Raw genomic sequence first — 115,343 nt, forward strand, 5'->3', positions numbered from 1 at the left:
GGCAGAAGAGAGCTAGCACTAATTGATTTGCTACCCCTGCAATGTCAGGTCAATCTGGTGGATATTTTAGAAAAATATCAACGAGAATTCTAAATTTATCTGGAAGAATTCAGGAGTCAGAATAATCAATTCTTTTACTTTTAGACAAACATTTTAATAGTTTAGAAGTATTTGAAATACACGTAGGATGTGTTAGCGACAGCGTAACACATCTACTGTCAGCTTTTTGGTAAGTTACGGTTTACGCCTAACACTCACTACTGGAATGAGTTCTGATTCCTGAATTTTTAATTTAACTTTTTCATAAATGATTTCTTTAACACCTCTATTTGTAAGAGGTGAAAAATATATCTGTCTATGAATTTCAGGATAAACAGTGAAAACCTTAAATATTTTCGGAGGTAAACTATATGTTATTACAAATCAAAAATACCAGCGATTTGGTAAAAATTACTGATATTCAGGAATTAATCGACCCGAATGTTAATGCTGTTCATGGACAAGACCAAGAAGGTCAAGAAGAACAAGATATAGATACTTTTGCCAAAGAAAATCTCGTTTTTCCTTCTGGGGAAAGCTTACCTCGGTGTTGGTTAGATGCTAACTACCGTGATGGGAAATGACACTGAAGCTCACCCCACTTTTTAGAGGTGGGGTGTATAAGCTACAATGCGCGTCACCTAATTAACTAAAATTTTAGGCGTTGGTGAATGCGGCGGGAAGAAATTTGGATTTTCTAATGCTCACCAAAAAATTCAAATCATTTCTAATATTCCTTCTTGCCGCGAAATTATTGTTTGATAACCAATTTCACGTCGTGCTTTAGTATCATCTACTGTAACTTCACCCGCAATCATAGATAAACCTGTTCTAGTGATTGGAGGCGAGTCTTCAAGTTTAAATAGATTCCAGACATTTTCTAAACTCCATGCTAAGAACCAAACAAACCAACGTGGGATGGTGCGTGTACCGGGTTCAACTCCTTGAGTACGGGCTAATTCTGTAATAAAACTGCGGAAATCTACGGGTGAACCATCAGTAATAAAGTAGATTTCTCCACCTTTTCCTCGTTCTGCTGCACAAATTAACCCGTGACACAAGTTTTTCACATGACAGGTAGATGTAGGATAGTGACCGCCAGAAATCCAAGCAAAATTTCCTTCACGCATAGTTTTCAGGAAGCGTGGTAACAATGTTGTATCCCCTTTTCCCCAAACAAAACGCGGGCGAACTACTACTGTTGTGAGGGTATCGGAGTTAGCTTCAATTACCTTTTTTTCTGCGATCGCTTTTGTTAGGGGGTAAAATCCTAATGGTTTTTTTGGTAGAAGTCGAGTTTCATCAGTATTAATTATTGGTTTTCCTCCTATTAATACAGCTTCGGTACTCACATAAACGAGGCGTGATATACCTGTTGCTTTCGCCGCAGCAATTACTTGTTCTGTGCCGCAGATATTCACTTGCTGAAAATCCTTTAAAACTCCCCAGTCGTCTACCTTTGCAGCTACATGAAATACCACGTTACATCCTTCCATTCCAGATTTTAGAGCCTGGAAATCATTAATATCTCCAAAAATAGGAATAGCACCGTAGCTTTTAATTAATTCAATTTCATTCTGCCATTTGACAAGCGATCGCACTTCAAAACCTCGTTGGACTAGAGTCGTAATCAAATTACGACCAACAAATCCTGAACCACCAGTTAAAAAAATCCGCATCCACATATCTCCTGAGTTTGAGTACATTGACTGTTGAAGTTTTGCAGAGAAATCTCAGAAATGAAGTAGAAAATGAATACATTTTTGTAACTTCAGTAAAATAGGACTTACCCAAAAATTCCCCAAAAGCTTAATTATTGTAGACGCGCAGCAACTTCCCACAGGGTAGAACACCAAGAAATCATAGAGTCTGCGTAAGTTCTATAAAATCTACGTTATTTTTTGTTGTTAGATAGATTAATTAAGTCTAAATCTAAGCTAAACACTTATTTTATGCAGGGCTTTCTTCTAAATATAAATCATTTTTTGTTTTTTTAAATCAGACTTTAGTCATGCTTATTAATATGACTAAAGTGCTAGATAAAATGTCATCAATAATTGCTTATTTTTTTCTGTAAAATATGAACAGTATCAAGATTTATTCTTGATTTAAAACTTACATACAGCAGTCCTAAATTATTTGTGAACAACAAGATACCCGACTTCTTTGAGGAGTCGGGTATCTGAACCTCTCGATTTTTAATGAATCTCAAATTAACTGCTAAATACTTCCACAGGTAAGCGACTAAACGCCAAGCGTTCATTCTGCACATCGACAAAGATGGTGTCGCCGTCGTGGAATTCGCTGCGGAGTAAGGCTTTGGCGATTTGGGTTTCTAACTCGCGTTGGATGGCGCGTTTGAGTGGACGTGCGCCAAATACAGGATCATAACCAACTTCTGCCAAGAAGTCAAGCGCAGCATCGGAGAGTTTGAGAGATATTTTGCGATCGCTCAATCTTTCTCTTAATCTTCCCACTTGCAACTGGACAATATGGCGCAGTTCTTTCTTATCTAAACTGTGGAAGATAATCAACTCATCAATCCGGTTGAGGAACTCTGGACGGAAACTGTTCCGCATTGCTTCCATGACTCGATGACGCATTTCGTCGTAGCGAGAATTATCCCCAGCAATATCGAGAATGAACTGTGAACCGATGTTACTGGTCATAATAATAATTGTGTTCTTAAAGTCCACAGTGTGACCTTGGGCATCGGTGACGCGCCCATCATCTAAAATTTGCAGGAAAATATTAAATACATCGGGGTGGGCTTTTTCGATTTCGTCAAACAAAATCACTGCGTAAGGACGACGGCGAATTGCTTCGGTGAGTTGTCCGCCTTCCTCGTAACCCACATATCCCGGAGGCGCACCAATTAACCGCGACACGGCGTGTTTTTCCATGTACTCAGACATATCAATTCGCACCAGTGCATCTTCGGTGTCGAACATATACGCCGCTAAGGCTTTGGCTAACTCAGTTTTACCCACACCTGTAGGGCCGAGAAAAACAAAGCTGGCGATGGGACGATTCGGATCAGCAAGTCCAGCACGCGATCGCTGAATTGCATCAGCAACGGCTGTCACTGCTTCCGCTTGTCCCACTACTCGACGGTGTAATTCATCTTCTAAATGCAGCAGTTTTTCTTTCTCTGATTCCACTAATTTGCTAATAGGAATCCCAGTCCATTTAGAAATCACTTCCGCAATATCAGATTCCGTAACTTCTTCCCGCAGCAGAGATTTACCGCTTCTTTGGGCGTTGGCTAACTCATTTTCTACGGCTTCTAATTGACGATGTAAATCGGTTAAAGTCCCATATTTCAACTTCGCAGCCTTTTCAAGTTCGTAGTTACGTTCTGCTTGTTGAATCTCCTGGTTAACCCGTTCAAGTTCTTTTTTGACTGACGAAATTTTGTCGATTATACCTTTTTCAGATTCCCATTGAGCGTTTAGCGTTCTTTGTTCTTCTTGAAGGTCAGCAATTTCTTTTTCTAGTCTTTCTAGACGTTCACGAGAAGCGACATCGCTTTCTTTTTGCAAAGACAATTTCTCCATTTGTAATTGCAAAATCTTGCGATCGATTTCGTCAAGTTCTTCTGGTTTGGAAGTAATCTCCATTTTCAGCCTAGCGGCGGCTTCGTCTACTAAGTCAATGGCTTTATCTGGTAAGAAACGGTCAGAAATATAACGACTAGATAATGTTGCAGCTGCTACTAAAGCACTGTCAGAAATCGTGACACTGTGGTGGTTTTCATAGCGTTCCCGCAAGCCGCGCAAAATCGAAATCGTATCTTCGACGCTGGGCTGATCGACATAAACTTGTTGGAAGCGTCTTTCTAAAGCGGCATCTTTTTCGATATATTTGCGATACTCATCTAAAGTGGTCGCCCCAATACAACGCAACTCACCCCGCGCCAACATTGGTTTTAACAAGTTACCCGCATCCATCGCGCCTTGGGTTGCACCTGCGCCAACAACAGTATGAATTTCATCAATAAATAGAACTATATTCCCGCCAGATTCAGTTACTTCTTTTAAGACTGCTTTCAGGCGTTCTTCAAATTCACCCCGGAATTTTGCCCCCGCAATCAAAGCACCCATATCTAAAGCGATGAGTTTGCGGTCTTTGAGGGATTGGGGAACATCACCAGCCACAATACGTTGGGCGAGTCCTTCGGCGATCGCAGTTTTACCAACCCCAGGTTCCCCAATCAACACCGGGTTATTCTTGGTACGGCGCGAGAGAATCTGCACAGTCCGGCGAATCTCGTCATCTCGACCAATCACCGGATCGAGTTGACCTTTGCGGGCGGCTTCGGTGAGGTCACGTCCATATTTTTCCAGTGCTTCGTATTTACCTTCTGGATTTTGGTCGGTCACTTTTTGACTCCCACGAATTTGTTTAATAATATTTTTCAGCTTGCCTTCGTCTAACCCGAACTCTTGGAGTAGACTTTTGCCAAAGCGGTCATCTTTGGCATAACCAAGCAATAAGTGTTCAATGGAAATATATTCGTCTTTAAAATCTTTGCGATAGTTCTCCGCCCGGTCTAACAAGGTGTCTAAACTGCGTCCCAAGAACACAGAACTACTTGTACCAGACACCTTTGGCTGACGCTGGAGAAATTGGTCAGTGCGATCGCGGATTTTTTGCAGATTCACGCCTGCCTTGGTTAAAATACTGCTGGCTAAACCTTCTTGTTCTAGCAGTCCTTTTAGCAGGTGTTCGCTTTCGATTTGTTGTTGGTGATATTGTTTAGCAATCTCCGGCGTGTGGGCGATCGCTTCCCAAGCTTTTTCGGTAAATTGGTTAGGGTTAGTAGGTTGCATAGGCCGTTTGAATAACCACTCCAAATATGAAGCGCCGAGAAAACAAATTCTTATATGGTTATTGTAGAAAGCGGAGCGCAACTAACTGGATCGGTCTTCACGTCTTGGAGAAGTAGTATTATTACCTGAACAATGAATATTTTCTCTACACACTGAGGCGCGATGTTCAGGTTTTGCCAAAATTGTCACAATGCTTGATGAAAACCACTATTGCTTACGTACTATCGATAATGGGTAATCATCAAGCGATCGCTATTATTTCCTGGCGATTACCCACACAGCATGTACAATCCCCGGAATGTACCCCAGAAATGTTAAAAGGATATTAATCCAAAAATCTTTCCCCAAACCTACTTGTAAAAATACTCCCAAAGGCGGTAGAAAAATCGCTGCTAAAATCCTAATTAAATCCATTTCAGCCTCTTGTCAGACTATATTTATACTCTTCAAAGATAGCATTGCCAGAATATTGTCTATCTGATGCTACTTACGTTGCTGTTTCTGCGGTTACCTTGGCTAAAATCATATTCTGATTCCATTTTATCTGCGTGCATCGGCGGTTAATTTATCCCTCAAAAATCCTCATCATCAACGAAAAATTCAGCATCCTCTTCTAAGCGACTATCACCGGAACCAGCCAATCCCCACAAAGGTTGCAGCACAGCTACGCCAATTACACCGATCGCAGCACTAAAAGCCAGAACTAAACCAACTGGTATTTGAATTGATTGAAAACTTAAAAACTTTAACGATACTGGTGTGGCATTTTGAACGGAGATAATTGCGATCGCTACTATCCAAACAGCCACAACAACAGATATTAACAAATTAGCAATTGTCTTCATAAAAAATTACCAATTAAAACAAATGAACACAGATTTTGATAAATGTTCATCTGTGTTCATCTGTGGTTGAAACTCTTATCCTAATTTAGCAATCACACTCTCCATTTCTTGGGCGATGTGAGAGAGTTTTTCTGGGGTGTTGGTTTCGAGGTAAACACGTACCAGTGGTTCTGTACCAGAGGGACGCAGTAAGATCCAGCTACCTTCTTCTAGGTAAAGTTTAATCCCATCTTTTCGCCCGACTTCTTTGACTTTAATCCCTGCAACTTCTGAGGGGGGATTTTTGGTGTAGGAGTCGATAACGGCGGTTTTGTGGGCTTCGGTGAGGTGTAAGTCTAGGCGATTGTTATACAAGGGGCCGTCAGCTTCGGCGATCGCTTCTTTAACAAGTTGACTCAGGGGTTTACCTTCGTAGGCGATCGCTTCGGCAACTAGCATATCTGCCAAAACACCATCTTTTTCGGGAATATGCCCAATTACACTTAAACCGCCTGATTCTTCACCCCCAATTAAAACGGTGGTTTCCCGCATTTTTTCACCGATGTATTTGAAACCTACTGGGGTTTCATAAATTGGCAAACCATATTTAGCCGCCAAGTTATCTAATAGGTGAGTTGTGGCGACAGTACGGACAATTGCGCCACTTTTGCCTTTATTTTTAATTAAATGTCTTGCTAACACCAACAGCACAGTGTTGGGGGTGAGAACATTACCTTGTTCGTCTACGATACCAAAGCGATCGCTATCACCATCGGTTGCCAAACCTAAATCAGCTTGATCGCGGCGTACAGCCTCTACTAACTCTTCTAGTTGTTCACCTTTGGGTTCTGGCATTCCACCGCCAAATAATACATCCCGCCAAGTGTGAAAACTTTCTAATTCCACGCCACTTTGTTGCAAAACTTCATCTAAATAACCGCGAGATGTCGAATAAAGCGCATCATATTTAACTTTTAAATGGGCGCTTTTGATGCGTTCTACATCCAACAATGTGTAGATAAATTGCAAATAATCGGGTTTGGGGTCAAAAATAGAAATTGACCCGCTAGGGTTGTTACTAGGCAGATCATCCGCAGCACTTTCAATATTTGCCACAATAGTATCAGTGATTTCTGGAGTGGCAGGCCCGGCATAATCGGGGATATATTTAATTCCACAATATGGTGCAGGGTTATGGCTTGCTGTAAACATCAACGCCCCCGCCGAATTTAAGTGACGGGCGTTATAAGCAATTACTGGTGTGGGGCAATCTCGATCAGTAATTTTCACTGTCCAACCCAAATCTGCTAGGACTTGGGCGGCTGTGCGGGCAAACTGATCAGCTAAAAACCGCGTATCGTAAGCAATGAGAACTGGTCTATCTTTTGTGTAGGCTGTTTCGAGGTAACTTGCGATCGCTCTGGTGACTTTCCGCACATTGGGGAAAGTAAAATCATCAGCAATAATCCCTCGCCAACCATCAGTACCAAACTTGATTTTGCTGGAATTGCTAGTAACGCTCATTGTTGCCAATTTCTCCCGTCCATCTTCAGTAGTCTATTACGAAGCTTCCCGCAAAGCGTGCCTAGCCGCAAGTATCAAAAGAAGTTATGAGCAGTCAATTATGCTCAAATTTCTGCCCATTGTATTTTTTCTCACTGCTTGTTAGCGATGTCAACCCCCGACCGACCTTTTGTCAGTTATCACCTTTGGTCTTTAATTGCCCCAGCAATAGGACAAGAACGCTGGCATTGTCAAATGCGACGTGGGTTTATTAAAGCACGTCAACATGAACCCCAAGTTAAAGCACTGTTAACAAAGGCTACGGCACCGCAGCGGATTGGTATACTCGCCCAAAAAGGCGTTTATGAGTTTCATCATAATCGACATTTGTTAAATAAAGCAGACGGTGTAGAAAAAGTTGCACAGTTGTTAAAACTCAACAATACTAGCTCGCAAGTGCAGCAGCGCGTTCTACAAATTTTGAAAAAGTATCAAAATGCGCCTCTATTGAGAGGTAAAAATATTCTGCAATTAACTTCAGGTGACGAAGGTTTTCCTAAGCCAATTTTGATTGAACAAGGCGATAATTGTTTTCGCTTATATGCGGCTATGGACTGCATTTTTATTGATGGCGATCGCACTTTACATATTTTAGATTTCAAAACAGGTAAATCCGCTTTTGACCAAAGACAAGCATTAGTTTATTTACTAGCGGTGCGTTATCTTTATCCTGGTAGACAAGCAGTCGCATCATTTTATAATTTAGAAATGGGGAAAAAATCTGATTTAATTAAAATCACAAATCATGAATTTGAGAATTTAAAATCTGAGTTAGCGATAATTGCTCATAAACATCAAGCCGATTTACATAAATATCACGAAAAAAACAGTAACTTCAGTAAAATATTCCCCCCAAATCCTGGACAACACTGCCGATTTTGTCCCTTCAATTCAATTTGTGAATTTGCCGCCGTCAGTGCTTATTCTGATGCAGTAGTGCCGATTTAAAGGCAAAAGGAAAAAGGCAAAAGGAAAAAGAAATAATAAAGATACCACAAGCCTTTTAGCAATTTCTTATAGTTTGTTTATTTACGCCGTATTGTACTAGGAGTTAGAGAACATAGAAATCCTAAATACTTAACAAACATCTCTCTTCCTTGTCTCCCTTATCTACCTTGCCGAGATCAACCAATCTCTTTAAAATAAGATATATCAATATTGCCAAAATAAATAATCATAGCAATATTAACTTGTTCTAAAATCTTGACGAGCCACTTAATATCGCTAGTATTTGCAGATTCATAGTGCTGAAATAAAATTGTTAATCGCTTTTCTAAATAAGGTTTGACTTTAGGACAAATCAAGACTATTTTCAATAATAATTCCGTGGTAATTAATGTACCTTGATTAGTAATCAAGTCAATAAAATTAAAATGCTGGATTGATAAATGACTTTCAACAATTAAAAAATTCAATAGCTGACTACAAATTCTCATAATTAAGAACTCATCAGGTTTTTGAGAATTAGCTTGTGGCAATGTATTTTTTAATTGTGTATGTAACTTTTGCTGCCATTGGCGTTTTCCTGAACCGCCAGTAATTGAAGATATGAGATATTCATACAAATTATCTTTAAAATCATTTACAGAATTTACCTTTTGATTAGACTGGAGAAATTTTTGGGCTAACTCTTGGTATGTATAGTTACCTTCAACCTTACTAATCCAATGTTGAAGTGCTGTATGCAAATCGCGATCGCTCAATAATGTAGGATTATTTACAGGACGTAAAATTCTCTCTGCCTCTTCTACTGAGGCTTTTTTGAGTATCTGATTACGACGCACTTGATAAGTGACATATTTGGATAAATCAACTTCAAATTGCTTTTGCGCCTGTGCTTGGATTTGCTTAACGCGCCACTGATGTTCAAAGGTAGAATCATCACTAATCAAACAATGTTCATATAAATATGAATAGCGCCAAATTAAAGTTATTAAAGCTTGAGATTCATCATGAATATTTTCCTCAGTTGTTCTTGTCATTACCTGCACAAATCGCCGTAAAGTTAAATACTGTTCGCTGACAAGAAACATCTGCATTAATTCCCGCAACTTCCTAATGTTGCGATAACGAAAACTAGTAGTTCTCGACCTCCTAGGTGCAGTAGCAAATAATTTGATTAATTCAGGAATCGCATAGTGCAGTTGCGGCTGCATATGCCAACGATTAATTAAAATATGACAGCAACGATTAATAAAAAATTTAAATTCATGTACAGCAGTTTTAGATGCTGTAATTTTATCTAATATTAATAATATTTCTGGTTCAGGATAATCTGCACCCTCAACAAATAAAGCACGACAACGTTCTAGCATTTCATTTGGCGATTTAACTTGTACCAAATGAAATAAATGTTGATATATTTGTTTTTCTTCAGCATTTGACTGAGAATTTTGTGTCAAATATGAAGGTACATAAGATTGATTACTGGTGGCGACAAGATTACTACCAGCAATCTGCTGTTTAGGAATTTTTTGAGACTTGCGATTTATCCAATCATTCACTGGATTATTACCATTTTAAATTGGGTTGATAAATTGTATTGAATAAAAATTTTGTTTGAAAAAACTTAAAAAGGCTAGTACAACAAGGCAAAAGTAAAAAATCAAAAGGAAAAAGAAAATTTATTTACGCCGAACTGTACTAGTTTTTATATTTACCAATATCTTTAGGGAACTTCAGGAAAGTAAATACCAATCTTATGATTGCTTTACGACTTCCGCCTTCCGACAACTGGCGGCTGAACTACATATATACAGGAAGACTATCCTAATTATTAACAGCTGTCTTGAGGGTGTATACGGTTTCTGCTATGTGGTTTGATTACAGAACCATATCCTTACTGTTACTGGGAAATATTGGTTTATTTAAGAATTGATGAATTGGACTGTTAGGAATGGGTGTGGGGCTATGAGAGACAAGGGAGACAAGGAGGACAAGGTAGAAATTATTGTCATTTCTCCTCTACCCCCTGCACTCTTTCACCTTTTCACCCTTTATGTGTAATTCCAGATCAAAAAGGTGGTAATTCTTGAAGAATTGTAAAGCGAATATGATTAATGGCTAAATCACCAATGGGAATATCTTCTTTTGTCAATCTAGTACCTTGACTGCTTAAGGTTTCAAAAGAGATACCTTTGCCAATTTCGATGTGATACCAGCACAAGCCCATAAAAAAGCGGGTGGGGTAAGGGCCTCCATATCCGACATCATCGGGGTTAGATTCCATTGGCAACCAGCCAAAGTTGGGGATATAAAATTCTAACCAGACGTGATTAAAATCGGGTTGTAATGGTACTTTTTGGTGTTCACCATAGGGAGGGCATTTATATCTGCCAACTGTGCGGCAAGGGATGCCATTTAAACGGCACAAAGCCAGTAAAACGCCGACGTACTCACCGCAAGAACCAACCCCCCGTTCTAAAACTATATCTGGGGTGTCAATGTAGGGTTTAATGCCGTAAGATAATTCATCATATACGTAGTTACGGATACTATACATTTTCCGTAGCAAGTTGGTTTCGGAACCGATGGCATCATGGGCGGCATTGCGAACTATAGAAGTATCCATTGCCAAATCATCGTTGTCTACGAGGTAACGATTTTGGAGTTCTGGAGAAAGTTCTGGTAAATCTTCGGTATCTTTAGGCGTAATGCGATACTTGATTCCTCGCACTTCTAACAAAGCCTTCCAGCCAAATACATGGCGTTCGCCGGGGGTGAGGGCATCAAATTTAAATACTGCTACCCGTTGCCCATCAATGATTTCTTCGGTAAAAGGGATACCAATTGGTTCAACGTGTTTAACTGTTTGGCGTTCGGTTTCGGAGGGTAAGGCGATGCGCCATTCTACGTCCGGGAGATACACTTCTTCTAAAGGTGCAATTTCCTCAGCGTAGGACATTTCAATCAGATAGCCATTTGATAGGGCGTAACGCTTATCTGGGTTGTAGTAGTAATAAAGTGGGTGAATGAAAGTCCGATCGCGGTAAGTTAATTCATGATTCGGGTCAGCATTGGGATTATCACGAATATAAGGTTCCTCGGAAGCATAGGCGACATACAAAGTTTCCTTACTTTCATCATCTCGGTGTACTGCTATGCCTGTGGGTGAATCAAAAGGTGTTAGTACACTAAAATTAACTTCCCCTGTGGCTCGATCCATCGAGTAAACTGTTTGTTCAGTGCGATCGCAAATCCACAACGTTTCTTGGGTGACTGTCAAATTTTCTATACCAACCCCAGGCGCATAAAACTTAGTAATTTCTTTGCGCGTACTGCGGTCAAAAATCACAATGTAACCCAGCTTTTGACAGCTAACATACACCGTTGATTCCCACACAGCCACACCATTAGCCGTATAAGGCAATGTGGCAAAATGTTCTAACCCCCAAGAACCCAGCTTTGATAAATAAATGCTATTGCCACGAGTTACCCAGAGGGTATCTTCCCAAACTGCTAAACCAGTGACATCATTAAATTCCTTAACTTGGTGCGGATTGATAATTTTGCTGTTGTCAGACTCAGGATCAATCTCTAGTAGATGCCCTTTTGTACTGTCAATCGCAATGAGTGTATCTTTAATAAAAGCAATGCCACATAGGGAGGCAGCCGTAAGCGGTCGAATTGTCCTTTGCCCAAACATCTGGCTAGCAGTCTAACTAGGGAGTGCAAAATTTATATTAAGCATATATATTCCACGGTTTAGCACGCCGAGCATTAATTTTGCCATAACCTCCAGACATAACCACACATTTCTTAGGGGAATAGTTTTTCTAAAATGTTCTGATAAATACTAAAAAATACATAAAATTACATAGAATTATCACTCAAATCAAGTTAGCAAATGTCGAGAAAGACATTTAAACTTGTACAAGCTATACCATTGGGAATTTGAGATTGTGGATGGAAATTACTGTCTAAATCTGCCTTGATGTCAATCCATCTATGGTGATCATTTTTCAAATTGGTGTGAACAAGAACTTTAATATGACTTTGGTGGATGGTTTTATCGCCATCACTAAGATTATGATCGAATTTTGTCACCTTTTCTGTAACCTAAACAATGTCTGCTAATTCTCTGCCTGAAAGTACCTCGATTTGGCATTCTTTAGAAGTTGATAAAGCTCTAGACCTGCTGGACAGTAAGGCAGACAGTGGCTTAACACCCCAAGAAGTTGAACAACGGTTGCAAAAATACGGCCCCAATGAGTTAGAAGAACATGGTGGTCGTAGTGCTTGGGAAATACTGCTAGATCAGTTCAAGAACATTATGTTGTTGATGCTGATTGCTGTGGCTTTTATCTCTGGGGTTTTGGATTTTACAGCTTGGCAAGCTGGTCAACTCAAACCAGGGGAAGTGCCGTTTAAAGATACAGTGGCAATTATGGCCATTGTAATTTTGAATGGCATTTTGGGTTATGTCCAAGAAAGTCGTGCCGAACAAGCTTTAGCTGCACTTAAACAGATGTCTTCGCCTCTAGTGCGAGTCATTCGTGACAAAAAACTATTAGATGTGGCGGCCAAAGAGATTGTCCCAGGAGATATCATGCTGCTGGAAGCAGGAGTGCAGATAGCTGCTGATGGACGCTTAATTGAACAGTCTAATTTACAAGTGCGAGAATCAGCACTCACGGGTGAAGCAGAAGCTGTCAACAAACAGGCCACTCTTCAACTACCTGAAGATACATCTTTGGGTGATCGCATCAACTTAGTTTTTCAAGGCACCGAAGTTGTCCAAGGACGCGGGAAAGTTCTGGTAACAAACACCGGAATGAAAACCGAACTTGGTAAAATTGCCACCATGTTGCAGTCGGTGGAAAGTGAACCCACACCTTTGCAGCAGAGGATGACGCAACTGGGCAATGTTCTAGTTTCTGGTTCCTTGATTTTAGTAGCGATCGTTGTCATTGGCGGTATCATTCAGGCCAGAGGTTTTAGCAATTTACAAGACCTGTTAGAAGTTTCCTTGAGTATGGCGGTGGCAGTAGTGCCTGAAGGTTTACCCGCCGTAATTACCGTGACCTTGGCATTAGGAACCCAGCGCATGGTACGCCGCAATGCCTTGATTCGCAAACTGCCAGCCGTAGAAACATTGGGTTCTGTCACCACCATTTGTTCGGATAAAACCGGTACACTCACCCAAAACAAAATGGTGGTGCAATCAGTATTCACCAATAACAATACTTTTAGGGTCACAGGCGAAGGTTACGCACCTGTAGGTGATTTTCAATTAGATAATCAAAAAGTTCCAGTTGAAGATTATCCCGAAATTTCAGCTTTATTAGTGGCCTGCGCTGTTTGTAATGACTCAGTATTACAAAAAGAAAAAGGTGAATGGGCAATTTTAGGCGACCCCACTGAAGGCGCATTAGTGACATTAGCGGGTAAAGCTGGGATTGAAAAAGACCAATGGAATAGTAAGTTACCCCGTGTCAGTGAATTTCCCTTCTCTTCTGAACGCAAACGGATGAGTGTGATTAACCAGGTAGAGGAAGTAGCGACTGGGGAACCATCCTTGACCAGTGTAGATCCGGCAATTTCTGGTTTTGTTAATTCTGAACCTTACTTGATGTTTACCAAAGGTTCACCAGAGTTAATTTTGGCGCGTTGCACCGAAATTCGTTTGGGTACACACTCCGCACCTTTAACAGAAGAACAACGCAGCAAAATTTTGGCAGCTAATGACCAAATGGCTAGTCAAGGTTTGCGGGTATTAGGTTTTTCCTATAAACCCCTCACCGAAGTTCCCCCAGAAGGCACAGATGAGGAATCAGAGACAAACTTGGTGTGGCTGGGATTAGTCGGAATGCTGGATGCACCCAGACCAGAAGTTAGGGCTGCTGTGGCAGAATGTCGCCAAGCTGGTATTCGCCCAGTCATGATTACAGGCGACCATCAATTAACAGCCCGTGCGATCGCCATTGATTTAGGCATTGCCCAAGAAGGCGACCGTGTACTGACTGGTCAAGAATTGCAACGGATGAATGACCAAGAACTAGAACAACAAGTTGATTTAGTCAGCATTTATGCCAGAGTTGCCCCAGAACACAAACTGCGGATTGTCCAAGCATTACAACGCCGGGGTCGATTTGTCGCCATGACTGGCGATGGTGTAAATGATGCCCCAGCCTTAAAACAAGCAGACATCGGCATCGCAATGGGCATTACGGGTACTGATGTGAGTAAAGAAGCCAGCGACATGGTGCTGCTGGATGACAACTTTGCCACCATTGTGGCAGCTACCAAAGAAGGTCGAGTGGTTTACACCAACATTCGCCGCTTTATTAAATATATTTTGGGCAGTAACATCGGTGAAGTTCTGACAATTGCCGCTGCACCAATTTTAGGTTTAGGCGGTGTTCCCCTCACACCCTTGCAGATTCTGTGGATGAACTTGGTGACAGATGGTTTACCAGCTTTAGCCTTGGCAGTTGAACCACCAGAACCGGATGTGATGCAGCGTCCGCCCTTCAGTCCCCGCGAAAGCATTTTTGCTAGAGGCTTGGGTTCTTACATGATCCGTATTGGGATTGTGTTTGCGATTATTACAATTATCCTCATGGAATGGTCATACTTCCATGTGCAAACCGCAACCGGCGAGGGACTTGACCCAGAACGTTGGAAGACAATGGTATTTACTTCATTGTGTATTGCCCAGATGGGTCATGCGATCGCCATTCGTTCCAACAACCAGCTAACTATTGAGGTGAATCCTTTCTCTAATCCTTATGTGTTGGGTGCGGTTGTGGTGACAACGATATTGCAACTAATGCTAATTTACGTACCACCTTTGCGCGATTTCTTCGGTACTCACTGGCTACCCCCTACGGAGTTAGCAATTTGTATTGGTTTCAGTGCCTTAATGTTTGTCTGGATTGAAGCCGAAAAAATCTTCTTCCGTTTCATGGGTAAGAAAACTGTTTAACAAGTTAAAAGTTAAAAGGTAAAAGTAAAAAGGAAAAACTATAGCGGTAGTCATATAGGTTAGGACATTTTAAAAGCTTGAATGTCAGGAATAATAAAACTGCTGCCTCCTGCTATATTTACTTTTGCCTTTTACTTTTTGCCTTTTTACTTGAATTATGTACCTGAAAACTTTACACCTCAGACAATTTCGCAATTACCAAGACCAAAAAGTTGAGTTTAACGCTGCTAAAACAATTTTAGTGGGTAACAACGCTCAGGGTAAGTCGAATTTGTTAGAGGCGGTAGAGTTATTAGCAACATTGCGATCGCACCGAATGGCACGCGATCGTGATTTAATTCAAGATGGCACAGAATTTGCCCAAATCAACGCTAACTTAGAACGAGATACAGGGATTAGTGATTTAACTTTAACTCTCCGCCGTAATGGTCGCCGCAGCGTAGCAATTAATGGCGAGATTGTGCGGCGACAAATGGATTTTTTAGGTGTCCTCAACGCCGTACAATTTTCCAGTTTAGATTTAGAATTAGTTCGAGGTAGTCCGGAAGTCCGCCGTAACTGGTTGGATACTTTATTAATTCAACTCGAACCAGTTTATGCTCATATTTTGCAACAATATAACCAAGTATTACGCCAACGCAATGCCTTTCTAAAAAAACACCAAGACTCCCCACTCCCCAACTCACAACTTGCCCTCTGGGATGCACAGTTAGCAACCACAGGTACAAGAGTTATTAGAAGACGCGATCGGGCGATTCAAAGATTAGCTCCCATTGCTGCGGCTTGGCACGCTAGTATTAGCGGCAGTACCGAAATCTTAGAAATTAAATATTCACCAAACATTCCTTTGGTGCAGCACCAACCAGAACAAGTCCAGCAAGCTTTCTTCAACAAAATTCAACAACGCGCTATCGCCGAACTCTACCGAGGTACTACCCTTGTCGGCCCTCATCGTGACGAAGTAGAATTGACTATTAATCAAACGCCTGCTCGGCAATATGGTTCTCAGGGTCAGCAACGCACCTTAGTCTTAGCCTTAAAACTAGCAGAATTACAGTTAATTGAAGAAGTAGTAAAAGAGCCACCATTGTTGTTGCTTGATGATGTTTTAGCGGAATTAGATCCATACCGTCAAAATCAATTGCTTGATGCGATTCAAGACCGTTTTCAAACTTTGATCACAACAACTCACTTAAGTTCTTTTGATGCTCAGTGGCTAAATTCTTCTCAAATTCTGTTTGTCAAGGCTGGAGAAATATCAATTAATTAGTCAATAGTCAATGCTCAACATGACAAATGACCAATGACCAATGAACCAGACATTTCAATTATGCAGCAAACTAATTATAAATTAGACCCTCAAGAAATTGCCTATTTAGGTGCATCATTAAGAGCAATTGAGCAAAGATTCATCAAACAAAGACGGCAAGAGGGTTATAAAAAAATTTGGTTTCAAGGTGAAGAACCTTATTTTGATGTTTTTTTTGAATTAGAGTATGACAAAATCATCTGGTTCCAATTTACCTTGCGGGGTAAAACAGTTTCTTGGGATATCCGCAAACCAGAACTGCAAACGGGTAATACCAATGAATTATGCGCTGATGATGTGAGTTTTTACGCCGCTAGTAAAACTATTGAAAATGACAATCACACAGATTGGGAATTTATATATTTAGCTAAATTAATTTTAGAAACTAGAGCCGAAGAAGAGATTTTTGCTCAAGCATTGGCATTATTTAATCAATAATAAATAAAATTGATCATTTGTGGTAGAGACTTTGTATACAACGTCTCTACATTAAGTAGTGGACTGTCTAGACTAAAGTAGTGCATTAGATTGGAAAAATTAACCGCAGATGAACGCGGATAAACGCGGATGAAATAAGTTTTTTAATGCAACATTTTAGCCTTAACACACCCTACACTGAAATTTTTTCATAAATCAAATCGGATTTTTATAGTTAATTGGGATTAATTTTTCTCTATTTTCTTAAATAGATTCAGTACTAAAATTGTCAATAAAGCCGCTATTAATCCTAATTGCCATAAGCCACAGCCAGCAGCTATTCCTAGCGCAGCCGAAACCCAAATCGCTGCGGCTGATGTCAGTCCATGAACTTCAGGCTGCTGAGATTTTTGCGAAGATTCGCGGACAATTTCTCCCGCACCCAGAAATCCAACACCTGCGGCAATACCTTGAATGACACGACTTAAAGCATCGGCGCTAGGTTCTGATATCCCTGTCTGCAAAGGAATAAGAGTAAACAAGGCAGAACCCAAACTGACAAGTATATGAGTTCTTAAACCTGCTGGTTTGCGTCTAATTTGACGTTCAATGCCAATAATCGCACCAAATAACAAAGCTAGGCACAGTCTAAACAGGATATTTAACCAATCATTGGGTAACAAGTAGTAAGTATTTAACAATTTTGTTTTAAAATATATAAAAAGTAATATATGCTACTTTAACTTAAAAGTATATCATTGAGTTTACTCAAGAGAACTGAGTAAAATATATTTTAATGAGATTGTTTTGTCATAACTTAATAGGTATTTATATCAGCTAAAGGTGCTGAGTATAAATTATTTTAGGCAAATATAGAACTCATATTTAATTTCTGAAAAAACAGTACACACCAAAAATACTCTTTCCTACTCCCAGCCTGTACAGATAATTTCAAAAATCAAGCCGGATATGAGTGAATTGACCTACCAATCATGGTAATTTTCGATGATAAACTGCATTCATCCTAGTATGGTTTGAGGCAGATGATATGGAATTGTGAGGAAAATTTATGGCAATATTAATGATCTAGACTAACAGTGTAGTGTTCCAACTGATGGACTAGCTATTTGAGTGTTAAAACAGACGAATAAGCACCTAGACCCGACGAATAGAATTCGCGGCTATAAAAATTAAGTCCGCCTACGCGGACTAATTTAAAATCAAGGGTTTGTTGTGCAAGATTAACCGCGACTTTAGTTGCTTGGTGCAATATGTAAAACAAAAAATATTAACTAACCAAGGGGTGAGATGATTGCCAAACAGCATTGAATGAAGACTTATAATCATAACTAAGTCCTAATAATTTTCAATAATCAAATGGAAAGAAACTCTCTCGGCAGATAATTTATGCAATAGCTTGGGAGTATTTACCGAGAGCAAAGCCTGTAGTGGCAAATTGACAAATCATTAAATATGAAGTGAGTGGAAAAAGTCTACTGGCTTGACCAAATTAAACTACAAGACCGCGCCAAAGTAGGCGACAAAGCATTTTATTTAAGCAGAATGATGCAGCGTGGCTACCCTGTGGTGCCTGGTTTTGTGATTTCAGCAGAAGTTTTGCGGCAATTTTTAGAAACTATTAACAGTTCAGAATCTTTAGTTGCAGACTTACCTGATTCTTCATTGCACCTTGATGTAGCTAATTGGCGACAACTCCAGCAGGTGGCTAGTCGTTTGCGTCAAGAAATCATTGCGGCAAATGTACCATCAGCGTGGGTAAGTATAATTTTTGCTGCGACAAAAGAATGGCAAACTAAATATTTGATTTTGCAACCCACATTATCAGTTTTCAATATTAGCCAAGATATCGGAAATATAGCTGGGTTACTAGAACCAATCTTTTGTGGTTGTGATGAAGATGCGATCGCTTTGGGATTGAAGCGAGTTTGGAATCAGTTATTTCGCGCTAGAAGTTTATTGTATTGGCAACGCCAGGGAATTGATCTGCAAAATGTGAATTTGGCGGTGTTAGTACAACCAATGCAAAATGCGATCGCCAGTGGTTCACTTCATGCTCACGCCTCTGGATGGACAATTGAAGCTACTTGGGGATTAGGAGTAGCACTCACTAGAGGAGAAGTTTTGCCAGATGTTTACTACATTCAGCCAGAAACAGGTATTGTTCTAGAACGACATTTAGGAAATAAATTGCTGGCTTATCGTCTAGATGATGAGATAATTGCAACTACACAACCGCAACTCCAATCAATACTCACTGATGAAAACAACGGTTTAGTTGCTTATTTACTTTCAGCAGAATCACAAAAACAATACGCTTTGCCAGAGTCGAGTGTGCCACAGATCATCGCTTTGGGAAATCAGTTGGTAAGTGAACTGGGGAAAACTTTTACTGTCCAGTGGAGTATTACGGAAATCGATACAGTTTCCCATCTCCAAATTACCGAAGTTAATACTCCCTTAGCACCAGTTTCTAACTTAAAGTTAATCAAAGGGTTGGGTGCAGCCACAGGTAAAGTAACGGCTAGTGCTTATGTGATTAATTCTCTGCAAAAACCTGAACAAATACCCGAAGGAGTCGTGCTTGTCGTCCCGATGATCGCACCTGATTGGTTGGCGTTAATGCAAAAAGTTGTGGCGATTGTGACAGTGCAAGGTGGTTTGACTAGTCATGCTGCCATATTATCCAGAGAATTAGGCATTCCCGCAGTTGTGAGTGCAAAAGATGCTACAGTCTTAATTCAAACCGGAGAAAAATTGCTAGTAGATGGCGACAGGGGAGAAATTTATCGCCTCAGAGATAGCAAAGCCAACAATCCAGAAAATCCAGAAATTAGTATACCTGCTCCTTCTGTTTCACCCGATCATTCACATCTTAGTTCGCAGCCGCCCATGATTGCTACTCAACTAATGGTGAATCTGAGTCAGCCTAATTTAATCGAGCGATCGCAGACCTTACCTGTCGATGGTGTAGGATTGTTACGCTCGGAATTAATGCTGTTGAATATTTTGGAAGGACAACACCCCCATAATTGGATTATGAGTGGTCGTCGCTCAGAATTGTTGGAGTTGTGGACACAGCAGATTATCAATTTTGTACGTGCTTTTACGCCCCGTCCGGTATTTTATCGCTCCCTAGATTGGCGATTGTCGGAGTTTTCATCAACTTATACTCCACCAGCTGCAACTCATTCGATTTTGGGCGATCGCGGCACATTGAGTTATATTAACAACCCTGCCGTTTTTGATTTGGAACTCACAGCGTTACTGAATGTCCAAAAAGCAGGTTATAGCAATCTGCGGTTATTGTTACCTTTTGTGCGGAGTGTAGCTGAGTTTAGCTTTTGTCGCCAGAAAGTTGAGCAAATCGGCTTAACTCAAATGTCGCAGTTTCAACTGTGGATTATGGCAGAAGTGCCTAGTGTATTATTTTTACTGCCAGAATATGTCAAAGCCGGGGTAGCCGGAATTTCCATTGGGACAAACGACTTAACACAACTGTTGTTAGGCGTAGATCGAGAACAAGGACAGCTGACAAAAATCTTTGATGAACGCCATCCAGCCGTCATGGGTGCGATCGCTCAATTAATCCAAATGGCGAAAAATGCCGACATCCCCTGTGCAATCTGCGGTCAAGCACCAGCATTGTATCCTGAAATTATTGACAAACTAGTAGAATGGGGCATTACTTCAATTTCCGTCGAACCAGAAGCAGTAGAACGAACACATTATGCGATCGCCCGTGCTGAACATCGGTTAATTTTAGCAGCAGCACGGCGAATAATTCATTGAAGGACAATTGATGAAAGCTATGAACAGTCAACAAAAACCAATTCTCAATGAGCTTCAACAACTAGTACAATCATCAGCAGAACGTCCTTTTTATGAAACCGCGACTCCCCAAGAATGGATAGCAGCATTTCAAGAATGGGTAGAAAGCCACCGAGAACTTAACCTTCCTACACTTTCAGATGAAGGTATCAGCCGAGAAAGTATTTATGGAGAACACTCAGAAATTACGGCTGTCAACCCTAGCACTGTTGTATCTACTTCTTAAGTCAATATAGCGGTTTTCACTTGAGTAAAATCCAAATTCATCCGCGTTTATCTGCGTCCATCTGCGGTTAATTATTTTTTTCTGTACTTCACTGAGTGGAGAAACACTGTAAAATCACTTCATATACCCAGTTTCGCGCAGAAACTTGCGTAAATCGGCAAAATATTGAGCGCGATCGCTTTTTGTATAAGCTTGTCGGACTCGTTTCCAACCATCTTCTCCTTGACCCAGCAAATATTTATCAGCCAAATACGCAGCTAAAAATCCTTTACCGTCATCACCTTGCTGGCGAATCTCAGTGTAAGTTTTCCATAATTCAGAAGCGTGACTGTAAATCAACTTGGGATAGCGACGAGTCACATCAACCATTTTGCCTTGGCGATATTGCCAAATTTGCAACGGATAAGCAGAAGCAGCATAAGCTGTAAAAGAGTATGCAAAGCGATCGTCTCGACTCTCAAGTTCGATAATGCCATCTTTATCAAAATCCTGAAATCGATACGCCCCATTACCCCAGTCTTGGCGAATTTGAGTATACTTTTGAGATTTTTTGTCGTAGCGGTAAATCAACGAATAAGTACAACAATGTGCGCCGCCTGTAAAGAAATCGGCAATTACCTCTGGTTCTTTGTCACCGTCTAAATCTAGTATGGGTAACTTCTCTTCTTTCTCATATATCCCGCCAACAGGACGATCATATTCACTTTCCTGGGGCAGTTTTTGATCTAAAACTACTTTACCTGTGCGGCTAATTTGCAAACGCACATTTTTATATTGATATTCCTCTGGTTTGTCATAAGAGATTTCTGCACGCACATTACCTGATTCCCCAACAATAGTTGCAGCACTACTAGGCTGGGTGAATACAGCAATTTGACTTAAAACAGCTAAACCGATAAAAGATTGACTCAGCACAGCAAAAAAATTCTTCAGCATAAGTGTTGTATATGGCTTGTTCAACTGTATACAACACTACAAAAACCATCAATATCGGAAAATACCTGCTATTTGTAACTGACTGGGCATTTTCTCTGGTTCCACAGCATAAACCCTACCACCATTGAGAATCGTATGTATCGCGGCAAAATCTAACAAATCTTGATCATCTGGTTCTGGTTCTGGGTGAATCTCTACATTCATCGTTTCTGGGTCAAACTTACCCCAGATTTGTTTTCCTACAGGGACAAATAGAGAATCAACTCTTTGGTAATAAGCCGCAGCCACAATTTCTTTAAGATCACTAGAAGCTGTACCAGTATCTTCACCCAGCAGTTGTTGATAAAGTTCCATCGCTTGCTGTTCCGACTCATGAAACAGCGGCTCGACAATTTCCCAAGCATCCGCGTGTAATTCCTCAACTTGGAAAAGCTCTGGTCTGCGGGTGATACCTTGTTCTAGTAAATTGTGATAACTGTTAGCTTCGCGGTAAATAGGATGAAGATAATCTACGCCCGCCAAAATTAGTGGTGCTGTTTCTTCGCGGAGTTTTTCGTGCAGTTCCGCATCAACTATATGAAAGTATTGCAGGATGGCTGCTTGGTGTTGATCTCGGTCTGGGCTTCCTTGTCCGTGGAATGCACCTGGCTGGGAGCGAGAGAAAGGATTGGAGGTGCTACCTTTTTTTGTAGCGATGCGAAATGGGCCTTCTTTCGCGGTTTCGTCGTATAGCAGAGCTTCATCAAGGCTCTTGGGTAGATTTTCGATTTCTACTTCCTGCAAACCAGAGCGCGTACCTGCAAAAAATTTCAAATCTTGTTGGCTTAAAGCCAGAACATAGAATTTACCATCATGATTAATTAAAGGTAGTAATGGCTTGATATGGAAGCGATCGCTCACAACTACCAATTCTGGAAACTCCGTTGGTAACTGATAATAACGAAATACTCCCGGAGCAATAAAAATTGCTAAACCTTGATCTTGATTTTCCCAAAATTCTCCTGTATCCAGTTCCATCGCTGGCTGAACCAACTCATTAGCTTGTCCTTGGCTCATTTCAATTGCTTCTAAACGGCTTTGTGCTTCCCGGATGAGATTTTTGAAGCGAATTGGATTTTGTCGAATCTCTGGCCCTGCTTTTTGCATTGGCATATATAGAGAAATACAGGGTTGATTAGTATTTTCAGTTAAAGTCTTTAGCTCATCAATAGATAATAGCGTCATAATTATAAAACTCCTATCCACAGCAATCTAAATTGCATGATCTAGATTTATTTCATAACTAGACACTAAATATTTCATCTTTCTTTTGATAAAAAATATCGACAAACCCACCATTCTTGAGAGAGATATAGCAGTCATCAAACATTCGTTAACAAAAATATCCCCGACTTCTCAAAGAAGTCGGGGATATGAAGAAAAAATGAATTAATACATTAATTTCTGAATGTATTAATTCAAATTCATTTATGTAAATATTTGAACTAAAGTTTCTGCTTATCCAACATTGGGTGTATCAGTATTAGCTGAATTTGAGTTAACTACCATTCTTTCTGGTGTTTGATTCACAAAACCTAAACTCACTCGTTTCATCAGCCAGTGCAATCCAAGCAAAATCACAAATGTCAGAGTTATAATCACTAAAGGTTGTTTACCCAAAAGTTCTTCTACACCTTTAGTTAATAAAGCATCTGGTTGCGTAATAAAATCCCAGCTGTTGAAACGCAAAAATCTTCCCCAATAAATACCAATAGCACAAAGAGCATGAGTAATTAACTCAACTCTAAAAATCCAGTGACTTTTGCCAATGCGGTGTAAATAGTATCCCAAATTAATTAAAGAGATAACGTAAGCTTCAAACCCGGCAAAAATTACCAAAAAATAAACTGGAATTAGTACTAAAGTAATCATCCACACTGATTGAATTGTGCGAATATCGTCGATCAGGTGAATAACATCGGTTAATAAATAAGGTGCATTTGGCAAGAAAGCATAAAATACAATAAATCCCAACCACCAAACCCAAGAACGTCCCCGGCGAGTGCGGAACAACCAAACACTTAAAACCAAAGGTATGAAAGCCAAAAACAGGTTCCACGTCATCCAATTCATGTTGATTCGCAAGACCTGTAAAACTCTGACTATCAATACAATCAATTCCTCTTTCATAAATGCTCGCTTGCCAGATGTGTAATTGATGTAGTTTTGTTGTATAGCCTTAACTGCTATGTTTGACTGATCAGTTGGGTAAAAATTAACTGTGTGATTTTTTGTATGTTCTTTGTCAGGTTGTGAAAATCTGACAGTGGATAGATAAATCTACTACCACTGACAAATGGTGTAGCTGCTGTTTATACAGGTTGACCCATATCAGAGTTCACCTTTTTGTACTAGTATAACCAGAAAATTATTCAGGGCATATTTAACAGAAATCTGGAAGTGTGAGCCGCAAAAATGCCACTCAAACTCCCAGTATAATTTTTGCTCTAGGAGGTCGTATTTTTGTAGTCGTGGTTTAGATACAATCTCCCCTGAGCCAATTCCCGAAAAATGGAAAATTTGACTTCTTCGGGGAGGAAACAGGTAAACTGTTGTCCGTTACCTGTTCCCTTTCATCAGCAATTAACGCACTAGAACGCGGCTACGGGGGCCAATTGCTTGTTTAGTTGCAGTTACTTGGGGGCGACAATTGAGAGAACTATCGTCACAACTTTTAGCTGCGACAGGAGAAACTTCTAAACTAACAGGATTAGCTGTAAGAGAATAACCACTGCTGAATTCTATGTTGGATTCAGTAGAAGGCGATGGGCTAGATTGACCAGATGTCCCACCAATATTAGATGTTATCGGAGTCGTGGCGATCGCACCACTATCTACTGACACTGGCACAGGTGTAGTGGGGGTAGGTGTAGAAGTTGGAGGGTTATTAACACTGGGTGGAGTGGGAGTCGTGGGAGTAGTTCCACCACCAGGATTAATCAGGGTAGCGTCAGCAGGTACGGTAATTGTCAACCTCACCAAAGGAGTATTTTTCATTTCATAGGGTGTCGGATCTGGCTTAGTACCGGGAATATCAGACTTATAATCAAAGACTGTCGGACTTTCGCCACCATTGCGATCGCTATATCTTGGCCCTTGGCCATTTAACTGAAAAGTACCTTGATATTGTTTACCTGTTTGGGGGTCGGTAACAATTCCCGTATAGAAAGCTTTGGCAAACCCAAACTCATCTTGTACGATACCTTGAAAGGAAACATTCTGGATTTTGCCTTGATAAGTAAAGGGTGTCAATTGACCACCAGACAGCGCCGGCGAAGTCAAAACCCCATTAAAAGAAATCACCGGGATGCCTTTAAAGTCAACAAAGTAATGTAAACTCCCATCACTGCGTGTTTCTACTTTCACATAGTCGGACTTATAAACAGGCACGTAATTCGGCTTACTTGCAGTACCAATATTCCGTTGATAAACACCTTGAGAGTCAGTATCGATGCGTGTGACGGAATTATTAAAATTAGGGTTAAAACTCGGTAGTTCCAAGGTTCCTGAGATTCTACCAGTACTTTGAATGATTAATTGGGCAGAAGCACTACTACCAGTCAAACCAAGCAAAACTGCGGCTAAACTACTACTACCTAAAACTGCACAGCTAATCTTTTTTGCTGATGAATTGAATTGCATGAAAAATTTGCTCCTTATTTCCTCATCAAAAACAACACGCATTAGGCTTCTAGTGCGTGATCAAAAAGTCGAAATATAAATTTGGGTATGTTGGAAGATTGCTGACAGTCAAAGGTAGTAAGGCAACACAGCAGGGGGTTTCGCCCCTTGTGATTACATTTACATGGTTACGGAATTAAAACCGGAAAGCTGCTCTTAATGCACCCACTATCAAAGTGTCGTTAGCAGTATTATGATCAGGATTGAAAACAACTAATAAGCCCGGTGTGAGGGAAAGACGGTCATTGAGTTGGGCGCGATAAAAAAGTTCTACATGCAGTGATGTATCGCTACGTCCCCCTGGCGTTCCCCCATTCGAGAAGTTAGGAAAATTGTAGCCATCGGGTAAGTTACTGGAAGTAATTTTGGGGGGTTGTCCCACTAAAATACCGCCAAGATTTCCCGCCTTACCTAAATTTGGTAACGCCGCAAATACCATCCAATTAGTAGTTTCTACACTACCAGAGAGGTTAGCTGGTTTAGAGGTAGAAAAACCACCCCAACCACCCAACTGTAAATTATCGTTTAAACGCCATGCCACAGTTGCACCAACTGCATGGGTATTAAACGCTGTAGTGGGTGCAAATGGCGAAATTAATTGCGCGTCACCAATACCAGTACCGAGTAAATCATTCGGAGAGTGGGAATATATGTAATTTATGCCGATATCTAGATTGTCGGTGGGTGCGAGAGTAAGTTGTGCGCCTGCACTGTATCTACCCCCAAATAAACCCGCCGAATTGGCATTACCAGGAAAACTGGGGATTTCGGAACTGTACACGCCTTGAAGACTGATGCGATCGCTAATTTCCCAGTCAAAACCTATACCACCAGTCCCGTTGCCAATATTTAAAATCGGATTTCGCTGACCAAATTGTGAAATTGCCCCATCTCCCGAACCTTCTAACGGGTTAATTCCGCGAAAAGTTGTAGCGGCATTCACTCCAGCCGAACCAACAACAACTCCTAAATTATCCGCCAATAAAAATCGATAAGATAAGTCATTAATTACTACTCTATTCTCAGTATTCGATTCAAAACTCAAGCGCCCCATATTATGAGAAATTAACGACGCATTAGAACCTAAATTTCCAGCCGATAGCCCTGTAATTAATAAATCTTTTCCGGTAAATGATGTTGCTAAAGTTAACTGGACACTATTTGTAAAAGTTAGATTAGTTTTACCTTGCCGTTCTGGCACACCATCTCTAGGAAACAAATCCACACTAGTTGTATTTGTGCCTTGAAGACTAAAAATAGCTTGACCAAATAATCGAGTTGTAGTCGAAAACTGATTAGCTTTTAATTCAATATTTTTATTTTCTAAAACATCAACACGTTGCGCTATTTCCTGTAACTCTTGTTGAAATTCACTTTGTAATTTTTGGATTTGGTCTAAGTCTGCTTGACTAACAGTATTAGCTTGAGTTTTAGCAATTAATTCTTGAATTTGATTTAGACAAATATTTAAACTATGAGCAAATTCATAACGATTGACAGCATTATTACCTAAATACTGGCCGTTGCTATGTCCTGCAATACAGCCATAACGCTCAACTAAAGACTGTAAAGCACTAAAAGCCCAGTCAGTTGGTTGGACATCATCTAATTGCGATACCGATGTTACTTGAGACATCTGATCATCTGATTCAGCAGTGTCAGAAAACTCTGGTGCGGCGGGAGATTCCGGAGAAATTGGGAGTTGAACTGCTGGTGAAATTTCTGGTGGAGTTTCTACGGGAATTTGCGAATCTTGGGAACTAGTATTTTGAGGGATTTTATTAAGTAGATTTTGATACTGGTCATTTACAGGCGCAGTTATCACCTCGGAAGTACTATCCGGTGGCATAAATTCAGGTGGGGTGATTTCCGCAGGTGGAGAAATTTGTGATAAATTCTCTGTTTTTAGCTGCTGAATTTCTTTGTCTGACTGAACTACAGGCGGTTCTGGTAAATTATTAGGTGGAGATGTTTGCCCGGCTGTCAATACGCCTAGCATCAGTAGACTTAGGTCGCTCATGGTATACCTGTTGACTAACACCAATATTTCTTTTGACAAAGTTTTTTGGTGTTCTTCAGGATATTTCTGTATAAAAAGTTATAAAAAGTCTGAAGTATCAAAAGAGGGAGAGGGAATTGAGGAAATATTCTCCCCCTTGCTCCCTGCTCCTTGTCCTCTTCTCTCTGTTCCCTCTTATTCCGACTGGCTACAGTATTTATTCAGATCATTCATTAAAGTATCTGATTCTTTACCAGCAGTTTTAGCAACAGCACTTAAAGCGGTATCAATGTCGGTTCTGGCTTTTTTGATTTTTTCTCTACCAGTTGGTGAAGCTTCGGCTGTTTTTGCAGCAGCTAAAGCTTTAGCAGCCTTAGCAATACCATTACTGAGGTTATCAAATACCTTCTGAAAACGACTTTGATATTCTTTGAGTTTGGGATCTGCCAATTTTAATTCTTCTAAAGATGTATTAATCGCTTCTAAATCTTTAGACAGTTGCAAGCTAGTAATTGCTTGCTTACCTTTATTTTGATCAATGAGTGCATTTCCTTCGTTCACGACTTGAATTAGTCGCTGACACTGGGAGGTTTTATTTTCACAACCAGCAACTAATAAAGCGAGACTGAGACTAACACTAGTAATAAAACTATATTTACGCCACACAGAGATTCATACCCCACCAGCTGTAAAATCCAGACAATCGTAACCAATAATTTCCTCAATTGTGGGAAGTGTTGCGTTAATTTCCGTAAAAAACCGAAGGAACTGAATAAGCCTCTGTAACCTGTAACCTGTCGCCTAAACTAGACTTTTAGCTATTCTTAAGCAGGATTGAAGACGATTTAGGTTAAAGTAGCGCAAACAAATGTATTTATGAGGTGAAAGCTTATGCGCCTTTTTGTTTGTTCTCTTTTACTAGTCCTCAGTCTATTATTCTCATTTACGCCACTAGTAAAATCGGCGACACCTTCTTCTGATATTGAGGAGTATCTGATAAATGCTCAATTTCAGGAGGCAGAAGCAGTTTTTACAGCTAAACTTCAGGAAAACAACAATGATGACTTGACACGATTTAAGTTGGGAGTTGTGCAGTTGATGAGTGCAACTCAAAGGTTAACCCAGTCGCTTTATCGTTATGGTGTGCAGCAAAATTTTGTTACCCAATTCTTCCCGATTTTACGTTTGCCTGTACCGATAAATCCTAAACCAGAGCCAGTCACATATCAAGATACAAGAAATGTTCTGCAAAATTTACTCAATGATTTAACTCAAGTCAAGGATACCCTGGAACCAATCAAAGATAATCAAGTTAAGCTACCGCTAAGGCTGGGTTTAACAAGGTTGGATATCAACGCAGATGGCAAGTTAGTAGAAGATGAATCTTTCTGGAAGACTTTTAGCTTATTGACAGGGATACCAGCCAGCGAAAAAGCTGCCCAAAATTTAGCGATCGCTTTTGATGCGGGTGATGTAATCTGGCTGAGGGGATACTGCAATTTACTATCTGCGATCGCTCAGATCGTTTTAGCTTACGATGAAAGTAAACTTTTTGATGCCACGGCTCATTTAATTTTTGCTCAACCAAAAACCCCCTATCCCTTTCTGGTTGCAGGTAGAAGCCCATCTGGTAGTTTTGATTTTGATATTATTACCGATATCGTTGCGTTTGTTCATTTAATGAATTTTCCCGTTGCTGAACCAGAACGTTTAACAACTGCAATGGAAAATTTACGCACAGTCACAGCCTTAAGTCGTCAATCTTGGGATTTGATTTTAGCCGAAACTGATAACGACCGGGAATGGCTACCCAATCCTCAACAAAAAGGGGTAATTCCCAATGCAGTCGTTACTCAACCCATGATTGATCAGTGGCTGACTTTTTTAAATGAAACTGATGCTTTGTTAACAGGTCAAAAACTAGTCCCTCTCTGGAGAAAACGCGAAGTTAGAGGTATTAATCTCAACAAGGTCTTTACTCAGCCGCAAACCTTTGATTTAGTTTTATGGGTGCAGGGAACTGCTGCTGCACCTTATTTGGAGTTAGGTAAACTCACAGATACAAATACTTGGTTGCGGTTGTTAGAAGTTTTCCGAGGGCAATTCTTCCAGTTCGCAGCTTGGTTTAATTAACGCTAGTTCGATTAACCTCTCTCCAACGCGGAGAGGTTTGGAGAGAGTTTTTTTCAATCTGTCGAACTTACGTTTAATAAATAACAAGTTGTACTACAGCGTTTTTTATCCCAGTGAGATACATTCCTCTAATCTCTAGCCTAAGCGCCTCTGTTCCCTATTTACTTGTACTACACTCAACCGAGAAACGCTATAAATAAATTTCTTTGTGATTGCTTGCGGATTTTTTTCCTGTTTCTTTGTAGTTAGGCTTGCATAAGTATAATGGGAAGCCATCTTATGAGTCATGACCATCCTGTAAGCTACACAAATCTGAGGATGGAACTGATATTTTAAAAATTGCGTCTCTGCGTCTAGAGCTATTGCATCAATTGATACAACATCAATATGCAATTATCTGTTTGGAAAGTCCGATTCATCAAGGTGGAACTGACCAAATGACGTAGGTGGAAAATGTTTGCTGAGGTTGGTATGTATAGGATAATTTGCATTGGACTCATAGCATTAACTGGTTATTTGTACAATGCGGAAGCCAGTTTAGCGAGTGGTAATATTAATGTGCCAATTATTACTGACAATGTGACTAAATATAGTGTTTATACTAAATTAAAGCGATCGCCACAGCGACTTGCTTCCAGAGATGATCAAACGGGGGATTGCTTGCGAATTGGTGGGTGTAGAGATTAATCGGCTGATGAGTAAACTGTGCTGGCGATCGCATCCCCAAATTCTTTCCCAATCTTTATCGCAAAATTTGGTCAATCATCCGGTTGGCTTGGGAACCATAACCACCACCAAATAAATTGAAGTGATTCAAAATGTGATAAAGGTTATACAAAGTTTTGCGGTGTTCGTAGCCTGTATCTAAGGGGAAAGCGGCGTTATAACCTTGATAAAAAGCGGCGGGAAAACCACCAAAAAGTTCTGTCATAGCGATATCAACTTCGCGATCGCCATAATAAGTGGCTGGATCAAAAATGACTGGTTCGCCTGACAAAGTACAGCCAGCATTTCCACCCCACAAATCGCCATGTACTAAGGATGGTTGTACTTCGTGATTGGCTAATAATTCGGGAATCGCGGCTAATAATTTGTCTTGTTTCGGGAAATTACCTCCGCGCCTTCTGGCTAACTGAAATTGATAACCAAGGCGATGTATACAGAAAAAATCAATCCAATCGGCTGTCCAAGTATTGATTTGGGGAGTGGAACCAATAGTATTATTCATATCCCAGCCGAAACCATTTTGGCTGGTTGTTTGGTGCATAGCCGCTAAGTTGCGCCCCATTTCTACCCAAGATTGGGTATTACCGCCACCCATTTCTAACCATTCCAAAACGATGTAGCCAGAATCGCCTGATGTTCCCCAACAAATGGGCTTGGGTACACAGATAGTATTTGTGGCGAACATTTGCTTTAAACCCAACATTTCAGCCTCAAACATAGCTACTTGCGATGCTTGATTGAGTTTGACGAAATATGTGATTTCACCGTTAGAAACAGCGTATCCTTGGTTAATACAGCCGCCACTCACAGAACGTCGTTGTTGAGTGTGAAAACTTTCGCCAGTTACCCGACTAATATGGGCATCAATTTCAGTCCAAAACATTTTAATGGGGAGTAGGGAATCGGGAGTGGGGAGTAGGGAATCAAACATGAGGAAATTCACCACTCCCTACTTCCCACTCCCTAATTTACAACGGTTTCATGACCACTACACCATAAGCATTTGGACAGAGATATTGATTGGCGGCGAGGAGTAAATCGTTGGCTTCTTGCTGTTGAATGTGCAGGGGATAGTTAAAGGCTGGTTCTAGATCACCGACTAAAGATTGATAAAAACCATATAAGCCACTGCGATCGCTTGGGGTTTCGTTACCAAAGATAAATCGGTTGGCGACACGTTTGCGGACACGGGCGATTTCTTTGTCTGTGACTAACTCGGTTTGTAATCGGCGGATGTGTTGGGCGATCGCATCTTCAACGGCGGCTATGTTTTCAACTGCACATTTAGCAGAAATATAAAATGTACCTTGTAATAAATTGCTCATATTACTAACTGCGATCGAAGATACTAATCCTCTTTCTTCCCGCAAATCTCTAACTAATCTTGATGTCCTACCATGTGCTAAAACTCCCGCTAACACATCTAAAGCATAAGTCTGATTTAACTGTGCTAATCCAGGAACCCGCCACACCATGACTAACCGCGCTTGCTGAAGACTTTTATCAACAAATTCTCGCCGCACAATTTCTGTAAACGCCGATTCAAAAGTATAATTCGACTCTTGATCATTGACTATTGACTCTTGATTCTTACCAACCTGGGTAAATCCTTCCGCAACGCTGGCAATTAATTGTTCTACAGGTAAATTGCCCACAGCTACAGCCGTAATCATTGGTGGTTGATACCATTGAGCATGAAAATCTCGCATTTGCTGGGGTTCTAGCCCAGATATGACCGATTCTGGCCCCAACACCGGACGGCGGTAGGGTAATACATCAAATGCCATTTCCATCGCGCGGCGAAAAGTCCGGCGATGGGGATTATCTTCCGAACGGCGGATTTCTTCTAAAACAACAGCACGCTCACGTTCAAAGGCATCATCAGGAATACTCGGATTAAATACAACATCGATTTGCAGTGGAGCGAGTTCAGCAAAATCTTGGGGCGCAGTGGTTATGTAGTAATGAGTATAATCTTGACTCGTAGCAGCATTAGTCACAGCACCCCGTTCTTCAATCCGACGCTCAAACTCTCCACTGGCTAATCGCTCAGTTCCTTTAAAAATCATATGCTCTAAAAAGTGAGCCATACCGTTAATCGCATCAGATTCTACAGCCGAACCAACTTTAATCCAGAGGTTGAGGTTGACAACATCAATAGGCATTTGTTCGGCAATGATTGTCAAGCCATTAGGCAAACGGTGTATTGTTGGGGAATTGAGACGAGGAGACTTTAATAGAGTTGAGGTCATGAGTAGTGGTGAGTGAACAGGGTTCTTACTTCTTTATCTTATCCGTCACTCCAAAATATCTTTGATTGTTGCATCTGAAACAGACTAGTACAACAAGGCAAAAGTAATAAGGCAAAAGGAAAAAGAAATAATAACGATACCACAAGCCTTTTAGCAATTTCTTATAGTCGGTTTATTTACACCGTATTGTACTGAACACACAAATATTTTTTTGAGGCTGGGTGTAAGAGTTGTTCTCAATCGCCCGAATACTTAGCTTCTATCACTTTGCCATCTTTGAAATAAACATTCACTACTTCCGCATTGTAACGAGCATTGTTTGGGTCAAGAATGTAGTTTAGATGCTGGTCATGTACAACTGGGTCAATCTTTTCCAGCGCATCCCCATTCTCATCCATGAATTCCCCTAGTGGCTGAGGAAATCTTCCGCCTTTGGGAAAACGTTGGTTAAATCTGCTTTGCACTTCTGGAATTGTCATCCCATGTTTAATGTCAGAATAAAACTGCATAAAGGGTTTGACAGGCGAGAGAGTTACAAAGTACAAAGCAAAGATGCTGAGATTGAACCCGATAAACAGCCACAATTCTTGTTTCCGCCGATATTGTAAGTACACTGGCAAAAGTAAAATCAAGGCTAAAACAGCCATAAATATGTAATATTGCCAAAATAAGGAAGCAGCGTATTCATAATCTAGGAAATATCCCAGTAGAAATAAGACTACTAAAAAAATCACCTCGACAATCAGCTCAGTTTTGTTAGCGTGACGGTTGATATATTTCATGTGACTATATCTTGTATGGTTAAGAAAACATATTTCTGGAAGTCCTAATAGATTCAAATAAATAGGTACTGGAGAGCCGTTCAGTACCTATTTAATAGGTACAGTACCTATTTCTTGCACCAATGTGCATCGGGGCCTCGACCTAAACATTCCAATCGTCCTAAATTACGCTCCTGGCGTAAGATGCGGCGAATGAGGTCAATTCCCACAGTGGGACAGCGTTCTTGTAAATCCTTGATTGAAAAATCTCCAGGTATATTGCTAATTGCATCTAGCACCATAGCTGTTTTAGCTCCCTTGGCTGAACTAACTAACCCGACTCGCTGCTCAAACTCTCGATACGCCGAGAGTATGATGACACCCAGAAAATACTCCCACCACGGTAACAAGCTATGCTGTCCTTGATGCCAGTTTTGTGATGATTGGTAAAGTGTATCGTAGTAGCTTTCTTTTGTACGTTCTACAATTCGTTCTAAGCTAATAAACCGACCCACTTCGTAACCGGCTTTGTATAGTAACAGTAGTGTTAACAGTCGAGCCATCCGTCCATTGCCGTCAGTGAAGGGATGAACGCACAAAAAATCTAAAACATACGTGGGGATCAGCAGTAAAGGCTCAATTTCTTCAGACTCAAACAGGCGGTTAAACTTTTCATGCAAGCGTTCCATTGCATCTGGAGTTCCATAGGCTGGAACTGGCTGAAATCTGACAATTTTTCTGCCATCTGGGTAAGTTTCGCTAATTTCATTGTCTACAGACTTCCAGCGTCCACCCTCAGCCGCCGTAAATTGGTAAAGGTCTCGATGCAGCTGTAATACTACTCCAGGGGTGAAAGGGATGTGAGTATAACTGGTGTGAATGGTTGTAAGTACATCTCGATAGCCAGCAATTTCCTGTTCGGAGCGATCGCGCGGTGTGGTTTTTTCTGCTACTAGTTTTTTGATGCGTTCTAAGGGTGCTGTGATACCCTCTATCCGGTTAGAAGATTCGGTACTTTGAATAACCGCAGCTTGACGTAATGTTTCCAATATTTGAGGTGACTGTTCTTTGAATAAATCTTGCTTGCCTTTGTACTCACCAATTAGGCGAATGGTACGCAGTAGATTTTGAGTAATTGGCTGACTTTCAATAAAGCCCGGTTCAAACGACTGCATCGGCAGTTCCTACCAAGTTAACTTTACTATCTTCTCATGGCTGAATTAGTCAGTAGTTTGGCGAGACACACACAAATACAGCAATCATTCTCAAGTCTGTTCTTTGGCGATCGCCCCAACTCACCACGATTAGCTTGTAAAATTATGAATAGTAATATTAATTTTTGTAAAGCTAATCTTAATGCCACATATTGTTGTTAACCAAAATAAACCCCGTGTAGTCGTCATCGGTGCAGGAATTGGCGGACTGACGGCGGCGGCGTTGTTAGCCCATCGTGGCTATAGTGTTTTAGTCTTTGACCAAGCGATTGTACCAGGGGGTTGTGCTTCGACATTTAAACGTCAAGGGTTCACTTTTGATGTGGGTGCAACCCAAGTTGCAGGTTTGGAACCAGGCGGAATTCACCAACGCATTTTTGCAGAACTAGAAATTGATTTACCAGAGGCTACCCTTTGTGACCCTGCTTGTGCAGTTTATTTACCAGGGGAAACCACGCCTATTAATGTTTGGCGTGATCCTGAGAAATGGCGTGAAGAAAGACAACGGCAGTTTCCTGGAAGTGAACCTTTTTGGCAGTTAATGGCAACTTTATTTGCTGCGAGTTGGGAATTTCAAGGACGTGACCCAGTGTTACCGCCGCGTAATTTGTGGGATTTGTGGCAATTAATACGGGCGGTGCGTCTGAGTACATTTATCACTGCACCGTTTACATTTTTCACGGTAGGCGATGCGTTAAGACTCTGCGGTGTGGGTCATGACCAGCGTTTGAGAACTTTTTTAGATATGCAATTAAAGTTGTATTCTCAGGTAAACGCTGAAGAAACAGCCTTACTGTATGCGGCCACGGCGTTGAGTGTTTCCCAACTGCCCCAAGGATTGTATCACCTGCAAGGGAGTATGCAGGTGTTGAGCGATCGCTTAGTGACTGCCCTAGAAAGAGATGGCGGACGGTTATTAATGCGCCACACTGTTGAATATATCAAAGTCGAAAATGGTCAAGCCACCGCCGTTGTGATCCGCAACCAAAAAACAGGCGAAGTCTGGACAGAACCAGCCGACCATGTAGTAGCTAACGTGACAGCCCAAAATTTAGTGCAACTCTTGGGGGACAAAGTACCATCAGGTTACAAACAGCGAGTTGAAAAACTACCGCCACCATCAGGGGCTTTTGTGGTGTACTTGGGTGTGGATGTGAGTGCGATTCCTGTAGATTGTCCGCCCCATTTACAGTTTTTATACGATGCCAATGGCCCCATTGGCGAGAATAATTCCTTGTTTGTGTCTGTGAGTCATCCTGGTGATGGTCGCGCCCCAGAAGGTAAAGCCACAATTATTGCGTCATCTTTTGTAGATTATCAGCAATGGTGGCAAACTCCAGATTATCAAGCCTTGAAACAAAAATATACCGCAGATGCGATCGCCCGTCTCAACAAATATTTTTACCTCAAACCAGAAACTATTATTTACCAAGAAGCCGCCACACCCCGCACCTTTGCTCATTACACTGGACGCGATCGCGGTATAGTTGGGGGCATTGGGCAAAGAATACCCACCTTTGGCCCCTTTGGTTTTGCCAACCGCACACCGATAAATTCTCTCTGGTTAGTCGGCGACTCTACCCACCCTGGCGAAGGAACGGCTGGCGTGAGTTACTCGGCATTAACCGTGATTAGACAAATTGAGGCGCAAGCTTGACCGGAAGAGGCAAAAGGCAGGAGGCAGGAGGCAGAAAATATATTTTTTGCCATAGCATACCCTTATACCGTTTCACTTTAAGTTTGATACAAATAGGCCGCAGAGGAGCAGGGGGGCATGGGAGCAGAGGAGAAATTATTTGTATCATTTATTTTGTGAAATGGTATTACACCCCTATACACCTACACCCTTTCCCAAACTCTGATTTTGCGCTTCATTGCGTCCCGCTTATTGGGATAACTTCTGTTGAATATCTGCCCACTGCACACCTGCGAGGCTTGGTAATACAACATGGGCGGCACCAACACGTTCAACAGGGCCTAGTCCTACTGTCCACATACCCCCGGCTAAAGCGGCTTCTATGCCGGCGGCGGCATCTTCTACAACTACGCATTGTGCTGGTTGTAGTCCTAGTTGTTTGGCGGCGTATAAAAATAAATCCGGTGCTGGTTTGGGTTTTTCTACACTGTAACCATCAGCGATCGCATCTACTTTATCAGCAATCCCCAAGCGTTGAATTACTGTACAGGCATTTTTACTGGCTGAACCAATAGCAGTTTTAATTCCAGCTTGCCGTAACTCGTCCAAAAGTGCGATCGCACCCGGTAATAAATCTTTTGGTGTTACATGATGGATCAGTTCTACATAGTAGTTATTTTTACGCCCCATCATTTCTTGGATTTGTGCTTCGGAATACTTGCGATCGCCAATAATCAACATCAAAGATTCACGCCGCGACACACCCCGTAAAACTTCATTAGCTTGGCGATTAAAGGGAATACCCTCTTCATCAGCTAATCTCTGCCAAGCTTGATAGTGATACTCCGCCGTATCAGTTAACACACCATCCAAGTCAAAAATTACACCCTGAATCTCAACCATTCTCCCTTCTCCCCCTAGCCCTCCTTGTCTCCCTTGTCTCCCTTGTCTCCCTTGTCCCTGATGCAAATCAAACTCATGCCATTCCCCACGCCAGTGGAGTTTAAATTTCAGTCGTGTCCAGTGAGAAGGTAGATGGGGGTTGGCTTCGGGTCCGTTTTCTGTTAACTGAATGCCACCAAATCCAAAAACTACGGCTTGCCACACACCGCCAGCACTCGCGCCGTGAATACCATCGTTGGTGTTCCCGCGACTGTCTTTTAAATCCACCATTGCGGCTTGCATAAAACGTTTGTAAGCGGTTGTCGATTCCCCGACATCGGAAGCCATGATGGCGTGAATTGCCGGGCCGAGGGATGAACCGTAGGTAATATCTGTGCGGGGTGCGTAGTAGTCCCAATTTGCTTGTAAGGATTTGGGGTTGTAGGGAAAATCTGCTGATTCCCGCATTAAATAAAGCAGCATCAATACATCTGGCTGTTTCAGGACTTGTCGCTTGTTACCTTCTTCAATACCTAAAATTGCTTGGATAGAACGCTGACGCGGTTCGTATTCGTCTAAGTTAATGTCTGGGAGTTGAAAAAATCCCTCAAACTGCTCAATTAATCCGGTTTCTGGGTCGTAGAAAATCCAGATTTTATCAATGATATCTTGCCAATGCGATCGCACTTCGGATGTAATTTGCAATTTCTCTGCTAATTCCGTCGCACGTTCGGGGAAATTTTGCTGCAACCAATCATCAATAAATAGTGCTTTTTCTAAATGCCATTGCACCATTCTGTTAGTAAAGGTGTTGTTGTGAACCAATTCGTGATATTCATCAGCTCCAATTACCCCGCGAATCTCGTAGCGTTGTTGTTCTGAGTTATACTCAACACGACTAGCCCAAAAGATAGCGGTATCCAAAACAATCTCGGCACCGTAATCATGCAGCCACTCATCATCACCCGTGGCTAACCAGTAATACCAAACAGCGTAAGTAATATCTGCACTAATATGAATTTCGCGATCACGGCACCAAATTCTGATATCCTCACCATAAAAATCATTGGGAAGTGACCAGCGCGGTGTAACTTCATCGCCAGTGTCGGCACTTTCCCAAGAGTACATCGCGCCTTTATAGCCAGAATGCAAGGCTTTACGTCTAGCACCTGCTAAAGTGTGATAGCGGTAAGTTAGTAGGTTACGTGCGATCGTAGGTTGAGTAAATGTAAAAAATGGCAGAATAAAAATTTCTGTATCCCAAAAAATATGACCACGATAGCCAAAGCCAGACAGAGTTTTAGCGGGAATACTCACTTTATCGTCATAGCGAGGCGCAGCAATTAACAACTGGAAAAGGTTGTATCGAATCCCAAAAGCCGCCGTATTATCACCTTCCAGCAAAATATCACTTTGTTGCCAAACTTCATCCCAAGCTTGTTTGTGAGTCTTAACTAAACTTTCGTAGTTGGCTATTTCCCCAAGTTTTTGCTGTGCTGCGATGACTGGTGTCTCAACTTCCCGTGAGGTAAACACCGTGACGAATTTTTCGACTGTCACAGTTTGCTGTGACTTCGCCATAAATGTCGCAGTTAGAGAAGGATAACCAGGGGCGATGTTAACTTGTATCGATGCTTCCGTTCCTGATACGCTCATCTTGGCTGCCATACCAATCGTAATTCGGGAACTACGGGTACGGCTATGCAACCAAATGCCTTGTTCCGTTTTACCTTGGTCTAAATCTACCCAGTGATTAAAACCTTGGTTTTCAGGATAGCCATTGATGCTACCCTGCACTTCAATCAAGCCATCAAAATCAAGCGGTGTTACCTGACAGCGTTGCACCAAAATATGTTGATCTGCCAGACTAGCAAAACGTTCAAAGTGAATATCGATAGTTTTGTCACTCGGACTGCGCCACCTCACAAAACGGCTGAGGATTCCGTGACGTACATCTAGCCGTCGTTCATACTGTATGATTTCCCCTTGGTCGAAACGAAAGCGTTCTCCGTCAAGCATCACTACCAGATATACCCAGTCAGGACAGTTGGCGAGTTCTGTGTAAACTACAGGTACATCATCATAAACACCGTGAATAAATGTAGCTGGCAATGCACCAGGGTATTCTCTTTCAAAACTACCCCTTGTACCTAAATAGCCATTGCCAATTGTGAAAATAGTTTCTCTAGAATGCAATTGCTCAGGGTCAAACTGGGTTTCGGTTAATGTCCAGTCTGTATAGATAAAATTGCTAGTAGTACTTTTTGTTTCCATAGGCTAGGGGTTAGAGGTTAGAGGCTAGAGGTTAGAGGTTACATGTAGTAGTTGTCTACAATCAATTCGTGAAATTTTCTTCTTTTCTTTCTTCTCTTTCTTCTTCTTTGTGTCCTTTGCGTCCTTTGCGGTTCGTTAAAAATTACTGTTATTTTTGTTTATATAAATGTTGTTCTAAAATCTTCTCTGCTCTGGGTTTAAATATGAGATGAAATAAACTTTCCATATAGCGATCGCGTGCCTCATTATTTTCTGGTGCGACAAAATTCCAGAAACTAAACATTTTCGCCAGTAATAATAATTGGCTGGTATGGGATGACCAATTATACTTATTAATAATTCGCTGACTCATCCATTCTGAAACTTCTTGCCAATGGTGCGGATGATTTTCACACTCTGCTAAAAAGTGGATAATTTTAGCGGCTGTACCTTCTAAATCAGTCGGGTTAATAATAAATCCATCTTCTTGATTTTCGATAATTTCTAAAGCACCTCCAAACTGAGTTGCAAAAGTTGGCAATCCAGAAATCATCGCTTCTAAAATGCTTCTGCCAAAAGATTCAAACCGGGCAAAATGTACATAAATTCCTTGGCGATCGGCAATCACTCGGTAAGCTTCGCCAATATCTCCACCAGTCAGACGCATTCCCAACCAGCGAATCTGGTTGTGGAGATGATACTGATCAATAATGTCATATAGTCTTTGAATTTCTTGCGCTTCTTCAGCATTAGGAGCATCTGACGGCTGTAATTTACTTGTTAATAAAATTAAATTGCATCGCTTTTGTAATTCCTGACTTTGACCAAAGCATTCTGCCAAGCCAGTCAGATTTTTAATTGATGATATTGGAGCTACAGCAAATATAGGTCGTTTATTAGGTTCATCTAAAATGCCTATAATTTGGGAATCTTGGCGGTGAAATATTAACTCTGCAACTTCTTGGCTTTGATGAAAATCACGGGTTGTTTTTTGAGTGTAAGGAAAGAATATTTTGTGATTCACCCCTGGCGGTACTAAGTTAAATTTTGGGCTAAATAAATCAATTCCATCTACTACATGATATAGCTGCGGCATCGTGAAAAATTTATAAGATTCATACTGTCCCATTCCATCGGGTGTACCAACAATTTCTTGATAGGAAGAAGTAATAATAAAATCCGCAGCATTCATGCTGATTAAATCAGCAGTGAACTGAGCCGAAAAATGATATTTATCTTCTAATTTATCCCAATATAAATTACTAAATAGATATTTGGGTTTTTCTAAAGAATGAGCAATATTACATTGAGTAACTTTTAAACGTCGAGATAATAAAGAGGCGACTAAATTACCATCACTATAATTACCAATAATTAAATTGAGACGACCTTTAAACAAAGCTAGGAGTTCTTTTTCAGCATCGTTAGTAAAGCTTTCTAAGTAAGGCCAAATTTCAAATTTAGAAATCCAATTATTAGTGATATCTGGATTAAATTCCTCAAAAGGAACACGCAAAATCCAAGCATTTTCTGTATCTTCGACTTTTTCTAACCTGAGTCCACAGGATGTCCCTTCACAGTTAGGAATCAGTCGCGTCAAAATGATGATATGGGGTTGAATACCTAAAACATCAAGTCCCGCGAGAGTGATTTCTTCGCGGAGTTTGTTTTCTAAACTGCGTGCTTGTTCCAGAACATAAGCGACTTGACCCAAGGTTTCATCGCGTCCCATGACATCTTGTTGTCCTACCCAGCCATGAATGGAAATCAAGACGACGCGAAAAACCGCCGGAACCCGCGCTACAAATGCTTCTAATAGGGGAGGTTGGGGGGAATCAAGTAACCTATCAAGTAATGACAGAGTTTCTCTAACCCGCGCTGCTGTGTTTCCCCATCCTGGTGCTAAACCAAGGTCTTGGAGGTGAGAGTAAAATTTTTCGTAGGGTTCGTTAGCTGGTTTGTCACTAAGAAAATTGATTGCTTCCTTGATTTGTTTGGCGAATTGATTACCAGAACGAATGCGATCGCCAATTAACAAGCGTGTACCATCATACTGCACTCGCCGCAATGCTTGAAACACTACCTCTAACCAATGTTGCGGATCATTCAATAATTGATTACACAAGTAATGGTTGAGAAAAGCTAAACCTTGACCAATATTTCTGGGGTCATCGACGGAAGGGGAATCTGCGTAAAATGGTGCAAGGTCAATTTCCAGGATATGGGGTTGGTAGCGATTCACCAAGCGATCGCACACATCTAAAAACGCCTGTGGTGTCATCAACTCCCACTGATTCAAGTCAGCACTCAACCGCCAGACTTCTTGATTAGCAATTTTAGGACGTACCACAAACCAAATATGATCTTCTGACAAAACTATTTCATGGGTATATTGAATAAGTTTGCCAACAGAAGAAGAGTAGTAAAAATAAGCAGGTTTTTGGGAGTTATGGCAATATTCTGCAAATATTTGCAGAATTTCATTTCTCAGGAAATATTGTTTACCTGATACAGTTAATGAAGATATCAATTGTAGTAAAACAGCTTTTTCATCACTGTTTGATACAGCTTGCAGCAATTCATTCATAACTAATTACGCCACTTTAATAGGTTACGACCTCATTTTTTCTCCTCAACAATAGTGATTTTCTCTATAGGCTGTTAGAGGTACATTACCGTGATTACCATTTTTATGGTAAATCAGTCTTTCTAGCTCTGGCTTCTAGCTATGGTATGAATTATGCAGAAATTTTGATTTGGTAATGTATTAATTATCTTCAAACTAACAAGTCCTTGTTACTTTAGCTAGCTTTTTATGCCCTAGTACTAATTTTTTTAGATAATGCCATTTTGGCTAGATAAAATCCAAAACAAGATTATTATATTTGTTAGCAAATTAATCTAAATCTAATCTTTTAAATATATTAATTGCCATTAATTGTTAATCAATTTTTATGAAATTACCATACAAATTTATGCCACAAACCACAGAATCTTCGGTTGTTAGTCCTGAAGAATTTATAGATGCCAGTACTGAAGCAGCTTTATTGTTTGGTGGTACAGCAACATCTGTAAAAGTTGTTGATGAAGAGTCTGCTGCTGTAGCAGAAAGCAAATTAGTTGATGCTGATACATCATTAAGACTACAAACGGCTACTGTCCAAAATGATAGATGGTCAACATCGTTGCAGACATTGATTGACCAACCGCCTTCATATTTTCCTTATCAACTTATTGCAGGTGGAATTGCATTTTGTATAGCTATTATTACTTGGGCAAATTTGGGACAAATTGAAGAAGTTGGTAAAGCTAGAGGGAGATTAATTCCTTTAGGAGAGGTATATAAAGTTCATCCTGTAATTTTTGGTAAGGTTGCTCGTGTTTATATTCAAGAAGGGCAAACAGTTAAAGCTGGTGAAGTCATAGCGCAACTAGATCAAGAAATTGCCTTGAATGAATTAGATAGATTAAAGCAAGAATTAACGGCTTACCAAACTCAAGTTCTGCAAACACAAGGCTTGATTGATAAAACTCGTTTAGAGACTAAAACGCGGATAGCAATTAATCAAGCAGAAATTCAAGGACAAAAAGCGACGATCGCTCAAGCAATCTCCAAAATTCAAAGTCAAAAAGTAGCGATCGCTCAAGGTGAAGAAAGGGCAAAAATCAGTCAAGAACTGCTCGATCAATTGAATAAAGATGCGACAGCCCAAAAAGAACGATTGCAAAGATTAACAGCATTAGTAGAACAAGGGGCGCTTTCCCAAGAACAACTGTTTCAAGCTCAACAAAATTTGAGCGATCGCCAGCGTACCATCACCCAACAAAGTGGTGATATCAAACAAACTCTAGCAGAATCCCAACGAGAGCAAATGGCTTTGCAACAAGTTTTATCAGAGTCACAGCGATTGCAAGCTGAGTTAACCCAAAAGCAAGCCGAAGGTAACACAGTAGAGTTACAGTCTGAACAAGCAATTCAAAAATTGCAAGTCCAAAAAACTCAACTGCAAGCTCAAGTTCAACAGACTGCAAAACTCATCCTAGAGGCGAAAACTAAGTTAAAACAACTTGCTCTCACAGCTCCTGTTGATGGCACAGTTTTATCACTCAATGTCCGCAACAGTGGAGAAGTAGTTCAATCAGGGCAAACAATAGCTGAATTAGCACCTGAAAATGCGCCCCTGATTCTGGAAGCTACTTTACCTACAAAAGAAGCAGGCTTTGTTAAAGTTGGAAACGAAGTCAAAATTAAATTTGATGCCTATCCTTATCAGGACTATAGTATTATCCCTGGCAAGGTAATATCAATTTCACCAAATAGCAAAGTTAATGAACAACTTGGTGCAGTCTATCGGTTAGAAATTGCGCTGGATCGCAACTACGTCAAAGCTAATCATCAAACAATTAAATTTCAGGCTGGACAGACAGCTACTGCTGAAATTATCATTCGTCGCCGACGCATTATAGACATTTTGCTTGAACCACTGAAAGAACTGCAAGCAGGCGGAAGCACTTTGTAATGATAATTCTTGTAAGATGGGCATCTACTTTAATTTGACTCCAATGGCAAGATGCTCATCCCATAAAACTAACAAAATTATCATGTAAATGGGTAACACACCAAAAATTTAAATGCTAGAAATATAAAATATTTTTTTTATATGATTGAATTTAAAGGGAAATTCATTTCTCCTAAAGAAGTTATTACATATCTCAAAAATAATCTGCAAATCCGAGAATTATGTAATCGCATCTTATGTCAAAAAATTATTAATAAAGCTGCTGAAGAAAAAAATGTCCAAGTAAGCCCAGAAGAAATTCAAATAGAAGCTGAGAGACTACGTTATGAAAAACGTTTAGTTAAAGCTAGTGAAACTATAGCATGGTTAGCCGATAATCTGATTTCCTCTGAAGATTGGGAAGCAGGAATTCGTGATAGCCTTTTGCAGAAAAAATTAGCTGAACATTTATTTGGTCAACAAGTAGAAAAATATTTTTGGGAAAATAAACTTAATTACGATCAGGTTTTACTTTATCAAATAGTTTTACCCTCTCAAAACTTAGCCCAAGAGATTTACTATCAAATCGAAGAAAGTGAAATCAGCTTTTATGAAGCTGCTCACATTTATGATGTTGATCAAACACGCAGAAATCGCTGTGGTTATGAGGGCAAATTTTACCGTTGGAGTTTTGAGCCAGATGTAGCCGCAGTCATATTTAACGCCCAACCAAAAGAATTACTTGGCCCGATCGCAATCAAGCAAAATAGTTATATTTTTATGGTAGAAGATTTCATATCTGCTGAATTAACCCCTGAAAAACATCAAGAAATTATCAATAAAATGTTTCAGGAATGGTTGGCATCAGAGTTAAATTATCTGCTGTATGCCTAAGACATTAAAGGAGATAGCGATCACCATCTCCTCTAATGCAGAAAAAAGATTAATTTAATACTTAAATACTAATGTTTTTCTGATAAACAAGCTTCGCTACTTTTTTGCCGCTTCCTTTTTAATCCAAGGCTAATTGCACCCCACCCAAAAATTAGCGCAGGTAACATAGAAGGTGTAGGCACTGCAACTTTAGATTGAGTTGAATTGTATGCTACTAAAGCCACCGTAGTTTTATCCTGAAAATAATGGTTTAAATAACCGTTAAAAGCTGTTGTTGTAAATTCTTGTTCTCCAGCAATATTAGACATAGTAAATGCACCAAATTTGACATTCTTGCTGTTTTGATATGTCAGACTATCATTGCCTGCTGTTGTTAAGCTTCCGCCAACTTGGAAATAATCTAAGACATTGTTATTAGCAAGATTAATTAATGCAAAACCTAAATTTCCACTAGCACTTGCACTCTCCTGCTGTGGATTATCTGTAAAAGTTGCTAGATTTAAATCGCCTGTGAAATTAAAAGAAAAATGGGTATTGTTATTTACATCAAAAATACCTTGTATTGTAGATTTGCTTGTTCCTATCCCTAAGTAACCATTGTTTTCACCAAAAGCTTGACTGGACGTTAAACTATATCCTAATGGTGGGGTAGTTCCTAGATAAGCGATCGCATCAGCATTAGTAGCTACATTACCCCCATTAAAAATTGATGTAGCGTTAGTGTCGGTATTAGTAAAAGTGCTTGTAGGGCTTTGACTAATGTTGGTAAACAATAACCTTCCTTGAGACAAAGCAATAGTAGCAGCTTGGCTAGGTGAAGTTAATAAAATTGAACTAGCTAACCAAGATGTAGTAAGTAATAAAAAGCGGTGTGTGAATTCCAAATATTTCTGCATACAATCCTCAATGAAGCTGGTAGAGCGATCGCACAACCTAAAAACCTAATATTCAGGTTTAAAAAATGCGACAAATATATCGGCAGTATTATTTTGAAATAGAAAACCACTGATAACTCTTAAATCTTGAGTTTTCAGTGGTTTCCGATTAGCAATCTACTATCATCAATTTTGATGATGTAAGATAGTTTGTAGTAAGTGCTATCCTTAGAAAAGACGCTAAAAGTCTATAATGCTTTAACACTTACTACAAAACTATTTTAAACAAGCAGTTTTTGGCTGATAACCTAATAAGTTAGCGAATGCCGTTGATTACAGCAGCAGAAGTACTACTAGCGAAGGAGCCTCCTAAGTAATCAGGTACAGCTACTGTGTCAGCCTTGGCGTAAGAGTAGGTAGGGAAGAAAGTGAAATTGCGAGCTTGAGCCTTAGCACCAGCAGCAGCAGAGTTGTTGCCAACATTCTCAGGATCGTTAATAGTAGTGGTGAAGGTATTTGTGGTATCAAAATTGATACTAACAAAATCATTTTGGTAGTAAGTATAGGGAGGTAATAAACCACCTTGAACGTTAGAAACTTCAACAACTTCTAAAATTTCTAAATCAGAAATAATCATTGTGTTCTCCTGGGAATGAATTTGGAATTAATTCTTGGGAATTTTTGCTGCAACCAACTTTTGTTTGGTCACATTAATTAAGATAAAGCATTTTTAATTAGAGTCAATATGTTTAGACTAAATTAATGCCATTTTGGCTGCAAAATAATTAGCTAAATATTGAAGTTATGATTTTCCTTGATTCAACTTATTCATAAAGTTAACGACGAAATAGTATTGCCAAAATGGCAATACTATTTAAGCAAAAATCGCTATTATATCTTGCTAGTAAACTTGTATACATTGCAGTCATGAATAATAGAAATATGAATATATAAATCAGATTGATAAACAAAAAATCATTCATAGTAATTAGTGAAAATCAATAATCAAAATTGCTTTAAAAAATTAATTGCTATTAATGGCATCTTAGAGGATGTTCGGAAAGTTTTGAAAGATACTAAAAACCCCTCTCCAAACCTCTCCCCTACAAGGAGGAGCCACTGCTTTGGGCGGCTTTGCCGACTTGTAGCAAGTGGCGTTAGAGGCTTTGAAATCCCCCCATTACCTTGTAGGAAATGGGCGGCTCACGAGGTTAGGTTTTAAAATTTTGTTGTTAACAATAATACTTTTCAAACAATATCTCAGAAGCATGGTTTTTAGTCCACTGCTTCTATATATAAGAACTATGAATTTTAAGTATTGAAGAAGATTCTTTTAAAAAAATATGAAACAAGTATTAGGAACTGAAGAATATAACCTTTCAGTACAGCCTCGCAACGATCGCCAACTGTTATCGGATATTCTTTTGAGTTGGTTATTTAACAATGAAAAGTTAGTGCGTAACTTGTCACCAGCTTTTGAAATCCGGGATTTTAACCTCGGAGATGAGCTTGTTGATCAAGCCGAAAATTCTCCAGGTTGTTACATCATTTGCCAAGGCCAAGTGCGGCTAGTCAGTTGGAATGCAACCTTACAAAAAGAAGTAGCAACTTCATTATTAGGAGTGGGAGAAACTTACGGTGCAGATGAACTGTTTACCGATGAACCTTTAGCTTATCGTGCGATCGCAGCTAGTGCAGGTACGCTGGCTTTTATCCCCACAGCCAACCTCAAACAGTGGTGCGATCGCTTACCGCAATTGCGAGACTACCTGAGTCATATAACAGCGATTCGGCAAACTCTGCTATTTTTCAAAACGACTGTTGATGTACCGCAGATCAAACTTTCCAGTCATACCCTCAAAGAATTTGTACCTTACTTAGAGCAAATAAAAATCAGTGCTGGTTCAGTACTGTCTCAATCAACTCCCAATGAAGATGGACGTTTTTGGCTGCGTAGTGGCGAAATTCACAGTCTAGAAAATCCCTCAGCACCATTTCCTAGTATTGGTAACAGTTGGGGATATCCTGAGCCAATACCAGCTGATTGGATTGCTAAAACTGATTTAGTAATTTATAAACTAGCGATCGCACAATGGGAAAAAGCTAAAGCCACTGCGCCGCAATTATTAGGTGTATCTTCCCAACAGATAATCGCAGACAAAGCAACAGCCACTCGTCAACGCCACAAAAATTCTGTCGCTACTACACCCACCACCAATCTGCAACAGCCATCTGCAAAAGCCCAGTCTAATCTCATAACCTTTCCCCTACCCAGTAAACAACGCCGTCCCTTGTTTGGTCAGCGTTACCCATTCATTCAGCAACAAAGTACGGCTGATTGCGGCCCAGCTTGCTTGGCGATGATCTCCCGTTACTGGGGGAAAAAATTTAATATCAATATTCTCCGAAATATCTCAAATGTTGGTCGTGGTGGAGCCTCCCTCAAAAGTTTAGCAACCGCCGCAGAAACTATAGGTTTTCAAGCTCGGCCAGTACGAGCCAGTCTCAACCGGATAGCCAATCAAAAACATCCTTGGATTGCCCACTGGCAAGGCGACCATTATATAGTTGTTTACCGAGTGCGGAAAAATTGCGTTATTGTTTCTGACCCTGCTATTGGGCGTAAAAAGCTAAATATCAAAGATTTTCAAGCTGGCTGGACTGGATACGCACTCTTACTAACCCCTACACCTCAATTCCAAGCTGTACAATCTACCAAACCATCATTAGGGCGATTTTGGAGCGCATTTTTACCTTACCGTTCACTGCTGCTGCCCATTATCGTTGCTTCTTTGCTGCTGCAAATTTTTGGTTTGGTGACTCCCCTGTTAACTCAAGTGATTCTTGACCAGGTGGTGGTACATAAAAGTCTCAGCACCTTACATGTTTTTATCATCGGTTCGTTGGTATTTAGTCTCTGGCGCATTGGTTTGGGAAGTATTCGCCAATATATGCTGGACTATTTCTCCAACCGAGTAGACTTGAGTTTAATTACTGGCTTTATTACTCATACCCTGAATTTACCGCTTCAGTTTTTTGCTACCCGCCATGTCGGCGATATTATCACCCGCGTTCAAGAAAACCAAAAAATTCAGGTGTTTCTGACGCGACAAGCAGTTGCAGCTTGGCTAGATGCACTAACAGCAGTTGTCTATGTCGGACTCATGGCATATTACAACTTGCAATTAACTTTTTTAGTACTGGCACTATTACCACCAATTATTTTGTTGACAGTAATTGCCAGTCCGATTTTACGTCAAGTATCGCGGGAAATTTTTAATGAAGCTGCCAAGCAAAACTCCTCACTGGTAGAAATGCTTACAGGAGTCGCCACAGTCAAAGCCGCCGCCGCCGAACGTGAATTGCGCTGGCGCTGGGAAGACCACTTTACAAGTACAGTCAATGCTAAATTTCGCGGTCAGAAATTAGCGATTACTTTACAAGTAATTAGCGGATTAATTAATACCTTGGGCAGTACAGCATTACTGTGGTATTCAGCAACCTTAGTAATTCAAGACCAACTCAGCATAGGTCAATTAGTCGCTTTCAATATGCTGATTGGTAATGTAATTGGCCCTGTGTTATCACTAGTGAATCTTTGGGATGAATTTCAAGAAGTGCTAGTTTCCGTAGAGCGGTTAGATGATATTTTTAGCACTCAACCAGAAGAAACTGCGGAAAAATCCATGTTGGTTCTACCGAACCTCCGAGGAGAAGTAAGATTTGAAAATGTGACTTTTCGTTATAGTGCAGATGACGATCGCAATATCCTGCAAAATATTTCTTTAGCAGCAAACCCTGGTCAAACTGTTGCCATTGTTGGTCGTAGCGGTTCTGGCAAGAGTTCATTGGTCAATCTATTGCAGGGATTATATTATCCCACTAGTGGCAAAATTTTAGTAGATGGGCATGATATCAGTCATGTTTCCCCTCAATCTTTGCGTCGCCAATTGGGTGTTGTACCCCAAGAGTGCTTTTTATTTTCTGGGACGATTCTCGAAAATATCACCTTATATCGTCCAGAGTATACTTTAGAACAGGTAATTGAAGTTAGTAAGCTGGCAGAAGCCCACGCATTTATTCAAACTTTACCACTAGGTTACAACACCAAAGTTGGCGAACGCGGTTCTAGTCTTTCTGGGGGACAACGCCAAAGAATTGCGATCGCTCGTGCTATTTTAAGTAATCCCCGCATTCTCATTTTAGATGAAGCTACCAGTTCTTTAGACACCGAATCAGAGCGACGTTTTCAACAAAATCTTCTCCGCATCAGTCATGTGAGCGAAACAGACGCTCGTACCACTTTTATTATTGCTCACCGCCTCTCAACGGTGCGTAATGCTGATCACATTATTGTGCTAGATAAAGGTATTATTACTGAGCAAGGCACTCACGAAGAACTGATGACACTTCAAGGACTTTACTATCATCTTATAAAGCAGCAAATTGATGTATAAGTAGTAGCCACCTGCTGCTGTATCATACTAATCCTTTGTCAACTCTTGGGGCTTTCTGCTAAAAAATGCCAATTTGGCTAAATATGCAACAAAATAAATAGTATTCTGTGTATTAGGTAACTATTCATTAGGCAAATTTCTGATAAAGAATCTGGATTATCTAAAGTTTATTCAGTTTTTAGAAGATGAACAAAAGCAACTTGGCTTGAAGAGATAAATTTTCTTCACTCAGCAATATTGCTGTTCAAGCAACTCATCAAACTTCAAACATCCAGCCAGAATCTAGTTATTAACTTTCAGTTTCAGTTAAGCACCACTACAGGGTTAGCCATGAACTACCAAGTACCTTCTTCTCAAAACAACTGTCATAGTTTGATTACTCCTGAACAGTTAGATCAAGTAATTGAAGCTATTACTGATGGTAGATATTCTTGGGCTTGTGTATTAATTTTGCGTTTTATTGGATATAATCCGCTTCACTTTATGCCTCAAAGAACTTACAGTCGTCTGATAAAAGAACAGAACCAATATATGACCGCAAAAAATTCAGACACTACTGTTAGTTCTTCAATTAATAAGACTGATATACCAGAAAAAACGCAGAATATAAAAAAATCAAATTCTCAGGATAAATCTGACATTAAATCAGGAAATATCCCAGGTATGAATGTACTATATTTAAAATCAAATATGTCTAATTTTTATTCATCAAAAGACGAAGATATACAAAATTAACATCTAAAAATAGCAGTTAAGAAAGATTATGCCAAATAATTACCTTGTTAAATGACACCTAGCTATGACAAAAATAGTTTTGCAGTAAATAAGCGATCGCAGCGCAAAATGGCGTATACTGTCCATTAGCATCAGCTTGTGCGTAACCTTGAACTAATTGCTGTATTTCTAACTCACTCAATTCATCAATATCTAACAGTACAGCCTCAATTGCCATCCTACGCATATTTTGTAGCTTACTAATATTCAGTGCTAACTTTTCAATAGTTGTTTGAGCCGCATCTTTTTTATCTAATTCATCCGTTGGTAAAATTTCACCAGAGGCGAGATATTTAAAAAAATCTCCACAATTTGCTTCTAAAGACGAAATCATCAGTTTTTCATCGTACCAATACTTTTTTTGATGACCACAATGTACAGGAACAGGAGGCGGTTCTTCACTTTCTCCTTGACATGAAGCGATAAGATTGGTGTATTCCAGTGCCAAATGAGGATAATATTTACGAGGCTTTAAATGTTCTATGTGGCTAGTTGCTTTAGTTATCTGCATTCCACAATAACAACAAATATAGCCTTGTTCTTTTAATAGTGCATCATGTAGGATAGGTTTTTCTGGTGATTGTAAATTATTCCAATTAGGTTCCCAATCATCATTTGCTAAAGCTTTCCACACAACAAACTTTTCTGGTTCCTCACCTTTTTTGATATACTTCATCGGTTGAGAATTTCCTTACGCCGAATGAGTACATCTGCTTTGACAAACTCTGGTTCATCTGCACCAATTTTGGCTGCTAACTGTTGACGTAATTCTCTCGCACCTATCAAATCTCCCGCATCAATTAACCGAAATAGTTCTAAAAGACTATCTTTAATATCTTGTGGACGTGCTGGAACATCCATTAAATCTTCTAAAATTTGATTGCTATCTCTACCAAAAGAACTTTCTGGTCTTTTAGCAATTACACCATTCTCAGTCTTTTCTAAAATATAAATTCCTTCAGGCTTAACATGACTAACTACTTGCGGCGAATGAGTAGTGACAATAAACTGACAATTAGGAAAAGTTCGTGTCAAAGCTGGAATAATTTCACGCTGCCATTTAGGATGTAAATGTAATTCAATTTCATCAATTAAAACAACCCCACTACCTTGAAGTGGATCTGATAAACCTGGGTTAGCAATTGCTAAACGTCTAGCTAAATCTCCCACCATTGCAAGTAAACATTTCTCTCCATCAGATAATTGATTAATAATTAACTCTTCCCTATCTTTTGTTACAGTCATTCGTAGAGGAGAACGACGTACCCGCAAATTAGAAAAATTAGGCAGTAATAAAGATATAGCTTTTCTTACGGCTTCTAATTGAATATCTCGATAAATGCGATTGTCTCTTAGTAATTCACTTTCTAAATCTTCTCTATTCCTAAACCACTGAAAAAAACTATTGAAATCTATTTTTTCATCCATTACTGAAGATTTATAAGCATCTATTTGTTGAAAATTTGTCTGATTGGGTATTTTTAAATTGATATCAATAACTGCACGATTTACAGGGTAGTGAACTATTAAAGGTATATTATATTGAGGTTCATTTTGCCAATGCCTCCAGATTGCGTTCGCAGCCGCACGTATTTTTTCATATCCTGATTCTTGAGATATGCTATTCCGCATTCGAGATATTTGCCAATCTTCTTCACCTCCATCCCATAAAACCGAAATATACAGTCGAGTAAAATCTGCATTATTATAAATATCTGATTCATTAAATACTTTTATTTTTTCTTTGATAGAGACTCCTCCAATCCAGTCTATAAAACGGGACATTAATAAGGAAATAGCATCAACAATACTTGATTTACCAACACCATTAATACCAATCAATACCGTAGGCTCAAGTTCATCAAAATCTAATGTCAAATCGCCAATTCCTCGAAATGACTCCATTTTTAGGCGCTTGACTCTCATAGCTCTTACCAAAATTAACTTAATTGATTTGGTGGGTATTACCCACCTTTAGTTTAATACCTTCTCGCCTTTGCGTCTTATCGCGAAAATTTACCTAACTTAACTAAGCACTTTTAATCGGAATAACACCCTGATCAAAAACACGATTATCAGTCCCAATAGCCTTAACTTCGATTCTATTGGGATACACTTCATAAGCTGCAAAACTCAAACTAGAAGCCGAATATGCTGTCCATTCAGAACGACCAACAGGGCGAGTTCCCGCACCACCACCAGTAATTAAATAAGTTGTGCCATTGATAGATTTAGTCCGTTCATAGTGATGTTCATGACCATTAATATAAAGTTGCACACCATATTTTTGAAACAAAGGTGTAAAAACTTTAATAAACTCTGGGTTATTACCATAAACACCAGAAGCGTAAACTGGATGATGACCAAATACAACTTTCCAAGGTGCATCACTGCGACTTAATTCTTGTTCTAACCAAGGTAATTGTTTTTTCCAATCAGCATTACCGTTAGTATCTAAAGCAAAAAATTGCACCTGATTACGGCGAAATGTATAGTAACGTTTTCCCTGCATATTAAAGCCAGGGTATTTAAGTTGCGGTTCACCGTTAGCTGTCCGAATATCGTGATTACCTAAACAAGCGTAAAATTTAACACTTTTTTTGAGTAATGGTTGATAAGGACGTTCAAAAACTGCATTGATTTTTTCGATTTCGCCATTGTTATAAATATTATCGCCAGCTAAAACCACTAAGTTATACGGGTTTTGTTTGTGATAAAAATTCATAGCTTCAGCTACAGCATATTGTCCTTTGGCACCAGTTCCGGTATCTGCCACAGACACAAAACGCAAGAGTAAATCTTTTTTGGCGGGTTTAGCTGCTATGGCGACAAAATCATCGGAAGAATTATTGTGATGAGTTAAAGCCCAACCAATAATTCCTGTACCAACTGCTCCCAAGCTACTTAAAGATAAAAATTGACGGCGTTTCAGTTTCATAATTTATGAAGTATGAAGTATGAATGCTTTATTCAGGCATCAATATTGTTATATAGCAAAGTTCTAAGTACTGAGTGCTGAGTAGGAACTCCATCAGTATTTTCCAGCTTGTAACCTATCACCTGTAACCTATCACCTGCTATATATTGTTTGTCTTTGATTCGTTGCTTTTGGTGAAAGTTCCATGTCACGAGACAACCGAAATTCACAACCTCCGCCCCAAGAACCTTATTCTAGAAAACCGCCAATTTGGAAGGCGGCTATTATCGGAGTGTTGCGGGGGACAATTGGGGTTTTAGAAACAGCCGTGGTGAAATTAGAGGCTGAGTCATCTACAACCAATCCAACTTGGCAGCAGTTTCAGTTAGTCTGGAGTGGTTTATTAGCTAAAATTCGCTCTTTATTACCAGCAAGTTTCTCTAGGAAGTTGTCAGACACAACTTTGACAGGAATTATTGCTGGAATTACTTTAGTTTTGGTGATTGGGACAACTTCTAGCTTATTTTCGAGTAAACCTACGGAAATTGCTACCATTCCGCCTGTTGAGGAAGTTCCTGTACCTACGCCTGCACCAACTATTCCGCCTGAGTCTACAACATCAGAACCTCAGCCGCCAGTAGAAGTTACGCCAACACCGGAACCGGAAGTTACACCTACACCAACACCGGAACCAGAAGCAGAAGTTACGCCAATACCAGAACCGGAGGTTACACCAACACCGGAACCAGAACCGAAACCCGCAGTAGAATTAACCCCAGAACAAATTTTGATTGCAGCGATTGAAAATCAAGTAGCAGAAATTAGCGATCGCTTTGCCTCTGGTCTGATAAAGTCAATTCAAGCCAATTTTCGCACTAGCAATCTCATTATTAAAATTAATGATGATTGGTACTCTCTTAAAGAATCTCAACAAAACAAACTTGCATCAGAAATATTACAGCGTTCTCAAGAATTAAATTTTAGTCATTTAGAAATTTTCGACTCTCAAGATAGATTAGTCGCCCGTAACCCCATTGTCGGTAACGAGATGATTATTTTTAAACGCCGCACCGCAAATTCTACTATTTCAATTCCTGGCTGACGTTCATTGTATATTTAAACTCTTTATATTATGAATGTTATACCTCGTTTGCTAGAGGATTGGCGATCGCTTATAAAATAAGATAGTTAATAAATTCTTTGCAATTGGCTTAAACGCCAATCGATTTAATAAATAAATTCAAAATTATTCTTAAAGGGAGCATGAAACTATGGATATGCAAGTCCTGAGAGAACGTGCTGGACTTAGCCGTGCAGAGGTGGCCTTCAGGCTTGCAATTAGTGAAACCAGTGTACGTAACTGGGAAGCTGGGCGCACGGAACCTACAATGACACCCAAAAAATATCTAGAGGCTATACGTCTATTTGGATGTACACCAGAAGAATTAGCCTCCGCCAGTGAAAAATCCATCAATCAACGCCATAAACGTAAACCCGGTAGACCAAAGCGTTTTCCTGAAAATTCAGTAGCGCCAGTCCCAGATACACCTGTTTGTAGTTAACTTTTTGCAGAATTCAAAATACAGAATCCAGCAGTCAGAATTAATTAACTTAATATCTAGCAGACTCCTGATTTATTCTGAATTCTGACTCCTTCCTTCCTGAATTCTTACTCTAACGGTGGTAATGGTTTTGTTACCACCACTTTTCGCTTTGGAATATTGATTTCAGTCACGAAATTTTTTGCATCTGAGGTGTAAAAAACAAGGAAAGTGGCTTCATTAGGTTGATGGGTTCCTAATACTTGGTCTACTTGGCGGATAACTTCAGTATAATTTTTGCCAGCAAAATCAGAAACAGCTATAGTTTTGCGATCGCTTGCTGTCAGTCGTTTGTCACCATCGCTGTCAGCCGTTACCACTTCATACCAAATTCCTTGCACCTTTTTGATAACATTTTCAGGAGGTGTTGATAAGCCTAATGTTTGATAGCGTACAAACAACGAGTTATTATTGGGAATTAACTTCCAAGCTGATTGATCACTGGTATTAAAAAATAAAAAATTCCGAATGCTGGCAGCTTCTTTTTCATAGTAAGACTGACGATAATTTTGTTGGGAACTGATCGTGGACATCAGGTACGGTGTACCTTTAATCACTTCAAATGAATTCAAGCTAAATTGCACTTTAACATCAGAATCAGTTTCTAGATTAACTATGTCACCAACATGACGTTCTCGAAATAATTCTTGATAAATTCGATAAGCTGCATAGCCTAATATCGAGAAAGTCATCAAACCACAAAGTACAATAATTATTGCTCGAATCGTAGTCAAAAAATTCGGAAATCGAAATCTACTCATGTTCTGGATTAGGTTGAGTAACAACGAGACATAGCCGTAATTGTGACAATTTATGTATATACTAAATAAACATTATTGAGTATTGAATTCAGTAGATTTACTAATATTTCAAAAACTCATCTCCAACTAGTGCGATCGCTCACCGTATTTGCTACGGCAGCGCGATAAGATTCTAAAACAACCGTCGTAACTAAAGGTTTAAATGGCAGAAACATTATTTTTCAACGCTCTGCGGGAAGCCATTGATGAAGAAATGGCGCGTGATTCCAGTGTATTTGTTCTGGGTGAAGACGTAGGACACTATGGCGGTTCCTATAAAGTCACCAAAGACTTGTACAAAAAGTATGGTGACTTGAGGGTTTTAGACACTCCCATCGCCGAAAATAGCTTTACTGGTATAGCAGTCGGGGCGGCCATGACTGGGTTGCGACCGATTATTGAAGGTATGAATATGGGCTTTCTGCTCTTGGCCTTCAACCAAATCTCCAATAACGCCGGGATGTTACGCTATACCTCCGGTGGTAACTTTAAAATTCCAATGGTGATTCGCGGCCCCGGTGGTGTAGGTAGACAATTAGGCGCAGAACACTCCCAACGCCTAGAAGCTTACTTTCAAGCCGTACCAGGGTTAAAAATTGTGGCTTGTTCCACACCCTACAACGCTAAAGGCTTACTCAAATCCGCCATCCGCGACGATAACCCCGTACTGTTCTTTGAGCATGTACTGTTGTATAACTTAAAAGAAAATTTACCAGAAGAAGAATACCTCCTGCCCTTAGATAAAGCCGAGGTAGTGCGTCAAGGCAAAGATGTCACAATTCTGACTTACTCCCGGATGCGTCATCATGTGATGCAAGCGGTGAAGCCTTTAGAAAAACAAGGTTACGACCCCGAAGTTATTGATTTAATATCACTCAAACCCTTGGATTTTGATACCATCGGTGCATCTATCCGCAAAACCCACCGCGTAATTGTTGTGGAAGAATGTATGCGGACTGGCGGTATCGGTGCAGAACTAACTGCTTCCATTAACGATCGCCTTTTTGACGAATTAGATGCACCAGTACTGCGTCTATCTTCCCAAGATATTCCCACACCATACAACGGCGCTCTAGAGCGTCTTACCATCGTCCAGCCAGAACAAATCGTCGAAGCTGTACAGAAAATGGTCGCTATGCGTGTTTAGGGAATAGGGAGTAGAAAGGCAAAAGTCAAAAGAAATATAGTCTTTTACCTTTTTACTTTTGACTTTTGACTTGATTGATACCTACTCCCCACTCACCACTCCCTACTCCCCATCATTCATAACTCAATCAAAGAACGCTATTATAGCGTTTGTCAGTTGCGAGTTATGGTATGCAAAGACAGCAGTCACTATTAGCTTTAATATTAGTTTTGGTAATCGCTGCGATCGCAGTAATTGCCACAATTCCTATACCTCTGGGGCTGGATTTACGCGGCGGTTCCCAGCTTACAATTCAAGTCAAACCCGCACCAGGGATGAAGGAAATCACCGAACGCGAATTAGCAGGCGTTCAAAAAGTCGTAGAAGGAAGAATTAACGGCCTTGGTGTTTCCGAACCAGTCATTCAAACCGTAGGTGCAGATAAAATTCTTGTCCAGTTACCAGGGGTAAATGATCCCGAACAAGCAGAAAGAGTGCTAGGCGGTACAGCACAATTAGAATTTCGTAAACAAAAACCTGGAACTGAAACCCAACTTTTTGCCTTTCAATCTTCACGTGCAGAACTGAAAGCCAAGCAGCAAGAATTACGCAACAGCACAGATAAAGCCGCAATTAACAAAAATCAAGAAGAATTACAAAAAAATAATCAAGCCATCCTGGAATTATTTGAAAGCACCGATCCTCCCCTGAATGGTAAATACCTGCAAGATGCCTACGGTGAACCGACTCAACAAGGTAACAATTGGAATGTTGCCATTCGTTTTGAGCAGAAGGGCGGTGAATTATTTGCTGACCTTACCAAAAATCTAGCAGGTACAGGCCGTAGTATTGGGATTTTCTTAGATAACGAACTGATCAGCGCCCCTGTAGTCGGGCCAGAATTTGCGGCTACCGGGATTACTGGTGGTGCAGCAGTTATTACAGGCCGCTTTACAGCCCAACAAGCCAATGATTTAGGCGTGCAACTACGTGGTGGTGCGCTACCTGTACCTGTGGAAATTGCTGAAATCCGCACCGTTGGGGCTACCTTGGGTAAAGACAGTATTGTCAGCAGTATCTATGCTGGCAGTGGTGGTCTGCTTTTAGTATTAATATTTATGATTTTGTACTATAGACTACCAGGATTAATTGCGAATATTGCGCTGATTATCTACGCTATTCTGACTTGGGCTTGCTTTGCCTTGTTAGGTGTAACTCTGACATTGCCAGGTATTGCAGGTTTTATTCTCAGTATTGGTATGGCGGTGGATGCTAACGTGCTAATTTTTGAGCGCACCAGAGAAGAACTGCAAGCAGGTAAGTCATTGTATCGCTCTGTGGAATCTGGCTTTTACCGCGCTTTTTCGAGTATCTTAGACGGCAACGTCACAACAGTGATTGCTTGTGCAGCGTTATTCTGGCTAGGTGCTGGTTTGGTGAAAGGCTTTGCGCTCACCTTGGCTTTGGGCGTAGCAGTGAGTATGTTTACTGCGATTACCTGTAGTCGTACCTTTATGTTTTTAGCAATTTCGATTCCTGCACTGCGAAAACCAGAATTTTACTGTCCGAACCTGTCAGCATCAGGAGCATCTAATAAGACTGAGGTAGCGCAATGAAACTGAGTATTAACAAATCGCGATCGCTTTGGTGGATTATCTCTTGTGCAGTGATCCTTGCTGGTATCATCTCAATGGTGATTTCTTGGCAAAATCCAAATATTCGTGCGCCGCTACGTCCCAGTTTAGATTTTGTTGGCGGTACAAGATTACAGTTTGAACGAGATTGCAGTCAACCGAAAAACTGTGAACAGCCACTTGATATCAACGTTGTTCGGGAAGTCGCCAAAGAACAAGGGCTAGGCGATAGTAGTATCCAAATTGTTGCCGATCAAGAAACCAAAAAAGAAAACGGTATCTTAATTCGGACAAAAAATTTAAATCGCGATCAGCGTACCCAGTTGCAAAATGCTCTCAGCGCCAAAGTTGGTGCTTTTGACGAGCAGAAAAACCAAATTGACACAGTTGGGCCTACCTTGGGAAGAGAGTTATTTACTTCTGGGATGATTGCTTTGGTGGTGTCCTTTGCTGGAATTATCGTCTACCTAGCTTTCCGATTTCAGTTAGATTATGCCATCTTTGCGATTATTGCTCTGTTTCACGATGTGTTGATCACAGTAGGCATATTCTCAATTTTAGGTCTGGTTTTGGGAACAGAAGTCGATAGCCTTTTCATCGTTGCTTTGCTGACAATTACTGGATTTTCAGTCAACGACACAGTGGTAATTTACGATCGCATTCGTGAAACCCTCAAAACCAATCCTAACCGCCCAATTGCCGAAATTGTCGATGATGCCGTCAATCAAACCCTAACTAGGTCAATTAACACCACCTTAACCACATTATTGACCTTATTTGCCATCTTTCTGTTTGGGGGAGAAACCCTAAAAAACTTTGCCTTAGCCTTAATTATTGGTTTCATCGCCGGAGCTTACTCCAGTATTTTTATTGCTAGTACTCTCCTAGCTTTGTGGCGAGAACGTACAGAGAAACCCAATCCAGTCACCAACAGCGAAGCATTTGACGCATCAGCAGATAGTTAGTCAATTATTAGGGATTTTAGATTAACTTACTGAAATGTTGTTTATACTGCTTCCACTTTTCTCAAACCAAGACTCAAATTCAAAAACTACCCAAAATCTCGCATTTAAAATCAAAAATTGCTAACACTATTTGCATCCACGTCCGCGTGACCTTTTCCTGCTATGGATCAATCAGAACAACCATCAATTAATGACCCATCTTTTGCTAAACAAGTTCAGAAACTACATCATCTGACAGTGTATGGCAGATGGTTATTTGTGACATTTTTATGGCTGCTGATTGCCCCTGTGAGTCTGTGGAATTTACGCTCAGAAATTGCTCTGTGGCAACAATACTTTACCTGGGTAGCAGTGCGATATGGACTCATCTATCATCCCCTGTCTACCCTGGGTTTAAGTTTTTGTATTGCTATGACCATTTCTGTTTTAGTTTGGCAAAGCCGCAATATTTTAATGGGACTACCACAGCCAGAAAAAGAACGCCTAGAAAAACAAGTTTGTCGCATCCGCCAGCAAGGGCCTAGTCATCCTCTGTGGAAGTTCATTTGTGAGTAAATCTGAGAATGGTTAAATAAATTTGTATATAGTTGCATTTCGCTATGCCTATGGAGAAATTTTCTGCACAATATGACTAAATAAAAGCAAACATACTTATTGGTGCAATTGAGTTGCTACACATGAACCATCCTCAGATTAAATTTAGCGATCGCCATTCTGACATCGACCTTTACCAACTCCAAGAATTATTTAATATTGCAGCTTTTTGGGCAAAAGGACGTAGTATTGAGGACTTAAACATCGCTATTACCAATAGCGAGCCAGTAATTTCTTTATGGGATGATACAAAACTCGTTGGCTTTGCTAGAGCAACTTCTGATGGTATCTATCGTGCCACAATCTGGGATGTAGTCATTCACCCAGACTACCAAGGCACTGGGCTAGGTAGCAAATTAATCACAACAGTTTTAAACCATCCCCGAATGAAATTGGTAGAGCGAGTATATTTAATGACTACTCACCAGCAAGGGTTCTATACAAAAATGGGTTTTATACCCAATAGCAGCACAACTATGGTGCTACACAACCAATCCAAACAGCTAAATTCCCTTTCCGCAGCAGAACTACAGTTTCAGGAATAGGGGTTAGAGGTTAGAGGCTAGTACAACAAGGCAAAAGGCAAAAGGCAAAAGTCAAAAAGCTTACAACACAAGCTTTTCGCTAACTTGAAATGGTATCTTTATTTCCACCGATCTGTACTAGAGGCTTTTTACTCAGCACTCAGCACTCAAAACTCAGCACTTTCTCAAGCTACAGGAATGGTAATTTGTACCCTAGTTAGTGAATCAGTTGATTCTGGACTTGTTAAATTAGGAAGCATTTCTAGTTTTGCTCCCATAACTTCTAATAATATTTGATTGAGTAATAATTTCATTCCGGGAGAAAAGTTAGCCTTCTCATCTTGATTTTGAGGAGGCTGATTATTATTTTGCATTAAATCAATCGGCTCACTTTCTGGTAAAGCATGGGTGGGAATATCTAAATAGATATGAGCCAAGTTATTAGTATCTGAAACTGTCGCCGAAACACAAATACTACCTTCTTGCATTTGGCTAATTGCCGTGTCTACTAAATTAACTAAAACTTGGCGCAACCAGCGATGATCTGCCAATACATGAACATCTGGATCTATGGGTGACATCTGCAAGGAAAAATTTCGATTCGCCGCCAGCATATAAGTTAAGTCTTTAACTTCTTGAAAAACTGTGTCTAAACAGCGCGGCTGAATATCTAACTTATTTGTACCGTATTCAGTTCGAGAAATGCTGAGAATTTCATCCATCAAATGCAGCAATTTCAAAGCTTTTTCGTGAGCTTGGGCGATAAATTCTCGTTCTTCTTCGGGATTTTCACATAAGTCTGACAAAATTAATTGATGCAACCCAATTAAACTATTGAGTGGCGATCGCAATTCATGGGTAGTACGTGCTAAAAAACCCGCTTTAAATTGACTCATCTCCTGCGCCATTTGATAAGCCAACTGCGTTTGTTTGATTTCTTGCCGCAGTTGTGACACAGTTTCTTGTGATTCTGATATTACTGGCGATGTGTTAGGACTAGTGTTTGCTGACTTGGCAAATAACCAACGAAAACCGATTCCTAAGATGATTCCGACTGCAAGATATGCCCAGTTGCTCCAGTTCATAAATATGGCAATTATTATTCTGATTAATCCAGTGTGATGCTTCCTTGACGCAAAATTTGCCAGTTTTCTCCTGTCCACTTAGCAACAGTGGAAGGTACACCAACCCCAGAAATTTCCTCAATAAGTCCTTTCGTCTCTAAGGTTAACGCATCAGGAAATTGCACCGTAATTTCTGCCATCCTTTGTAAAGGTGGCTGTCCAGAAAAGTTGGCACTGGTTGTGGCTAAAGGGCCTGTTTTTGCCAAAATAGAACGGGCGATCGCATTATCTGGGACTCGAATACCAACCGTAGTCGGATCAGTCGGGTTCATTTCTTTGGGCAAGCGATCGCTCGCTGGCAATACTAACGTTAACCCCCCCGGCCAATATTTACTTACTACTTGTTGCCAAATTTCATATTCATGTTCGCCACCCTTGACATAAGGCCATAAATCCTCAGCCTTAGCACCCATCAAAATCAAAGGTTTATCCTGGCTGCGCTGCTTGGCGGCAAAAATTAAGGCAGCTTTTTCTGGCAAAGTCGCCAGTGCTGGCACAGTATCAGTCGGAAAACTCACTAAACAGCCAGCCTGTGCGCCTGCAATCAAATCTTCTAGAGCAACTTGAGCCATATCTACCAATGTCAGAAGTTATGAATGAAAATACGTAATTTTTGTATTTTCACTCATAACTCCTGTCAAGGTGTAGGGATGTATATATCCAAAACCTTTCACCCCTATCACCTGTCACCTGTCACCTATCCCCTGTTCCCTACATACGCTAAAGCAAAACGTTCAACTCCTTCTAAATCAGAGTGGATTTGAATATCGCTATAGCTACCTTGATTTTGCAAAAGTTCTCGCACTGCACCCGCTTGTCCCGCCATCATTTCAATCAGCCACACGCCACCAGGGCGCAAATAACTGGGTGAGACTTCAATTAAATGACGAATATCATCTAAACCATCAGCACCACCATCTAATGCCAAATGTGGTTCATGCTGCTTGACTTCCGGTTCTAGGGTAGCCACAGTTTCAGTCGGGATATAGGGCGGATTAGAAACCATTCCACTGATTTGGCCTTTGAGAGTGGTTAATGGCTCCCACCAAGAACCTTGATAAAAATGAATCCTGTCGGCAAACCCCAGATTTTTGGCGTTGGTTTGGGCAATTTCTAAGGCGGCGTTGCTGTAATCAACAGCATGAATCGTAGCGTTTGGCAACCCATCCGCCAACCCAATGGCGATCGCACCACTCCCAGTCCCCAAGTCTACCCAATGCCCTTGATCTAATGACTTGACAACCTGTTTTTGAGCGATCGCCGCTACTGCTAAATCAATGATGCACTCTGTCTCTGGTCGAGGAATTAACACCGCACTCGACACCGCCAGTTTAAAATTTCGCCAAGGTGTTACACCCGCGATGTACTGCACTGGTACGCGATCGCACAATCGTTTCTGCCAAAGCTGTTTTAAATCTCTCAAAGACATGGCAATGGGTACTTCCGCCCAGTCTTTGAAAGATTCTAAACGCAGTGCCAAACGGTCTAAACCAGCGATTTCTTGCAGCAGCCAATCAACTTCTAATGGGGGTACAGCAGCAGCGATCGCAGCTTGAATTGCTTGCTTACGCCACTGCCAAAGTTGTAACCCAGAAACTATCTGTGGCTGTTGATCTGCCATGCTTTAACGTTTTGGCTTTGCAGGTTGGGCATTATTATTCCCACTATTTCCCGAATTTTTGGGTAAAGTCCGAATATACTCTCTGGATTCTTGAGAAGGCACTAACACCACTTGCTTGAGCCAATCTTCGTTCTTATCTTGTAAAGTCTTGATTACGCCATCTATGTCTATAACCTGAATATCCGCCTTGGGATATTTTGGTTTGACTTGGTTTAACAAACCTTGAGCATCTTGCTTACTCACAAACAAAGGTACAACTTGTTCTTTGTCGTTTGTCAGTTTAATAGGTACATAACCTTGATCTGGTGCAAAGCGAACCGCAAAAATCGGCACACTCCGAAACTGCTCTACTTTCTGACCGCTTTGGTTCAGTAATTCTAATGCGCCTTTGACATCCTGATCTACTGGTTTAAAAGCAAATACCAAACGGTTAGGTTGATTTTTGGTTTGTTGCAACTGCTGATAAATAATTCCCAACGGTACAGCTGTCACCTGGAGACTCTTGACAATTTCTGCCATTTTGGGATCGTTAGCGTTGGTAGTCCGCAGTTGATTAATAAAAGCCTGCGCCTCTTGACGGCTGAGATAAACACCTGTGACTGAACCACCCAGTTTCTTACCATCTTGATTTTCTGGTAAAGGACGACTCAAAGGTAATCCTTTATCATTGGTAATTAGATACACTGGTACTGAGTCTAGTTTTTCTTTGATTTGTTGTTCTGACAATGCCAGCACTGGGACATTACCGACAAAAACTGTGCCTAACAGAGTACTCCCGATTAAACCCAATGTTGCGCCCCAGCGAACTAATGCTTTCATGACTACTCCTCGCGTCAATGGTTTTTAATTAAAGTCAGACTAATTGGTTGGATTTGCACAGCACTAACTTGTTTTAGTTATATAGCAATCCATCTGAGATGTAAAAACGCCATAATGGCTATTAAATGGTCACAATCAACTCGCAAAATGGGAGATTTCTAAATTCTTGAGAACTCCTACGCTATTTTTGTCGCAGTCAATTGTGCTGCAACCTGATTTTTTTATTTGGCTTTGCCTGATTCCTGCACAAGAATTATAGATGCCTATTATAGACTGCTCTCAAAAAATGAAAACTTTTGCCGACCGTTGAGATGATTAATGCCATTTTATTGTCTTTCTCAAAAACTAGTGACGCGATCGCAAAATAATTCGTTCCATTTATTTATTGCCCATATCATTGCTTAAATCAATGCCTAGACTTACTCTCGGCTGATTTTTCTATTCAAAATATCATTCCTCAATTTTTGAGCAAACCGAAGAAACTAAATTATCTTTTTCTGTGGTATCTACAAGACTCATATTTGATTTGGGAAAAAATCAGTACACCCAGATCAGGCTTCTTTCCTACTCCCTACTCCCCATTCCCTAATCCCTACCTACACAACTAGATTCAGGAATCAAACCGTATTCCTATACAATCTAATTGTTAAACTTAGTACACAATTCGACTGCCACAAAAATTTTCTACTTCAACGATAGTAAATTCTAATTACAACTTAAAAATATAAAGAAATATCCTATCTCTGGATAAATACATAGATAGGATACTACCAAATTTAAAATATTAAATTTCAATCGGGATGACAGGATTTGAACCTGCGGCATCCTGCTCCCAAAGCAGGCGCGCTACCAAGCTGCGCTACATCCCGGATTTTTTAGTTGGGTGCTACTGACTTTGCCTTTCGCATTACCAGACATCTATTTTAACACACAACCTTTACTATAATAGCAGACTTAACATCGATTTGCCAACCATTCACCTTAATTTATAGTTAAAGGTTATGTATTAAGACACTCTGAAAAAGTGCTAAGTGGCAAGTGTCGAATAAAAATATTAATCTCTAAACTCGATCCCCTAGTACAGTACGGCGTAAATAAACAGACCAAACTTCGACCACGCTCAGTGATCATAAGTAACTGCTAAAAGGCTTGTGGTATAACTATTCTTTACTTTTGACTTTTGACTTTTTTACTTTTGCCTTGTTGTACTAGCCTCTAGTCAAAATATTTTAGTGAGGATACCAAAACATTCCCTTAATGCCTTCAGGGTCTGCCATAAAACCCATACCCCTATAGAAATCAACTACATGGGGATCAGCAAAGAGAGTGACATTACTGATTTCTTCACTTCTGAGTTTTTTGAGGACGTATTTCATCAAAGCTTTACCCAGCCCTTTACCTTGAAAGTCTGGATGAACTACTACATCCCAAATCGTGGCATTAAAAGCATGATCTGAGGTAGCGCGGGCAAAACCAATGAGCCGACGTTGGTTTCCTCGTACTTGCCACATTGAGGCGACGAGAAAACTATGCTCTATGGCTTTTTTTACTTTTCGCAAAGGACGACGTGACCAACCAACTGCATCACACAGTTCTTCTAATTCATACAAGTCAATATCTCTCTCAGTGCTGAAAACAATGCGTTCCGAGTTTCGCACCGCATCACTATTAGCACTAGAGTTACCAAATTCCCCTGTATGCTCTTCAAAGGAAGTTGCTCTGTTTGCCGTTACAGATTCAGGAGTACTAAACCAAGTTTTCCAAAAACCCATGCCAACGTGGTTCGGGTAGTATAACTGAATTGGCTACCACTCTTTTAAAGAGATGATACACGTTTTATCAAGTTAGTGCCATCTTTTACCCTACACCCTGAGTTTTTCAGATTTTGTTGGGATCATTGAATGACAACAGCTTTTAATCGCGTGTTTTGTACCAATCATTTTCAACTTTAGCATTTTGTTGTAAAGTCCAGGGAAAATTCCCCAAAAGGCAAAGTTTTGAGAGTCAATTTTATATATGGCGGTAGTCAGATGTGTTAGGACAATTTGAAAGCTTGAATGCCAGGAATCATAAGACTTTTCCTCCTGACTTCTGCCTTCTGGAGACACTTGCGTGGGCGGTTTTCCCACGCCAGTCGCTACAACGGAGGGAACCTCCGCAACGCGCTGGCTCGACTTGAGCAAAGTGTCGTCCTCCTGACTCCTGCCTTCTGTTATATGAATATGGGTATTAACTACTGGTTGTTGGGAATAATGTTTATTACTAGCATCCAGTCCCCAGTCCACAGCCCCCAGGTGAAAACAGCAAGCGAGTCTTACCCCCAACAATGGCTTCTGGTTTAAAATCTTCGACACTAGAACTCCTAAAACGCTTTAACCGAGCGTTTCCCCAGTTTTATGAGCAATTTGTCAGCAGTGAGATTCAACTGCAAAATCTCCGATTAGCTTACCGTCTATATAAAACCAGACGTGCCGTTATCGAGTTGAAGCCGGAAGGTAGTAAAAGTGCGCTGCATTTTGCCTACCGTAACCAATCTTTTCTCCTCAGTGATATTTTTGGTGTGCTGGCAGCTTATGGCTTGACCATTCACGGTCTGAGTCTGTATGGTCAAATTCGACCACCAATGTTAGTTTTCATCAAACTTTTAGTCTCTCGCGGTAGCAAAGCTTTGACAGAGAAAACCGCAGAAAATGTCTGTCGGGCAATTCGAGAGGCTTTAGGAGGGCGCTTTGAAGTCGAAGAAATGCTGGCAGTAGAATTTAATTTAGATGCTGGCTTAGAACAAGTACAGACTGAGTTTTATGTCGATCCTGTATTTCATCTGCCGGCTTTGGTGATTGAAGCAGATAACCAACCAGGATTGTTTTACAAAGTGATGTACGCTATCTGGCAAGAAGATTTGCTAGTAGTTAACGCGAATTTGTTGGTTTGGCGAGGACGCACGCGGCTGATTCTCTATTTGTTGGGGCCAAATGAAAGCTTAATTCCTGAATATCTCGGACACAAAATAGCTGAAGGAGTCCGACAGCGTTTGTTGGGGAAATAATTTGCTAGTACAAAAAGGCAAAAGGCAAAAAGAAAAATAACGATAGCACAAGCATTTTAGCAATTCCAGATAGTCTGTTTATTTACACCGACCTGTACTAGCCTCCAGTCTCTAGCCCCTAACCCCTCATCTCTCCCACATTTTTTGTTCTGTATTTAGTCGTACCCATGCTTGGAGGTACGATATAAATATGGCAACCATAGAAATCTTAGGCGTTCCACACGCATACGAGTTAACGGCTCCCACTGCTTGCCCCCATGCTTTGGTATTCATCCACGGTTGGCTAAATAGTCGTGGGTACTGGCAACCTGTGATTTCCCGTCTGTCCGTAGATTTACAGTGTTTATCTTATGATTTACGCGGTTTTGGTGAGTCCCAATCCTATGCAGAAACTGATGTAAATCGTTTACAAAGTACTGTTGGTTTAACATCCCAATTGCTGGTTAGTTCTAGTTCCCAATTTGGTTCTCTGTATACGCCAACTGCTTATGCTCAAGATTTAGCAGCTTTATTACAAGAGCTAAATATTACCAGTGCTTGGTTGATTGGGCATTCTTTGGGCGGTACGATCGCACTTTGGGCAGCAGCTTTACTACCTGATGTGGTTCAAGGTGTCATCTGTATCAACGCTGGCGGTGGGATTTATCTCAAGGAAGCTTTTGAAAAATTTCGTTCAGCAGGTCAAAGATTTTTACAAGTTCGTCCGCGCTGGCTATCTCAAATCCCTTTGATTGACTTGCTATTTACTAGAGACAGTGTAGTCCGCCCTCTAGATCGGTATTGGGCGCGTCAAAGAGTGATAGATTTTGTGGTTGCTGACCCAGAAGCAGCGTTGGGAGCGTTATTAGATTCCACAACAGAAGAAGAAGTAAATCGCCTACCCCAGTTGGTTTCGCAATTAAAACAGCCTGTATATTTTTTGGCTGGTGCCGATGATAAGGTCATGGAACCCAAGTATGTTCGCCATTTAGCCAGCTTTCATCGGCTTTTTCAATACTGTGGTGACAATGTGATTGAAATTCCTAATTGTGGACATTTAGCTATGTTAGAACAACCAGATGCCGTTGCCAGCCATATTCGCGCAATTGTCAGTGGTCAAGAGTCAATGGTCAAAAGTTTTGGATAAAGAACAAATGACCAAGGACAAAGGACATATAACCATTACACTTGATACAACTTCATCACCTGACCCAGAGATAACCGCGACTCTACACCCAAAGTCAAGGGTGAGATATGACCGCGAGATAAATGGTCAGACGCGGCGCAGGCAATCATAGCGGCGTTATCGGTACAAAATTTCAGGGGTGGGAATAAAACACGCAGGTTATGTTCACTGGCGGCGGCTTGCAAGTGCTGTCTCAAGCCGCTATTTGCTGCTACTCCACCACCAACAGCAATGGTATTGAGTCCATAGTCCAGGGCGCAAGCGATCGCTCTTTTGGTGAGTGCCTTGGCTACAGTTGCCTGAAAACTGGCTGCTAAGTCTGCCACAGGCACTTGCTCGCCATTTTTGTCAAATTGCTGCACTAACCTGAGTACGGCTGTCTTTAAGCCACTAAAACTGCCATCATAGCGATGAAATCCGCCACCAGGTAGAGAAACTTTTCCTTCTGGCAAGGCAAAAGCTTGGGGATCGCCCTGCTGTGCTAACTTGTCAATTACAGGGCCACCTGGATAACCTAGATTTAACAAGCGTGCCACCTTATCAAAGGCTTCCCCTGCCGCATCATCACGGGTTTCACCCAGGGTTTCGTAGTTACCACAGTCTTTAACATAAATCAAGCTTGTATGTCCGCCTGAAACCAGTAAGCTAAGAAAAGGGGGATCTAAAGTTGGCTCACTCAAGTAAGTCGCACAAATGTGGCCTTCGAGGTGATGGACTCCCAAAAATGGTTTATTGTGTACGATCGCTAAAGTTTTGGCAGCAGTTAATCCCACCAATAACGCTCCCACTAAACCAGGGGCGCAAGTGGCAGCGATGCCATCGATTTCTGACCAGTCTAATTTTGCCTGTTCCAGAGCTTGGGCGATCGCTTGGTTGATCGTCTCTAAATGCTGGCGTGATGCCACCTCTGGGACAACTCCACCATATTGCTGATGAACTGGAATTTGGGAGGCGATAATACTACTGCGAACTTGACGATTGTTAACAATTGCGACGGCAGTTTCATCACAACTGGTTTCGATTGCTAAAACGTTTGCCATCTGAGGGTTCTACAAAATAACGATTTGTTTGAGAAGCTTTAACTTTTATTTACTTAAACTTTACTCGGTTCCCAGGCAAGAGTATGATGACTTGCTAGTTAGCCAAATAAAGAATGTACAAGCCGCTTCGTTTTGTACAAAAAACTTTTTCTTTTGTAATAAAAGGAAACAACTCCATGCGACGATTGTTTGCTTTGATTTTAGCGATTTGTCTTTGGTTCAATTTTGCTCCCCCAGCGACAGCTCTAGGGGCTAATCTTACACCCTGCCAAGACAACCCCGCATTTCAAGCACTAGCTAAAAATGCCCGAAATACAACTGCCGATCCCCAATCCGGTCAAAAGAGATTTGAGCGTTACTCTCAAGCACTCTGTGGCCCTGAAGGCTATCCTCACCTGATTGTTGATGGCCGTCTAGACCGCGCTGGTGACTTTTTGATTCCCAGCATTCTATTTCTCTACATTGCTGGCTGGATTGGTTGGGTAGGCCGTGCTTACCTAATCGCAGTGAGAAAAGAATCTGACACCGAACAAAAAGAAATCCAAATTGATTTGGCTTTGGCACTACCCCTAATTGCCACAGGTTTTGCTTGGCCAGCAGCTGCTTTGAAAGAATTCCTTTCTGGCGAATTAACTGCTAAAGATTCTGAGATCCCCGTTTCTCCTCGTTAGGTTTTGCTTAACTGATTCATTGTTTTGGAGATTAAATACATGGCTGAAAAAGGCGATCAATCATCCTATTTGATTAAATTTATTTCCACAGCACCAGTGGCAGCTACAATCTGGCTGACAATTACAGCAGGCATTTTGATTGAGTTTAACCGCTTTTTCCCAGACCTACTGTTCCACCCACTGCCATAACCAAAGCATTGGGATTTTAAACTGTTGCATGTGTAATTGAGAGGCGAACATCGAATTATGGCGCAAGCAGTAGACGCATCTAAAAATTCACCCAGCGATGTGAGAAACAGAGAAGTCGTGTTTCCCGCAGGTGGCGATCCTCAGTTGGGTAATCTCGAAACCCCAGTTAATTCTTCTCCCGCAATCAAGTGGTTCATCAATAACCTGCCAGCTTATCGTCTAGGTTTAACTCCTTTCAGACGTGGACTAGAAGTTGGTATGGCACATGGCTACTGGATATTTGGCCCCTTCGCTAAATATGGCCCACTGCGTAGTGCAGAAAACGCTAACCTAGCAGGCTTATTAGGTGCGATCGCCCTAGTAATTTTTCTGACAGGTGGCTTATCTTTATATGCCAATAGCAATCCCCCCAAAGCCCTGAATAGCGTAACTGGCGCTTCAGCTCCAGATGCTTTCCTATCTAAAGAAGGCTGGAATAACTTTGCTAGTGCTTTCTTAATTGGTGGTATTGGTGGTGCAGTAGTTGCTTACTTCTTAACTAGCAATATCGCACTCATTCAAGGCTTAATCGGCTAATTGGTTTTTGGTAATTGGTAATTAGTGATTAGTAATTCTAATTACTGATTACCATTTGCCAAACTATGAGAGGCTAGGGGCTAGTACAAAAAGGCAAAAGTAAAAAGGTGAGCCATTGCGGTGGACGGGTTTCCCGGCATAAAGCAAATGGTGAACCCGAAGGGCAAAAGTAAAAAGAAAGAATAGTGATATCACAAACCTTTGAGCAATTTTAGATGTCTATTTATTTCCGCTATGCTGTACTAGAGGTTAGAGGCTAGTTTTTTAGAAGTCAGATTATCAAAATCAAAAAATGGATAGCCATTAAAAAATTTTAAGGACACATAGAATTATGTGTCCTTAATTATTTGGTGCTAAAAATGCTTGGGTGTGATTATTCAAATATCGCTGCTTCAATCGCTGCAAGTGCTGTTTCAAAATCGTCATTGACAATTTGAATATCAAATTCATCAGCAGCTGCGATTTCTGCCTTGGCGCGGACTAGTCGACGGGAAATTGCTTCTTCAGAGTCTTGTCCACGGCCACGTATCCGTTTTTCTAATTCATCAAAAGAAGGCGGCAAAATAAAAATGCTGAGAGCATTAGGAAAGGAAGCGCGAATTTGTCTTGCCCCTTCTAATTCAATTTCCAGCACTACTAACTTACCAGACTGAATTTGATTGACTACAGTTTCTCGCGGAGTACCGTAATAATTCCCCGCAAATTCCGCCCACTCTAAAAATTCACCTTGAGCAACCAGTTGTTCAAATTTACTACGGTTAATAAAGTAATAATTTTTGCCATCAATTTCTCCGGGGCGAGGAGAACGAGTTGTCACGGATACAGAATAATACAGTTGCGGATGACGCTCTAACAGCGATCGCATTAAGGTGCCTTTGCCAACACCACTAGGGCCAGTTAAAACAATTAACTTGCCTGTAGGCGGGCATTCTGTGGTAGTAGCACTAGTCTGGATGGGTAAAACTTGCATCATCCGTTCAACCTGTGAATTAATCAACAATCATGATTTGTGAGTTTCTGTTCGTTGTCAGGCTGACCTCGACTAACGAATTTGTAGCACTGGTGACAGAAAACCAGTCTAATTCACATAGTACTGCCGATATGGTGCAAATAGAATAGTCGTTTGTCAACTATCCTTGGTTAATTATCTACAGCATGGTGATCGCGGGAAATCACGAACCGATTTGCTACCGTTTCGGGCTGAATTGCGGAAAGGATGACATGGTTAGAATCAGTGATAATTACAGCCCTTGTCCGACGACCATAAGTGGCATCAATCAGCTGGTTTTTTTCCCGCGCATCAGTGATAATCCGCTTAATTGGCGCAGATTCTGGACTGACGATCGCAACTACTTTGTTAGCCGAGACAATGTTGCCGAAACCGATATTTATTAATTGAATGTCCATAAAATAACTGAGACTAAATGTGGTACGAGAATCCAGTAAGGATTTTATTTCCATGTTATCCCTAAAAAACTGGAGTTACAACGCATCACATCTAGCTTGCTTTAGTTTTTAGACAAACTATGCTTTTTTTAGCTGTTTATTTGCGAAATATACTGAAAATATTCCCATAGACACATGCGTAATTGTGAGAAATTAATCTATAGCCGTTGGGGGAGTGTGGGGGGTTTGGGGAGTATGGGAGGTGTGGGAGATGTGGGGGGACAAGGGGGAAGATTCTTACCTCTGCACCCCTACCTCTTGTGTCCTTTTTTGATTGCTTGCCATTTTTGGCGTAATTGTTGCAAGTTGGGTGTCTGCCCACCATAGCGCCAACTCACATAAGCCTGACTAATTTCATCAATGACTTGGGCTGTGGCTAGTGGATGGTGTTGATATGACACTTGGACATATTCCAGGGGTGTTTGTGACGGATGCTTACCTAGACCTTTGGTGGCAGTCCATTGCAGCATTTGTTGATAAAGCCTTTCCATTGGTGGTAATTTACTCAACCACTGACTCTTTAACCATTTCCGCCACTGTACCCAACCCAGCCAGCCAAAGAAAGCGATTGTAGTTCCCAAAGTTAAGCCAGTTAACACACCCAGCCAACCTTGAGCGAATAAAGCAAAAAACCAAGCGATCGCTTTAAATATCAAACCCAAGAGTTTCCCAAAGACAGTGTTCAAGAAGCCAGTCACAGGGGAAGGTAGCCACCCGGCCACCCAATTCCAGAATTGACGCAAAACACTAAAGGTTTGGGAGTCTTCAACAGAAGGGGGAATTAAGGGATGATTGGGAATGGGGTCAAAGGTAAACCAACCATATTTGGGAAAGTAAACTTCTGTCATCGCGTAAGCATCGGTGTTACGGACAACATACATTCCCGTAAAAGGATTAAATTCGCCGGAACCAAACCCCGCCACTAACCGCGCGGGAATCCCAATCGAACGCAACATCACTGTTAACACAGTTGAGAAATGGTCTGGATAGCCACCCTTATATTTAAATAAGAAAGCTTCCACTAAATCTTCTTTGTCTCCCAAATAAGGAAATTCCAAGGGATTTTGAGGAATCGAATAATTTTGCTTGAGGTACTGGGCTAGATAAAGTACCTTTTCATAAGTTGCATCTAAAGTTTTTGATACCTTAGATACATTGTTGCGATTGTAATTCGCCAGAATTTCTTCTGTTAATTTGCGGACTTTGGGCGAAATTTCTGGGGGAATTTGCAAATAGTATTTTGTAATGTTTTTTGGATAGTTAGTACTAGCCTTACCTAACAAAGTCCGATCGCGGTAAGGTACTTCGGAAATCACTGTATAAGTTAGGTCTTCAGATAAAGCAACTGGCGATCGCAGTCCATTTTCCTGATCAACAGCAATAATCGGTGTGGGAAAGTAAATCTCTTTGGGGTAAGACATTGCCGGAATCAAATTCGGCAAATCTGCCACCATTGTATAGGTTTGTACGACTTCTCTGGTTTTAGCGGTGGTAGGAGGTGGAGACAGATAAATTTGATAAGACCAAGGCGATCGCTTGAGGGTGGTAACATCATCATTGCGGGAAATTTCCCAACCTTTACCTGTGTAGCGATCAAATGCTAATACCCGCCAAAAACCTTCCACCTGCGATCGCACCCGCATCACCACCTTGGATGTCATGCTTCCCCGCAGGTTTTGATTCATTTGGCTATTAAAGCCATAATAAAAACTATCGTTTAATTTTCCTGGCTGACCATTTTGACTTTCTTCTGTGCCATTGCCTTCATTATCACCATTGCCTTGACGCACATAACCAGGATTAATAATACTGCGTCCTGTAAAACTGCCCTTAACTTCAATCGGCGAACTAACTGGAAATGTCCGTAATTGATAACCAGGAAACCGGGGTAGAACAGCAAAAATTCCTAACCCTAGCCCCACAATTAAAGTAAAAAGTAAAAAGTAAAAAAGTAAATATGATTTTAATTGTGATTCTTTTGCCTTTTCCCTTTTAACTTTTGACTTACTTAACCCGATTTGGGAACGATAATCTAAGACTAAAGTGGGCAAGGCGATCGCTAAAAACAACAATAATACAGGTGCAAAAGCCAAAGTTTGACTCAGTGTTGCTGCTACACCCAACAAAATCAAACCAATCACAATTGAATAGCCCAAATCCTTGCGTCTGGGCATATCAAAACTATGGAGTATTTGCAGTTGAATTAATAACTCTGCTAAAGCCAGCCGCGTATCATTTAATTCTCCCAGTACTTGCCCAAAGAACGCACCCAAAGACACTAACATCCCAATGGCGATGCAGAACTTCACTGGAATATTTTGGCTGCGACGATAGCGGTAACTCCAAATTCCCCCTACAACACTTAAAGGGACAGCCCAAAAACTAAATTTGGTATCGGCTGCAATATCAACCGCCAAAATTCCCATCACGATTAACCCAAAAACTAGCACCCGCAGAGGAACCGAATCTTCCACTACCATTACAGGTGCAGTCTGGATATTTTGTCGCCAACTATTAACTATAGGTAGACGCAAAGACCAATCAATCCTGGATAAGTTAAACATTTACAAGGTCAGGTGTAGATGCAGTCAAACAATTTTGGATTTTGGACGGTTCAATCACCAATTTAAAATTGCAAATCTCAAACTGGCTAAGTTAAACTATCTACCTAGTTGTAACTTATATAGCAGTCGAAGTATAAGTGAGGCAATTTAAAAAGCACGAATAACAGGCATAGCAAAGCTTTTAGCTCTAGTTGGTGAGCATAGCCGAACCACTGCCTTCTGCTATAACCTGCCGAAATTCTGGTTCAGATAGCAGTAACTCCCCTCAGCATTCTTTGGGAGTCTCATAGTTTTAGCCCTAATGATCGTTTAAAAAAACGTAGAAGCCCTAATGATCGCTTATTAAAAAAGATAAGCTCCAAAACCACAATACTTTTCTTAATCTCTCAGATGTCTTTGATCTGGACTAGATTGTAGGATTAATCACAAATAACAAAGGCTGTTGGTCTATTTCAGGAAACTCAACTTCTAAAGTATAAGTTGGGTTAAATTCCTGACCAGATAACTCAACATTCAAGCAGCCTGCACTTGAGGACTGAGCCATTGCCAAAGTACCATCAGCTCGCAATGTCACAATTCCTTTGGTGGGTAAATCAGCCTCAACTCTTAATTGAGTGTGTTTGCCACGAGATTGGTATTCAACCCGCAAAGTCAACAAACCTTCACTTGTGAACCATTGTCTTTCTACCACTGGACTGTTTGGTGTCACTGGCAGACTTAAATTTTCTAGCAGTTGTTTGGCAGCCATTAAAGACAATGCCATTTGTTGACGCGGCTGTAAATCTGGGTAATCGCTCTCGATATTGAGTTTTTGATCGAGAACATCCGCAGACCGATAAGTACTTCTGAGTACCAAACCAGCGATATCATTCAGTGCATAAGAAGATTCTTGTGGGAAGAAGTCTTCCACTGCCTGAACTAATTTAGCTCCCAAAGGCAGTGAAGCAGTTAACAGTGTTTGGCACTTTTCTAGTAATTCGCGGAAAACTGTTTCTGGCAGATTAATTGGCAGATTCAGCTTAGATTGTTGTGCTTTCCAACCCCAGGCAGGAACTAAACTGAGCGATCGCTCTTCCAAACGCTCAGGATATTCCATTAATTGTGTTTCCCAAGGAAACAAAGGAGGCTGGTTTTCGATTTCGGTTTGTAAACGACGCTTGAGTACGGCTTGGAAACGGTCTTGCACAGTAGGAATATCTCCCAGTTTAAAGTTTTGGGGTATCCCTCCCAACTCTAGATCGCCACTGGCGAAAGTGGCTGCTTGTTGAAGAGAGTTTTCTACCCCGTCTATTTCCTTAAACTCGACCAGGTTAGACTCACTGGTGTTAACATCATCTGCTAACAGCCAAGTGAGTAATTGGTTTTTTAAGGATTCTGAGTCACTATTCATGAGTAGATGCACCTGATCCGGACACTAATGAGTTACGAATTTCCCAAGCTTGTTCCAGAACTTTAAACCAGCGTTTTTGCAGTTGTGCCATTGATAACCCTAGAGTTTTTGCAATTTTATCGTCGGGTTGTCCTTGCTGTTTTAAGTCGAGTAAAGACCGTTGTTTCTCGTCTAGCTGCGAGGTGTAGGCTTCCCATTGCTGGGGAGTCAACCCCAAATTTGTGTGTAAAGAAGCTTCTAACCATTCGTGTACTAGTTCCCAACGGTGTAATAAAGCGAACCTAATTAAATGATACTTGAAGCGTTGTTGTAAGTAATCTCTCTGACGAGGGGTGAGATTTAAAATTGCCTCAATTTCTTGTGTGGATAAATCTTTAAGTCTGAGAGAGAAATAATCAGCACAGTCAGATTGTTGTTTCTGCTCCAAATAACTCATTAACTCGGTAATCACAACCGAACGCAAAGTGTCTTCTTCGGGTTCTGGTTCTGCTTGTGTGGCCATTGTAGAACGTAATTGCTGGACTGCGGGTTCTTCCCAAGAACCATCACCATCACCAGAACTACCTTCCGCAGCTTGTTCGATATCAACGCTGGTTTCGGGAGGTTGTTGTTGAGAGAAAGTCTGCGCCCGCAAAATAATTAATTGTTGCTGACGACCAGGTAAGGGAATGCGCCGTTTACCATAGCGTTCGGTAAAGGCCATGTATTCTGCCAATTCCAAGAGAGTTTGGGGACGATAAGTAGTACCCAATTGATTCTCCCGTCGGAAAGCGTTTAATGCTTCTAAATAAAAACTTTGTAGAAAATCTTCTATGATAGTCAGCCGCCCTTGATAGCTTAATTGCTTCTGGGGAGGATTAATGTAACGATAAATAATGGCGCTCAGAGTACTGTGTAATTCAACTCTGCCTCTATTGGAACCCAACTGATAATATCTCAGACATTGTTGCAGGCGATGTCTGGCTAAGGTCATGGCGGAGCTTTCTACTGAACCGGAAGCTTGGATGCGTTTACTTTCGCTGCAAATTCTGTATACTTCGGTAGTAATACGTGTTGCCACATCATGGCAATTCTGTTCTGAGGCTTTGGTTGATTGCCGAAACTCCTTGTACAGGAGTTGAAAGATCACCTCCACGCCGATAGTATGTTCTCCCAGAAAAGTTGCGGTTGGAATAGTTGCGGTTGCGGCTGAATTCATAGTCTCGGTGTTTAAAAGACCCTAACATATATAGAAACAACCTGTACGACTGTAGGTATTGGCTTTTTGCGTTTTGCCTTGAAGCTAAACGCAGGTCTATCCTGCATTCAGGATATAGCTGATTTTATTATTCCCAAGTTGGCGGGAATTTTTCACACTTTAACCTGCTGTGATTGCCATTACCCAAAAGCCGTTGACAAGTCATGATGGATTTAGAAACACAAATTCAATTGCTGATCGACAATGCACCCCGCGATGGTATTTCACCTCATCTTGTTACAGCAATTGTTCCTGCTTTTCGTGCGATCGCTCAACAATTACGCCACTCCCAGTACTATATTCTCCAAAAGGAGGGAAGCTGGGTCTTAACTACATTGAGCCACCGTACAGATCCAAGTTTGGAGAAGCAGGTGATTTACGCTTTTTCTACCATACAGGATGTTTCCCTAATTTCATCTGCTGGGCGAGACCCTCAAGTGGTTGCCACACCCATTGCTGTCACCCATATTTTGTTCCAATTAATCGCCCTAGCACCCGTAGATAGCATAGTTTTTTTAGAAACACCTGGAACATTAGCTCATACTGTTGAAATCCAGCGTTCTCAGTTGGAAAAAACCATTCAAAAACAACTAAAACAAAGCCTCAAACACAAAAAAACTTCCAGAAAAATACCACCAGATATTGCTTAAAAAAATTTGGAGTTGGGAGTTCTTGGATACATCTCCAATTGTTTCACTCCCAACTCCAACATCAAAACTTTATGATTAAAAATTTTTAATAAAGCCGACTCAACACATATTCAGTGATGTCAATTAAGGCTTGGCGTGATTCTGATGGGGGCAGAATTGCAATGTCTTCAGCTGCCAATTTGGCATGATGGGCAGCTAATTCCCGCGCTTGCTGTATGCCTTGACTATCTTGAATCAATGCCAAGGCCTGCTCTAAATCTTGTGATTGGGCAAACTGGCGTTCAATCAGCACTTCTAAATATGGTTTTTCCTCTAGGGCGAATAAAACAGGTGCCGTCAAGTTACCACTTTTCAAATCAGAACCTGCTGGTTTACCTAGAGTGTCTGTAGTACTGGTGAAATCTAAGATGTCATCCACTATCTGAAATGCTAAACCCACATTCCGCCCATAGTTATACAAGTGCTGGGCAATTTCTGGGCTAACATCACTCAGTAATCCTGCGGCTTTGGCACTGTTAGCAATTAATGAAGCAGTTTTGTAATAGCTCTTTTGCAGGTAAGTTTCTATTGCCAAGCCGCTATCAAAGCGGTTCATCCCTTGCTGAATTTCTCCAGTCGCCAAATCCATAATGACTTCGGAGAGGAGTTTGACTACTTCTAAATTGTCTAAATTTGCCAAATACCAAGATGATTGAGCAAAGAGAAAGTCTCCTGCGAGGACAGCAATGCGATTGCCAAACAAGCTGTGAACAGTCGCTACGCCACGGCGCATCTGTGACTCATCTACCACATCGTCATGCACTAAGCTGGCCGTGTGAATCATTTCGGTGATTTCGGCTAGACGGCGGTGACGCTGGGTGATGTCTTCTTCTAACATTGTTGCCCGCGATATCAGCAGGACGATCGCTGGTCGGATGCGCTTTCCCCCAGCTCCGAATAAATGTTCGGCGGCGGCAAAAAGAATGGGATGGCGATTGCCAACTAGCTGCTTTAGGTTATCGGCTAGTATTTGCAAATCTGCTTCCACAGGGGTAAACAGGGAGGTAGCTGGGGTCATGGATGGCCGGACTCTGGCTTAGGTTACGAAAGTTTACATATCCTATACTCATTTTAAGATAACCATGTGCCAGCGCAAAGTTTTGCTGAGAGAATACTTGCTTTCTCGTTAAATGACAATCACAGCTATTGCCCTACTGTCAAGGCAAACAGGCTGTTTTAGCGGTCTTAAACTTGATGAAAAAAATTTTTGTAGTTCCCAAAGAAATCTGAGAACTGCATCACAGCATGGTTGCTCCACAGCATGGTTCAACATACAAGCTTATACTTAATAAATATTAAGCGTAAAATTATCTGCTGCTACGAGTAGATGATGTAAAGAAATATAACAAGTCAGTTTGGGAGAATCATAATTTTTATCAATGGTTCTAGCGACGATTCCCGATGAGTGGTTTATGTTTTCTAGACTCAGAATTTTATGTCTTTTTCAGTATGCTAAGTATATATACAAGTATAAGAAAATTAAATAATTGAGTCGGCTAATTCAGTAAGCATTATTCTTGAGGAATATCTTTGATTTTTACTATAAATTTATATTTAACATCCCTAAACCTGGGTAATAATAACTACATTAACAGGGTGTTAGGTTTTGATGATTTATGCTCCAATAAGACAAAAATAATATTTTTAATCAAAGAAAAACTTGTGGCATCCGTGAATTTAACCTGCTAAAAAATTCAAAATTTAGCCTCAAGTTTGGCTTAAAAGTCAGGTTCATTGTGTTACGCTAAAATGTAGGGATTTTAAATTTTTCAGGTATTGACAGCGTGGAGGTAAAGCACTTTTTGGTGGCGTTACCTGCTCGTTGTTTTGAATCCAGAATAGCTAATTGCCAACAGCATAAAACCAAGAGACTTATTTCTTGTGATTCTGTAGTGGCAGATAAACTTCTTGGGATGGAGTGAAGCGATGTCCTTACAGGATTTCGTTTTCGGCTTGCAGCTTGCGCTGGGAGTCGTGGTATATCCTACCACAGAGGTGTGAAAAGCAATAATGCAGACTAAGTAAACTGCTGAGGAGCGCGGTTAATTATGCCATTTGGCAAATTTACCGTTGTGGGATTTATTGTCTGCAAATAACTTCAATTAAATAGTTAACTTGATTGACCGAAGAGCTTCATAACTCTACGGCAGATTTAGCATAGCAAACTGCGACCATCAAGAATGATCTTGCATGGTTGAAGTTCTACGTATGGGATGAAAATTGATATTTTTCGGGGAAAAAAGTTGGTAGAACAATGATTTACGCTAATATGCCTATGATGATTTTTATTTTAGCTGCTGGGTATTTATTCACTGTTTATCTATTATTAGCACTAGCAAAGCGCAGTAGTCAAAAATCTGTTGCTCAGAATTCTTTCTCAAAATCCAAGAATCATGAGAAACATCAGCAGGAGATATCTGTCGCCTCACAAGTAACTGAGGTGGTAAACAGTCACGAGTCAATAGTCACATGAATTATAGGAATAAGGTTTGATTCCCAAAACTACTGGTGTATACAGGGAGTAGGGAGTAGAGAGTGGGGAGTAGGAAAGAAGTCTTATCTGGAATCAAATATGAGTCCTATGATGAAGTATGAAATTTCTGAAGTTTCATACTTCATTTTGGTTTATGAAAGTTGGGAAACAACTGTGTTATTTAAATCTACGACTTCGACCAATGGGGTATGACCTAGCCATTGGACTGCTGACTGAGCAAATTGTTGGGGACAACCGCTAACAACAAAGCGAGTTGGTAATGGCGGGTGAGTATTAGTTAAGCCCAACAACTCTAAATCTTGGGAACAAGCACCGACAACGTGAACAGCCGGGTCAACTAATTTGACATAGTTGGGAAGTAGCGATCGCAGTACTGGTGCTAAATGGGGATAATGAGTACAGCCGTAGACTAAAGTATCAATTTCTTGCTGAAGTAAAGGCTCTAAATAAGAACGGGCTACCTCAGTAGTGTAAGGGTCATTGATGCGATTCTGCTCAATCAGTGGGACAAACTCTGGACAGCCAACTTGCCAAACTTGTACTTCGGGGTCAATTTCGAGAATGGCTTGCTTATAAGCATTACTTTTAGCTGTAGCTGGGGTAGCAATTACACCAATGCGCTTACCTTGTTGTACCGCCGCCTTCGCACCAGGGAGAATTACACCCAAAATTGGAATATTAAATTCTTGACGAACAATGTCTAAAGCGAGGGCGGAACTGGTGTTACAAGCCATCACTACCATTTTGACTTTTTGTTGCTCCATCCAGGAGAGAATTTCGCGCACAAACTGAAGAATTTCGGCTTGAGAACGAATCCCGTAAGGTAGCCTAGCGGTATCACCAAAGTAAATAATCGATTCGTTTGGTAGTTGGCGGTAAATTTGTCGCAGTACCGTTAACCCACCCACACCACTGTCAAAAACCCCGATAGGGGCGCGTTGAGGTTCTTTATCAGAAAAATCGTAAAGATTACCTTCAAAAATGGAAGATGAATACACAGGCAGATATTGATTTAGGTTTTAGCAATTAAAATACAGAATTTAGCAGACAATTTGTGAACTGACTAGTTTAGCAAATAGAATTCAGGAGTCAGAAGTCAGAATAAGTGAAAGATTTCTCTACAAATAGCTGGTTTAAGACATCTACTGATTAATTCTGACTGCTGAACTTCTTCTGCAAATATCACCTCATTAATTAAAAACTTGTACTATATTTTGAGATTGGCTGTATTCTTACCTTTGGCGTAAGTACTTGAGAATACCACGAGCGATCGCTTCTGCCATCCGATTTTGATATTCTGGAGAACCTAGGCGGGGATTATCTTCTCTACCAGTCATATAACCTGTTTCTACTAAAATCGAGGGCATAGAACTTTTTCTCAAGACATAAAATCGCGCTTTGCGTGTGCCTCGGTCTTTAATTGTGCCAATATCTTCCAGAATAGTTTTACGAACTACTTCAGCTAAAGCATAACCACTATCGTAGTAATATACCTCTAAGCCATTCACATCAGAGCGATTATCTACAGAATTAGCATGGATACTCACAAATAAAGTTGCATTGGCGCGTTCAGCAATATCTACTCTTCCTTGAAGTTCAACAAAAAAGTCAGCATCTCTGGTGAGGACTGCTTGTACACCATTGCGTTCTAGAATTGCGGCTACTCGTTTGCCAATGGGTAAAATCACATCTTTTTCTAATAATCCTCCCAAACCAGGAGCGCCAGAATCCTTACCACCATGTCCAGGATCAATCACTACTATCAATTTGCCGTTGGGGACTGGGCGTGGCGGTTGTACTGAGATATCGCTAGGTGAAGGTAGAGGTGGTAAAACTATTGGTGGTGTAACTGCGCGAGTGCGTTGTAACTGTACAGCCAACAACTGATTACTAACTTGGTTGACTTCCCCAATTTGCACTCCCGCAGCTGGTTGAATCAAAATATTGACAGAATCATCTTGGGGTTGCAAACGTACCCGCAAAATGGGACTATTGGCATTAAAAGTAGGGCCGATCACTCTGGGGGCTAATTGAGAATTAGCGATCGCAATCCGAAATAAACTAGAGGATCGATCCCAGCCACCCCTAGCAGATACAGGTCTGTTAGAGCGAATTAACAGTTGTGTGCCGTTCTCGGCTAACTCCACCGCTTGAATGATGGCGGGTGAGTCGTTAGCCTGGGAAATGACATTGCTATCACTATTTCCTGGCAATCTCACTAGCCGATTCGGTATAATTACAAACCCACCAACGCTACTATTACTGGCTCGCCAATCAGGACTATTTGGTTCCACATATAAGGTGATGCGGGCTGTTGGTTGTCGCATTTGCAACTGAGAAAATTGAATCCGACTGACACCATAACGATTCACCGATAAATCTTGTGACGATAAACCAGAAGACAAAGACGCACCAGCAATATCGATATGAACTGCGCGTTTGTCAGAACTGCGATTTACCTGAATCTGGGGATTACCACCATTAGTCCGAACAAAAAAACCATCCCCAGTGACTCGCAAACTTTCCAGTTGAGTCACAGCAGCGAGAGTGTTACCAGGAATTCTGGTATTTGATGTTACTGGGTCGGGTTTGACAACAGAGTAGATATTTCTAGAAGGAAAGTTGGAATTAGGTGTTGTTTCTAAAGGCTGGGGTTCTGGCTGGAGTGAAATATCTGCTGATGAAGTGATGGGTATGGTGGTTGGTGTCGGTAATTGTACTAACCAACGGCTACCATTAGTAGGAATAAATTTGATTGCTTGGGGGTCAATAGTATAACCAGGAGCCAGTTCAACAACAATTCTGGCGGTCTGGGGGTCAAATTGTCCCACCCGAATTGAGCGGACTGCGCCACCTACAGGTTGTGTTAACTGTGGTCTGCCAAAATCTGTATCTGGTAAATCGATTACCAACCGAGTAGGATTGAAAATAAGTTGCGCTTTGGGTTGCACCGCTCCCAAAGTATTAAATTCTAAGCGGTTTTGCCTAGCATCAAAGCGCCAAGATTCCAGCTTTGCTGCCAAAGCAGGTGACGATAATAAAAAGATTGTTCCAATAGTACCGGTTAGTAACCAGTGTAGTTTCACAGTCATTTCTCCTAATTTCTGTTCATAGAAGCAGTCAATATGTCCACGTATCTATTGGTAAATCCTCACACCGTCACCGCCAAACCTAGTTTTAATTCTAGAAGTCTGTATGGTGGACATTGTTCATCAGAACTTCTGTAACAGCCAGTAATTATGTGCTGGCACTCAAGACAATAAATACTTTCAGTCAATATACATAAAATCAGTAGGAATTAGTTTTGAGTTGTTTGATGGCTGATTATCAATGTACCCAAAAAGTTATTCCTACTATCAACTGACGACGGGAAATCTGGCGACATTTAATCTAGCATTTTGAGCAGAAAATGATATGTAAATGTATCTACTAGTACTAAAAAATTAGTTCTCACCCAAAAAGTGAGAACAAGAAATTTTCATCAGTGATATTACAGTCAGATTTTGCTTGGTATCAGCAAGATGACGATTAAGCAGACAAAACTATGAATTATTCATCGGATTAGTTAAGTATTTTTACTAAAATCTGCTAACTATATAACTTATCTCCGTTTGAGGTACTGGAGTACACCACGGGCGATCGCTTCTGCCATTTGATTTTGATAAGCTGAAGTCCGTAACTTCGCAATATCTTCCCGACCAGTTAAATAACCAGTCTCGACCAAAATTGAAGGCATAGAACTTTTTCTCAGGACAAAAAATCTGGCTCGGCGCACACCCCGATCTCGGACATTCACACTTTGCCGAATACTGTTATGTACAGCCCGCGCTAGACCCAAACCACTGTCATAATAATAAGTTTCTAAACCACTGACATCGGGACGACCAGCGCCGGCAGAATTAGCGTGGATACTGACAAACACATCAGCGTTGGCTCTCTCTGCTAATTGGACTCGTCCAGGAAGAGTCACAAAATAGTCAGAATTGCGCGTCATAATCACCTGCACACCATTTTGCTGTAAGATTTCCGCCACCCTTTTGCTAATGGGGAGAATGATATCTTTTTCACGGATACCACCAATACCAATTGCGCCGGGGTCTTTACCGCCATGTCCGGGGTCAATCACCACTACAACTCTGCCTTTGGGAATGGGGCGTGTGTTAACTGGAGGTCGGGAAGTAGAATTTTCATTAGGATCTGGTAATTGGCCGCGCTCTGAAGGAAAAGGCAATGTGCCAGGAACTGTGACAACTCGGCGCTCACCTTGTAATTGCAGTGCTACTTCGTCATTATTTTGGTTAATTTGCCCAAATTGTATTCCCGCCGCAGGTTGAACTAAGATCACCACCGTGTTCGAGTCTGGTGTTTGCAGGCGCACCCGCAAAATGGGACTGTTGGCATTCAATGTAGGGCCTTTAATCCGGTGTGCTAATTTCGCATCATTAATCGTGATGCGATACAAACCAGAAGTTCTATCCCAGCCACCCCTAGCAGTTATGGTTTGATCAGCTCGAATTAAAAGTTGCTTATTATCATCAGACAGTTCTACAGCTTCAATTGTGGCTGGTTGGTCACTGACAATGCGACGACTGGGAACAGACAACTCTGGTTGATTATCCGAAGAGTTATTAGAGTTATTTCCTGGTAATCTGGCAAATCTATTGGGTAGAACGATTAAACCAGTCGCACCACTTCTAGCTGCTCGCCAGTCTGGGCTATTTTTATCTACCCGCAAAGTCATCCGGACTGCTGGGGGACTGGTTTGGAGTTGGGTAAACTCTACACGACTCACACCATGTTTGTTAACGCTGAGGTCTCGCTGTGCCAAATTTGTGGATAAAGTGGCGTTGGAGATATCCATAAAAATTGTAGAGCGATCGCGGCTCCGATTTACTCTAATTTGGGGATTGCCGCCACTAGTCCGCACAAAAAAGCCATCGCCTGTCACTTGTAAGCTGTCAATTTGAGTGCTGCTTTGTGTCGTGCTGCTCACTCTGGGTAATGGTGGTCTTGCATCTGAGTCCAGGCTGGTGACTACGTTGTAAACATTATCTGCGGAAGAGTTTACAGGCTCTAGTCTGGGTCTAGGTAATTGTACTGTCCAACGACTGGGCGTTATCCCGACAAATTTTATCCCTTGGGGGTCAAGAGTGTAACCAGGAGCAAGTTCAACCACAATCCGGGCTGTTTGGGGTTCAAACTGACCAACACGAATAGCCCGAACTGCCCCGCCTACAGGTTGTGTTAACTGTGGTCTGCCAAAGGTTGTGTCTGGTAAATCAATAACCAGGCGTGTGGGATTAAAAATGAGTTGTGCTTTGGGTTGGACACCGCCAGAAGTATTAAATTCTAGACGGTTTTGCTTGGCATCAAACCGCCAAGACTCCAGTCTGGCTGCCAACACTGGCGAAGACAGTAAGCAGATCATCCCAACAGTACCGGGTAGTAACCAGTGTAATTTCACAATCCTTTCTCCTGATTCACATTCATGGAAGTCAATATCTCAAAAATTTGCGTAAATTGTGCGCCAGTTACGAAATAATTTTGGGATTTGACCTGAACTTTTTTTTGGGTTAAAGAAACAATTAATAACAGGTAACAGATGACAGAGTGTAAGTTATTTTGAGGTCTAAATTTTATGCTCTGTGGATTTACTAACTACCTTGGCTATCCCAAGCAAATTAGTAGGAGAGGCAACACAAATATAACCAGATAATTCTGGTTTTGGTCAATTTCTGTTAATTTTGTGTTTTTTGGGATGAGTCAGCAATTGTAGAATTAATACATTTCAACTTGTTTTCAGGAATGTTGCAATATTGGTAATTACTAGTTTTTAGTCACTATGAACATATTGGGATGAAGATTAGTAATCAGGTAAGTTTGGTAACAAATTGCTTTCTCAAAGTTAAGAATCAATAGTCACAATAGCAGAAAACAACGATATCAGAGGACGCAGATTCCGAGACAGAAGTTTCCTGTCATTAACTCAGGGATGAGGAAATCAGAAAGGAGGAAGTAGATAATTTCATTGCCACCTTTCTGCTTCCTAGCCCCAGTGACTCGGCTTTAATCTTGAATTAATTGTTCGGAGTCAGTTGCAACTTTTTGGGAATCGGGAAATACGAAACGTAACAAAGGCGGAGCTAAAAAAGTTGTGAGGATCACCATCATAATAATTGCCGCCCCCAATGATTTTGAGAGAACGCCACTAGCAGCGCCGACACCAGCAAATACTAATCCAACTTCTCCTCGTGGAATCATCCCTACACCGATCGCTAAACGATTGATTTGGGGTTGACCAAATACGCTCAAACCTGTAATCACTTTACCAATGATGGCTACTGTAATCAGGAAAATAGCCATAATTAAACCTTCACGGTTGCTGGGAATGGCAGGGTTTAGCACTCCCAAATCAGTTTTTGCGCCAACGGTGACAAAGAAAATTGGCACCATCAAATCAGCTACAGGAATAACTTGCTTTTGCAGTTCTTTACGCTTATCTGTTTCTTCCAAGACTAAACCAGCAGCAAAAGCACCCAAAATGGCTTCTAATTGAATGATGGCAGCCAGATATGCCATGACAAAGGCAAAAATAAAGGCGGGAATGACTAACTCGCCGCGGGTTTTGAGTTGATTTGCGATCGCTACAAATGTTTTATTGAACACATTACCCAAAACGATCGCACCCAATAAAAATGCTGTAGCACTGATAATTAAGTAAATTACTTTACCTACATCCACTGCACCATCTTTAGCGAGACTGGCAACTACCGCTAAGACAATAATTCCGAGTACGTCATCAATCACAGCCGCACCGAGAATAATTTGCCCTTCCTTGGAATTGAGCTTGCCAATTTCTGCCAAGACTTTAGAGGTAATTCCAATACTTGTTGCTGTTAAAGCCGCACCTGCAAAAATTGCCGGCACAGCACCAATACCAAACAAAGTCATTAAACCCACAGTTCCAGCAGCAAAAGGTACTACCACTCCCACTACTGCCACAATGGTTGCTTGGATACCAACGGCCATTAAGTCTTTTAAGTTCGACTCTAGGCCAATTTCAAACAACAAAATAATTACACCCAATTCTGATAACACAGAAATCACTTCTGATTGGGCGGCAAATACCTGGGGTGCGGCTTCTGGAGTGAGACCGGCAGTAGTTTGGAGAAACACCATAATTAAAGAACTAGAACTGTCTGCGCCACCTTCAGGAAACACCAACAGGTGCAGTACAGAAACACCCACAACTACACCACCGACAAGTTCGCCCAACACAGGTGGTAAACCAATGCGGTTGGATAACTCCCCACCAACTTTACTGGCGAAGTAAATTACCACTAAACTCAGCAGCACAGCCGCCAATACCATAGAACTGTCTGCTGTTTCTGGTGTACTGGCCAGCAGAGGAAAAGAAAAGTTGATTACATCTAAAAACTGCATGGTTTCCGCGAAAATCCTTCTCTTTATTTTTACCTGTTAAAGATGCGGACTGCGGGGCAAATTTTTGTAGAACCACAGTGTACTTACTAAAGCTAGGAGTAAATTATAAATCCACTGTATCCAAGATGGCAGTAATAAAATCAGAGGACGACCAGCAAAAATAAAAAAGAAATTAAAGATGCCAAAGGTATAAATTGTAAAAATCCGATGGCGAATGATGTGAGGAGACAGATAAAGGTTACGCCGACGACTGTAGGCTTTTGCTTGTGTTTCTGCCCAGCGTCCTAAAATATAAGCGATCGCTGTACATGCTCCCAAGATGATTGGCACAGTTATGAGTTTGGGTAGATTAATTTGTCGTTCAAATAAATACAGTCCCGGACTCCATAGAGTCGCCAGTTGGTTGGTTTGCCGCGCCCAAGCCCCTGAAAAGTAATATTCCCAATTGCCTGCATACAGGTAGTAATAAATAAAGTAACCAACTACTAAACCACTGTAGCCATAGCGCACAAAAGATTCTGCCGGTTTTTTCAGGTCTTGCCAATAAGCCCGTTCGCCATCTATATCAATACAAGCATTTTGACAGCCAACACAGTCACTTTGTTCTTTACCCTCTGGCAAAACAATGCGGCACATAGACTGAGTGATAAGTTGATCACTGCTATCGCCCTTACTACTAAATAACCCACTGGGTTGACTGTAAATCTTTTCTACTGGTGCCATTGGACAAAAATAATTACACCATGTCTTGCCGCTATAAAAGTAGCCAACGGTAATCGCAAAGACAATTGTAAATAACAACCATGATGCCAAAACTAGGCGATCGGCATCAAAAAATAAAATCCGGCCACATAACCCTAAAAACAACCAGCCAAACTGGAGGTAGGCATAATTTCTGCCCAACCAAGATTTAGGATTGACTTTGGCTAATCTGTAGCTTACTTTTTTTAATCGAGATTGCTGGTGTTGATAATGACGCTGCCAACCCAAAGCGCGGGGAATTTGTGATAGAAACGAAAGCGGGCAAATGCGTCGCCACAGTTCATGGCCAAACACTAGCAAAATAAAAATGGATGCAGGTACAATTACTCCCCACATCACAGTTGTTCCCAAAGGATATGCTTGCTCTGGTAAGCATTTACCTTGCACATGAATACAGCTAACCGCAAATTTCTGTGGCGTAGAAGTATGATTTAAGTGAATCAGAGCCGGAGTCCAAGGGTCGTACAATAGGGAAGCAATGATTAGGAGCCATGCGAAAGTTAACAGACAGCGCACCCAGTGCATCTGACGTTCAGCTATGCTCAAGAGCATGGATCTATTCCACTAAATAATATTTTGTGAATGCCGAATCTAGAGCCAGTTAAGCAGTTAATTGGCGTAAAAGATTTGGCGAAAAATTTTGTATTTATAGTTGGGCTTATTATGCAGCTCGCTTAAATCAGATAAGAACAGTATATCTACTTAAATCTTTATCCTTTCTTTGTAATTCCTACGCCTAAATACTCAAAGCTCAAACTTTGCACGCCTGCGACTGAAGTCGCGGCTACAGGAACTAAGCCTGCCTACGCAGGCTGGAAAAACTTATAGAGTTGGACAAAATTAAATTCATCATCCTCAGCACTTTCAACTCAGCACTCTTCATTGTGATTTTTTAGTTTCCAAAAATGTAACCATACCTGTTTTTGACTAGAGCAGTGTCACAGTAAAAACATAGAAATGGTATCGAGCGAATTAACTGAACAAGGCAAAAGTAAAAAGTTAAAAGGCAAAAAAAAGAAAAAGAATAAATCAACAGCCCACGCTAGGCAGGCAGTTCCTCTGACTGGACTGCCGAGGTTCCTACGTCGCTAATGCTGTGCTAACACCATGTAAATGGCTCCTAAATTTATTTATGGGGATTATCTTTTTACTTTTTACTTCTTAATGTTAACTATTAATGCTTGACAGTTAACGAATGATTGTTCGATGCAGTTTACTTATTAGCATCTGTATATATTGTTTAGAGGAGTGCAAGTTTATGTCTAGAACTGCTTTGTCTGGTTCTCAATTTTGTGCTAGGAAGTTTTGGAAATCTCTACCGTTAGCTTTGCTGTTATTTGTCACGATGGCTTTACCTGCATCAGCCCAAGAAAAAGAAAAGTTATGGCGGACTTTGACGGTGAGTGGAAGGGGGATGGAGTCAATTCCTACTACTTTGTCGTTGGTGAATTTAGGGGTGGAGATTCAAGGTAAAACTGCTCAAGAAGTCCAGCAAGAAGCTGCCAAGCGGTCATCGGCTGTGGTCGCTTTACTCAAAAGTCGTAATGTCGAGAAATTAGAAACTACAGGTATCCGTCTCAATCCTGTTTACAGTTACACCAACAATGTGCAGCGCATTACTGGCTATGCTGCTGTGAATAATGTGAGTTTTCGCATTCCTACCGAGAAAGCCGGTACATTGCTAGATGATGCGGTGAAAGCTGGGGCAACGCAAATTAACGGTGTTAGTTTTATTGCTAGTGATGAGGCGATCTCCGCTGCCCGCGAAGTCGCACTCAAAGAAGCTACTCAGGATGCCCAAAAACAAGCTGATGCTGTATTAAGCTCTTTAGGACTCAAATCTAAAGAAATCGTCAGCATTCAAGTTAATAATGCCAGCGCCCCACCACCTGTCTTTTTACGCGCCCAGGCGGCAAAAGTGGCTGAAGATGTTTCCACTCCGGTAGTTGGTGGTGAACAAGACGTAGAAGCATCGGTGACGTTGCAAATTAGTTATTAGTTGTCACTTGTCATTGGTCATTGGTCATTTGTAATGACAAAGGACTAATGACTAAGGACAAATGACCAACTAAAAATTATCGGGAGACATATCGCTCATACTGCTGTCTCCTTCATTTTTAGAACCTAATAAATCCAACTGATCTACAACAATCACAGGTTTAGAACGACTAACTCCGGTTTGGCGATCGTTCCAGGAGTCAAACTTTAAGGAACCTTTGACGGCAATTTGCTTACCTTTGCGTACATAATTACCCGCCACTTCAGCAGTCTTGCCCCACAATTCCAACTCGAACCAGTCAGGCTCGTCACTGTTACGTGTTCTTCTGTTGACTGCCAGGGTTAATCTGCATTTAGTTTTACCGGAATCAAAATATTTCATGTCTGGGTCGCCACCTACACGACCAATGAGGTGGACTATATTAATAGTCATGTGTCTTACCTTTTAGTACTGACGTACTGATTTATCTTGTTTTCCATAATAGCCAATTATGAACTGAATAAAACAGAATTCAGGAGTCAGAATTCAAAATAAACCTTTGGGGTCGACTGAATGAAAATGATTTTCATGGTGCGTGAAGAAGTACAAATTCCTTTTTAGCCCAAACCTATGATTTCCAGCATAGGAAATTCTGAATTCTGTATTCTGGCTCCTAATGATTAAAAATGTGTTAAAAACTTAACAACGTTGCAAGCTATATTAATTTGAGCTATCACTTAGGGAAAACTAATAAAACCGTACGGATATACTGAGTTGGGCAAGGAATATCGAAAACGTGGATGTCACAAATCTAGTCAGTATGGTCAAAAGTAAATCAAAAAATGGCCAACTTTACTAGACTGATGATCAAAAACGTAATAGAATCCAGCACGATTCCATCTAACATTTTTTTATAGTCAAAAAGTATTGCGAATAGGGGGCGTAGAGAAGCGTGGGGCTGTTTAGGAACTTTCGCTCATCATGGGATATGGGTATCGACCTCGGTACTGCCAATACCCTTGTTTATGTATCAGGTAAAGGCATTGTACTGCAAGAACCTTCTGTAGTGGCGATCGACCAAATCGAAAAGGTGGCGCTGGCAGTAGGAGAAGATGCCAAAAAAATGCTCGGTCGCACACCGGAAAACGTGATTGCCTTGCGTCCCTTGCGTGACGGTGTAATCGCTGATTTTGATACGGCAGAGTTAATGCTGAAAAGTTTTATTCAGCGAGTTAATGAAGGGCGATCGCTGATTTTACCGCGAATTGTGATTGGGATTCCCAGTGGTGTCACTGGGGTAGAAAGACGGGCTGTAATGGATGCCGCAGTTCAAGCTGGGGCAAGAGAAGTATATTTAATCGATGAGCCAGTTGCCGCCGCAATTGGCGCAGGTCTACCAGTTGCCGAACCCACTGGTAACATGATTATCGATATTGGTGGTGGCACAACGGAAGTTGCGGTGTTGAGTCTTCAAGGCACAGTGTTGAGTGAATCAGTACGCATTGCTGGTGATGAACTGACTGAATCCATCGTCCAATATATGAAGAAAGTGCATAACTTGGTAATTGGTGAACGGACTGCGGAAGAAATCAAAATTCGTCTGGGTTCAGCCTATCCCACGAATGAAGATAACGAAATCATGATGGAAGTCAGAGGTTTACATTTACTGTCTGGTTTACCCCGCACTGTTACCATCAAAAGTCCAGAAATCCGCGAAAGTATGTTGGAACCGTTATCCATCATTGTCGAAGCGGTAAAACGGACATTAGAAAGAACCCCGCCAGAACTAGCATCTGACATCATCGACCGTGGTATTATGCTGGCTGGTGGTGGGGCGCTACTCAAAGGCATTGATACCCTGATCAGTCATGAAACGGGTATTGTGACTCACATAGCGGCTGATCCACTTAGCTGTGTTGTACTGGGAACAGGCCGTGTCTTAGAGAACTTTAAACAGCTGGAAAGGGTATTCAGCGGCCGTTCTAAAAATATGTAGGAAAAAATATGAGATATTGGGTTCTATTTGCCTTGAATTTGGGTTTCATATAAATAGAATCCGATATCTATCAAAATATAGAAACAGGTATAAATGGTTACTGTACGTCGTTGGTGGGGTCGCAAAGGGTTACAGGTTGCTTCGCTGGCCCTTGTACTAGGTGGTGCTTGGATATTACGACAAACTCAAGGGGCAATGCTACTGGAAGTTTATCAAGTAGTGACAAGTCCTCTACAGCTTTTACAATCTGGCCAAACTCCTGAAGAACGTTTAGAAGAACGCCTCAAAGATGCCCAGTTTATGGAGATGCAAACCCGCATTCAAGAACTGGAAAGCCAAAATCAACAGTTACAAAATTTATTGGGTTATGTCCAACCTGAGCCAGCCGCATCACGTCCAGTACCAGCGCGGGTAGTAGGGCGGAGTGCAGATCATTGGTGGCAACAAGTAACCCTGAATCGTGGCTCAAATTCTGGCATTCAAGAAGGGTATATTGTCAAGGCTGAGGGTGGATTAGTTGGTTTGGTAGATAGTGTCACCCCGAATACTAGCCGTGTGTTGTTGATTAGTGACCTCAAAAGTCAAGTGGGTGTGACTGTTAGCCGTACTTCTGCCAAGGGAGTATTACGGGGCGATTCTTCCGCAGAAGCGGTGCTGGAATTTTATGAAAAAGTGCCGAATGTCAAAGTCGGAGATTTAGTTTCGACTTCCACTTACAGTCAAAAATTCCCATCTGGTTTAGCAGTAGGCAAAATCAAATCTTTGGATTTAAAGAAACTGCCAGCATCAGTGGCGAAAGTTGAACTTTTCCCACCAATTAGGTCATTAGATTGGGTGGCTGTGTATCCTAAACCAACAAACCAACCACAGGAAACGCCACAGTCCAAGGAACAAGAACAGGCAAATCAACAATGAAGATACCTTCATTTAGTGGTCGTAAATCGAACAAGCCAAAAGCTGCGGAACGAAAATCAAAATCTAAAGCTTATCGCAAACCCATCGCCCGTTGGCATCCGCGTGTAGTGCAACTGTTAGATTTGTCTGTGACAGTTGGATCTGTGCTGCTATGCTTGCTGTTACTACCGACTCGCTTTCCTGGTACAGAATTGTTGGGACTGGGTCCGAATTGGCTGTTAATTTGGGTAGTGGCTTGGAGTGTCAAACGCTCTGTTTGGGAAGGAGCGATCGCAGGTATAGTTTTAGGACTACTGCAAGATGCCCTAACTTCGCCAAATCCAACTCACGCCGTCACTTTAGGTTTGGTGGGATTACTCACTGGATTAGTGCAGAAGCAGCGATTTATCCAAGAAGACTTTATTTCCATCGCTTTAATTGTCTTTATCATGGCCATTTTGTCGGAGTCAATTTTTGGGTTGCAATTGAGTTTGACTGGCGATCGCAAAGTAGAATACATCTGGGCTTATTACCAAAGAGTTGCCCTAGCGTCAGCTATTCTCAGTAGTCTTTGGGCTCCTGTCGTTTACTATCCCCTCAATTTGTGGTGGCAAAAGCGCAAAGCGATCGAACAATAGTTACAGAGGAAATATCTTGAGTGTAAATTTGGGAGTGAGGAATCATAGGCTAAGAGCCTAAATCCTCACTCTTTTTGATTAAAAGTCAATAGTCAATAATTTTGATGTGAGGTGTTTTAATAACCTGTTTTGGGTTATTGTATTGAATAATTAAGTGTTTTGCTCAAAAGGTAGGTGTAACGTTGAAGGATCAAAGACAGAAACTACCAATCAATCAAATTATTTTAGGAGATTGCATAACACTATTAAAAGAAATACCAGATGAATGTATTGATTTAGTTATATCTTCACCTCCATATAATTTAGGAAAGGAATACGAAGCAAGACAAGCTCTCGATATTTATCTAGAATCACAAAAAAATGTTCTACAAGAGTGCGGCCGGGTTTTAAAAAAAACAGGTTCTCTATTTTGGCAGGTAGGAGCTTTTGCGGATAAAGGTACGATTATTCCCCTAGATATTCGCTTGTTTCCCATATTAGAATCATGTGGTTTACTGCCAAGAAATAGAATTATCTGGGCTAGACAACATGGACTTCATGCTCAAAAGAAATTTTCTTGTAGACATGAAACAATTCTCTGGTTTACGAAAACTAATGAATATATATTCAATTTAGATGCTATAAGAGTTCCGCAAAAATATCAAAATAAAAAGCATTATCGAGGAAATCGTAAAGGAGAATTATCCTGTAATCCAGATGGTAAAAACCCTGGTGACATTTGGTTATTCCGCAATGTGAAACATAATCATGAAGAACAAACAATACATCCTTGCCAGTTCCCAGAAGATTTGGTGTCCAGAATTGTATTAGCTACAACTAATGCAGGTGATTTAGTTTTTGACCCATATATGGGTGCAGGTACAGTTGCAGTTGTTTCCAAAAACCACAACCGTAACTTTATTGGTACGGAAATAGACTCCAAATATCATCAAGTAGGACTTCGCCGACTCAGTGGGGAACCTGATGAAAAAGGTTATTTTCCGAATCTAAAAACTTTACGAGATTATGTTGAGCGTACAGGTCAGCCCATCGAGAAATTTAGATTTGATGTGCAAATTGGCGAAAAAGCCTCAGATAGAAGTAAAGCCAAAATCTACCCAGAAGAGTACCATTTGCAAGAGATGTATGAGCGATTACTGTATGAGGAAGCAGCTTTTTCTGCTACTCTGCAAGGTGAAGATATTCCAATAGATCCAAAACTCAATGGCAATGGTAGAAAAACTGCGGAGAAAATTCAGAAAAGTCAACAAATAGAGTTAGAACTCTTCTAAATTTTGAGCTAAAGTATATGAATTTTATAACGCTTGCTTCTGGCATGACTTGGTAGGATTTGACATTGGCAATCAATCTGTGTATTGACAATTCTAGAGTATCTTGTACTTTGATATATAGTAGAAACGGCTGATATGGTGGTATTCTTCTGCTCGAATAATCCAATTAGCCTAATTGGTATATCAAAGACATGATGTTTAATTAACGCAGTTAATTGTTGAACAGCTTGTTCGTAGTAAAGAGTACTATTAGAAGCAGGAAACATTTGAGCTTTTGTAATAATCACTAATAGCTTTGTAGAGTTACCTGCAAAATGAATTCTACTTTTAAAAAATAACTCTGAGCGTAAGAGATTGTTTAAAAGAAATGGATAGTTAGAAAATTGGCTTTCTAGCAGAATACCTGATTTACCAAAATCAACGTCTTTTCCCAAGAATCTGTATTCTACTGGAATTAAGATATTACTATGCCATCCTAGTTTGACCAATGTATTTTTTATATATTGATTACTGCCTACTGGATCAAAAATCGGATTACCTTTAATATTTGCCTGATCAGAAGGCTTAATATGCAAAGGCATTTTAGTCAGGCTAGTACTAATTTCGTTCCATTCAGATTCATACTCTGTGTTGGGTCCGATAATCTGATCGGCATTGTTAAAATCAGAGACTTGAATAATAATGATTATTTCTCCTCGTTTTCCTCAAGTAATGTTTTGATAAATGTTTCTGGTTCGACCTGAAGGGCTTCCACTACTTCTAAGAACTCAATTAGATCCAAACGGCGTTCACCGCGTTCATACTTCGAGACGTATGATTGTGGACGAGAAAGCTTATTTGATAGCTCAGATTGAGTTAGCATAGCTGCTTGGCGAGCTTTGATCAGCAATTGACGAAATCGATTGTATCTTTCAGTAAAGATTGATTTAGGCACATGAATTTTACTTGTTTTCTAACAGTTCACTTAATCTCTACGAGAGTTTTCTCAAGTACTGCAATCAAGGTTTTGTTAGATACTAAAACCTAATATAGGATTAACCCAAAATAGGTTATTAGTATAATTCTGTGAGTAATGTTTTAGCGAGAGCCTACTGAGATAAAAGGAAAACAGGTATGGTAAATATAATTACATTTGAGATGCTGGTTAGTGTTGTGTAGATTTTGGCGTGGAGATTTCGTTATTTAAGTAAGCACGCCGACAGCGAACAGTAACTTGGAAATATTAATGTTGAGGTATGAAGATCCAAATTGGTAACGTGCAGAATCTTGAAATTATTGCTCAAAATTTATGGATAATTCCCCAGTTGTTACTCAAGTAGATACATCGCTAAATTACACTCAAGAAGATGGCTTGAGATTGCGATTCTCCTCTGGAGAGGCTGCGCCAACGCCAGTGGTATTTGATTCCCCAAAGCAGAACAGTATGAGCAGTGAAGCTGACTTTGACTCCCAGATGATGCAGCGATGCTTGGAACTTGCCCGCCGTGCTTTAGGGCGCACTTCGCCTAATCCTTTAGTGGGGGCGGTTGTAGTCAAAGATGGCGAGATTGTGGGTGAAGGGTTTCATCCCCGTGCTGGTGAACCTCATGCGGAAGTTTTTGCTTTGAGGGCTGCTGGTGATTGCGCTCATGGTGCTACAGTTTATGTCAACCTGGAACCTTGCAATCATTATGGGCGCACTCCTCCTTGTTCGGAAGGATTGATTAAGGCTGGTGTGGCTAAGGTAGTGGTGGGTATGGTTGATCCTAACCCTTTGGTAGCTGGGGGCGGGATTGCGCGTTTACGTGCTGCTGGTGTCGAGGTGTTAGTTGGGGTAGAGACTGAGGCTTGTCAGCAGCTAAATGAAGCTTTTGTACATCGCATTCTCTATAAAAAACCTTTTGGTATTTTGAAATATGCCATGACTTTAGATGGCAAAATTGCTACGACTGTTGGTCATAGTACTTGGGTGACAAATCAAGCCGCCCGCAGTGAAGTACATCAACTACGGGCGGCTTGCGATGCCATCATTGTTGGTGGTAATACAGTCCGACAAGACAATCCTTTTTTAACTAGCCATCAAGTAGAGGCGCATAATCCGTTACGAGTAGTGATGAGTCGTCAACTCAACTTGCCAGAAACCGCCCGTTTATGGGAAACCCAAGAAGCACCGACTTTGGTGTTAACTGAAATTGGGGCTAACCCTGATCTGCAAAAAATCTTACTTAAACGTGGCGTGGAGGTTGTGGAATTACCCGCACTGACACCCGCACAAGCAATGATGCACTTATATGAACGGGGTTTTTGCAGTGTCTTGTGGGAGTGTGGCGGTAATTTAGCTGCAAGTGCGATCGCTCAAGGAGCGGTACAAAAAATTATGGCTTTTATTGCTCCTAAAATTATTGGTGGTAGTCATGCGCCTACTCCCGTTGGTGATTTGGGTTTTACTAACATGACCGAAGCATTGCCCTTAGAAAATGTGCGTTGGCGTGTGGTTGGTTCCGATTGCTTAGTGGAAGGTTATTTACCTCAATAGTCAATCATCAAAAGTCAATGATCAATGGTTTTACTCTGGACTCTTGACCATTGACTTATTAATAATGTCGCTCATAAGCGATATCTCGTATCAGACTTAGCCGGGATTGAATATAGTCACCAAGAGAATCAACCTCATGGGAATCTAAGAAAACTTGTGTTGTGGTTTGTTTTACCAACCATTGCACCAAGCTAGCATCATCCAGCTGTAGGAGGGTCATGGTTTGGGCAGTTTCAACCACAGACCAAAGCTGACGCAGAATATTGGGAGTCATCAGACCTCATTGAAGATTAGCCTAGCTTTTTTTAGATTACACAATTTCGGCGGTGACTTATGGCATGAATGTACAAGCTGAGACAAGTATTATTAAAAAATTAATAATGTGATTTATAACTTTATGAACTTTCAGAAAGGCGCTATTACATCAATTAGTTCATAAAAATTCACTAATACTATCTTGGTATTCTTATGATAATTTGTAAATGCCATCTACCGAAAGAAATATCTTAATTCTTTAGGTTTAAGAATGTATTTAATTAACAAAAATATTTAAAAAACAATAAATCATTGCTACTAAATTTGTGTGCCGAAAAAAGGATAAATGAGGGGCTAAAGACTAAAAACCAGAAATTAGTCCCTCTTTTATGCAGAATGATGAAACTTGTTTGATGGGGACTAACTTCGTCGAATGATAAAGATGTGTAACAATCTACTGACTAAAATTATTCTTCATATTCCACCCAACTATTAGGCGTTTCCGAAACATGAACTTTTAATTGTACATTTGGCGGTACTCGCTTCTTAGTTTCATCGTAAATATACTTAGCAATCATTTCCGCCGTAGTCTCATATTCAGGAGGCATAACTTCATTTAAAATGCAGTGGTCAAGACCGCCTTTTGTAACATCTTGTTTTGCCCAGCGTAAAGTTCTAAAATCTGCTACCATGACTGGATGAGGACAAAATTGTGAAGAATGCAACTGTGTTGATATAGCTTCTATGCGGACTTGGTAATTATGTCCGTGCATCCGACCACAGGGGCCATCATAATCTTTGATGTAGTGGGCGCTGTTAAAAGAAAATTCCGTTACTACTTTCCATTTGGGCATTTTAAGATTACCTCGTAGGCAGATAAATACTTACAGTAAAATTTAGGAGTCAGAATACAGAATTCAGCATCAAAATAGGATTTTAGCCTAGCGTTGATCCTAAATTCTGTACTTAACTAACTGGAAATCTGCTGTATCTCTTGTAATTGCATGTGTAAATCAATCAGATTTTTATAGTATTGCTAATACTAGTTTAAAAAAATAATATGGCAGATATTGGGTTAGCTTGGCATTTTAAAGAATTTATCACAGTTGTAAGTGTGCGATCGCGCTGGTAGTGTTGGCAGTTAAAATGCGATCGCTACTCAGTATTTTCAAGATTCAACCAGATTATGATAGTAATGACATCTGTAATCTCCATCCAGTTGACTCAACTCTAACCCCAAGAAAGTCATGTCAGTTGCCCAAGATTTGCCGCCAACCACAGATATAATATTTCCACCAGGAGATATATATAGTGACGAACCACCATTGGAAAGCGATTTACATCTACGCCAAATTATTTTGTTACTACAATGTTTAGAATTGTGGTGGCAAAACCGTAATGATTTTTATGCGGCTGGGAATCTGACAATATATTACAGTCAACGTCAACTCAAATCAGAAGAATTTCGTGGCCCTGATTTTTTTGTGGTGCGGGGATGCGAAAGAAGACCTCGCAAAAGTTGGGTGATTTGGCAAGAAGACGGTAAATATCCTAATATCATTGTCGAGTTACTTTCTTCTTCCACAAAAGCCACAGATAAAGGCTTAAAAAAACAAATCTACCAAGATACTTTTCGCACACCGGAATATTTTTGGTTTGACCCCAATAATTTAGAATTTGCAGGCTTTCAATTAGTTTATGCTCAATACCAACCAATAGAACCGAATCCTCAAGGTTGGTTATGGAGTCAGCAGTTAGAATTATATTTGGGTGTCCAGAATAATCAATTACGCTATTTTACGCCACAAGGGGAGTTATTGCCGACACCAGAAGAATTGGCACAGCAGGAAAAACAGCGTGCAGAACAGGAAAAACAACGCGCAGAACAGGAAATGCAGCGTGCGGAACGTCTAGCCGCTAAGTTGCGGGAGTTAAATGTTGATCCCGATGTTCTGTAAAATTATTGATGATATTGAGCGATCGCACCCTTGATTAATTAATAATAGGACTGAATAAGTATGACTGTTATTCTAATCAATGAAACCCCCGGCTAAAAGCAAAACTAAAACGCAAGTTTGGGTAGTCGAAAATGGCAAAAAACGCCTACGACAAGACCAACTCACCACAGAAGAACCTTTAGAAATTCGGTTGATATCGCCATCGCGCACAGTAGCTATTACTATGCGAACTCCAGGCGCAGATTTTGAATTAGCGGCTGGATTTCTTTTTAGTGAAGGTGTGATTAATGGCAAACAAGATATTCACAGGATGAGTTACTGCACAGATGAATCTGTAGATGGTGAGCAGCGTTATAACATTATTAATGTGCAGTTAAAGCCAGGGTTAAATCCAGATTTACAGCCTTTAGAACGTCATTTTTATACTAATAGTGCCTGTGGAGTTTGTGGTAAAGCGAGTGTTGAGGCTTTACACTTGCGGGGTTACACAAAAATTACTTCGGAATTAACAGTCAAGTCTGAGGTTATTTACAGCTTATCTGATCAGTTGCGATCGCATCAGGGTATTTTCTCCGCAACTGGAGGGTTACACGCAGCAGCAGTATTTGATGCTGAAGGCAAAATTGGGAACTTACAAGAAGATGTTGGTCGTCACAACGCTTTAGATAAGTTGATTGGTAACGCCTTACTAAGCGGTGATTTACCTTTTAATCGTCATATTGTTATGGTGAGTGGACGTTCTAGTTTTGAGATTTTGCAAAAATCTGTAGTTGCAGGAATTCCGGTTGTTTGTTCTGTTTCTGCACCTAGCAGTTTGGCGGTATCTGTCGCTGAAGAATTTGGTATTACTTTAGTAGGATTTTTACGGGGAAACCGCTTTAATGTTTATACCGGATGCCAGAGAATAATTACAGCGTGATATGCTCTAAAAAATCACACTTTTTACTTGATTTTTACGTAATTCTGTCATCAAAACCTAGGATATTTAAATATGAACACGCTTGGTCAAAAGCCGAAAGTTAGCTTTACTGTAAATGCGTGCATTGTTGATACCCCATTCATCGATAAAATACTTCGGAGTATGATGCGTTCTCTAGATTATCCATTCTCCGAAAAGCTGGTAGCATTAGATCCTGGTAAGCCATCTGGTAAATATCTAGAACGTCAAACAGGACAAATAGAGGAATTAAGAACGAAATTATTGCAACTGCAAACTGAGGGAATTATTGATCGAGTAGACGAAATACCTTGGGATGAAGAACTGCAAAGGTCAGTCTTAAAAAAGTATTTTGGGCGTGATGATATAGATGTTAAAGATTTTGATGGAGCGCCAATTTATCAATATCTGTTTGCCTTAGAACAGTGTACTGGTGATTATATTCTGCATGTTGATTCTGATGTGTTATTTTACCGAGATGCAACCAGACAATCTTGGATAGATGAAGGAATTGAAATGTTGCAGGCAAATCCATCAGTTGTGATTGCTACTTGCGAAGGCGGGCCACCACAAGCCAAAAGTTTTCTCGAAAAATTAACTGGTCGTCCAGCAAAATCTAAACCTAAAAAGTTGTGGAATAAAGCAGGTAATGTTTCTACAAGATATTTTCTTTTAGACCGCCAGCGATTAGAAAAGCAAGTTTTACCACTACTCCAAAAGGATATCAAAGAGCCATTAGAAAATTCAATTACGCATACTTTTAAAGTCAAAGGTTTTGAACGTTGGTCAATGACGGCTGGGACTTGGGCAATTCATCCTGTAGAACATGGTGAAAATTTTATTAAACATTTAGATGATTTAATGTGGGCTGTAGAAAACAATGTTTATCCCTTCAAACGCAGTGGTAAGCGATGGAATATGCACACGGATGGTAATGATATCAAACCCTGGCTAAATGCAATTGCTCAAGCTAAGTCTGCAATGTTTTAAATGTTGAACTAATCAAGCAGAAAATACTGTTGTAGAGATGTTATATACAACGTCTCTACAGAATTTATAGATTGCAACATCTGATAAAAGTGGTATGAATTAACCACAGTCTGAGAAATATAATAGTGATGGTTTTGCGATATACTGAAGTTTTCGTGGCGATCGCCACAGTTAATTTAGAAAATTTAGTAAATTTCTATACCCAGTTATTAAGTGAAAAACCGAGTAATTTAATTCCCAATGTTTATGCAGAGTTTCAACTAAAAAGTCTACGCTTGGGAATTTTTCAACCGAAACAGAGTCATGAGTCAGAATTTGCCCACTCAACTAAAAGTAAAATAAGTTTGTGCTTCGAGGTGAGTAATTTAGAAAGTGCGATCGCTCATCTCACCAATTTAGGCTATCCTCCACCCGGCGAAATCTCCATCGCTTCCCACGGACGAGAAATCTATGCTTACGATCCTGAAGGTAATCGCCTAATTCTGCATGAAGCTAAGGGAGTCAATATTAAATAGTCATTTGTCATTTGTCATTAGTTTTTTATCTCCCTTGTCTCCCTTGTCTTCCCCACTCCCCACACCCTACAAAAATATGTCTCTTACAAACAACTACAAATTAAACCTGATCCAATGGTATCCGGGTCATATTGCCAAGGCGGAAAAGAATCTCAAAGAACAGCTAAAGCTGGTAGATGTGATATTAGAAGTCCGCGATGCGAGAATTCCTTTGGCGACGCACCACCCGCAAATCGGTGAATGGGTGGGAAGCAAAACGCGGATTTTGGTATTGAACCGCTTAGATATGATTACGCCCCAAGTGCGATCCCTATGGACAGATTGGTTTAAAAGTCAAGGAGAAGTGCCTTATTTTACCAATGCCCAACATGGTCAAGGTGTGACGGCTGTGGCTAAAGCCGCCCAAGCTGCGGGTGTGGAACTGAATCAACGAAGACGCGATCGCGGTATGTTACCCCGTCCTGTCCGGGCTGTGGTGATTGGTTTTCCTAACGTTGGTAAGTCAGCCTTAATTAATAGACTTTTGGGACGGCGTGTAGTGGAAAGTGCAGCGCGTCCAGGTGTCACACGTAACTTACGTTGGGTACGTATATCTGATCAATTAGAATTACTTGATGCGCCTGGTGTGATTCCTTCCCGCTTAGAAAATCAAGCCGCAGCTTTGAAGTTAGCAATTTGTGACGATATTGGACAAGCATCTTATGATAATCAACTCGTCGCATCAGCATTCGTAGATTTTCTGAATGAAATCCATATAACAGCGAATCATTTATTACCAGAGTCACCGTTCAAGTTGCGCTACGAACTCGACTCGTCATCTTACACAGGCGAATCATACTTAGAAGCTTTGGCAGAACATCGTTACAACGGTGATGTGGAACGGGCGGCGAGACAACTTTTCACAGATTATCGCAAGGGTTTATTAGGGACAATTCCTCTAGAATTACCACCAAACTTATAAACAGCGATTCCCGGCATTTTTTTGAGCGATCGCTATTCGTTCACTTTATATCATGTCCGGTAAATCAGTAATGATTTAGTATATCTGTGCAGAAAGACAAAACTCTTCCTACCCCTATCCCCTGCGGTCTTGATGATAAGTCTTTTACCGGACACGATATTACACCCATTTTTATCAGTCCTGTTTATTGCTTTGCGGCTAAATTTTTCAGGTTCTCTTCCGTGACGCGACAAATTCGCCAATCATCTAAGATGCTGGCTCCCATACTCCGGTAAAATGCTTGTGCTGGTTCGTTCCAATCCAGCACACTCCATTCTAAGCGTCCGCAATTTCGCTCGACGGCAATTTGCGCTAGTTTAGTTAAAAGTGCTTTACCAATACCCTGACGGCGATACTCTGGTAAAACAAACAAATCTTCGAGATAAATTCCTGGCTTGGTAAGAAAGGTAGAATAGTTGTAAAAGAACAAGGCAAAACCTACAGCTTGTCCTTGATATTCTGCCAAAATGGCCTCTATATATTTTGGTTCACCAAATAGATGCTCTTGGAGTGCTGCAACATTCCCGGTAACGGCATGAGATAATTTCTCATATTCCGCCAACTGTTTAATTAATTGAAATAGTACGTTGCTATCAGCAGGTTCCGCAGAACGCAAAATTAAATCGGTCATTTGTCATTTGTCATCAGTCCATAGTCATTAGTCCATAGTTAATGGGCTGTAGTCAAGAGCAGGTTACGGGTTATGAAGTGGTTTATCAGGTTCAGATGTCTAAGCCACTATAGCTATCACTTTTGACTTTTGACTTTTAACTTTTGACTTTTACACTAACCACCCTTTCAAGCGTTTTGCAATATGTGGACGACGTAATTTTCGCATGGCTTTGCTTTGAATTTGACGGACTCGTTCACGGGACAAGTTGAACATATTGCCAACTTCTTCTAGGGTGCATGGTTCGCTGGTTGTCAGTCCATAGCGTAAAGAAATTACGTCTTTTTCTCGTGGGGTTAGTACGTCACCTAGAACTTCCCAAATCTCCTGGCGCATCATGTTTTCATTCATTTTGGCTTCGGGAGAGAGGTTGTCTTCATCTTCTAATAAGTCCATCAGTTCGGTGTCTTCTTCTTTACCGACGCGATGGTTGAGGGAGAGTGCTTGGCGGCGTAGTTGTTGTAGTTGGCGTAGTTGTTGAACGGTCATTTCCAAAGAAGCGGCCATTTCTGCTTCTGTGGGGTTACGACCAAGTTTTTGTTTGAGTTCGCGTTGGGCTTTTTTAAGTTTGTTAAGTTTCTCTACAATATGAATTGGTAGGCGAATTGTACGTGCATCATTAGCGATCGCTCGCGTAATTGCTTGTCTAATCCACCAATAAGCATAAGTGGAAAACTTATATCCTTTATCGGGGTCAAATTTTTCTGTAGCGCGATTTAATCCCATTGCCCCTTCTTGAATTAAATCTAGAAAAGGTACTCCGCGATTTAAATATCGTTTGGCAATTGATACCACTAGTCTGAGGTTCGAGCGAATCATTTTGCGCTTCGCTACTCGACCTTGATATAAGCGGCTTTCTAGCTGCTTTTCTGTCATATCAAACTGGGCAGCTACTTGGGCTTTGGTTGGTGGCTGTCCTAGTTCGGCTTGTAAGGCGGCTTGGATGTCTCGGACTTCTTCTAAAAATCGGACTCGCCGCGCTAATTCAACTTCTTCATCTGGTTTCAGGAGCGGATAACGCGCCATTTCTTTAAAAAATGCACCTACGGCATCATCATGCTCGGTTTTGTTATATCCTGAAGGTCGCGCTGCCGCCATCTCATCCCCATCACGTGCCTCTGGTTCGAGATTTTCTGCAATTGGGGATTCTTCTTCTACCAATATTTCTAAACTTTCGAGTAGTTGTTCTTCTGTATCGGCAGTGGGTTCTAATATTTCCATTGTTCCCAATTCAGCAATATTCATAGTTTCCTTTAGGGATAGTTGCTTTGTTTGGTACATAATTCCTTGACAGCTACTCGTTTGCGGCTTGGTAGTTTCCCTTTAAAAACAAATGCACTTTCTTAATTACCAAGTAAAAGTTTCTACTAATTACTTAGTAAAACTAAAAAAATCTTTTCTAGCTGTCCTTTTTGATTACTGCTAGATAAAACCCTGCACAAATCTTGGTGATTGCACCTCAAAATTATTGTCTCAGGTTCTAACAGATATACTTCTTATTTTTTGATTAATCCCTAAATCTGTCAAACGCCCTCAACCATTCTCAACCTTAACAAATATAAAAGAAACCAAGTAATTATTATCATTTCTTAAAAATCCCTATATTTTTATGAATTTTTTTACCTTTATGGGTGGGAATTAATCTCGAAATTAAAGTCTTGATTTTGATTTTATTTGGATTTCATAAAATTTTCTAAAGGTCACAATTTCAGTAATTTAATTAGCTGAAATCAATTAGTTGTATAAAAGCATCTCACATACACCAATAATTGAATATCTACCAATGGGCGGAAAAAGGCTATGCCATATTTAGTAAATCGGTAAATGATTTCATAAATAGTCAGAGATTTATAGTAAGCCAGTTTTATTTTTGAAATTATCTGTGTAGGTGGTGAGTAGGAAGGAGGAGGTTTTTTCAAGAATCAAATATCAGTCCTATAGTTAGTTTTTATGGTAAGTGGTCTTCAAATATTTATTGCACGTATAGCCAAGTTTGATTTGTCTAGTAGGTTACATAACGGGAAACTTATCAAGTATCATGAGGGATAAACGTATTGCGAAATACACTTTACTTTTTATAGAGAAAAAGATTAAATTCTTGAAAGCTAAGTGAAGGGATAATAAATTCCTGTCAAGAAAAAACAAAAAATATGTATATTAATGACTTAAATTTACAAAATTTAGTAGTTGCCGAGCCAGGGGAATCATACCAGTCCCAAAAGGGGAATCGCTACGTTGAAGTTTTGGTAGACTGTCCAGGCGCTACCGGATTATTTACATATCGTTTACCACCTCAGCTAGAAGTAAAAACAGGGGATATATTAACTGTGCCATTTGGCGCACAACAGTTAGGCGCGATCGCCATTCGGTTGTTAAGCACACCTAATATTGATCTAGCGCCAGACAAAATTCGAGAAGTCGAAGATGTGGTGAGTGTGGGGTTTTTCCCCAGCCATTATTGGGAATTATTAAACCGTGTAGCAGCATACTACTACACACCCTTAATGCAGGTGATTCGGGTGGCTTTACCGCCGGGATTATTAGGGCGGACTCAACGCCGGATTCGTTTAACTAATACCCAAAGCCAATCTCATCGAGCTTTTCTCAGTCCAGTCGCCCAGCAGATTTTACAACTGTTGCAAACTCAACCATCAGGGGATTATAGTTTTGCGTATTTGCAACAAAAAGTCAAGTTCACCTATCGCGGTGTGCGGGAATTGTTGCGCTTGGGTTTGGTGGAAAGTTATTTAGAAGCACCAAGACTAACTCGCCCCAAATTACAAAAAGCTGTCACATTAATAGATAGTAGCGATCGCGATTTAACTCAGCGTCAACGAGAAATCATCGAAGTTTTGCGTCGCAATGGTGGGGAATTATGGCACAGTGAACTCTTGCAAATTTGTAGTGCTAGTTCTTCCATCCTCAAAACCTTGGCACAGAAAGGTTACATCGTGATTGAAGAACGGGAAATTTTGCGTGCTGAACAAAGCCCGACATTAACACCAGACCAGCCAAAATTATTAAATACTGCCCAGGCTAATGCTTTAGCAACTATACAATCATTAAATAAATTTGCTCAAGTCTTGTTGCATGGTGTAACAGGTTCCGGCAAGACAGAAGTATATTTACAAGCGATCGCACCATTATTAAATCAAGGTAAATCAGCCTTAGTCTTAGTTCCAGAAATTGGACTCACACCCCAACTTACTGACAGATTCCGCGCCCGGTTTGGTAACAAAGTCGCCGTTTATCACAGCGCCCTTTCCGAAGGCGAACGTTACGATACTTGGCGACAAATGCTGACAGGGGAACCGCAAGTAGTCATCGGGACACGCAGCGCCATTTTCGCCCCTTTACCCAACCTCGGTTTAATCATCTTAGACGAAGAACACGACAGCAGCTTTAAGCAAGATTCACCGATCCCCACCTACCACGCCCGTACCGTCGCCCAATGGCGGGCTGAGTTAGAAAACTGTCCCTTGGTTTTGGGTTCGGCTACGCCATCTTTGGAGAGTTGGGTGAGTGTTTCCAGGAGCAGAGGAGCAGAGGAGCAGAGGAGCAGAGGAGACAATTTACAACAAATTTTCCCTACATCCTTACACCCTCACACCCTCACACCCTCAATTCCTACTCACTACTTATCATTACCAGAACGCATCAACTCCCGCCCGTTACCGCCGGTGGAGGTGGTGGATATGCGGGTGGAATTACAGCAGGGAAATCGGTCAATATTTAGTCGCAGCTTGCAAGAGGCTTTGACACAATTACAGGAAAGAAGACAGCAGGGGATTTTATTTATTCATCGCCGGGGACATAGTACTTTTGTGTCTTGTCGCAGTTGTGGCTATGTGATGGAATGTCCGCACTGTGATGTGTCTTTGGCTTATCACCATGCAGAAGAAGGTGCGCCCCAATTATTGCGATGTCATTACTGTAATTATGTGCGATCGCATCCTCAATTCTGTCCCGATTGCAGTTCGCCTTACTTAAAATTCTTTGGTAGTGGAACCCAACGTGTCACCCAGGAATTAGCCAAACAGTTTCCCCAACTGCGGTGCATCCGGTTTGATAGCGATACCACCCGCAACAAAGGCGCACATCGTACCTTGCTAACTCAGTTTGCTAACGGTGAAGCCGATTTATTAGTCGGGACGCAAATGTTAACCAAAGGTTTGGACTTACCCCAAGTCACACTGGTGGGAGTTGTGGCGGCGGATGGACTGCTGCATTTATCAGACTACCGCGCCAGTGAACGGGCTTTTCAAACTCTTACCCAAGTTGCTGGACGTGCGGGGAGGGGTGATGATGCAGGGAGAGTCATTGTGCAGACTTACACCCCAGAAGATCCCGTAATTGCCGCAGTCTGCACCCACGATTATCAATCTTTTTGTCAAACTGAGTTAGAAAAACGGCGTGACCTTGATTATCCACCTTATGGCAGGTTAATTTTATTGCGTCTGAGCAGTCTTGACCCCATCCAAGTGCAGAATACTGCCCAAATTATCGCCGCAAACTTGGGTAACAACGAAGACTTTGAAATTCTCGGCCCTGCACCAGCCGGGGTAATGCGAGTAGCGAACCGTTATCGCTGGCAAATCTTAGTAAAATTTAACCCTGATGAATTACCCCAGTTGCCTAATTGGGAGGAAATCAGAGAATTATGTTGTGATGGCGTTAGCTTGACTATAGATGTTGATCCCATGAATATATTATGAGGTTGGGTAGTTGTGAGTTGAATTATGGTGAAAAAAGTAGCGATCGTTGGTGCTGGCCCTAGCGGAGTTCTACTGGCTCACTATTTACTACATCGTCAAGAAAAATATCAAATCGATATTTTTGATTTTCGCAGTGATCCCCGCACTGTCGCCTTTTCTAAGTCGCGCACCTTTTCAATTGTTCTCAGTCAACGCGGGATCAATGCTTTACAGCAAATTGAGGGATTAGAAGCAGCTGTGAAAGCCATCAGCTTAGAAACTAATGGAGCCGCACTGCACCAAAAGAATGGTAAAACACAGGTATTCAGTAGAAACTACTCACAGTTGAGCCTTGATAGAACAAGCTTGGTAATTAAATTATTAGAACAATTGGCAATCAAAGGCGGCAATCAAGTTAATTTTCACTTCAATCATGAATGTACACAAGTAGATTTTGCTGCCAAGCAAGTAAAATTTAAAAAACTTGATACGGATGCAGAAATTACCGTTAATTATGACTTATTAATCGGTGCAGATGGGTCGCGTTCAGTAGTTAGAGAAAGTTTTCTGCAAACAGAGAACTTTCAGTGTGAACAAAATTATGTTGCGAATGACTATAAATCTTTTTTCTTACCACCATTAGACCCCAAATTAGGTATTAACTGGCAACAAAATAAAGTCAACTCTTGGCGGTTAGATAACAGTATCAATATTTTATTGGTTTATCAAATGGACAGCAGTTGGAGTGGTGTAGTCTTGTTTCCGCACAAAGATAAAACCATTCCTGAACTGACTACCAAACAAGAAGTATTCAACTATTTCCACCAAAACTTTCCAGAAATTGCCCAAGCGTTACCAGAATCAGAAGCGGAAGATTTTGCTAATAGACCTGTATCTAGAGTACTAACAGTGCGCTGTAACCGCTATCATCACGGCGATAGTGTTTTGTTGATTGGAGATGCGGCGCATGGAGTCTCACCATCTCTCGGACAAGGTTGTAACGCCGCTTTGGAAGATGCAAATATTTTTAACCAAATTTTAGATGAATGTGGTGATAATTTAGCCGTGGCTGTGGAAAAGTTTAGTCTTCAACGTCAAGCTGATGGAATTGCTTTAGTAGAATTAAGTGATTACGCTTTTCCTACCTCGAAAAAGTTATTTGTTGAGTTGTTATTGAGAAATCGTCTGAGTAAATATTTCTTTCCCATTTTTCCCAAATTCTTCTTGCCTTCGTTATTTGAATTGGTGGCGGAAGGTAAACTTTCTTACTCGGAAATTCTCAACTTATATCAAGATTGGATAGCGAAAGTTAAAAAATCAAATCAACAAATTTTGGCAAAAATGTAAATAATAAACCCTTCAGACTATAGCGGTTCTCATTCTAGTGAGATACAAGCCAAAATAATTAACCGCAGATGAACGCGGATGAACGCAGATGGAAACAGATAACTTTGTACCTCAATAGACTAGGAAACGCTATATCTCTCTCCCTTGTCTCCCTTGTCTTAATTCTTCACATAAATGGCTACAAAAAGTTAAAAAATTTGCTGCCATCAGAAAAAGCAAATTACCCTTGATGTTAGGGCTATCTTGAGGTGTTGTGATGACTACTCATTTACCGACTAATGCGCTTGCAGACACAGATGTGAACCCAGCCCATGAGATTGTAGATCAACACACTACTGATTGTTGTATTGTTGGTGGCGGCCCGGCTGGGGTGGTTTTAGCTTTTTTGTTGGCGCGTCAAGGGATATCTGTGATGTTGCTAGAGGCGCATAAAGATTTTGACCGCGATTTTCGGGGAGATACAATTCATCCTTCGGTGATGCAAATTATGGAGGAATTGAATTTAAGCGATCGCCTATTACAATTACCTCATGCTAAAATGCGCCAAATTCAAGTTAAAACTCCGCAAGATACTGTTACTCTGGCAGATTTTAGTCACCTCAAAACAAATTATCCCTACATTACAATGTTGCCCCAAGTCAAATTTTTGGAGTTCATCACCCAAGAAGCGCAACAATATCCAAATTTTCAGTTAGTGATGGGTGCGAATGTCCAAGAACTCATTACAGAAGATGGGGTAGTTAAAGGAGTACGTTATCGGGGTGGTGGTGGTTGGCACGAAGTCCGCGCTATGCTGACAGTCGGCGCAGATGGTCGTCACTCCAAGTTAAGACAAATAGGAGAGTTTGCATCTATTGAAACTTCTCCACCGATGGATATTCTCTGGTTTCGCTTACCCCGCCATCCCGAAGAATTTGATGGGGGAATGGGACGTTTTGCACCTGGACATATTGTAGCGATGCTTGACCGTGGTACAGAGTGGCAAATTGCTTATGTAATTCCTAAAGGCGGCTATCAAAAACTACGGACGACTGGTTTGGAGGAGTTAAAGAAATCTATTGTGGAAGTTGTGCCGGAATTAAGCGATCGCCTGTATACTCTTCAAGATTGGTCACAAGTCGCTTTTTTATCGGTAGAATCAAGCCGGGTTAAACAGTGGTATCGTCCAGGGTTGTTACTTATTGGTGATGCTGCTCATATTATGTCTCCGGTTGGCGGTGTGGGAATTAACTACGCCATTCAAGATGCAGTCGTAGCCGCTAATGTCCTCAGTCAACCTCTGCAAAATCACCAAGTCAAACTGAGTGACTTAGCTAAAGTTCAGCATCAGCGAGAATTACCAACACGCATTATTCAAGCATTTCAGACATTTATTCAAAAGCGAGTATTTGCGCCTGTATTGTCTGCTAATCGTACTTTTCAACCACCAGCATTGTTACGCTTACCAATTTTGCGCGATTTACCCGCCAGATTAATTGCTTTGGGTGTGTTTCCGGTTCATGTGAAATAGTCTTTGAAATACCTTTCTTTGTTTCAATTCCTAATAGTTTTCAGATTGTTTTCTGTAATTCACGTATTACCTTGGTCTGCTCATAGTTAAGAAGGCTATAGGACAATACGGTTCAGTTAGTAATCTCTTCTTTCTCTTTGCGCTCTTTGCGTTCTTTGCGGTACCCTTCGGGAAGCCGCTTGCGCGTCTACGTTAAAAAAATTGACTTTAAACAAGAGTTTGAGATTTAACTGAACTATATTTGGCTATAGGACTCATATTTGATTTCTGAAAAAAATCAGTACATCCACAAAAGGCTTATTTCCTACTCCCCATTCCCTATTCCCTACTCCCTGATTACATCAGTAAATTCGGAAATCAAACCAGATTCCTATAGTTTTGCATTTGCTGACAACGTATTTATATCAAAAGTAATTGCAAGTATTTAACTTGGCGAAGCCGTGTTTTGACGTGGGGTACGCTTGCGATCGCTTTTCCTTGTACCTCCAGCTTTCTGATACTCATAACTATTGTTGCCATATTTGTAAGAAATACCACGCAAGAACTTGTCAGAATAGTCTGCCACAGTCTTTTCATTTTCCAAGATTTGGGTTCGCAAGACATCAACATCAGAGAGAGCAGAATTGTAGGCTTCTATAGAATTTCGGAGGCTTTCAATTTTCTCCGTATAATCTTGGACTGTTAACCCTTCTCCAACATCGAGAGTCTGACTGATAGATTTAATGCCAGCTAGACGTACTTGAGCTTTTTCCAAAGTACGTGAATTGCGTCTTTTTCTTGCCATAATTAATACTGATTTTTAATTTACTGATAACTCTATAGTGGACAATATGAGAAAAAATTGTCATACGTAAAATTATTGATTTTTCTAAAAAAACTTAAAGTTTGTACAATTTATCTAACACAATGAGCAAAACACGGAAACGTTAAAGCAGAAGTTCTTACACAATGAACAAAACACGGAAACGTTAAAGCAGAAGCTCTTACACAATGAGCAAAACACGGAAACGTTAAAGTGGAAGTTGCTGCACGATAAGCGGAAGCTCTTACACAATGAAAGAAACACGGAAATGTGAAAGTGGAAGCTGCTGCACGACAAGCGGAAGCTCTTACACAATGAAAGAAACACGGAAACGTGAAAGTGGAAGTTGTTGCACGATAAGCGGAAGCTCTTATTGGGTTGAGAATTAAGTAAGTCGGTGGGAAAAACAAAACTAAGTTAAGAAAAGTAAACAAGGCTGTGACTCTCTTCCCTTTTCCTTCCTGCCTCCTGCCTTGACATAGTGATAGTTTTTAGCACTGAGCTACTTAGAAGCGTTTCAAATATTTACAATTTGAAACTCTTGAGGATTTTTTAAAATAAAAATATCATTTTCTTTCACTAAATCACCCGTACATCTTATGGGTAGGCGTTCTTGATAAGATTTTATTGCCAAAATATAATCATGGTCGAGCAGTTCAATTTTGATTTGGCGTAATTTCTCAAATACTGGACAAACAATAGTAATTTCACCGCTTAATTTATCTAAGTTAGGAGTTGCAATTTGCGTGACAAAGCCTTGAATTTTCAGATGAGGATAATTTTGAATAAATTCACTTAAGATTTCCAAATAAGAAATATTTTCGCAATCTGCTATTGTTTGGATAAATTCACGAACTCTCGGCACATAATCTGCTATATTTTTTGTGTTTGGTAGTAGAATTTCAAATTCACCTTTTTCTACTTGCTTATGCCAGATTGTGGCATTCTCAAGAAATGCTTGGTCTTCGTGCCAACCGCGAGTTTGCAAATACTCTCTCATCTGTTGTGGTTCTGTATTTTTGATAATCTCCGCATCTTGTACTGTAACTTTCATGGTTGTACTCCTTGACCAATACCTTGCATAATTGACTGGAGAGCAGCGATTGTAAATTGATTAGTTTTAGGTATGGTGACAGTTACAGTTGATGTGTTTTTTGTTTCTGGCATAAATCGCAGTGATAACCAATAGCCACAATACCTCATACAGAGTTCTTCTTCTGATTGTTGCACCCACTCGTCTAAATTATCAGGAAGTAAAACTACAATTAAGATTCTAGGAACGGCAAAGTTAACCATTCGTAAATCATTATAATTTTTCAGTTTGAGAGGATAGCGGATAGCGTTATCTTTAAGTAGATCCCTTGATGTTGATTTTAGCTGTAATTCCAAGCGAGGCGCACGGATGCGTCCCATAATACCTGTAGCTGCTATTCCCCAGTCTACACTGTCGTCGACGACTGGTTTGTAAAGAGAATAACCTGCAACACTAGTGATGGCTTGGAGATATGCGTTGCTAAATTGTTCTTTCTGTTGATTTATGTCCACTAAAAATTGGGTTAATTTTTGATACAATTACGAGTCTACATTGCCCTTGTTGAGAATTGACATTTGCGCGATCGCTTTGGGAGTTTTTGGTAAGAGCGATCGCCAAGTTAAACTATTTACATAATTATTTTGGAAAGTTCTGCTGTGCGACAAAGATGCGATCGCAATTCATCTTGCAATGAAGAATCTATTCGTGATTACAAAACGTAAATATCCGGGAAACGCTTACCAATGACCAATGACAAATGACAAACCGTAAAATTGCTAAAATGTACCATAAAAGCGATACATGATTGCGGCAGATGCTCAAGCAACTTTGGCAGTGGCTCAAGAGGTCTTTTGGGCGTTTATTTGGCAGAAAGCATTCCCCAGTCAGGGAACAGAAAAAAGTAGA

At 40.8% G+C, this 115,343-nt stretch carries 99 protein-coding genes and 1 tRNA gene (2 of these 100 cut by a window edge); 43 read left to right on the forward strand and 57 right to left on the reverse strand.

Annotated elements, in window-relative coordinates:
* Positions 1 to 93, forward strand: partial view of a DUF3181 family protein gene (locus tag H6G74_RS03500; protein WP_190966329.1) — the 3' end only. 216 nt of this gene lie to the left of the window's left edge; 93 of the gene's 309 nt are visible here — the last part of the coding sequence; its start codon lies beyond the left edge, outside the window; its stop codon occupies positions 91 to 93.
* Positions 94 to 410: 317 nt separating this feature from the next.
* Complete coding sequence (locus H6G74_RS03505) at positions 411 to 623, forward strand: acetyltransferase (protein WP_190966330.1); 213 nt, start codon at positions 411 to 413, stop codon at positions 621 to 623.
* A 132-nt stretch (positions 624 to 755) separates the two neighbouring features.
* Here H6G74_RS03505 and H6G74_RS03510 read toward each other — a convergent pair whose 3' ends face one another.
* The 5 genes from H6G74_RS03510 to H6G74_RS03530 form a co-directional block, all read right to left on the reverse strand.
* A complete protein-coding gene (locus tag H6G74_RS03510; RefSeq protein WP_199340874.1) occupies positions 756 to 1,745 on the reverse strand; it encodes an NAD-dependent epimerase/dehydratase family protein in 990 nt (329 codons plus the stop codon).
* A gap of 507 nt (positions 1,746 to 2,252) precedes the next feature.
* The gene (clpB, locus tag H6G74_RS03515) at positions 2,253 to 4,871 is read right to left on the reverse strand and encodes an ATP-dependent chaperone ClpB (protein ID WP_190966331.1); all 2,619 of its coding nucleotides are present in this window, start codon (positions 4,869 to 4,871) and stop codon (positions 2,253 to 2,255) included.
* Between the two features lie 255 nt (positions 4,872 to 5,126).
* Positions 5,127 to 5,285: a YqaE/Pmp3 family membrane protein gene (locus H6G74_RS03520; protein ID WP_083468648.1), complete on the reverse strand. Its 159-nt coding sequence runs from the start codon at positions 5,283 to 5,285 to the stop codon at positions 5,127 to 5,129.
* Positions 5,286 to 5,443: 158 nt separating this feature from the next.
* Positions 5,444 to 5,716: a LapA family protein gene (locus tag H6G74_RS03525; protein ID WP_190966332.1), complete on the reverse strand. Its 273-nt coding sequence runs from the start codon at positions 5,714 to 5,716 to the stop codon at positions 5,444 to 5,446.
* Between the two features lie 75 nt (positions 5,717 to 5,791).
* Entirely contained in the window at positions 5,792 to 7,219 is a 1,428-nt protein-coding gene (locus H6G74_RS03530) for a phosphoglucomutase/phosphomannomutase family protein (RefSeq protein WP_190966333.1), read from the reverse strand.
* A gap of 147 nt (positions 7,220 to 7,366) precedes the next feature.
* Between H6G74_RS03530 and H6G74_RS03535 the strand changes: the two genes are divergently transcribed.
* On the forward strand, positions 7,367 to 8,206 hold the full coding sequence (locus tag H6G74_RS03535; RefSeq protein ID WP_190966334.1) for a PD-(D/E)XK nuclease family protein: 840 nt from the start codon (positions 7,367 to 7,369) through the stop codon (positions 8,204 to 8,206).
* Between the two features lie 176 nt (positions 8,207 to 8,382).
* Here H6G74_RS03535 and H6G74_RS03540 read toward each other — a convergent pair whose 3' ends face one another.
* From H6G74_RS03540 to H6G74_RS03550, 3 genes are all read right to left on the reverse strand, one after another.
* Complete coding sequence (locus H6G74_RS03540; protein ID WP_313888449.1) at positions 8,383 to 9,762, reverse strand: hypothetical protein; 1,380 nt, start codon at positions 9,760 to 9,762, stop codon at positions 8,383 to 8,385.
* 509 nt (positions 9,763 to 10,271) lie between these two features.
* The gene (locus tag H6G74_RS03545) at positions 10,272 to 11,903 is read right to left on the reverse strand and encodes a transglutaminase domain-containing protein (protein WP_190966335.1); all 1,632 of its coding nucleotides are present in this window, start codon (positions 11,901 to 11,903) and stop codon (positions 10,272 to 10,274) included.
* A gap of 194 nt (positions 11,904 to 12,097) precedes the next feature.
* A complete protein-coding gene (locus H6G74_RS03550; RefSeq protein WP_190966336.1) occupies positions 12,098 to 12,304 on the reverse strand; it encodes a hypothetical protein in 207 nt (68 codons plus the stop codon).
* A 19-nt stretch (positions 12,305 to 12,323) separates the two neighbouring features.
* Between H6G74_RS03550 and H6G74_RS03555 the strand changes: the two genes are divergently transcribed.
* The 3 genes from H6G74_RS03555 to H6G74_RS03565 all read left to right on the forward strand — a co-directional run bounded on the left by H6G74_RS03555 (position 12,324) and on the right by H6G74_RS03565 (position 16,932).
* Positions 12,324 to 15,185 carry a cation-translocating P-type ATPase gene (locus H6G74_RS03555; RefSeq protein WP_190966337.1) on the forward strand — a complete coding sequence of 954 codons (2,862 nt, stop codon included), beginning with the start codon at positions 12,324 to 12,326 and terminating at the stop codon, positions 15,183 to 15,185.
* A gap of 157 nt (positions 15,186 to 15,342) precedes the next feature.
* Positions 15,343 to 16,455 (forward strand): DNA replication/repair protein RecF, encoded by a 1,113-nt coding sequence (recF, locus tag H6G74_RS03560; RefSeq protein ID WP_190966338.1) that lies wholly within the window; start codon positions 15,343 to 15,345, stop codon positions 16,453 to 16,455.
* A gap of 60 nt (positions 16,456 to 16,515) precedes the next feature.
* Positions 16,516 to 16,932: a hypothetical protein gene (locus tag H6G74_RS03565; protein ID WP_190966425.1), complete on the forward strand. Its 417-nt coding sequence runs from the start codon at positions 16,516 to 16,518 to the stop codon at positions 16,930 to 16,932.
* A gap of 224 nt (positions 16,933 to 17,156) precedes the next feature.
* On the opposite strand, the gene H6G74_RS03570 is transcribed toward H6G74_RS03565, so the two are convergent.
* Positions 17,157 to 17,612: an MgtC/SapB family protein gene (locus tag H6G74_RS03570; protein WP_190966339.1), complete on the reverse strand. Its 456-nt coding sequence runs from the start codon at positions 17,610 to 17,612 to the stop codon at positions 17,157 to 17,159.
* A 781-nt stretch (positions 17,613 to 18,393) separates the two neighbouring features.
* On the opposite strand from H6G74_RS03570, the gene H6G74_RS03575 reads away from it, so the two are divergent.
* Positions 18,394 to 20,721: a putative PEP-binding protein gene (locus H6G74_RS03575; protein ID WP_190966340.1), complete on the forward strand. Its 2,328-nt coding sequence runs from the start codon at positions 18,394 to 18,396 to the stop codon at positions 20,719 to 20,721.
* A 19-nt stretch (positions 20,722 to 20,740) separates the two neighbouring features.
* Entirely contained in the window at positions 20,741 to 20,986 is a 246-nt protein-coding gene (locus H6G74_RS03580; RefSeq protein WP_199340875.1) for a hypothetical protein, read from the forward strand.
* A gap of 114 nt (positions 20,987 to 21,100) precedes the next feature.
* Here H6G74_RS03580 and H6G74_RS03585 read toward each other — a convergent pair whose 3' ends face one another.
* The 6 genes from H6G74_RS03585 to H6G74_RS03610 all read right to left on the reverse strand — a co-directional run bounded on the left by H6G74_RS03585 (position 21,101) and on the right by H6G74_RS03610 (position 28,313).
* A complete protein-coding gene (locus tag H6G74_RS03585) occupies positions 21,101 to 21,922 on the reverse strand; it encodes a hypothetical protein (RefSeq protein ID WP_190966342.1) in 822 nt (273 codons plus the stop codon).
* 48 nt (positions 21,923 to 21,970) lie between these two features.
* Positions 21,971 to 23,146, reverse strand: a complete 1,176-nt coding sequence (locus H6G74_RS03590) for a baeRF7 domain-containing protein (protein WP_190966343.1) — start codon at positions 23,144 to 23,146, stop codon at positions 21,971 to 21,973.
* 273 nt (positions 23,147 to 23,419) lie between these two features.
* Positions 23,420 to 24,091 carry a DUF1361 domain-containing protein gene (locus H6G74_RS03595; protein WP_190966344.1) on the reverse strand — a complete coding sequence of 224 codons (672 nt, stop codon included), beginning with the start codon at positions 24,089 to 24,091 and terminating at the stop codon, positions 23,420 to 23,422.
* A 453-nt stretch (positions 24,092 to 24,544) separates the two neighbouring features.
* Entirely contained in the window at positions 24,545 to 25,603 is a 1,059-nt protein-coding gene (locus H6G74_RS03600; RefSeq protein ID WP_190966345.1) for a hypothetical protein, read from the reverse strand.
* A 175-nt stretch (positions 25,604 to 25,778) separates the two neighbouring features.
* Entirely contained in the window at positions 25,779 to 27,662 is a 1,884-nt protein-coding gene (locus H6G74_RS03605; protein ID WP_190966346.1) for an iron uptake porin, read from the reverse strand.
* Positions 27,663 to 27,836: 174 nt separating this feature from the next.
* Positions 27,837 to 28,313: a hypothetical protein gene (locus tag H6G74_RS03610; RefSeq protein ID WP_190966426.1), complete on the reverse strand. Its 477-nt coding sequence runs from the start codon at positions 28,311 to 28,313 to the stop codon at positions 27,837 to 27,839.
* A gap of 219 nt (positions 28,314 to 28,532) precedes the next feature.
* Here H6G74_RS03610 and H6G74_RS03615 point away from each other — a divergent pair, with 219 nt between their 5' ends.
* A complete protein-coding gene (locus tag H6G74_RS03615) occupies positions 28,533 to 29,774 on the forward strand; it encodes a hypothetical protein (protein ID WP_190966347.1) in 1,242 nt (413 codons plus the stop codon).
* A 601-nt stretch (positions 29,775 to 30,375) separates the two neighbouring features.
* Here the strand turns inward: H6G74_RS03615 and H6G74_RS03620 are convergent.
* The 5 genes from H6G74_RS03620 to H6G74_RS03640 all read right to left on the reverse strand — a co-directional run bounded on the left by H6G74_RS03620 (position 30,376) and on the right by H6G74_RS03640 (position 34,688).
* Positions 30,376 to 30,513: a hypothetical protein gene (locus H6G74_RS03620; RefSeq protein ID WP_190966348.1), complete on the reverse strand. Its 138-nt coding sequence runs from the start codon at positions 30,511 to 30,513 to the stop codon at positions 30,376 to 30,378.
* 3 nt (positions 30,514 to 30,516) lie between these two features.
* Complete coding sequence (locus H6G74_RS03625) at positions 30,517 to 31,383, reverse strand: fructosamine kinase family protein (protein WP_190966427.1); 867 nt, start codon at positions 31,381 to 31,383, stop codon at positions 30,517 to 30,519.
* Positions 31,384 to 31,468: 85 nt separating this feature from the next.
* Entirely contained in the window at positions 31,469 to 32,752 is a 1,284-nt protein-coding gene (locus tag H6G74_RS03630) for a M16 family metallopeptidase (protein WP_190966349.1), read from the reverse strand.
* A 236-nt stretch (positions 32,753 to 32,988) separates the two neighbouring features.
* Positions 32,989 to 33,534 (reverse strand): MARVEL domain-containing protein, encoded by a 546-nt coding sequence (locus H6G74_RS03635; RefSeq protein ID WP_190966350.1) that lies wholly within the window; start codon positions 33,532 to 33,534, stop codon positions 32,989 to 32,991.
* Between the two features lie 107 nt (positions 33,535 to 33,641).
* A complete protein-coding gene (locus H6G74_RS03640) occupies positions 33,642 to 34,688 on the reverse strand; it encodes a Fic family protein (protein ID WP_190966351.1) in 1,047 nt (348 codons plus the stop codon).
* Positions 34,689 to 34,869: 181 nt separating this feature from the next.
* On the opposite strand from H6G74_RS03640, the gene crtD reads away from it, so the two are divergent.
* Positions 34,870 to 36,384, forward strand: coding sequence for a C-3',4' desaturase CrtD (gene crtD / locus H6G74_RS03645; protein WP_190966352.1), 1,515 nt, complete (start codon positions 34,870 to 34,872; stop codon positions 36,382 to 36,384).
* A gap of 228 nt (positions 36,385 to 36,612) precedes the next feature.
* Here the strand turns inward: crtD and pgmB are convergent, their stop codons facing one another.
* Positions 36,613 to 39,519 carry a beta-phosphoglucomutase gene (pgmB, locus tag H6G74_RS03650; protein ID WP_190966353.1) on the reverse strand — a complete coding sequence of 969 codons (2,907 nt, stop codon included), beginning with the start codon at positions 39,517 to 39,519 and terminating at the stop codon, positions 36,613 to 36,615.
* A 148-nt stretch (positions 39,520 to 39,667) separates the two neighbouring features.
* The gene (locus H6G74_RS03655) at positions 39,668 to 42,085 is read right to left on the reverse strand and encodes a sucrose synthase (RefSeq protein WP_190966354.1); all 2,418 of its coding nucleotides are present in this window, start codon (positions 42,083 to 42,085) and stop codon (positions 39,668 to 39,670) included.
* 367 nt (positions 42,086 to 42,452) lie between these two features.
* Between H6G74_RS03655 and H6G74_RS03660 the strand changes: the two genes are divergently transcribed.
* Positions 42,453 to 44,018 (forward strand): HlyD family efflux transporter periplasmic adaptor subunit, encoded by a 1,566-nt coding sequence (locus H6G74_RS03660; RefSeq protein ID WP_199340876.1) that lies wholly within the window; start codon positions 42,453 to 42,455, stop codon positions 44,016 to 44,018.
* 141 nt (positions 44,019 to 44,159) lie between these two features.
* Positions 44,160 to 44,891: a peptidylprolyl isomerase gene (locus H6G74_RS03665; protein WP_190966355.1), complete on the forward strand. Its 732-nt coding sequence runs from the start codon at positions 44,160 to 44,162 to the stop codon at positions 44,889 to 44,891.
* A 68-nt stretch (positions 44,892 to 44,959) separates the two neighbouring features.
* On the opposite strand, the gene H6G74_RS03670 is transcribed toward H6G74_RS03665, so the two are convergent.
* Both H6G74_RS03670 and H6G74_RS03675 read right to left on the reverse strand, forming a co-directional pair.
* A complete protein-coding gene (locus tag H6G74_RS03670) occupies positions 44,960 to 45,787 on the reverse strand; it encodes a hypothetical protein (RefSeq protein WP_190966356.1) in 828 nt (275 codons plus the stop codon).
* A gap of 295 nt (positions 45,788 to 46,082) precedes the next feature.
* Complete coding sequence (locus H6G74_RS03675; RefSeq protein ID WP_190966357.1) at positions 46,083 to 46,403, reverse strand: hypothetical protein; 321 nt, start codon at positions 46,401 to 46,403, stop codon at positions 46,083 to 46,085.
* 706 nt (positions 46,404 to 47,109) lie between these two features.
* Here H6G74_RS03675 and H6G74_RS03680 point away from each other — a divergent pair.
* Both H6G74_RS03680 and H6G74_RS03685 read left to right on the forward strand, forming a co-directional pair.
* Positions 47,110 to 50,223 (forward strand): ABC transporter transmembrane domain-containing protein, encoded by a 3,114-nt coding sequence (locus tag H6G74_RS03680; RefSeq protein ID WP_190966358.1) that lies wholly within the window; start codon positions 47,110 to 47,112, stop codon positions 50,221 to 50,223.
* 330 nt (positions 50,224 to 50,553) lie between these two features.
* A complete protein-coding gene (locus H6G74_RS03685; protein ID WP_190966359.1) occupies positions 50,554 to 50,958 on the forward strand; it encodes a HetP family heterocyst commitment protein in 405 nt (134 codons plus the stop codon).
* Between the two features lie 58 nt (positions 50,959 to 51,016).
* Here the strand turns inward: H6G74_RS03685 and H6G74_RS03690 are convergent, their stop codons facing one another.
* The 3 genes from H6G74_RS03690 to H6G74_RS03700 form a co-directional block, all read right to left on the reverse strand.
* Positions 51,017 to 51,673, reverse strand: a complete 657-nt coding sequence (locus H6G74_RS03690) for a retron system putative HNH endonuclease (RefSeq protein WP_190966360.1) — start codon at positions 51,671 to 51,673, stop codon at positions 51,017 to 51,019.
* A complete protein-coding gene (locus H6G74_RS03695; RefSeq protein WP_190966361.1) occupies positions 51,670 to 52,923 on the reverse strand; it encodes an AAA family ATPase in 1,254 nt (417 codons plus the stop codon). The genes H6G74_RS03690 and H6G74_RS03695 overlap by 4 nt, the downstream gene beginning before the upstream one ends.
* Before the next feature lie 103 nt (positions 52,924 to 53,026).
* Complete coding sequence (locus H6G74_RS03700) at positions 53,027 to 53,935, reverse strand: metallophosphoesterase family protein (protein WP_190966362.1); 909 nt, start codon at positions 53,933 to 53,935, stop codon at positions 53,027 to 53,029.
* A 184-nt stretch (positions 53,936 to 54,119) separates the two neighbouring features.
* Between H6G74_RS03700 and H6G74_RS03705 the strand changes: the two genes are divergently transcribed.
* A complete protein-coding gene (locus tag H6G74_RS03705; RefSeq protein WP_190966363.1) occupies positions 54,120 to 55,016 on the forward strand; it encodes a hypothetical protein in 897 nt (298 codons plus the stop codon).
* Between the two features lie 169 nt (positions 55,017 to 55,185).
* On the forward strand, positions 55,186 to 55,476 hold the full coding sequence (locus H6G74_RS03710) for a helix-turn-helix domain-containing protein (protein WP_190966364.1): 291 nt from the start codon (positions 55,186 to 55,188) through the stop codon (positions 55,474 to 55,476).
* Between the two features lie 107 nt (positions 55,477 to 55,583).
* On the opposite strand, the gene H6G74_RS03715 is transcribed toward H6G74_RS03710, so the two are convergent.
* On the reverse strand, positions 55,584 to 56,276 hold the full coding sequence (locus tag H6G74_RS03715; RefSeq protein ID WP_190966365.1) for a hypothetical protein: 693 nt from the start codon (positions 56,274 to 56,276) through the stop codon (positions 55,584 to 55,586).
* A gap of 202 nt (positions 56,277 to 56,478) precedes the next feature.
* On the opposite strand from H6G74_RS03715, the gene H6G74_RS03720 reads away from it, so the two are divergent.
* The 5 genes from H6G74_RS03720 to H6G74_RS03740 all read left to right on the forward strand — a co-directional run bounded on the left by H6G74_RS03720 (position 56,479) and on the right by H6G74_RS03740 (position 61,179).
* A complete protein-coding gene (locus tag H6G74_RS03720) occupies positions 56,479 to 57,462 on the forward strand; it encodes an alpha-ketoacid dehydrogenase subunit beta (protein ID WP_190966366.1) in 984 nt (327 codons plus the stop codon).
* Between the two features lie 170 nt (positions 57,463 to 57,632).
* Positions 57,633 to 59,057 carry a protein translocase subunit SecD gene (secD, locus tag H6G74_RS03725; protein ID WP_190966367.1) on the forward strand — a complete coding sequence of 475 codons (1,425 nt, stop codon included), beginning with the start codon at positions 57,633 to 57,635 and terminating at the stop codon, positions 59,055 to 59,057.
* On the forward strand, positions 59,054 to 60,040 hold the full coding sequence (gene secF, locus H6G74_RS03730; protein ID WP_190966368.1) for a protein translocase subunit SecF: 987 nt from the start codon (positions 59,054 to 59,056) through the stop codon (positions 60,038 to 60,040). Before secD ends, secF begins: the two co-directional genes overlap by 4 nt.
* A 162-nt stretch (positions 60,041 to 60,202) precedes the next feature.
* Positions 60,203 to 60,595: a hypothetical protein gene (locus H6G74_RS03735; RefSeq protein WP_190966369.1), complete on the forward strand. Its 393-nt coding sequence runs from the start codon at positions 60,203 to 60,205 to the stop codon at positions 60,593 to 60,595.
* A 122-nt stretch (positions 60,596 to 60,717) separates the two neighbouring features.
* The gene (locus tag H6G74_RS03740; RefSeq protein ID WP_190966370.1) at positions 60,718 to 61,179 is read left to right on the forward strand and encodes a GNAT family N-acetyltransferase; all 462 of its coding nucleotides are present in this window, start codon (positions 60,718 to 60,720) and stop codon (positions 61,177 to 61,179) included.
* A 164-nt stretch (positions 61,180 to 61,343) separates the two neighbouring features.
* Here the strand turns inward: H6G74_RS03740 and H6G74_RS03745 are convergent, their stop codons facing one another.
* The 6 genes from H6G74_RS03745 to H6G74_RS03770 all read right to left on the reverse strand — a co-directional run bounded on the left by H6G74_RS03745 (position 61,344) and on the right by H6G74_RS03770 (position 66,494).
* Positions 61,344 to 62,243: a sensor histidine kinase gene (locus H6G74_RS03745; protein ID WP_190966371.1), complete on the reverse strand. Its 900-nt coding sequence runs from the start codon at positions 62,241 to 62,243 to the stop codon at positions 61,344 to 61,346.
* Between the two features lie 23 nt (positions 62,244 to 62,266).
* The gene (locus H6G74_RS03750) at positions 62,267 to 62,854 is read right to left on the reverse strand and encodes an L-threonylcarbamoyladenylate synthase (RefSeq protein ID WP_190966372.1); all 588 of its coding nucleotides are present in this window, start codon (positions 62,852 to 62,854) and stop codon (positions 62,267 to 62,269) included.
* 125 nt (positions 62,855 to 62,979) lie between these two features.
* Entirely contained in the window at positions 62,980 to 63,903 is a 924-nt protein-coding gene (gene prmC, locus H6G74_RS03755; RefSeq protein WP_190966373.1) for a peptide chain release factor N(5)-glutamine methyltransferase, read from the reverse strand.
* A 3-nt stretch (positions 63,904 to 63,906) separates the two neighbouring features.
* On the reverse strand, positions 63,907 to 64,722 hold the full coding sequence (locus H6G74_RS03760) for a Tic22 family protein (RefSeq protein WP_190966374.1): 816 nt from the start codon (positions 64,720 to 64,722) through the stop codon (positions 63,907 to 63,909).
* A gap of 795 nt (positions 64,723 to 65,517) precedes the next feature.
* Positions 65,518 to 65,591: transfer RNA gene (locus tag H6G74_RS03765), tRNA-Pro, on the reverse strand.
* A gap of 360 nt (positions 65,592 to 65,951) precedes the next feature.
* The gene (locus H6G74_RS03770; protein ID WP_190966375.1) at positions 65,952 to 66,494 is read right to left on the reverse strand and encodes a GNAT family N-acetyltransferase; all 543 of its coding nucleotides are present in this window, start codon (positions 66,492 to 66,494) and stop codon (positions 65,952 to 65,954) included.
* Positions 66,495 to 67,048: 554 nt separating this feature from the next.
* Here H6G74_RS03770 and H6G74_RS03775 point away from each other — a divergent pair.
* Both H6G74_RS03775 and H6G74_RS03780 read left to right on the forward strand, forming a co-directional pair.
* Positions 67,049 to 67,768 carry a hypothetical protein gene (locus H6G74_RS03775; RefSeq protein WP_062296711.1) on the forward strand — a complete coding sequence of 240 codons (720 nt, stop codon included), beginning with the start codon at positions 67,049 to 67,051 and terminating at the stop codon, positions 67,766 to 67,768.
* 190 nt (positions 67,769 to 67,958) lie between these two features.
* Complete coding sequence (locus tag H6G74_RS03780; RefSeq protein ID WP_190966376.1) at positions 67,959 to 68,894, forward strand: alpha/beta fold hydrolase; 936 nt, start codon at positions 67,959 to 67,961, stop codon at positions 68,892 to 68,894.
* Positions 68,895 to 68,929: 35 nt separating this feature from the next.
* On the opposite strand, the gene tsaD is transcribed toward H6G74_RS03780, so the two are convergent.
* Positions 68,930 to 69,973: a tRNA (adenosine(37)-N6)-threonylcarbamoyltransferase complex transferase subunit TsaD gene (gene tsaD, locus H6G74_RS03785; protein ID WP_190966377.1), complete on the reverse strand. Its 1,044-nt coding sequence runs from the start codon at positions 69,971 to 69,973 to the stop codon at positions 68,930 to 68,932.
* A gap of 176 nt (positions 69,974 to 70,149) precedes the next feature.
* On the opposite strand from tsaD, the gene H6G74_RS03790 reads away from it, so the two are divergent.
* Genes H6G74_RS03790 through H6G74_RS03800 form a run of 3 tightly spaced genes read left to right on the forward strand, consistent with a single transcriptional unit; the run spans position 70,150 to position 71,409 of the window.
* Complete coding sequence (locus H6G74_RS03790; protein ID WP_190966378.1) at positions 70,150 to 70,644, forward strand: Photosystem I reaction center subunit III; 495 nt, start codon at positions 70,150 to 70,152, stop codon at positions 70,642 to 70,644.
* A gap of 39 nt (positions 70,645 to 70,683) precedes the next feature.
* The gene (psaJ, locus tag H6G74_RS03795) at positions 70,684 to 70,833 is read left to right on the forward strand and encodes a photosystem I reaction center subunit IX (protein ID WP_062296705.1); all 150 of its coding nucleotides are present in this window, start codon (positions 70,684 to 70,686) and stop codon (positions 70,831 to 70,833) included.
* Positions 70,834 to 70,890: 57 nt separating this feature from the next.
* Complete coding sequence (locus H6G74_RS03800; RefSeq protein WP_190595024.1) at positions 70,891 to 71,409, forward strand: photosystem I reaction center protein subunit XI; 519 nt, start codon at positions 70,891 to 70,893, stop codon at positions 71,407 to 71,409.
* Between the two features lie 373 nt (positions 71,410 to 71,782).
* On the opposite strand, the gene gmk is transcribed toward H6G74_RS03800, so the two are convergent.
* From gmk to hetZ, 5 genes are all read right to left on the reverse strand, one after another.
* Positions 71,783 to 72,382, reverse strand: coding sequence for a guanylate kinase (gene gmk / locus H6G74_RS03805; RefSeq protein WP_190966379.1), 600 nt, complete (start codon positions 72,380 to 72,382; stop codon positions 71,783 to 71,785).
* A gap of 167 nt (positions 72,383 to 72,549) precedes the next feature.
* Entirely contained in the window at positions 72,550 to 72,816 is a 267-nt protein-coding gene (gene remA / locus H6G74_RS03810) for an extracellular matrix/biofilm regulator RemA (protein WP_190966380.1), read from the reverse strand.
* 290 nt (positions 72,817 to 73,106) lie between these two features.
* Positions 73,107 to 75,419: a transglutaminase TgpA family protein gene (locus H6G74_RS03815; RefSeq protein ID WP_190966381.1), complete on the reverse strand. Its 2,313-nt coding sequence runs from the start codon at positions 75,417 to 75,419 to the stop codon at positions 73,107 to 73,109.
* A gap of 406 nt (positions 75,420 to 75,825) precedes the next feature.
* Entirely contained in the window at positions 75,826 to 76,809 is a 984-nt protein-coding gene (locus H6G74_RS03820) for a PatU (protein ID WP_190966382.1), read from the reverse strand.
* Positions 76,802 to 78,007 carry a heterocyst differentiation protein HetZ gene (hetZ, locus tag H6G74_RS03825; RefSeq protein ID WP_062296694.1) on the reverse strand — a complete coding sequence of 402 codons (1,206 nt, stop codon included), beginning with the start codon at positions 78,005 to 78,007 and terminating at the stop codon, positions 76,802 to 76,804. Before hetZ ends, H6G74_RS03820 begins: the two co-directional genes overlap by 8 nt.
* A gap of 206 nt (positions 78,008 to 78,213) precedes the next feature.
* On the opposite strand from hetZ, the gene H6G74_RS03830 reads away from it, so the two are divergent.
* Positions 78,214 to 78,696, forward strand: a complete 483-nt coding sequence (locus H6G74_RS03830) for a hypothetical protein (RefSeq protein ID WP_190966429.1) — start codon at positions 78,214 to 78,216, stop codon at positions 78,694 to 78,696.
* An 85-nt stretch (positions 78,697 to 78,781) separates the two neighbouring features.
* Here H6G74_RS03830 and sds read toward each other — a convergent pair whose 3' ends face one another.
* The gene (gene sds / locus H6G74_RS03835) at positions 78,782 to 79,753 is read right to left on the reverse strand and encodes a solanesyl diphosphate synthase (RefSeq protein WP_190966383.1); all 972 of its coding nucleotides are present in this window, start codon (positions 79,751 to 79,753) and stop codon (positions 78,782 to 78,784) included.
* Between the two features lie 1,236 nt (positions 79,754 to 80,989).
* Here sds and H6G74_RS31785 point away from each other — a divergent pair.
* The gene (locus H6G74_RS31785) at positions 80,990 to 81,208 is read left to right on the forward strand and encodes a hypothetical protein (RefSeq protein ID WP_242051147.1); all 219 of its coding nucleotides are present in this window, start codon (positions 80,990 to 80,992) and stop codon (positions 81,206 to 81,208) included.
* Between the two features lie 152 nt (positions 81,209 to 81,360).
* On the opposite strand, the gene murI is transcribed toward H6G74_RS31785, so the two are convergent.
* The 5 genes from murI to H6G74_RS03860 all read right to left on the reverse strand — a co-directional run bounded on the left by murI (position 81,361) and on the right by H6G74_RS03860 (position 89,986).
* Entirely contained in the window at positions 81,361 to 82,227 is an 867-nt protein-coding gene (murI, locus tag H6G74_RS03840; protein ID WP_190966384.1) for a glutamate racemase, read from the reverse strand.
* Between the two features lie 234 nt (positions 82,228 to 82,461).
* On the reverse strand, positions 82,462 to 84,315 hold the full coding sequence (locus H6G74_RS03845; RefSeq protein ID WP_190966430.1) for an N-acetylmuramoyl-L-alanine amidase: 1,854 nt from the start codon (positions 84,313 to 84,315) through the stop codon (positions 82,462 to 82,464).
* 515 nt (positions 84,316 to 84,830) lie between these two features.
* Positions 84,831 to 86,693, reverse strand: coding sequence for an N-acetylmuramoyl-L-alanine amidase (locus tag H6G74_RS03850; RefSeq protein WP_190966385.1), 1,863 nt, complete (start codon positions 86,691 to 86,693; stop codon positions 84,831 to 84,833).
* A 602-nt stretch (positions 86,694 to 87,295) separates the two neighbouring features.
* A complete protein-coding gene (locus tag H6G74_RS03855; protein ID WP_190966386.1) occupies positions 87,296 to 88,672 on the reverse strand; it encodes a cation:proton antiporter in 1,377 nt (458 codons plus the stop codon).
* Positions 88,673 to 88,708: 36 nt separating this feature from the next.
* Complete coding sequence (locus H6G74_RS03860) at positions 88,709 to 89,986, reverse strand: hypothetical protein (RefSeq protein ID WP_190966387.1); 1,278 nt, start codon at positions 89,984 to 89,986, stop codon at positions 88,709 to 88,711.
* 706 nt (positions 89,987 to 90,692) lie between these two features.
* Here H6G74_RS03860 and H6G74_RS03865 point away from each other — a divergent pair.
* Entirely contained in the window at positions 90,693 to 91,433 is a 741-nt protein-coding gene (locus tag H6G74_RS03865; protein ID WP_190966388.1) for an SIMPL domain-containing protein, read from the forward strand.
* A gap of 69 nt (positions 91,434 to 91,502) precedes the next feature.
* Here H6G74_RS03865 and H6G74_RS03870 read toward each other — a convergent pair whose 3' ends face one another.
* The gene (locus H6G74_RS03870) at positions 91,503 to 91,865 is read right to left on the reverse strand and encodes a single-stranded DNA-binding protein (RefSeq protein WP_190966389.1); all 363 of its coding nucleotides are present in this window, start codon (positions 91,863 to 91,865) and stop codon (positions 91,503 to 91,505) included.
* A 535-nt stretch (positions 91,866 to 92,400) separates the two neighbouring features.
* Here H6G74_RS03870 and H6G74_RS03875 point away from each other — a divergent pair.
* From H6G74_RS03875 to H6G74_RS03890, 4 genes are all read left to right on the forward strand, one after another.
* Complete coding sequence (locus tag H6G74_RS03875; protein WP_190966431.1) at positions 92,401 to 93,408, forward strand: rod shape-determining protein; 1,008 nt, start codon at positions 92,401 to 92,403, stop codon at positions 93,406 to 93,408.
* A 93-nt stretch (positions 93,409 to 93,501) separates the two neighbouring features.
* A complete protein-coding gene (gene mreC, locus H6G74_RS03880) occupies positions 93,502 to 94,323 on the forward strand; it encodes a rod shape-determining protein MreC (RefSeq protein ID WP_190966390.1) in 822 nt (273 codons plus the stop codon).
* Positions 94,320 to 94,940, forward strand: a complete 621-nt coding sequence (gene mreD / locus H6G74_RS03885; protein ID WP_190966391.1) for a rod shape-determining protein MreD — start codon at positions 94,320 to 94,322, stop codon at positions 94,938 to 94,940. Before mreC ends, mreD begins: the two co-directional genes overlap by 4 nt.
* 182 nt (positions 94,941 to 95,122) lie before the next feature.
* Positions 95,123 to 96,211, forward strand: a complete 1,089-nt coding sequence (locus H6G74_RS03890; RefSeq protein ID WP_190966392.1) for a DNA-methyltransferase — start codon at positions 95,123 to 95,125, stop codon at positions 96,209 to 96,211.
* Positions 96,212 to 96,219: 8 nt separating this feature from the next.
* Here H6G74_RS03890 and H6G74_RS03895 read toward each other — a convergent pair whose 3' ends face one another.
* Together H6G74_RS03895 and H6G74_RS03900 are read right to left on the reverse strand one after the other, a co-directional pair.
* Complete coding sequence (locus tag H6G74_RS03895) at positions 96,220 to 96,900, reverse strand: BglII/BstYI family type II restriction endonuclease (protein WP_190966433.1); 681 nt, start codon at positions 96,898 to 96,900, stop codon at positions 96,220 to 96,222.
* Positions 96,897 to 97,145 carry a helix-turn-helix domain-containing protein gene (locus H6G74_RS03900; RefSeq protein WP_190966393.1) on the reverse strand — a complete coding sequence of 83 codons (249 nt, stop codon included), beginning with the start codon at positions 97,143 to 97,145 and terminating at the stop codon, positions 96,897 to 96,899. Before H6G74_RS03900 ends, H6G74_RS03895 begins: the two co-directional genes overlap by 4 nt.
* A gap of 354 nt (positions 97,146 to 97,499) precedes the next feature.
* Between H6G74_RS03900 and ribD the strand changes: the two genes are divergently transcribed.
* Positions 97,500 to 98,726, forward strand: coding sequence for a bifunctional diaminohydroxyphosphoribosylaminopyrimidine deaminase/5-amino-6-(5-phosphoribosylamino)uracil reductase RibD (gene ribD / locus H6G74_RS03905; protein ID WP_190966394.1), 1,227 nt, complete (start codon positions 97,500 to 97,502; stop codon positions 98,724 to 98,726).
* 58 nt (positions 98,727 to 98,784) lie between these two features.
* On the opposite strand, the gene H6G74_RS03910 is transcribed toward ribD, so the two are convergent.
* Both H6G74_RS03910 and H6G74_RS03915 read right to left on the reverse strand, forming a co-directional pair.
* Positions 98,785 to 99,000: a hypothetical protein gene (locus H6G74_RS03910; protein WP_190966395.1), complete on the reverse strand. Its 216-nt coding sequence runs from the start codon at positions 98,998 to 99,000 to the stop codon at positions 98,785 to 98,787.
* Positions 99,001 to 99,448: 448 nt separating this feature from the next.
* A complete protein-coding gene (locus H6G74_RS03915) occupies positions 99,449 to 99,835 on the reverse strand; it encodes a 6-pyruvoyl trahydropterin synthase family protein (protein ID WP_190966396.1) in 387 nt (128 codons plus the stop codon).
* A 393-nt stretch (positions 99,836 to 100,228) separates the two neighbouring features.
* On the opposite strand from H6G74_RS03915, the gene H6G74_RS03920 reads away from it, so the two are divergent.
* The 5 genes from H6G74_RS03920 (at position 100,229) to ylqF (ending at position 104,342) form a co-directional block, all read left to right on the forward strand.
* Positions 100,229 to 100,939 (forward strand): Uma2 family endonuclease, encoded by a 711-nt coding sequence (locus tag H6G74_RS03920; RefSeq protein ID WP_190966397.1) that lies wholly within the window; start codon positions 100,229 to 100,231, stop codon positions 100,937 to 100,939.
* A 79-nt stretch (positions 100,940 to 101,018) separates the two neighbouring features.
* A complete protein-coding gene (gene fdhD, locus H6G74_RS03925) occupies positions 101,019 to 101,858 on the forward strand; it encodes a formate dehydrogenase accessory sulfurtransferase FdhD (protein ID WP_190966398.1) in 840 nt (279 codons plus the stop codon).
* Between the two features lie 72 nt (positions 101,859 to 101,930).
* On the forward strand, positions 101,931 to 102,866 hold the full coding sequence (locus H6G74_RS03930) for a glycosyltransferase family A protein (RefSeq protein WP_190966399.1): 936 nt from the start codon (positions 101,931 to 101,933) through the stop codon (positions 102,864 to 102,866).
* Between the two features lie 128 nt (positions 102,867 to 102,994).
* Complete coding sequence (locus H6G74_RS03935; RefSeq protein WP_190966400.1) at positions 102,995 to 103,381, forward strand: VOC family protein; 387 nt, start codon at positions 102,995 to 102,997, stop codon at positions 103,379 to 103,381.
* Between the two features lie 76 nt (positions 103,382 to 103,457).
* A complete protein-coding gene (gene ylqF, locus H6G74_RS03940; RefSeq protein ID WP_190966401.1) occupies positions 103,458 to 104,342 on the forward strand; it encodes a ribosome biogenesis GTPase YlqF in 885 nt (294 codons plus the stop codon).
* 184 nt (positions 104,343 to 104,526) lie between these two features.
* Here the strand turns inward: ylqF and H6G74_RS03945 are convergent, their stop codons facing one another.
* Positions 104,527 to 105,012, reverse strand: coding sequence for a GNAT family N-acetyltransferase (locus H6G74_RS03945; protein WP_190966402.1), 486 nt, complete (start codon positions 105,010 to 105,012; stop codon positions 104,527 to 104,529).
* Between the two features lie 150 nt (positions 105,013 to 105,162).
* Positions 105,163 to 106,332, reverse strand: coding sequence for an RpoD/SigA family RNA polymerase sigma factor (locus tag H6G74_RS03950; RefSeq protein WP_190966403.1), 1,170 nt, complete (start codon positions 106,330 to 106,332; stop codon positions 105,163 to 105,165).
* 869 nt (positions 106,333 to 107,201) lie between these two features.
* Here H6G74_RS03950 and priA point away from each other — a divergent pair.
* The 3 genes from priA (at position 107,202) to H6G74_RS03965 (ending at position 112,602) form a co-directional block, all read left to right on the forward strand.
* Positions 107,202 to 109,766 (forward strand): primosomal protein N', encoded by a 2,565-nt coding sequence (priA, locus tag H6G74_RS03955; protein WP_190966404.1) that lies wholly within the window; start codon positions 107,202 to 107,204, stop codon positions 109,764 to 109,766.
* 24 nt (positions 109,767 to 109,790) lie between these two features.
* Positions 109,791 to 111,092, forward strand: coding sequence for an FAD-dependent oxidoreductase (locus tag H6G74_RS03960; RefSeq protein ID WP_190966405.1), 1,302 nt, complete (start codon positions 109,791 to 109,793; stop codon positions 111,090 to 111,092).
* Positions 111,093 to 111,348: 256 nt separating this feature from the next.
* Entirely contained in the window at positions 111,349 to 112,602 is a 1,254-nt protein-coding gene (locus tag H6G74_RS03965; RefSeq protein WP_190966406.1) for an FAD-dependent oxidoreductase, read from the forward strand.
* Between the two features lie 424 nt (positions 112,603 to 113,026).
* On the opposite strand, the gene H6G74_RS03970 is transcribed toward H6G74_RS03965, so the two are convergent.
* The 4 genes from H6G74_RS03970 to H6G74_RS31450 form a co-directional block, all read right to left on the reverse strand.
* The gene (locus H6G74_RS03970) at positions 113,027 to 113,386 is read right to left on the reverse strand and encodes a hypothetical protein (RefSeq protein ID WP_190966407.1); all 360 of its coding nucleotides are present in this window, start codon (positions 113,384 to 113,386) and stop codon (positions 113,027 to 113,029) included.
* A 535-nt stretch (positions 113,387 to 113,921) separates the two neighbouring features.
* Positions 113,922 to 114,458 carry a hypothetical protein gene (locus H6G74_RS03975; protein ID WP_190966408.1) on the reverse strand — a complete coding sequence of 179 codons (537 nt, stop codon included), beginning with the start codon at positions 114,456 to 114,458 and terminating at the stop codon, positions 113,922 to 113,924.
* Positions 114,455 to 114,949, reverse strand: a complete 495-nt coding sequence (locus tag H6G74_RS03980) for a DUF4365 domain-containing protein (RefSeq protein ID WP_190966409.1) — start codon at positions 114,947 to 114,949, stop codon at positions 114,455 to 114,457. Before H6G74_RS03980 ends, H6G74_RS03975 begins: the two co-directional genes overlap by 4 nt.
* Positions 114,950 to 114,976: 27 nt before the next feature.
* The gene (locus H6G74_RS31450) at positions 114,977 to 115,102 is read right to left on the reverse strand and encodes a hypothetical protein (RefSeq protein ID WP_277927124.1); all 126 of its coding nucleotides are present in this window, start codon (positions 115,100 to 115,102) and stop codon (positions 114,977 to 114,979) included.
* 149 nt (positions 115,103 to 115,251) lie between these two features.
* On the opposite strand from H6G74_RS31450, the gene H6G74_RS03985 reads away from it, so the two are divergent.
* Positions 115,252 to 115,343, forward strand: partial view of a tetratricopeptide repeat protein gene (locus H6G74_RS03985; RefSeq protein WP_190966410.1) — the 5' end (the start) only. 2,701 nt of this gene lie beyond the right edge of the window; only the first 92 of its 2,793 coding nucleotides appear in the window; its start codon is at positions 115,252 to 115,254; its stop codon lies beyond the right edge, outside the window.

Source organism: Nostoc spongiaeforme FACHB-130, assembly GCF_014698475.1.
GTDB lineage: Bacteria > Cyanobacteriota > Cyanobacteriia > Cyanobacteriales > Nostocaceae > Nostoc_B > Nostoc_B spongiaeforme.

What these genes read in the sequence shown, in the direction of transcription:
- gmk (WP_190966379.1), bottom strand. Translation starts at nt 72,382, where the DNA reads ATGATGCAAGTTTTACCCATCCAGACTAGTGCTACTACCACAGAATGC.
- H6G74_RS03535 (WP_190966334.1), top strand. Translation starts at nt 7,367, where the DNA reads ATGTCAACCCCCGACCGACCTTTTGTCAGTTATCACCTTTGGTCTTTA.
- H6G74_RS03670 (WP_190966356.1), bottom strand. Translation starts at nt 45,787, where the DNA reads ATGCAGAAATATTTGGAATTCACACACCGCTTTTTATTACTTACTACA.
- H6G74_RS03685 (WP_190966359.1), top strand. Translation starts at nt 50,554, where the DNA reads ATGAACTACCAAGTACCTTCTTCTCAAAACAACTGTCATAGTTTGATT.
- H6G74_RS03735 (WP_190966369.1), top strand. Translation starts at nt 60,203, where the DNA reads ATGGATCAATCAGAACAACCATCAATTAATGACCCATCTTTTGCTAAA.
- H6G74_RS03760 (WP_190966374.1), bottom strand. Translation starts at nt 64,722, where the DNA reads ATGAAAGCATTAGTTCGCTGGGGCGCAACATTGGGTTTAATCGGGAGT.
- clpB (WP_190966331.1), bottom strand. Translation starts at nt 4,871, where the DNA reads ATGCAACCTACTAACCCTAACCAATTTACCGAAAAAGCTTGGGAAGCG.
- H6G74_RS03820 (WP_190966382.1), bottom strand. Translation starts at nt 76,809, where the DNA reads ATGAATAGTGACTCAGAATCCTTAAAAAACCAATTACTCACTTGGCTG.
- H6G74_RS03590 (WP_190966343.1), bottom strand. Translation starts at nt 23,146, where the DNA reads ATGACGCTATTATCTATTGATGAGCTAAAGACTTTAACTGAAAATACT.
- H6G74_RS03605 (WP_190966346.1), bottom strand. Translation starts at nt 27,662, where the DNA reads ATGAGCGACCTAAGTCTACTGATGCTAGGCGTATTGACAGCCGGGCAA.
- H6G74_RS03565 (WP_190966425.1), top strand. Translation starts at nt 16,516, where the DNA reads ATGCAGCAAACTAATTATAAATTAGACCCTCAAGAAATTGCCTATTTA.
- H6G74_RS03780 (WP_190966376.1), top strand. Translation starts at nt 67,959, where the DNA reads ATGGCAACCATAGAAATCTTAGGCGTTCCACACGCATACGAGTTAACG.
- H6G74_RS03740 (WP_190966370.1), top strand. Translation starts at nt 60,718, where the DNA reads ATGAACCATCCTCAGATTAAATTTAGCGATCGCCATTCTGACATCGAC.
- H6G74_RS03640 (WP_190966351.1), bottom strand. Translation starts at nt 34,688, where the DNA reads ATGCAGTCGTTTGAACCGGGCTTTATTGAAAGTCAGCCAATTACTCAA.
- H6G74_RS03920 (WP_190966397.1), top strand. Translation starts at nt 100,229, where the DNA reads ATGTCAGTTGCCCAAGATTTGCCGCCAACCACAGATATAATATTTCCA.
- H6G74_RS03705 (WP_190966363.1), top strand. Translation starts at nt 54,120, where the DNA reads ATGTCACGAGACAACCGAAATTCACAACCTCCGCCCCAAGAACCTTAT.
- H6G74_RS03615 (WP_190966347.1), top strand. Translation starts at nt 28,533, where the DNA reads ATGCGCCTTTTTGTTTGTTCTCTTTTACTAGTCCTCAGTCTATTATTC.
- H6G74_RS03655 (WP_190966354.1), bottom strand. Translation starts at nt 42,085, where the DNA reads ATGAATGAATTGCTGCAAGCTGTATCAAACAGTGATGAAAAAGCTGTT.
- H6G74_RS03625 (WP_190966427.1), bottom strand. Translation starts at nt 31,383, where the DNA reads ATGTTTTGGACTGAAATTGATGCCCATATTAGTCGGGTAACTGGCGAA.
- H6G74_RS03695 (WP_190966361.1), bottom strand. Translation starts at nt 52,923, where the DNA reads ATGAGAGTCAAGCGCCTAAAAATGGAGTCATTTCGAGGAATTGGCGAT.
- H6G74_RS03720 (WP_190966366.1), top strand. Translation starts at nt 56,479, where the DNA reads ATGGCAGAAACATTATTTTTCAACGCTCTGCGGGAAGCCATTGATGAA.
- H6G74_RS03660 (WP_199340876.1), top strand. Translation starts at nt 42,453, where the DNA reads ATGAAATTACCATACAAATTTATGCCACAAACCACAGAATCTTCGGTT.
- H6G74_RS03505 (WP_190966330.1), top strand. Translation starts at nt 411, where the DNA reads ATGTTATTACAAATCAAAAATACCAGCGATTTGGTAAAAATTACTGAT.
- H6G74_RS03930 (WP_190966399.1), top strand. Translation starts at nt 101,931, where the DNA reads ATGAACACGCTTGGTCAAAAGCCGAAAGTTAGCTTTACTGTAAATGCG.
- H6G74_RS03715 (WP_190966365.1), bottom strand. Translation starts at nt 56,276, where the DNA reads ATGAGTAGATTTCGATTTCCGAATTTTTTGACTACGATTCGAGCAATA.
- mreD (WP_190966391.1), top strand. Translation starts at nt 94,320, where the DNA reads ATGAAGATACCTTCATTTAGTGGTCGTAAATCGAACAAGCCAAAAGCT.
- fdhD (WP_190966398.1), top strand. Translation starts at nt 101,019, where the DNA reads ATGAAACCCCCGGCTAAAAGCAAAACTAAAACGCAAGTTTGGGTAGTC.
- H6G74_RS03815 (WP_190966381.1), bottom strand. Translation starts at nt 75,419, where the DNA reads ATGTTTAACTTATCCAGGATTGATTGGTCTTTGCGTCTACCTATAGTT.
- H6G74_RS03830 (WP_190966429.1), top strand. Translation starts at nt 78,214, where the DNA reads ATGGATTTAGAAACACAAATTCAATTGCTGATCGACAATGCACCCCGC.
- H6G74_RS03790 (WP_190966378.1), top strand. Translation starts at nt 70,150, where the DNA reads ATGCGACGATTGTTTGCTTTGATTTTAGCGATTTGTCTTTGGTTCAAT.
- secF (WP_190966368.1), top strand. Translation starts at nt 59,054, where the DNA reads ATGAAACTGAGTATTAACAAATCGCGATCGCTTTGGTGGATTATCTCT.
- H6G74_RS03750 (WP_190966372.1), bottom strand. Translation starts at nt 62,854, where the DNA reads ATGGCTCAAGTTGCTCTAGAAGATTTGATTGCAGGCGCACAGGCTGGC.
- H6G74_RS03975 (WP_190966408.1), bottom strand. Translation starts at nt 114,458, where the DNA reads ATGAAAGTTACAGTACAAGATGCGGAGATTATCAAAAATACAGAACCA.
- H6G74_RS03595 (WP_190966344.1), bottom strand. Translation starts at nt 24,091, where the DNA reads ATGAAAGAGGAATTGATTGTATTGATAGTCAGAGTTTTACAGGTCTTG.
- hetZ (WP_062296694.1), bottom strand. Translation starts at nt 78,007, where the DNA reads ATGAATTCAGCCGCAACCGCAACTATTCCAACCGCAACTTTTCTGGGA.
- mreC (WP_190966390.1), top strand. Translation starts at nt 93,502, where the DNA reads ATGGTTACTGTACGTCGTTGGTGGGGTCGCAAAGGGTTACAGGTTGCT.
- H6G74_RS03875 (WP_190966431.1), top strand. Translation starts at nt 92,401, where the DNA reads ATGGGTATCGACCTCGGTACTGCCAATACCCTTGTTTATGTATCAGGT.
- H6G74_RS03870 (WP_190966389.1), bottom strand. Translation starts at nt 91,865, where the DNA reads ATGACTATTAATATAGTCCACCTCATTGGTCGTGTAGGTGGCGACCCA.
- H6G74_RS03665 (WP_190966355.1), top strand. Translation starts at nt 44,160, where the DNA reads ATGATTGAATTTAAAGGGAAATTCATTTCTCCTAAAGAAGTTATTACA.
- psaJ (WP_062296705.1), top strand. Translation starts at nt 70,684, where the DNA reads ATGGCTGAAAAAGGCGATCAATCATCCTATTTGATTAAATTTATTTCC.
- H6G74_RS03580 (WP_199340875.1), top strand. Translation starts at nt 20,741, where the DNA reads ATGAACAGTCAACAAAAACCAATTCTCAATGAGCTTCAACAACTAGTA.
- pgmB (WP_190966353.1), bottom strand. Translation starts at nt 39,519, where the DNA reads ATGGAAACAAAAAGTACTACTAGCAATTTTATCTATACAGACTGGACA.
- H6G74_RS03545 (WP_190966335.1), bottom strand. Translation starts at nt 11,903, where the DNA reads ATGTTTGGGCAAAGGACAATTCGACCGCTTACGGCTGCCTCCCTATGT.
- H6G74_RS03530 (WP_190966333.1), bottom strand. Translation starts at nt 7,219, where the DNA reads ATGAGCGTTACTAGCAATTCCAGCAAAATCAAGTTTGGTACTGATGGT.
- H6G74_RS03970 (WP_190966407.1), bottom strand. Translation starts at nt 113,386, where the DNA reads ATGGCAAGAAAAAGACGCAATTCACGTACTTTGGAAAAAGCTCAAGTA.
- secD (WP_190966367.1), top strand. Translation starts at nt 57,633, where the DNA reads ATGCAAAGACAGCAGTCACTATTAGCTTTAATATTAGTTTTGGTAATC.
- H6G74_RS03770 (WP_190966375.1), bottom strand. Translation starts at nt 66,494, where the DNA reads ATGGGTTTTTGGAAAACTTGGTTTAGTACTCCTGAATCTGTAACGGCA.
- H6G74_RS03675 (WP_190966357.1), bottom strand. Translation starts at nt 46,403, where the DNA reads ATGATTATTTCTGATTTAGAAATTTTAGAAGTTGTTGAAGTTTCTAAC.
- H6G74_RS03775 (WP_062296711.1), top strand. Translation starts at nt 67,049, where the DNA reads ATGGCTTCTGGTTTAAAATCTTCGACACTAGAACTCCTAAAACGCTTT.
- crtD (WP_190966352.1), top strand. Translation starts at nt 34,870, where the DNA reads ATGCCACATATTGTTGTTAACCAAAATAAACCCCGTGTAGTCGTCATC.
- H6G74_RS03510 (WP_199340874.1), bottom strand. Translation starts at nt 1,745, where the DNA reads ATGTACTCAAACTCAGGAGATATGTGGATGCGGATTTTTTTAACTGGT.
- prmC (WP_190966373.1), bottom strand. Translation starts at nt 63,903, where the DNA reads ATGGCAGATCAACAGCCACAGATAGTTTCTGGGTTACAACTTTGGCAG.
- H6G74_RS03700 (WP_190966362.1), bottom strand. Translation starts at nt 53,935, where the DNA reads ATGAAACTGAAACGCCGTCAATTTTTATCTTTAAGTAGCTTGGGAGCA.
- H6G74_RS03585 (WP_190966342.1), bottom strand. Translation starts at nt 21,922, where the DNA reads ATGCTGAAGAATTTTTTTGCTGTGCTGAGTCAATCTTTTATCGGTTTA.
- H6G74_RS03960 (WP_190966405.1), top strand. Translation starts at nt 109,791, where the DNA reads ATGGTGAAAAAAGTAGCGATCGTTGGTGCTGGCCCTAGCGGAGTTCTA.
- H6G74_RS03600 (WP_190966345.1), bottom strand. Translation starts at nt 25,603, where the DNA reads ATGCAATTCAATTCATCAGCAAAAAAGATTAGCTGTGCAGTTTTAGGT.
- H6G74_RS03745 (WP_190966371.1), bottom strand. Translation starts at nt 62,243, where the DNA reads ATGAACTGGAGCAACTGGGCATATCTTGCAGTCGGAATCATCTTAGGA.
- H6G74_RS03945 (WP_190966402.1), bottom strand. Translation starts at nt 105,012, where the DNA reads ATGACCGATTTAATTTTGCGTTCTGCGGAACCTGCTGATAGCAACGTA.
- H6G74_RS03935 (WP_190966400.1), top strand. Translation starts at nt 102,995, where the DNA reads ATGGTTTTGCGATATACTGAAGTTTTCGTGGCGATCGCCACAGTTAAT.
- H6G74_RS03915 (WP_190966396.1), bottom strand. Translation starts at nt 99,835, where the DNA reads ATGCCCAAATGGAAAGTAGTAACGGAATTTTCTTTTAACAGCGCCCAC.
- ylqF (WP_190966401.1), top strand. Translation starts at nt 103,458, where the DNA reads ATGTCTCTTACAAACAACTACAAATTAAACCTGATCCAATGGTATCCG.
- H6G74_RS03800 (WP_190595024.1), top strand. Translation starts at nt 70,891, where the DNA reads ATGGCGCAAGCAGTAGACGCATCTAAAAATTCACCCAGCGATGTGAGA.
- H6G74_RS03690 (WP_190966360.1), bottom strand. Translation starts at nt 51,673, where the DNA reads ATGAAGTATATCAAAAAAGGTGAGGAACCAGAAAAGTTTGTTGTGTGG.
- tsaD (WP_190966377.1), bottom strand. Translation starts at nt 69,973, where the DNA reads ATGGCAAACGTTTTAGCAATCGAAACCAGTTGTGATGAAACTGCCGTC.
- priA (WP_190966404.1), top strand. Translation starts at nt 107,202, where the DNA reads ATGTATATTAATGACTTAAATTTACAAAATTTAGTAGTTGCCGAGCCA.
- sds (WP_190966383.1), bottom strand. Translation starts at nt 79,753, where the DNA reads ATGACCCCAGCTACCTCCCTGTTTACCCCTGTGGAAGCAGATTTGCAA.
- H6G74_RS03910 (WP_190966395.1), bottom strand. Translation starts at nt 99,000, where the DNA reads ATGACTCCCAATATTCTGCGTCAGCTTTGGTCTGTGGTTGAAACTGCC.
- H6G74_RS03630 (WP_190966349.1), bottom strand. Translation starts at nt 32,752, where the DNA reads ATGACCTCAACTCTATTAAAGTCTCCTCGTCTCAATTCCCCAACAATA.
- H6G74_RS03555 (WP_190966337.1), top strand. Translation starts at nt 12,324, where the DNA reads ATGTCTGCTAATTCTCTGCCTGAAAGTACCTCGATTTGGCATTCTTTA.
- H6G74_RS03525 (WP_190966332.1), bottom strand. Translation starts at nt 5,716, where the DNA reads ATGAAGACAATTGCTAATTTGTTAATATCTGTTGTTGTGGCTGTTTGG.
- H6G74_RS03950 (WP_190966403.1), bottom strand. Translation starts at nt 106,332, where the DNA reads ATGTACCAAACAAAGCAACTATCCCTAAAGGAAACTATGAATATTGCT.
- H6G74_RS03710 (WP_190966364.1), top strand. Translation starts at nt 55,186, where the DNA reads ATGGATATGCAAGTCCTGAGAGAACGTGCTGGACTTAGCCGTGCAGAG.
- H6G74_RS31785 (WP_242051147.1), top strand. Translation starts at nt 80,990, where the DNA reads ATGATTTACGCTAATATGCCTATGATGATTTTTATTTTAGCTGCTGGG.
- ribD (WP_190966394.1), top strand. Translation starts at nt 97,500, where the DNA reads ATGGATAATTCCCCAGTTGTTACTCAAGTAGATACATCGCTAAATTAC.
- H6G74_RS03680 (WP_190966358.1), top strand. Translation starts at nt 47,110, where the DNA reads ATGAAACAAGTATTAGGAACTGAAGAATATAACCTTTCAGTACAGCCT.
- H6G74_RS03860 (WP_190966387.1), bottom strand. Translation starts at nt 89,986, where the DNA reads ATGCTCTTGAGCATAGCTGAACGTCAGATGCACTGGGTGCGCTGTCTG.
- recF (WP_190966338.1), top strand. Translation starts at nt 15,343, where the DNA reads ATGTACCTGAAAACTTTACACCTCAGACAATTTCGCAATTACCAAGAC.
- H6G74_RS03520 (WP_083468648.1), bottom strand. Translation starts at nt 5,285, where the DNA reads ATGGATTTAATTAGGATTTTAGCAGCGATTTTTCTACCGCCTTTGGGA.
- H6G74_RS03855 (WP_190966386.1), bottom strand. Translation starts at nt 88,672, where the DNA reads ATGCAGTTTTTAGATGTAATCAACTTTTCTTTTCCTCTGCTGGCCAGT.
- H6G74_RS03965 (WP_190966406.1), top strand. Translation starts at nt 111,349, where the DNA reads ATGACTACTCATTTACCGACTAATGCGCTTGCAGACACAGATGTGAAC.
- H6G74_RS03635 (WP_190966350.1), bottom strand. Translation starts at nt 33,534, where the DNA reads ATGAAATATATCAACCGTCACGCTAACAAAACTGAGCTGATTGTCGAG.
- remA (WP_190966380.1), bottom strand. Translation starts at nt 72,816, where the DNA reads ATGGACATTCAATTAATAAATATCGGTTTCGGCAACATTGTCTCGGCT.
- H6G74_RS03865 (WP_190966388.1), top strand. Translation starts at nt 90,693, where the DNA reads ATGTCTAGAACTGCTTTGTCTGGTTCTCAATTTTGTGCTAGGAAGTTT.